Below are 113447 nucleotides of genomic sequence, written 5' to 3' on the forward strand. Positions count from 1 at the left end.
CAACGGCGCGAGCTGATCGATCCTCATGTCGCAGAACGAGAATAATTCTGCAGCCTCGGCTGCGACGGTCGTGACCACCGAGCCCGAGCCGATCAAAGCGATTCCGCTGCGACGGCCGGGCCGGTGGATCGCGGCCGCGGTCATCCTGGTGGCGCTGGGCCTGTTCCTCTACGGCGCGGCCACCAATTCGGCTTATCACTGGGACACCTACTGGAAGTACCTGCGCGACACCAATATCGCCAAGGGCGCGGTCGTCACGCTGGAACTCACGGTGCTGGCCATGTTCATCGGCGTGGTGCTGGGTGTGCTGCTCGCGGTCATGCGCCTGTCGCCGAATCCGGTGCTGCGCTCGGTCGCCTGGGCGTATCTGTGGATCTTCCGCGGCACGCCGGTCTACGTGCAGCTGGTGTTCTGGGGCCTGTTCCCGGCGCTGTACAAGACGATCACCGTCGGTGTGCCCTTCGGACCGTCGTTCCACTCCTTCGATGTGCAGCACTGGTCCGCGCCGTTCTTCTTCGCCATGGTCGGCCTGGGGCTCAACGAGGCCGCCTACATGGCCGAAATCGTCCGCGCCGGAATCGGTTCCGTGGGCGAGGGACAGCGTGAGGCATCCACCGCGCTGGGTATGTCCTGGTCGCAGACCATGACGCGCACGGTGCTGCCGCAGGCCATGCGGGTGATCATTCCGCCCACCGGCAACGAGCTGATCTCCATGCTCAAGACCACCTCGCTGGTCACCGCGATCCCGCTCACCACCGACCTGTACGGCCGGGCGCGCGATATCTACAGCGTGAACTTCCAGCCGATTCCGCTGCTGCTGGTCGCGGCCACCTGGTACCTGATCGTCACCAGCGTGCTCATGGTCGGGCAGTTCTATCTGGAGCGGTACTACTCGCGCGGCTCCTCGAAGCAGTTGACCGGAAAGCAGTTGCGGGCCATGGCCACTGTGCAGCGCCGGGACGAGGGAGCGGGCGTATGAGCGCGGCGATCGGACCAGACTCGACCGATTCCATCGCGACCGATCCGTCCGCGCCGATGGTGCGGGCGGATCGGGTGTGCAAGAACTTCGGCTCGCTGCAGGTGCTCAAGGGCATCTCGCTCGAGGTGAAGCGTGGTGAGGTGCTGTGCCTGATCGGGCCCTCGGGCTCGGGCAAGTCCACCTTCCTGCGCTGCATCAACCATCTGGAGGTGGTCAACGCCGGCCGCCTCTACGTGGACGGTGATCTCGTGGGCTACCGCGAGGCCAATGGCAAACTCTACGAACTGCATCCGCGCGAGGCCGCCAAACAGCGTCGCGATATCGGCATGGTGTTCCAGCACTTCAATCTGTTCCCGCACCGCACGGTGCTGGAGAACGTGATCGAAGCGCCGACCCAGGTCAAGAAGATCCGCAAGGCCGACGCCGTCGCCCGCGCCGAGGAACTGCTGGCGCGAGTCGGCTTGGCGGACAAGGCCGATTCCTATCCGGCGCAGCTGTCCGGCGGACAGCAGCAGCGGGTCGCGATCGCACGCGCCCTGGCCATGGATCCGAAGCTGATGCTGTTCGATGAGCCGACCTCGGCGCTGGATCCGGAACTGGTCGGCGAGGTGCTCGGTGTCATGCGCGAGCTCGCGGCCTCGGGCATGACCATGGTCGTGGTCACCCATGAAATGGGTTTCGCCCGTGAGGTTGCCGATCAGCTCGCGTTCATGGACGGCGGTGTGGTGGTCGAGGCGGGTGACCCGCGCGAGGTGCTGGCCAACCCGCAGCACGATCGCACCAAGGCGTTCCTGTCCCGAATCCTGTAGCCGCACGCAACGAATCGGCCCCGCACCGGCTCGCCGGTGCGGGGCCGATTCGTATTCAGCTGTCCTGCAGGAACTTCAGTATGACATCGGTCTGGCCGAGAATGGCATGGCCGACGTTCGGGAGTAGATGGACCGTGGCATCCGGGACGAATTGCCTTACCCGGCGGTCGGTTTCGGCGGAGTCGAACATGACGTCGTCAGCTCCCGCGATCACGAGGACGGGCATCGTGAGAGCGCGCAGCTGGGCATCGGTGACGATCGGCAGACGCTCGGTGCGGGGTTTGAAATGGTCGAAGGTGAGCGCGATTTCTTCCAGGATCGGCTCGAGTTCGGGGCCGTCCAGCCCGGTGACCAATCGGGCCGAAGCACGCGGATCATTACGCCCCAGCAGGCGCGGCAGGAGGGCCTTGAACATCCAGCCGAAGCGCTGCTTCCCGATACCGCCGGGGCACAGCAGGACCAGCTCGCGCACTCGTTCGGGGCGGCGCACGGCGTAGTCCAGCGCGGTCCAGCCGCCGAGGGACATGCCGACCAGTCGTGTGTTCGAAATTCCCAGTCCGGCAAGGACATCGTCGAGCCACAGGGCCACCGCCTCGGACTTCAGCACCGGGCGCGAGGGGGCGCTGCCGCCCGGCTCGCCGACCAGATCGACCGAGTAGGTGCGGAAATCCTGTGCCCAGGAAGCGATATCGCCCATCCAGGTGGTCGAGTTCGCGCCGGAGCCGTGCAGCAGCACCAGGGGCGGGGCGTCCCGCGGCCCGCAGGCCAGCACGAACGTCTCGCCCTCGCGGGTCGGTACCCGCAGCTGTTGCGCGGGAACGGGCCAGGAGCGCAGATTCTCGCGATAGCGTCGCTGGATCTCGTTCGCGCCCGAGTCGGATTTGTAGATCGTGCTCATGAGTCGAGCACTCCTTCCACGTATTCCAGCAGCCGGGCGGTATCGCCCACGCCGCCGACGATGATGATTTTGAGCCGGGCTCGCTCGGCGTCGTAGACGGTCTGGATTCGCATCGGCTGAGAGTGCGGATCGCGTCCCTGTGCGGCCGCGGTCACCAGCGTGATCAGGCGATCGGCCAGGGTGCGGTCGATCGCGTCCACCTCGACGATGCTCGACACGTCGGAATGACGTTGGCGGACAACGGTTTCCCGCAGCGAGTCGGGCACCGGCAGACCGGTGAACGCCTCCAGGTCCGCGTGTGCGATCCGGTACTGCTTGCCGATCCGGACGGCGGCGAGTTTTCCGTCCCGCACGTAGCTGCGGACGGTACGGACATGAAGGCCGAGGCGGTCCGCGACCTCGTCCACTGAGTACAGGCGATCGTTCATGAGAACTACCTTAAACATCCCTATAAGTAATATCAATAGGGAACAATAGGGAACAATGAGGTCTCTTGAATCGAAGGGGTTCGATGTCCAAGAATTTCAACTACGCTGTGTAGTACTACGAGTCGTCCGAATGGTTGGGAGCCGAACGATGACCGAACAGTCGACGGGGGAGCGCCGAATCTCGCCGGCGCACTGGAGTTTTCTGCAGTGGGCGGTGTTCGTCATCGGCGTCGCCCATCTGATCTGGGCGACGGTCGGATGGATCGCCGAACCCAGTTTCGCGGTCGGCCATCACGCGCCCTCCACGAACGTGCTCGGCATGGATTACAACGGCTGGCACGGGCTGGCGGGCTGGCTGCTGTTCGCACCGGCGCTGGTGGCCGCGCTGCGCAAGTGGTGGTCGGCCTGGTACTGCGTGATCGCCGGTATCGGCGGCGGGTTCGTGGTCGGCGTCTGGGCGCTGTTCTCGGACCACGTGCTGATGTTCAGTTTTCCGAACCATACGAGCGACGCGGTGGAACACATCGTCACCGGCGTGGTGCTGCTGGCGATCGTCGGCATCCAGGCGTTGCGCGACGGGGGACTGCGCGCGGTGTTCACACCCGCCGCGTGAGGTTCCCGGGAACTGGGAGGGGCAGGGCTTTCCACGACTCGAGGGCAATGCGTAGCTGTCCCAGCAGCACCTTCGCCGCCGGGCTGATGGGGCGCTCGGCGTTCCATGCCAATGCCAGGCGACCCCGCAGCTCCGGATCGATGGGCACGATGCGCACACCGAGCTCGGCGGCGCTCTCGTCGGGGATCGGGGGAACGATCGCGACGCCCAGATCATGCGCGGCCAATCGCAGCAGCAGCGGGGGAGCGCCGGCCTCGAAGGCCACATTCGGAACGAGACCGGCTCTGGCGCATGCCTTTTCGAACAGCGCACGGATTCCGGTGCCGCGCGGCAGTGAGATCAACGGGTGCTCGCACAGCTCGGCCAGGGTTGTCCGCTCGCCGAAACCGAGGGACTCGGACGCCACCGCCGCGGCGATGGCGGTGCTGAAGACCGTCTCGGTGGCCACGGCCGGATCGGATTCGTCCCCGGAGAAGCTGATCAGCGCGATATCGAGCTCACCGCGCCGCAGCGCGTCGTACATGGACTCGGAGGCGTCCTCGATGAGCGAGATGCCGATCTGCGGGTGATCCCGGTGGAAATCTGACAGCACCTCGGCGATATCGAGTTCGTCGGTGGCGGCGCCGGAAATCATTCCGATGCGGACGTGCCCCCGCAGCACGCCCGCGAACTCGTCGACGGTGTGCGCGATCCGCTCGGTGGCCGCCAGCGCCGCGCGGGCCAGAGGCAATACCGCCGCGCCGACCGGGGTGAGGCTTACCGACCGGGTCGATCTGTCCAGCAGGGGTTGGCCGAGTTCCTTCTCCAACTGCTTGATCTGCGCGCTGAGTCCGGGTTGCGCGAGATGCAGCCGGGCCGCCGCACGGGTGAAGTTGGCTTCCTCGACCACGGTGACGAAGTAGCGCAGCTGCCGCAGTTCCATAACTGATAATTCTAACTACGAGAACAACTATCTGTTGGAGTTATCAATCCGGGCGGAGCAGAGTCGGAGACATGACGAAGACGACGCATTCCAGCCCCGAACTGCCCGCCACCACCGGCCCTGTCTTCCAGCCCGGCGACACCGGCTACGACGCCGAGATCGCTGGATTTCAAACGGCGTACAGCCATCGTCCCGCCCTGGTCGTCGGGGCGATGCACGCCGAGGATGTGCGCTCGGCCGTGGAATACGCGGCGCGCCATGGGCTTCCGGTCGCTGTACAGGCGACCGGGCACGGGCTGTCGGTCCCCGCCGAGGGCGGCGTGCTCATCAATACCCGGCGTATGACCGATATCCGGATCGACGCATCGGCCCGGACCGCCCGGGTCGCCGCCGGCGTGCAGGCCGGAGCACTGATCGAGGCGGCCGTCGCGCACGGCCTCGCGCCGCTCAACGGCTCGTCCGACACGGTCGGGGTCGTGGGTTACACCCTGGGCGGCGGCATAGGCCTGCTGGCCCGCGAATTCGGTTATGCCGCAGAGCATGTGCGCTCGATCGAAATGGTCACCGCCGACGGACGAGTGCGCCGCCTGGCTCCCGGCGACGAGTTGTTCGCCGCGGTGCTCGGCACCGGAGGCAACTTCGGCGTGGTCACCGCGCTCGAACTCGAGCTGGTGCCGGTGACGACGGTCTACGGTGGTCAGCTCCGCTTCGACGGGCCGCTGGTCGAGCGTGCGCTCGAAGCGTGGCGACTGTGGACCGGTGAGGTCCCGGAGCAGCTCACCTCGGCCATCACCATGATGGACATCCCGGATATCCCGCAGATGCCCGAGGCCGTGCGCGGGCGGTACGTCGCGACCGTCGCGATCGCCTTCACCGGATCCCCCGAGGAGGGCGAGCGGCTGGTCGCGCCACTGCGGGCCGTCGGGCCCCGGCTCGTCGACGACCTACGGGTCATGCCCTACCTCGACACACACGCCATCCACAGCGATCCGCCGCAGCCGCACCCGTACACCTCGTTCAACGCGCTGCTGTCCGACCTGCCCGCCGATGCCACCGACGCGTTCCTCGAAGCCGCCCGCCCGGAGTCGGGACTGCCGGTCATCGCCGGATTCCGGCATCTGGGCGGTGCGCTGAGCCGCCGCGGATCCGCGGGCATCGCCGTGGATCACCGCCAGGCCCGATACGTCGCCCGGGCGATCGCCATGCCCGGTCCCGACAACGCCGAGATGGTCGACGAGCGACTGGCGGACGTCGTGAAGACGGTGTCGCCGTGGACGATCGGCCACAACCTGAACTTCCTCTACGGCGGCCCCGCCCAGGCCGGGGCCGAGCAGACCCGGGCCGGTTACGACGACGGCGCCTACGACCGGCTGGTCGCCCTGAAGTCGACCTACGATCCGCGAAACCTGTTCCGCTACAACAGGAATATCCAGCACGGCTGACCATCGGCAGGCATCGCGATCTCCCCGCCGCGCATTCCGCGGCGGGGCCGTGGACTTGCCGAGCGCCACGGCGAGCAGGCGGGGCGAACGTGGTGAGCGAAGCCGCCGGCTGGGACGGCGCGCCGGGGGCCGGGAACAAATCGCTTGGCGACGCCGGTTCGGCGCGCTATCGTCGTGATATCACTTCGATACTAGGAGAGTGTCATGGAGTTGCGGCGGGCCTTCCGGCTCAATGGATTTCTCATGTTGGGTGTGCTGCTGGTTCTGATCGCGTTGTCCGTGGCCGCCATCGCGGCCATCGGCGGTGCGCAGAGCGATGACAAGGCGTCACCGGTGGGCGTGGTCCTGCTGGTTGTGGCGATTCTGGCCGCCGTCGTGGTGCTGACCGGATTCATCGTGGTGAACCCGAATCAGGCCAAGGTGGTGCAGTTCTTCGGTAACTACATCGGCTCGGTGAACGAGGCGGGCTTCCACTGGATCGTCCCGTTCAGCAGCCGGCGCGGAATCTCGTTGCGGGTGCGCAACTTCGAGACCCAGAAGCTGAAGGTCAACGACTCGGACGGCAACCCGGTCGAGATCGCCGCGGTGGTCGTCTACCAGGTGGTCGACAGCTACAAGTCCGCTTTCGCCGTGGACGACTACGAGGGTTTCGTGCAGACCCAGGCCGAGACCGCGGTCCGGCACCTGGCCACCACACACCCCTACCAGTCCGATGACGCGGACGGCGTCAGCCTGCGCAACGGCAGCGAGATCGCCAGTGAGCTCACCGTCGAACTGAGTGAACGCACGGCACTGGCCGGTATCGAGATCATCGAGGCGCGCATCACGCACCTCGCCTACGCACCGGAGATCGCCCAGGCCATGCTGGTGCGCCAGCAGGCGGCACAGGTGGTCGCCGCCCGCACCCGTATCGTCGAGGGCGCGGTCGGCATGGTCGGCCTGGCCCTGGATCGGCTCGCCGAGCAGGGCATGGTCGAACTCGACGAGGAGCGCAAGGCGACGATGGTGTCGAACCTGCTGGTGGTGCTGTGCGGTGACCGCGCGGTCCAGCCCATCGTGAACACCGGCTCCCTGTACGCCTGATGTCAGCGGCCAAACGTGAACCGAAAAGGGTGCTGCTGCGCCTGGATCCGGGCGTCCACGACGCCATCGCCAAATGGGCGGCGGACGACCTGCGCAGCATCAACGCCCAGATCGAATACGCGCTGAGGCTGGCACTGAAACAGGCTGGTCGAGAACCGAAGTAGAAGGGCCCGGCTCTCGGGTGCCGTGTTCAGGCTTCAGGCTTCCGGCTTCTCCGTGACGAAAATGGCTGTGCCGGGGAAGATTTCGCCGCGCAGGGGGCTCCACTGCCCCCATTCGCGGTCCAGCCACTCCGGCCAGTCGGGTTCGATGATGTCGGTCAGGATCAGGCCCGCGCCGACGATCTCGCGGACTCGGTCGCCGATGGTGCGGTGATGCTCCACATAGGTCGGCTCGCCCTCGGCGTCCAACTCCACGTACGGGGTGCGGTCGAAATAGGGGATGGTCGCGCGCAGGCCCTCGGGACCGGGATCGTCGGGGAAGATCCACCGCATCGGATGGTTCACCGAGAACACCCACCGGCCGCCGGGCTTCAACACGCGCGCCACCTCCGACATCACCCGCGCGGAATCGGCCACGAACGGCACGCCGCCGAAGGCCGAGCAGGCGTGATCGAAACTCGCGTCGCCGAAGGGCAACTCCTCCGCACCCGCCTGCACCAGCGGCACGCGCGGTCCGCCGGCGGCCATCGCGGCCACGCCGCGCTCGAGCATCTGCCGCGAGATGTCGAGTCCGACCGGATGGGCGCCGTGCGAGGCCAACCAGCGCGAACACGGCGCGGACCCGCAGCCGATCTCCAGAATTCGCTTGTCCGTGACGTCGCCGAGCAGGTGCCAGTCGCCCTCGTGCAGCCCCTCGGGGCACCACACGAACTCCCCGGCGGGGGAGTCCACTCCCAGGAAGTCGGCGTGGGTGTCGTGATAGGCGGCGGCGTCGGCATCCCACCAGCGACGGCTGGCGCGCTGGCTCGATGCCGAATCGACCTTGGTCCGAGCAACTCCCGCGGTTCCGAGCAGGGCTTCGGCCTCGGCATGTCGAGTATCATCGGCAAGGGCGGGGTGATCTTCGGGCATCCGGTAACCCTATATACCCGCGACCGGGGGCCCGTGTTTGCTTGGTACAACGCATGTCGCGTACGCTGTTTCCGCGAGTGTCTTCTGTACTCGGTTTCGCGTAAGCCGTGTAGAGCAGACAGTCGTGCTGTGAATCCGCATGCTGTCTTTGGAAGTTACAGCAGGGCAGCGTTGTGCTCCGTCGCAGCGATGTACTGCTGCATGACCAACGTTAGTTCCATCGCTGTGTGTTCGCAGCAATACCGAAAGTCCACATGTCCACTACCGACCACAATCCGTCCGGAGCCTCCCAACACATGCCCACAACCGTGACCTCGCCGCAGGTAGCCATCAATGACATTGGCTCCGCCGAGGACTTCCTCGCCGCTATCGACAAGACGATCAAGTACTTCAACGACGGCGATATCGTCGAAGGCACCATCGTCAAGGTCGACCGTGACGAGGTTCTTCTCGACATCGGTTACAAGACCGAAGGCGTCATCCCCTCCCGCGAACTCTCCATCAAGCACGATGTCGACCCGTCCGAGGTCGTTTCCGTGGGCGATGAGGTCGAGGCCCTCGTTCTCACCAAGGAGGACAAAGAAGGCCGTCTGATCCTGTCGAAGAAGCGGGCTCAGTACGAGCGTGCGTGGGGCACCATCGAGGAGCTCAAGGAGAAGGACGAGGCCGTCAAGGGCACCGTCATCGAGGTCGTCAAGGGCGGCCTGATCCTCGACATCGGTCTGCGCGGCTTCCTCCCGGCATCGCTGGTCGAGATGCGCCGTGTCCGCGATCTGCAGCCGTACGTCGGCAAGGAGATCGAGGCCAAGATCATCGAGCTCGACAAGAACCGCAACAACGTGGTCCTGTCGCGTCGTGCGTGGCTCGAGCAGACCCAGTCCGAGGTGCGCTCCGAGTTCCTGCACCAGCTGCAGAAGGGCCAGGTCCGCAAGGGCGTCGTGTCCTCCATCGTCAACTTCGGTGCCTTCGTGGACCTGGGTGGCGTCGACGGCCTGGTGCACGTCTCCGAGCTGTCCTGGAAGCACATCGATCACCCGTCCGAGGTTGTCGAGGTCGGCAACGAGGTCACCGTCGAGGTTCTCGACGTCGACCTGGACCGCGAGCGCGTCTCCCTGTCGCTCAAGGCGACCCAGGAAGACCCGTGGCGTCAGTTCGCCCGGACCCACGCGATCGGACAGATCGTCCCGGGCAAGGTCACCAAGCTGGTTCCCTTCGGTGCCTTCGTGCGCGTCGAAGAGGGCATCGAGGGCCTGGTGCACATCTCCGAGCTGGCCGAGCGCCACGTCGAGGTCCCGGACCAGGTTGTCGCCGTCGGCGACGATGCCATGGTCAAGGTCATCGACATCGACCTCGAGCGTCGTCGTATCTCGCTGAGCCTCAAGCAGGCCAACGAGGATTACGTCGCCGAGTTCGACCCGTCGAAGTACGGCATGGCCGACAGCTACGACGACCAGGGCAACTACATCTTCCCCGAGGGCTTCGACTCCGAGACCAACGAATGGCTCGAGGGTTCGGACAAGGTCCGGGAAGAGTGGGAAGGCCGGTACGCCGAGGCCGAGCGTCGCCACAAGATGCACACCGCTCAGATGGAGAAGATGGCGGCTGACGCCGCCGCTGAGGCCGCCAACGGCGGACCGCAGAACTACTCCTCCGAGTCCGGTGCGCAGGCCGCGACCGCGTCGTCGTCCTCCTCGTCGTCTTCGGAGTCGACCGGCGGTTCGCTCGCGAGCGATGCGCAGCTCGCCGCTCTGCGCGAGAAGCTGTCGGGCAACGCCTGATTCGCATCTCGGTCGATGAGCGTCACCACGCTGTAAGCGACTGACGAAAGGCCCCCGAGTCCACCCGGACTCGGGGGCCTTTCGCATATCCGGATCAGCCGCGCGGGTGAGATCGGCTACGGATGCCGGACATGTCCGATTCCTGACCGGCGCGTCGATCATCGGTATGCGAGAGTGTCCGTGGGCCATCGCGATTCGGCCCGCAAACTCTTCGCTACATTGAAAGGCGCTGTTGGGCATGGGCGTTTTCGCCGGTATGAACAGACGTGATTTTCTGGCGAAAGCGATGGCCGCCGGCGGAGTGGGCGCCATGGCCGCGTGGGCCAACCCGATCATCGAGCGGGCGTACGCCGCGGATCCCGCGGGCATGGGCGGGCTCGGGGACATCGAGCACTTCGTCCTGCTCATGCAGGAGAACCGATCCTTCGACCACTACTTCGGAACCCTGTCCGGCGTACGGGGTTTCGACGATCCGTCACCGGCATGGCAGCAGTACGGCTACGCGCCGGGAATCGGACCGACCCCGGACGGGTTCATCAATCCGTTCCGGCTCGACACCGAACTCGGTGCGACGCTCGACGGCGAATGCATCAACGATCCGGACCACACCTGGGCCGGTATGCACCGGGCGTGGAACAACGGCGCGAACGACGGCTGGATGCCGATGTCCATCGCATCGGTCGGCGCGGCCAACGGTCCCGCGGCCATGGGGTACTACACGCGCGCCGACATTCCGGTGCACCACGATCTGGCCGACGCGTTCACCCTGTGCGACAACTACCACTGTTCGGTGCTGGGTCCCACCGATCCCAACCGGCTCTACTGGATGTCGGCGACCATCGACCCGGACGGTCTCAACGGCGGCCCGCTGCTCGAGACCCCGACATTGATTCCGCAGAACGCCTACAGCTGGCGGACCATGCCGGAGAACCTCTCCGATGCCGGGGTCAGCTGGAAGATCTACAACAATCGCGATCTGGGTCCGGTGTCCTCGGTGATCCTGGACGGGATGCTGGGCTGCTTCAAGCAGGCCGCCGATCCGAATTCCGAACTGGCGCGCCGTGGAAAGGCTCCGGTCTATCCGGCCGATTTCGCCGCCGACGTGGCCGCGGACCAGCTGCCCGCGGTGTCCTGGGTGATCCCGCCGCTGTTCAACTGCGAGCATCCGGCTCTGCCACCGGCGCTCGGCGCCGTCGGCATCATGCAGGTGCTCGACATCCTCACCTCGAATCCGAAGGTGTGGGAGAAGACCGCGCTGATCATCAGTTACGACGAGAACGGCGGTTTCTTCGACCACGTGACGCCGCCGACCCCGCCGCCCGGAACGCCCGGTGAATACCTGACCGTTCCCCTGAACCGCGCCGCGAAGTCCGAAGGCATCGCCGGACCTGTCGGTCTGGGGTACCGCGTGCCCTGCCTGGTGATCTCGCCCTACAGCCGCGGCGGTCTGGTGGCGTCGGAGACCTTCGACCACACCTCGCAGCTGCGGTTGCTCGAACGCCGTTTCGGGGTGGACGTGCCGAACCTCAGCGCCTGGCGGCGCCGGACGACCGGTGACATGACCTCGGCCTTCGACTTCGCCTCGGGTCCGGATGCGGCGAAACCCGCCTTCGCCCCGGCGAATCGGAAGGTCGACGCGGCGCTGGCGCAGTGTGGGCCGAACGTCGCGCTGGGTACCGCGAACGTCGGCACGCCGTATCCGGTGCCGCCCAACTCCATGCCCACACAGGAACCGGGTACGCGGCGACGCCCCAGCGGGATCGTCTGAGGTATCGAAAGGTGTTGCGCCGGGGCTGATCCGGAGAAATGGCCCCGGGCACGACGACGGCCCGGTTCCTGACGGAACTGGGCCGCGGTGGCACGGGTTGTCAGCCGGCTGTTGCCGGAACCCACTTGGCGGTGGCCACCGCGGTTCGTTTTCGCATGGCGGCGAAGCTGTGGCGAGCCGGATTCAGAATGGTGGAGAGCCACGAGCGACGGTGCTCGGCGAGCGCTGCCGCGACCGAGGGGATCTGGGTGCAGTGCATCGTGCCCGGCAGTCCCAAACGGTGGCGACCCGTCTGGATGTTTCTGGTGCCCAATGATATTCCTTCTCTGCGGATTTACCGGCCTTCGATCGCCTCCGGCGAACCTTAGCCGAACGAAAGTGTGCGACACCGTACATTGCGCGACATTCGCCCCGGCGTGTCGGAATGTTACCGACAAACGGTCCGGATTCAGAAAATATGTTGCGAGTTGGTCTCGCGGATATCACGAAATGAACAAACCGAGCGCCTGCTTGTGAAATTGCCCCCGCGAGTGGGTAATCCGACTTTTCGGCTGTTGAGGGCCGGTTTCGGTCGGTCCACCGCAGGATGCAAGACTGGACGAATGTTGCGTATCGGTCTCACTGGCGGCATGGGTGCGGGCAAATCGACCGTGGCCCGGATATTCATCGAACGTGGTGCGGTGCTGGTGGATAGCGACGCCATCGCCCGCGAGGTGGTCGCGCCCGGAACCGAGGGTCTGGCCGCGCTGGCCGCCGCGTTCGGCGAGGAGATTCTCGCCCCCGACGGCAGCCTGGATCGTCCGGCGCTGGCCGCCAAGGCCTTCGCCAGTGACGAGGCCCGGGCCACGCTCAACGGCATCACCCATCCGCTGGTCGGCAAGCGCAGCGCCGAACTCATCGCCGGCGCGCCCGCCGACGGCATTGTCGTGCAGGACATTCCGCTACTGGTCGAGAACGGGTTGGCCCCGTTCATGAATCTGGTGGTCATCGTGGACGCCGCCCAGGAGACCCGGGTCCGGCGCCTGGTCGAGTTCCGGGGCATCGACGAGGCCGATGCCCGCTCGCGGATCGCCGCGCAGGCCACCGACGCTCAGCGCCGCGCCGTGGCCGATGTGCTGCTGGACAACAACGGTCCCAGCGGCGCGATCGACGCCGAGGTCTACCGGCTCTGGGACGAGCGGGTGATCCCGTTCGAGCACAACCTGCGCACCCGCACTCCGGCCGGGCGTCCGAAACCGACAGTGGTGGAGGCGAATCCGGACTGGCCCGTGCAGGCACAGCGGATCATCGCCCGGCTGGCGGTGGCCTGTGCCGCCGACGCACGGCGTATCGAGCACGTCGGGCCCACCTCGGTGCCGGGCAAGCCCGCCGCCGATGTGCTCGATATCCGCATCACGGTCGCGGACACCCGGGTGGCCGACGCACTGCGGGACCGCTTGGCGGACATCGGATTTCCGGCGGCCGGTGCGGATGCCGCCGTTGGCGTCGATCTCGTCGAGGGGGAGCGGCTGCACGCGAACACCGATCCGGGCCGCCCGGCGAACGTGATCGTCACACCGGGGCAGTAGTCACTTCCACTTCCAGGTGAGGGTGATGCCGTGCGAGGCCATCCAGGCCTCGAGGCTGTGCCCGTGCGCGGCGATGCCGTCGATGGTGGCGGTGGAGGTCTCGATGGCCCGCTGTGCCTCGCCGAGATCGAGGTATCCGGCGGCGTGGGCCGCGAGCAGCTCATCCACGTCCAGCAGTTCGACCTCGCGTCCGGTGCGCACCACCAGATCCAGGTAGTGATCGACCGACTTCCACTTCTTCGGACCGACCTGCGCGTATTCGCCGATGTCGACGTAGTAGTCCTGATCGCGCAGGTGTGCCGGGGTGAATTGGAAGACCGTCACGCGAATGGACAGGCTGGGCAGTAGCCAGGATTCGATGTAGTGGAACTCCGGGTGATCGGACGTTCTGGCCATGTAGAGCCCCCAGGGCTCCACCCGGTACTGCTCGACCTGCCGGACGAAACCCTTGGGGTCGATATTGGTGAGGTCGTCGACGTTGAAGTACTCGACCTTGGGTCGGTGCAGATCCACCGCGGACGCCTGAGTCATGGGTATCAGCATCGCTTCTCGGACGGCGGCCGTCCAGGGGAACGGGGTGACGAGTCGCCCACAGATAGCGGGCCGGGGACGGTTGGTGCTGCGGTTTTCCGGCTCTGATTTCACGAAAACACAATGTGAAGTACTCATGTTTCGCTACTGTGCGGCTACCCATCGATGGGGGTGGGTAGCAGAGCAAAGGGAAGTACCTGCATGAACGTACAGAAGGCCCGCTTCCGCCGGGTCGGTATGGGCCTCACGACCTTCGGCGCGATGGCCGCGGCCATGGTGCTGGCCGCGCCCTCGGCCTCGGCCTGGGTCGGCGACCTCGCGATCTCCGGCAGTGACCAGCAGGTCGGCTGCAGCTACACGCTGACCGCCTCGGTCGAGGTCGACCGGATCTCCACCGTGAAGTTCACCGACAACGGCGCGGACATTCCGGGTAGCCCGGTCTCGCCCTCGCTGCTGAGCAACAAGGTCACGATCAAGTGGACCCCGAAGACCGCGGGGTCGCACAAGATCGAGGCCCGTCAGATCCTGATCAGTGATTCGATCACCGTGCAGGTGAAGGAGGCTGGTGGCCTCGGCAGCGCGAGCTGCGGCTTGGGCGGCCTGATTCCGAGCGGGTCCGGCTAGTCGGAGGGCGGACCAGCCCGAATCGAAAGCCGCGCGGTTCGAACATGCGTCGAACCGGGCGGCTTTCCCCTTTCCTGTCGAGGAAGGGGTCGGTTCCGCCGAAGCCGGCTGTCCGGGGCTACCTGCCGGGCGCTACAACCAGCTCAGCGCGACGCCCTTGCCGGCCAGCCAGCTGTCCACGTTATGGCCGCACCCGGCGATGCCGTCGACCACCGCGGCCGCGCGTTCGATGGCCCGGTGGGTCTGTCCGGTGTCGAAGTACCCGGCGGCGTGGGCGGCGAGCAGCTGGTCGATGCCGAGCAGCTCGGGGACCTGACCGGGGCGGGCCACCACATGCAGGTAGTGCCCCTGGGCCCGCCACTTCTTCGGCCCGACCGGTCCGTACTCGCCGATGTCGAGGTAGTACGTCTGCCCGCGATCGTGGCCGGGCCGCAGGTGATAGACCGTCACCCGCAGCGAGAGCTCCGGCAGCAGCCAGGATTCGATGTAGTGGAAGCGCGGGTTGTCCACGATCCGCTCCACGTACAGACCCCACGGCTCGGCGTGCAGATGCTCCACCTGATGTAGGTACCCGTGGTAGTCGGTCCAGGACAGTTCGGCCAGATTGAAGAATTCGAGCCTGGGTCGATGCGCGCTCACCGGAGGCGCACCGCGCAACGTTCGGTTCGGGTGTGCACCGTTGGTGGAATTCCGCTGTGGCATTTGCAGACCGGTCATCGCCCTGCCTCTTCTCGAATCGTGCGACCAGCCAGATCAGGTTACACCTGGACCCTGGGAATCGGACCCGCTGTGCGCGAGGGGATTTCGCGGACCCGTGCCCGTCGCAATTCCGAAGCCCTTTGCAGGAAGGGATAATTCGGGCATCGATTCCATTCGTCGAGTATTGCGAAGGTATTCGAAAAGTAAACACTTCCGCGCCGTGGGTAAAGGCAGTCACAGACTTGCCGTCCGGCGCGCGCGTTCGGCCCGGCGGCGAGATCGTGCCGCGCGCTCGTAAACCTCGAATCCGCTGTCCGGAGAGTGATGGATGTCACGGTCGTGACGGCGCGGCGCGGTCGGAGCGCCGGTCGGTGGCGGGCGGGCTGACTCTGTCGGTGGTACGTCCTAGGCTGGTGGGCATGGCTTTCGCAACCGAGGTCCCGGAGGATCTGCCGCTCGCGCATTCGGAGTTCCGCCCCATCGGCGAGATCGAGCGCATCGAGGGCCGGTTCGAGGTGGTCAGCGAGCACAAACCCGCCGGTGACCAGCCTGCCGCCATCGCGGAGCTGGAGCGCCGGCTCAACGCCGGCGAGCGGGACGTGGTGCTGCTCGGTGCGACCGGCACCGGTAAGTCCGCCACCACGGCCTGGCTCATCGAGAAGGTGCAGCGCCCCACCCTGGTGATGGCGCCGAACAAGACCCTCGCCGCGCAGCTGGCCAACGAGTTGCGCGAGATGCTGCCGCACAACGCGGTCGAGTACTTCGTCTCGTACTACGACTACTACCAGCCCGAGGCATACATCGCGCAGACCGATACCTATATCGAGAAGGACAGCTCGGTCAACGACGACGTCGAGCGGCTGCGGCACTCGGCCACCTCGAGCCTGCTCTCGCGGCGCGATGTGGTGGTGGTCGCGTCGGTGTCCTGCATCTACGGCCTGGGCACTCCGCAGTCGTATCTCGATCGCTCGGTCATGCTGGAGGTCGGCGGCGAGATCGACCGCGATCGGCTGCTGCGGCTCCTGGTCGATGTGCAGTACACCCGCAACGACATGTCCTTCACCCGCGGCAGTTTCCGCGTGCGCGGGGACACGGTCGAAATCATTCCGTCCTATGAGGAATTGGCGATCCGCATCGAATTCTTCGGTGACGAGGTCGAGGCCCTCTATTATCTGCACCCGCTCACCGGTGATGTGGTGCGGCAGGTGGAAATGGTGCGCATTTTCCCGGCGACGCATTATGTCGCCGGCCCCGAACGCATGGAACGCGCGGTCGGTGATATCGAAATCGAACTCGAACAGCGTTTGGCGGAATTGGAGAAGCAGGGGAAATTGCTGGAGGCGCAACGCCTTCGGATGCGCACCCAATACGACCTCGAGATGATCAAACAGGTCGGCTTCTGCTCGGGTATCGAGAATTACTCCCGCCATATCGACGGCCGGCCCGGCGGCTCCGCTCCCGCGACCCTGATCGACTACTTCCCCGAGGACTTCCTGCTCGTCATCGACGAGTCGCACGCCACCGTGCCGCAGATCGGCAGCATGTACGAGGGCGATATGTCGCGCAAGCGGAATCTGGTGGAGTTCGGCTTCCGGCTGCCCTCGGCGGTGGACAATCGTCCGCTCACCTGGGAGGAGTTCTCCGAGCGCATCGGGCAGACGGTGTACCTCTCCGCCACGCCCGGAAAGTACGAATTGGGCCAGAGCGGCGGCGAATTCGTCGAGCAGGTCATTCGCCCGACCGGTCTGGTGGACCCCAAGGTCGTGGTGAAGCCGACCAAGGGCCAGATCGACGATCTGGTGCACGAGATCCGCCAGCGCGCCGAACGCGACGAGCGCGTCCTGGTCACCACACTGACCAAGAAGATGTCCGAGGATCTCACCGACTATCTGCTCGGGCTCGGCGTGCGGGTGCGCTACCTGCATTCGGAGATCGACACGCTGCGCCGCGTGGAGCTGCTGCGGCAGCTGCGCCTGGGCGAATACGACGTCCTGATCGGCATCAACCTGCTGCGCGAGGGTCTCGATCTGCCCGAGGTCTCGCTCGTCGCGATTCTCGACGCCGACAAGGAGGGGTTCCTGCGCAGCAGCACCAGCCTCATCCAGACAATCGGCCGCGCCGCGCGAAATGTCTCGGGTGAGGTCCACATGTACGCGGACAAGATCACCGACTCCATGCGGCACGCCATCGACGAGACCGATCGTCGCCGGGCGAAACAGGTCGCCTACAACGAGGAGCGCGGTATCGACCCGATGCCGCTGCGCAAGAAGATCGCCGACATCCTCGATCAGGTCTACCGCGAGGCCGAGGATTCCGAGGTCGAGATCGGCGGCTCGGGCCGCAATTCCAGTCGCGGTCGTCGTGCGCAGGGTGAGCCGGGCCGCGCGGTGAGCGCGGGCGTCTACGAGGGCCGTGACGTCAAATCCATGCCGCGCGCGGAATTGGCGGATCTTGTCAAAGACATGACCGCGCAGATGATGAACGCCGCGCGCGAGCTGCAGTTCGAGCTCGCGGGCCGGCTCCGCGACGAGATCGCCGACCTGAAGAAGGAGCTGCGCGGCATGGATGCCGCTGGGCTGCAATGACATTCGGATTCACCGACCCCCGGCGGCATTGCCGGGGGTTTTCGGCGTGTCCGATTTCGACACGCTGTGATTTCGCGCGCTGAGCGTTCGCAGGAAATGCCGCCGTGATCCGGAGGGGTTACGATCCGCTTCGACACTCGATTGCGCTAGCCGGTGACCGGACTTCCGGGAACATCGGCGATCTCGACATGCTCTTGATCTCCTGGTTCCTGGGTTCGCCATGGTTCCGGCTCGGCCGCCTGATGATGAGAGGAGCGTTGCGATAGCGCTTCGAATTTGGCTGAGCAGTGCCGGGGTGGCCACCACCCAGGTGATGCAGTTGCTACGAAAGAACCCCGACGGTGTCGATGTCAGTATCTACGCCAGCAATGTGGACCCCGATGCGCCGGCGCTCTCGGCCTGCGATGTGGCGGCGGTCGAACCCCGGCATGTGGGCAACGACGCCTACGCCGAGTTCGCCCTGGACTTCTGTCGTCGCAATCGAATCGACGTGCTGATCCCACCGCGTCGGCTGACCGCGCTGGCCGGGCGAGCCGCCGAATTCGCCGCGATCGGCACCAGCCTGATGTGTTCGCCGCTGTCCGCGGTGACGGTGCTCACCAGCAAGACTCGTACATATGAATTGGCAAGTGCCGCAGGGCTTCCGGTGCCGCCGTGGCGTGCGGTCTCCGATGCGGCCGGGCTGCGTGCCGCGGTCGGCGAATTGTCGCTGACCGACGAGCGGCTCTGCATCAAGCCCACCGGGGAGTACTCGGCCTTCGGCTTCCGGATTCTGCAGGACCGGCCGCTGAGCGTCGATGATCTGCTGGCTCCGCCGCTGCCGGTCGCCTCCCTCGACGCGGTGGCGGGTGCGCTGGATCGGGTCGTGGAGCAGGGCGGCGTCGCTCCGGAACTGATCGTCATGCCGTTCCTGGAGGGGCCGGAGATCAGTGTCGACTGTCTGTCGGCTCCCGGTGGTGACCTGCTGGTCGGGGTTCCACGATCCAAACAGGGTCGCTATCGACTGCTGCTGGACGATCCCGTGATCATCGATCTCGCCGCACGCCTGGTCGAGCATTTCGAACTCGCCTATCTGACGAATGTGCAGTTCCGTCATCGCCACGGCGAACCGGTGCTGCTCGAGGCGAATCCGCGCCCGTCAGCGGGTTTGTTCCAGACGTCGTTCGCGGGGGTGAACCTACCGTGGGCGGCGGTAAGGCTTCTGCTGCAAGGGGATACGGGTTTGCGCGATGCGCCGCGCCTGGGCAGAACTCTGGCGGTGACGGAGGCCGTGATGGAGGTGGCCCCGCGCCCCATGGCGGAGGCCGCCGTTCGCGCGGAGTCCACTCTCGCGCCGATTATCACTGTGGGGGAAGAGGTTTCGCTTCCGGTGCCTTCGGTGACACCGGCGGCGATAGCCATCTGATGGGGATGCGCGGCCTCGACGGGCCGCGCATCGTTCCCTCAACTCTGCTGTGCCATCCACTCGTTCACGCGCCGCTCGGCCTCTTCTCTGGAGACGTCCTCGACCCGGGTCATGCAGACCCAGCGGTGCCCGAACGGATCGATGACGACGCCGTACCTGTCGCCCGTGACGAAGGTGGCCGGCTCCTCGGTCCGGCGGGCGCCGTGTTCGGCGCCCAGGGCGACGACCGCGTCCACATCGGGGCAGTAGTGCACGATGCTGACGTTCACGATCTCGCCGCTCGGGGCGCGCAGTCCGTGCTCGGGTGATTCCATGCCGGTCTGGATGGTGGAATCGCCGATCAGCAGCTCGGCGTGCGCGGGTTGTCCGTCGGGCAGGTCGTTGCGGCTGATGACCTTCGCGCCGAATACATTCGTGTAGAAGTCGATGGCCTTGTTGCCGTCGGTGACCGCCAGGAAGCAGGTGATGGAGTGGTAGTTCTCGGGGATCGGATTCACTGCGTTGCTCATGAGTACCACTCTCGCCGTCGCGACGCGGATGGTCTTGTAAGAATGCGACAGCGCCATGACCTCGTCTGATGGGTCTCGCCCGGCGCCGCCACCGGAGACCACCAAGGGGCTGCTGTATCCGCGGGAGCAGTTGCGCGCCAACAATCTCAGCCGGCTCGCGGCCGGTGCGGAGGTCAGCGGTTACGTCGAGTGGTACTGGACGGTCAAGTGGGATCGGCGCGGTATGCCGCCCTATTTCGCCGAGGTGCTGCCGTACCCCTCGGTCAATCTGACCTTCGAGTCCTGTCACGAGCGCACCGGAGGGTTCGTCACCGGCGTGTGGACCAGGAAGTACGTGCGCGAACTCGCCGGCCTGGGGGAGAGCTTCGGGGTGAAGTTCCTGGCGGGCGGCTTCGGCGCGTTCACGGGACTGGACGTGGGTTCGCTTCGTGACACCTCTGTCCCGATGAGCGCGGTCTTCCCGGAATCGGAGTTCCCCGAGGCCGCCGGACTGGTCGATGCCGTACTCGCCGAGACCGAGCCCGAACGCCGCCGCAGTCTGGTCGAGGACTTTCTCCGCGCGGCCGCGACCCATCGCGATCCGTCCGAGGACGCCGCCTACACGCAGGTGCTCGAGATCATCGCGGCCATGGAATCGGGCCGCGATTTGACCAGGGTCGACCAGGTCACAGAACTTTTCGAGATTCCGGTGCGGACCCTGCAGCGGCTGTTCCGGCGCTATGTCGGCGCGGGCCCGAAGTGGGTGTTGCGCCGCTACCGGCTGCAGGACGGCGCGCATCTGCTGGCCGAGGGGCGGACCTCGGACCTGGCGGCGCTGGCGCTCGAGCTCGGCTATTTCGATCAGGCGCACTTCTCCAGGGAGTTCGCGCAGGAGATCGGAATGGCTCCGCTGGAATACGCGCGAGGATCGCTAGGGTCCTGACCAGAGGCGGGAACAGGAATATCCTTATCGCTGATGAAGTTGGTTGCCGTGTCACCCAATGGCAATTGTTTCACTCGACGAAGGAGCTGGCCATGGATGTGCTGGTGTTGATCGGGCGGATCCTGTTCGTAGCGTTGTTCCTGAGTTCGGCCGTGGGTCACCTGACCCAGACCGAGGCGATGGCGCAGTACGCGCAGTTCAAGGGCGTTCCCGCGCCCAAGGCGGCGGTGTTCGCCTCGGGTCTGCTGCTGGCCGTGGGCGGGCTGAGCGTGCTGCTGGGCATCTGGGCGGATCTGGGCGCCCTGCTGCTGTTCGTGTTCCTGCTGCCGACCGCTTTCCTGATGCACGCGTTCTGGAAGGAGACCGATCCGCAGGCCAAGCAGACCGAGATGATCTCCTTCAACAAGGATCTGGCGCTGGCCGGTGCGGCGCTCATGCTGTTCGCGTTCTTCGCCTACGTCGGCGGCGACCTCGGATTGACCGTCACCGGGCCGCTTTTCAGCCTCTGACCCGAGTGGGGCCCGCGTTGGTATTGCGCGTCATCGAACGGCCGTCCGGAGAGGAGAACATGACCATCCTCAGCGTGATTCTCGGCTGGTTCTGGGCCGACTATCACTCGCCCTGAGGTCGAGGAGTCGCCGCGAAATCCCGCTCCGCTCGAACCGCCCGGTGCGGGTCGGGCGGGGCGGTTCGTTTTCTCGCAGAATCCCTGTTTGTGACCAAAATCCCAGGCGTACAACAGGGTTGGTGATTCTTGTGAAGCGTCACAATCGCTCGGGAATTTCGCTGGTGGTGGGGGTCCTTTCCGGCCCGTCAGGACAATGCGCCGCAGGTCCGGGGCGGCACGTAGGTGTGATGTGTTGCGATATCGAAAATTTCCGCCAGTTATGCCGCTATTGTCAGGCGATGTTGCCGCGCCGGTAACCGCATCGACGCGGTTCACGTCGCGGCCCTGACCCTTGTACTTGGAGGAGATAATGACCGCCTACCGGACGATCGTCGTCGGTACCGATGGCTCGGACTCGTCGTACGTCGCCGTCGAGCGGGCCGCAGCTCTGGCCGGCGACGAGGGCGCCACGCTGTACATCGCCTGTGCGTACTACCCGACCGACGACCGCGATGTCGCGGCCGCCGCGGATGTACTGAAGGACGAGGCCTACCAGGTCCGCGGCTCCGCCCCCACCAGCGAGATCCTGCGCGTGGCCCGAGACAAGGCCGCCGCCGCCGGCGCGGCCAACGTCGTGGAGAAGGCCGTGGTCGGCGAGCCCGTCGAATCCCTGCTCACCCTGGTCAAGGAAGTCGACGCCGACCTTCTGGTGATCGGTAACCGTGGCCTCAACACCCTCGCCGGACGCCTGCTCGGCTCGGTTCCGTCGGACGTTGCGCGCAAGTCGCGCAGCGATGTGCTGATCGTGCACACCGTACGGTAACCACACGAAACGAACGAAGTGGCCGTGCCCGAAAGGGCACGGCCACTTCTGTGTCCGGGTACTCGCGCTGTCCGGGGGTTCCGCGCTCAGCTCAGCCGGTGCAGGACCGCGGGCAGATCCCGCGTGTGCGCCACGGTCAGGCGCTGAGTGGAGCGGGTCAGGGCCACGTAGAGATCGTTGGCGCCGCGCGGGGATTCGGTGAGGATCCGGTGCGGTTCGACCAGGATGACGGCGTCGAATTCCAGGCCCTTGACCTCGTGCACGGTGAGCACGCGCGCCGAATCACCGGTCGGGTGCGACAGTTCCGCGACCAGATCGTGCGGGACGATGACCGCGGTGGTGCCCGGATGGGTGGCCTCCTCGGCGACCAGGCGGCCCACCTCCGCGGCCAGTTCCGGCTCGGGCACGCGCACGGCGCGGGGTGCGAAACCCGAATCGCGGACCGAGCGCGGAATCACCGCGCCCGGGTCGATCTCGGCCAGCACGTCGCCCGCGATCGCCATGATCTCCGCGGGGGTGCGGTAGTTGACGGTCAGCTCGGTGAGCTTCCAGCGCTTGGCCACATAGGGCTCGAGCACCTGCTGCCAGGAGGACGCACCGGCCGGGTCGCCGGTCTGCGCCACATCGCCGACGGCGGTGATCCAGCGATTCGGGATGCGCCGCATGACCATTCGCCACGCCATCTCCGAAAGTTCCTGCGCCTCATCGACGATGACGTGACCGTAGGTCCAGGTGCGGTCACCCGCGGCGCGTTCGGCGGTGGTCTGACTGGTGCGAACCTGCTGGCGTTCGGCCAGCTGGCCGGCGTCGATCAGGTCGTAGGCCATCAGCAGTTCCGGATCGAGCTCGTCCTCGAGATCCTGTGGCGCGGAACCGGTCAGGATGTCCAGCGCGTCCTGGGCCTCGGCGAGCTGGGCGCGCCAGCGGCGGCGGGCGCGCTCGCGCTCCTCGGTGTCGTCCACGCCGAGCAACTCGGCCAGCTCGTCCAGCAGCGGCGCGTCGGCGTCGCTGCACTCGCCGTTGTCGGGGCGATGCAGTTCGGCGCGATCGGCCTCGCTGAGATGGCTTGCGGCACTGGCCAATCGCTTCGGATCGGCCCACAGTCCGGCGAGTACGTCCTGCGGGGTCAGAATCGGCCAGAGCACGGCGATGGCACGCTGGATATCGGCATCCGCACGCATCTCGTCGCGGATCTCGGTGAGATCGGTCTGGCTCAACAGGTTTCGCCCGCCCAGCGGATTGCCGCCGATGATCAGTGCCAGCTGTTCGGTGAGCGCGTCCACCACCGCGGCCGCGAAGATGGGCCGGGCCAGATTGTGCGGGCGTCGCGAGGAGCGGGCTCGTCCACGCGCCCGCGACACGATCTTGCGATCCAGCAGCAGATCGTGGCCGTCGAAGTGCAGCCGGACCGGATCCGAGGGCACGTCCTGCCAGTCACGCACCGCTTTCTTGAGCACATCGAGGATCTCGAGCGAACCCTTGAGTTCGCCCGCCCGGAGCGAATCCTCCAGGGTGGCTTGCACTCCCGGGTACAGATTGCCGATCGTGGACAGCAGCACGCCGGTCTCACCCAGCGAGGGCAACACCTGGCCGATGTAGTCCAGGAAGGTGCTGTTCGGTCCGATGATCAGCACGCCGGCCTTGTCCAGCTGCTTGCGATAGGTGTACAGCAGGAACGCCGCGCGGTGCAGCGCCACCGCGGTCTTGCCGGTGCCGGGTCCGCCCTGCACCACGAGCACGCTCTTGTGCTCGGACCGGATGATCGCGTCCTGCTCGCTCTGGATGGTCTCGACGATGTCGTTCATGTGGCCGGTGCGGGCGGCATTGAGCGCGGCCAGCAGGGCGCTCTCGCTGCCCACACCGCCGTCGCTGCCGAACACACCGTCGCGGCGGGCGGCCTCGAGGCTCAGGTACTCGTCGTTGAGCGAGGTGACCTTGCGATTGCGTGAGCGAATGTGCCGCCGCCGGGTCACACCGTCGGGCGCGGCGGTGGTGGCGAGGTAGAAGGGCCGCGCCATCGGCGCGCGCCAATCCAGCAGCAGGGTCTCGTAATCGCCGGTCTCGTCGAGGATGCCGATGCGGCCGATGTAGCGGACCTCGGCCTCGCCGGAATCTGCCGCCGCATCGCCGTTGGTGGCCGCATTACCGTTGGTCGCCGCGTCGCCGTCGGCGCCGGGGGAGGAGTCGGCGTTCTCGAGATCGATCCGCCCGAAGCACAGACCATGTTCGGCGGCATCGTATTTCGACAGATCCTCGGAGTAGAGCTGCGAGAACGATTCCCGTTCGGTGCGGGCCTGCGGGGTGCCACCGGTCTCCAGCAGTACGGTGCGAAGCCGGCGTTGGGCGTATTCGCGCATTCCGTCGAGACGCTCGTACAGCACGTCCAGGTGCTGCTGTTCCCGCTCCATGTCCGCGGTGGCGGCATCGGTGGTGTTCGATGCGCCGTCGTCCGATGCGGACGCGCGACGTTCCTCGGTCAAATCTGGCAAAGCGGAACTCCTTGTCACCACATCGGCCGCCCGGGCGCAACGTGCGAAGCATCGAGAACAGAGTTGTCGAGTCTAGTTCGCGTTCGACGGGTGCGCCGTACCGGCAGGTAGGTGACCGGTCACGAGGCGTGGGTGCTGTCGCTGCGGCGGCTCAGCACGCCGTTCTGATGACCGGTCGGCTTGGCTCGGTACATGGCCAGGTCGGCGTCGTGCAGCACGGCCTCGGGGCTGCGGCCGTCGCCCCTGTGCAGGGGTGTGATGCCGATGGAGGCGTCGACCTGGATGCGATGACCGCGCGCGATGATCGGCTCGGCCATGGTCTGGCGCAGCCGGGCGACCAGAGCCTCGAGATCCTCGCCCAGGGTGCGCCCGGACAGCAGCACCAGGAATTCGTCGCCGCCGATCCGGCCCACGATGTCGTCCGCGCGCAGGCCGCGCTGCAAACGCTGCGCCACGATCTGCAGCACGGTGTCGCCGATCGCGTGCCCGAGCGTGTCGTTGATGGCCTTGAACCCGTCCAGGTCGATGAACAGCACGGTCGAGACCGGCAGGGTCTCGGTGGTGCCCAGCGCTCCCGCGAGCCGGGACAGCACGAGCGCCCGATTGGCCAGGCCGGTCAGCGGATCGTGGGTGGCCTGGTATTCCAATTGCCTTCTGCTGGCCCGGAACTCGGTGATGTCGTTGAACGAGGACACGGCCGGGGAGTTGGGGTCCTCGGGATTGAGCAGGCGACTCGAGGCCGAGAGCCAGCGACGCTGCCCGTCGGGCCGGTCGACGCCGAAGACGAAGCGGGTCACCGTTTCTCCGGTCGCGAGCGTGCGGATCACCGGGTACCAGGAGGTCGGCATCGGTTGCGCGTTGGCGTCCAACAGGGTCAGCGGCAGATCGTCGATCTTGGTGCCCTCGAGATCGTCGGCGTCGTAGCCGAAGATTCGCCGGGCGGCCGGATTGGCCGATTCGATCCGGCCTTCCCGGTCGATGACCACCACGCCCTCCTCGAGCTGGGTCACCACCGTGGTGAAGAACTGCTCCGCGCGCCGCTGTGCGGCCTCGGCGCGGCGCTGCTCGGTCAGATCGTGCACGACCACCTGGTACGCGATCTGCCCGTGCCAGGTGGTGAGCACCGAGACGGTCTCGCAGTCGACCGCGGTGCCGTCGCGGCGCAGCAGGGTCAGAGTGGCGGGCTCGGACGCGGTTCCGGCGCTGCTGAGACGGCGAATGCGGTCCAGCATCTCCGGTATGTCACGCGGTTCCACGAAATCGGCGACGGGGTGCCCGATGATGTCCTCCGCGCAGTCGCCACCGAGCAACCGGATCATCGCCGGGTTGGCGTACACGATGAGACCTCGCTCGTGTACCACCACCCCGTCAGGGCTGTACTCCACGAGCGAGCGGTACCGCTGGGCCAGTTGTTCGGCATCGGTCGGGGCAGTTGCCCGATCGTTACCAACCACCTCAAGCACCCCCTGATCGTCGTTGGAACACGTCGGTCGAGCACGGCACTATTGTGGGGCTTGGCTAGGTTGCTGGGTCACCACGCCAACCACTATTGGATCACTCACAGTCCCGCACAGCATCGGCCTGTCATTCGCGATAGTTACAGGCACCGGCTCTGAAGGGAGCGACGCAAATGCCTGGCACCACCCCCATCATGAATACCGCAGAACAGCACCAAGATCATATGACGATTGCCGGTATCGGTGCCGTCACCGGGTACGGCTGGGGTCGCGAAGCCCTCTGGGAGGGTTTGCTGAGCGGCAAGCCCGCAGCCCGGCTGTATCCAGGGTACGGGCAAAACCGTGATCGACACGGGTGGGTTGCCCGCGTGCCGGACGGCGGTGACGGGAATCTCGGCCCGAGCCGCTACGTCCGAGCGGTGCAGGAATCGGTGCGCGAGGCCGTCGCCGACGCCACCGAACGCGGCTGGCGTCCCGGTCGCACGGTCGGCGTCCTGCACGCCATCGTGCTGGGAAATGTGTACGAGATGCGGGATTTCTACGTCGAGGACCACGGACACCAGCGGGCCCGGGACTACCTGCGACTATTACCGTCCACCCCGATCTCCATGATCACCCAGGAGTTCGGGTTCCACGGCCCGGCGATGAACGTGACGGCCGCCTGCTCCTCGGCCAACGCCGCGCTGATCACCGCGCAACTGTGGCTGGCCCAGGGCATCGCCGACGATGTGGTGGTCGTGGCGACCGACCTGTCTGCCACTCCCGACATGGTCGAGCACTTCGAATCCCTGGGCGCGGCGATCACCGATGTCGATCCGCTCACCGCGTGCCGTCCGTTCCAAGCCGGCACGCGCGGATTCAGCTGGGGTGAGGCGTCCACGGCGTTCGTGGTCACCCGCGAGGCCGATCGCCCGTATCTCGCGATGCTCGGCGGGGCGATGTCCAACGACGGTTATCACGTGATCTCGCTGGAGCCCTCCTACGAGCACATCTTCGACTGCGTGCGCCGCGCTCTGGTCAATGCCGATGTGCGGCCGGAGGAAGTGGCCTATCTGAACTCGCACGGTTCGGGTACCCAGCAGTGCGATGATGCCGAAACCGCGCTGCTGCGAGAAATGTTCGACGACAAGCCGCTGGTCTGCGCAACCAAACCGCTCACCGGGCACTGTCAGGCGGCCTCGGCGGGCGTCGAGATCGCGGGCGTCGCGCTGGGATACGAGCGCAATGTGCTGATCTCGGCTCCGGTCGTCGCGGAAGCTCACGCCCGCCTGGTGGACGGGGTCGTCCCCGGCGGCAACGGCATCACCCTCAAGACCGCGCTGGGTATGGGCGGCAACAACTCCGCGGTGTTGCTCGGCCCGGTGTGATTCGGTTGATCGGCGGAATCGGTACCGCTGATTCGCGGTGCGGATGATGCGCGGATTCGGTGCCGGTCCGCCCTGCGCTCAGTGCAGGGGGACCGACCAGTTGAGTTTGGTTCCCTTGCCCTCGCCCGCCTGGTCACGGCGGGGGTAGACGGCCAGGCTGCCGCCGGACTCCTCGGCGCGGCGAGCGAGATTGGTCAGCCCGCTCGGCGTGATGTTGTCGGTGATACCGCAGCCGTTGTCCGCCACCACGATGGTCAGATCGTCCGCGACGCCGATATCGATGGTGATGGTGTCCGCCCCCGAATGCCGCACCGCGTTGCTGACCGCCTCGCGCACAACGGCTTCGGCGTGATCGGCCAGACCGGGCTCGACCACCGACAGCGGTCCGGTGACGTGCATGAGCGCGCGGATCTTGGTGTCGATGGTCTGCTGTTTGATCGCCTTCTCGATGCGCTGGCGCAGCCGGGTGCTGTGCCCGTTGCCCCCGTGCAGGTCGAAGATCGAGGTGCGGATCTCCTCCACCACATCCTGTAGATCGTTGATCGTGTCGGTGAGTCGCTGTTTCACCTCGGGCACCCGGGCGCGCGGCACCGTGCCCTGCAGGGACAGGCCGATGGCGAACAGACGCTGGATGACGTGATCGTGCAGATCGCGGGCGATGCGGTCGCGGTCGGTGAGGATGTCGAGTTCGCGCACGCGCCGCTGGGCCACCGCCAATTGCATGGCCAGCGCGGCCTGATCGGTGAAGGCGGCGATCAGTTCCACCAATTCGTCGCTGTACGGGGCGGATTCGGCGGGGCGCAGCGTGATCAGCACGCCCAGCGTGGAATCGGGGGTGTGCAGCGGGAGCACCAGCGCGGGCCCGATCCCCCCGATGGGCTTGCCCAGGTCGATGTGCCGGGCGTCGTCGAAGCGCAGCGGGGTGCGGGTGGTCAGCGCCTGCCCGACCGCGGTGCCGGTGGTGCGTACGACCGGATCACCGTCCAGCCCACCGAGTCCCGAGGACTGCACCACCACCAGTTCGGAATTGTCCTCGGGCGGGGTGTCGGGGTCGGTCACCACCGCGAGCAGCGCGAGATGCGAGGCGGTGAGCTCGCGCGCGTGCTCGACCACGGTGGCCAGCACCTGATTCGGATCGGTGTCGGCCAGGAATTCGGTCGCGATGTCGCGGGTGGCCTCGATCCACGCCTGCCGGGTGCGGGCCGACTCGTACAGCCGGGCGTTGTCCACGGCGATGCCGGCCGCGGCGGCCAGGGCCTGCAGCAGCACCTCGTCGTCCTCGGTGAACGGATGTCCGCCGGATTTCTCGGTGAGGTAGAGGTTTCCGAAGACCTCGCCGCGAATGCGCACCGGCACACCGAGGAAGGTGTGCATGGGCGGATGGTGTGGCGGGAAGCCGACCGCGTCGGGATGCCGGGTCAGGTCGTCGAGCCGGACCGGTTCGGGGCGGGCCAGCAGGAGCCCGAGCACGCCGTGGCCCTCGGGCAGATCGCCGATCAGGACGCGGGTCTGCTCGTCGATGCCGTGATAGATGAACTGGCTCAACTGTTCTTCGTGCCCGCGCACGCCCAGCGCGCCGTACCGCGCGTCGACCAAGCCGGTCGCGACCCGCACGATGGTGCGCAGAGTCTGATCGAGATCGAGGCCGGAGGTGACCGCGAGCATGGCCTCGACCAGTCCGTCGATGCGATCGCGCGCATCGATGATCTGCTCCACGCGGTCCTTGACCTCGGAGAGCAATTCGCGTAATCGCAACTGCGACAGCGTATCTCGCACCGAGGGTGGTCCGGCGCGGTGAGCGTCGTGCATATGTTCAGTCCTGCTGTCCGATGGTGCACACGGCCCTGCGGAGTCTACGCGGCGACTGGTTGCCGGAAGGTTGTCATGCCGAACGTGGCTGTCCCGTACGGAGTTTCGATGCCAGCACGGCGGCCTGCGTGCGCCGTTCCATGCCGAGTTTGGCCAGTAGTCGCGAGACGTAGTTCTTGACCGTCTTCTCGGCCAGGTACATGCGCTCGGCGATCTGCCGATTGGTCAGGCCCTCGCCCAGCAGATCCAGGAGTTTGCGTTCCTGATCGGTCAAACCCGCGAGCGGACCGTCGAATTCGGTGCTGCGCCGCAGTCTGGCCATCAGCGCCGCGGCGGCCCGGTTGTCCAGCAGCGAGCGCCCCGCCCCGACCTCCTTGATGGCCTTGGCCAGTTCCATGCCCTTGATGTCCTTGACCACATAGCCGCTGGCCCCGGCCAGGATGGCGTCCATCATGGCCTGCTCGTCGGTGTAGGAGGTGAGGATCAGGCAGCGCAGATCGTCCAGTTCGGCGAGTAGATCCCGGCACAGTTCGATGCCGTTGCCGTCGGGCAGGCGCACGTCGAGCACCGCCACATCGGGCCGCAGCGCGGGGATCAGCGACAGCGCCTCGGCGACGTCGCCGGCCTCGCCGACCACGTGCAGTTCCGGATCCTCTTCCAGCAGGTCGGTCAGTCCGCGGCGGACGATTTCATGGTCGTCCACCAGAAAGACGTTGATCACGGCGGCCTCCGAGTTCATCGGGCTACTGAGCGTGCGTCGGGTGTCCGGGCGCGGACGCGCGCCTGCCCGAGGTGACACAGCCCAACGTAACCCGCCCCGACCCGGGCCGATACGGGCAAAGGTCCTTTGTTTTGCCCGGTAGCGACCGTGTCTGTTTTGCCCGTTAGCGACCGTCTCGTGGCCTGGGCGTTATTTAGCGGAACAAATTCCCGAAAAGTGCCCCGGAGGGGACTTTCGGCACTGTCCCCACGGCAGCGCACCGTGATGCCATGTGTACGGGTTGCCGGTTCGGAGACCGGTTTGGGTCGAATTGAAGAAAGCGGGTCGACGATGGGCGCGTTCGATGTGTGGTCGAGTGGAGTGGATCCCGACTTCGTGGTGACCACGCAGGGGCCTGTCCCTCCCGCGGAGGTGACCCGTGTGGTGCGCGGATTGGGCAGAATCCTGCGCCGGCACGGCGTCGAAGGGCCGGTGCGGGCACGCCTGCACTGGCCCGACGACGAGGACGAGGCCACCCTGGTGCAGGCGAGCGTCCGGGCGCTGGGGAAGGCATTCCGGGTGCAGGTCGCGGGGCCGGGGAAATTCGCCTCCACCTTCGCGCTCGAGCGTCTGGACATGCGGTTGTCCTGCTCGCCGGACGAGCTGTCCCGGCCCTGGCCGGACCCCTCGCGCCCGAACCTGGCCGTGGTGACCGAGCCGCGACCCATCGTGCGCCGCAAGGATTGTCGGCTGCAGGTGATGACCTCGGTCGTCGCGGCGCAGGTGCTCGACGCCATGGATTACGACGCCCACCTGTTCGTCGATGCCGAGACCGGCACCGACGCGGTGGTGTGCTGGACCGGTCCGCTCGGCGTGCGCACGGTGCGCCGGCATCGGGATCCGGTGCCGACACTGCTGGACGACGAGGCCGGTGCGCGGCTGTGCCTGAGCGGATTGCCGTACCTGTTCTATACCGATCCCGATTCGCGGCGCGGGCGGTTGCTCTACCGCCGATTCGACGGAGATCTGTCGCTGGTGACCGCGCTCGGCGCGGAGGACCGGGCGCGCGAACGCGGTCTGCAACCGCGGGCGATCGCGACCTGTGTGCGTCGTCCGCTGTCGCCGGGCGGGAACGTGCAGGGGGCGGTCGAGCGGCTCGCCTGACTGGTATTTCCGCAGTACCGAGCGGTATTCCGGCCTATTCCGGAATCGCTTGTGACCAGCGTTGCAGCGCGCTCATCGAAACTTGTCGGTGGGCGCGCCTAGCATGGCGTCGGGGGTAAGTCTGGATGCCGAAACGTTGGAAGGACGGCTTGTGGCGGATCGCCTGACGGTGCGCGGAGCGCGGGAGCACAACTTGAAAGGGGTCGACCTCGACCTACCCCGCGACAGTCTCATCGTGTTCACGGGGTTGTCCGGCTCGGGGAAGTCCTCGCTGGCATTCGACACGATCTTCGCCGAGGGACAGCGGCGTTATGTGGAGTCGCTGTCGGCGTACGCGCGGCAGTTCCTCGGGCAGATGGACAAGCCCGATGTGGATTTCATCGAGGGCCTCTCGCCCGCGGTGTCGATCGATCAGAAGTCGACCAACCGCAATCCGCGGTCCACGGTCGGCACCATCACCGAGGTGTACGACTACCTGCGCCTGCTCTTCGCGCGCGCGGGCACGCCGCACTGCCCGGTCTGTGGTCATCTGATCGAGAAGCAGTCGCCGCAGCAGATCGTGGATCAGGTCCTGGCCATGGAGGAGGGCCTCAAGTTCCAGGTCCTGGCGCCCGTGGTGCGCACTCGCAAGGGCGAGTTCGTCGACCTGTTCGATCAGCTGCACGGGCAGGGCTACTCGCGGGTGCGGGTGGACGGTGTGGTGTATTCGCTCACCGACGTGCCCAAGCTCAAGAAGCAGGAGAAGCACGACGTCGAGGTCGTGATCGACCGCCTCGCCGTGAAGACGAATTCCAAGCAGCGCCTGACGGATTCGATCGAGACCGCGCTGCGTCTGGCCGACGGCATCGTGGTGCTGGACTTCGTGGACCGCGACGAACACGCGCACGATCGTGAGCGCCGCTTCTCCGAGCGCCTGGCGTGTCCGAACGGGCACGCGCTCGACATCGAGGATCTGGAACCGCGGTCCTTCTCGTTCAACTCGCCCTACGGCGCGTGCCCGGACTGCACCGGTCTCGGCATTCGCAAGGAGGTCGACCCCGATCTGGTTGTGCCGGACGGGGATCTGAGCCTGGCGGACGGTGCGATCGCGCCGTGGTCGCGCGGGCAGACGGCCGAGTACTTCACCCGGCTGCTGTCGGGTCTGGCCGAGGGCCTCGGCTTCTCGATGAAGACCCCGTGGAACAGCCTCTCGCCCAAGGCCCGCAAGGCGGTGCTCGAGGGCAGTTCCGAGCAGGTGCACGTCTCGTACACCAACCGGTACGGCCGCAAGCGTTCGTACTACGCCGATTTCGAGGGTGTGATGCCGTTCCTGCAGCGCAGGATGGAGAGCACCGAATCCGAGGCGATGAAGGAGCACTACGACGGGTACATGCGGGACATCCCGTGCCCGGTGTGCAACGGCGCGCGGCTGCGGCCCGAGATCCTCGCGGTCACCCTGCGCGCGGGCGAGGACATCAAGTCCATCGCCGACATCTCCGAACTCTCGATCGGCGAGGCCGCCGGATTCCTCAACGGCCTGACCCTCGACGAGCGTCAGGCCGCCATCGCCGCGCAGGTGATCAAGGAGATCCAGGCGCGCCTGGGCTTCCTGCTCGACGTGGGCCTGCAGTATCTGAGCCTGTCCCGTGCGGCGGCCACGCTGTCCGGTGGTGAGGCGCAGCGTATCCGGCTCGCCACGCAGATCGGTTCCGGTCTGGTCGGTGTGTTGTACGTGCTGGACGAGCCGTCCATCGGCCTGCATCAGCGCGACAACCGACGTCTCATCGAGACCCTCACGCGGCTCAAGTCGCTCGGCAACACCCTGATCGTGGTCGAGCACGACGAGGACACCATCCACGCCTCGGACTGGGTGGTGGACATCGGCCCGCTCGCGGGTGAGCACGGTGGCCGGGTGGTCTACTCCGGTCCCTACGAGGGTCTGCTGAAGGACAAGAATTCCCTCACGGGCGCTTACCTTTCCGGTCGTGAGCAGATCGAGGTGCCGCTGGTGCGGCGGCCGATCGACAAGAAGAAGCAGCTCACCGTGGTCGGCGCGACCGAGCACAATCTGCGGAACATCGACGTCAACTTCCCGCTGGGTGTGCTCACCGCGGTCACCGGCGTTTCGGGCTCGGGCAAGTCGACGCTGGTGAACGACATCCTGGCGACCGTGCTGGCCAACAAGCTCAACGGCGCGCGTCAGGTGCCGGGCCGGCACACCCGCGTCAACGGCCTCGATCATCTGGACAAGCTGGTGCAGGTGGACCAGTCGCCGATCGGCCGTACCCCGCGCTCGAATCCGGCGACCTACACGGGAGTTTTCGACAAGATCCGCACCCTGTTCGCGGCCACCACGGAGGCCAAGGTGCGCGGCTATCAGCCCGGCCGGTTCTCCTTCAACGTGAAGGGCGGTCGCTGCGAGGCATGTTCGGGCGACGGCACTCTCAAGATCGAGATGAACTTCCTGCCGGACGTGTACGTCCCGTGCGAGGTGTGCCACGGTGCGCGCTACAACCGGGAAACCCTGGAGGTGCACTACAAGGGCAAGACCATCGCCGAGGTGCTCGATATGCCGATCGAGGAGGCCGCGGAGTTCTTCGAGCCGGTCACCTCCATTCACCGGTATCTCAAGACCTTGGTCGAGGTCGGTCTGGGTTATGTGCGCCTGGGCCAGTCCGCGCCGACGCTCTCGGGTGGTGAGGCACAGCGCGTGAAGCTCTCGGCCGAACTGCAGAAGCGTTCGACCGGCCGCACCGTCTACATCCTCGACGAGCCCACCACGGGGCTGCATTTCGAGGACATCCGCAAGCTGCTCAAGGTCGTCAACGGTCTGGTCGAGAAGGGCAATACCGTCATCGTCATCGAGCACAACCTCGATGTCATCAAGACCTCCGACTGGGTGATCGACATGGGGCCCGAGGGTGGTTCGGGCGGTGGAATGGTCATCGCCCAGGGCACTCCGGACGATGTCGCCGCGGTGCCGGAAAGTTACACCGGCCAGTTCCTGAAGACGGTGCTGGACGCCCAGCCGCCGTCGCTGTCCGCGCCCGCACCGGCCAAGGCGAAGTCCGGTGCCGCGAAAGCGGCTCCGGCCAAGTCCGCTGCCGCCAAGAAGGCGCCCGCGAAAAAGGCTGCGGCACCGAAGGCTTCGGAGCAGACGGCCGCTGCGAAGAAGGCCTCGGCCGCGCGTCGCAAGGCTGCCGCGCTGCGCTGATGGTGTGACTCGACGCAAGCCCCGCACCGGTTCCGGTGCGGGGCTTCGCTTTTCCGGCGTGCAACTATGTCCGGTTATCGAGTGGTATTGCGTTGCAACAGATTCCGGATGAAGGCCGCGACGTCCGCAGGCTTCTCCTCGGCCATGAAATGCCCGGCCTCGATCGGCTGGTAGGTGGCGTGCGGCGCCCACTCCCGCCAGAGGGCGGAGGCGTCGAACCCCAGGCGCGAACCCCAGTCCTGGGAGAGCACGCCCACGGGCATGATCAATTGCGCGCCCGCTTTGCGGTCTGCTCGATCCATCTCGAGATCGATACCGGCGGTTGCCCGGTAGTCCGCGACGATGGAAGGCACCGCCCGCGAACAGCTTTCGATGTAATGCCGGCGAATGTGCGGCGGGAAGGTGGTGCCGGCGGGATCCCAGGCGTCGAGGAAGGAGGCGAAGAAATCCTCGGCCACCGCGTCGATCATTCGCTCGGGCAAGCCTTTCGGCTGCGCCATCAGATACATGTGCCAGGCGACCGCGGCGTCCACGCCGTGCAGCACGTCCCAGGTGTCCATGGTGGGCAGCACGTCCAGGATCCCCAGATGGGTGACGGTATCGGGGTGGTCGAGTGCGGCGCGCACACCGACGAGCGCACCGCGATCGTGGCCGATCAGGGCGAATTGTTCGTGCCCGAGTTCGTGTGCGACGGAGACGATGTCGTGCGCCATGGTCCGCTTGGAGTAGGTGTGCGGGGACGTCTCCTCGGGTTTGCCGCTCGCGCCGTAGCCGCGCAGGTCGGGCGCGATGACCGTGTACTGCCCGGCGAGTTCGCGGGCGATGTGCCGCCACATGAGATGGGTCTGCGGGAAACCGTGCAGCAGCACCAGAGGGTGGCCGGACCCGCCCACGGCGACATTCACCGGCAGGCCGCCTTCGCCGGGCAGCTGCCGGTAGTCGAAATCGTCGATCGTCGTGCCCGTCACTGGCGCGCACCTTTCGTTTGGTGGGAAGTGCTCAGGAGAAGATGCCCGGCAGTGGGGGAGCGGGGTCGGCGCTCGCTCGCAGTGCGGGAATCAGGATGGCGTCGATCAGGTGCGTCAAATACTCGGGTCCGGTGGGCAGTCCGTTCAGTCTGCGCAGGAGCAGGACCGATCCGGTGATCTCCTCGTAGGGGAACGGCTGCGCACCGGGCGGTAGTTCGCCGCGTTCGACCGCCGCCGCGATCACTGATGCCGGAAGTTTGGCGCCGGTCGGTCCGGTCGCGTCCTCGATGTGACGGCAGAGGTCCGGGTCTTGCAGGCCCGCCTGCAGCAACAGCAGGCTCATCGCCGGATCGGCCGCGCGCATGGTGGTGTCGAGCCGTTCGCACAGGGTGATCAGGTCTCCGCGTAGTGAGCCGGTATCGATCGCGTCGGGGCGCGCGCGAGATGCCGGACCGGCTTTGACGGCGGCGACCACCATGTCGCGCTTGGTCTCCCAGCGCCGATACAGGGTCGCTTTCGATGCTCCAGCTCGGCGTGCGACCGCCTCGAACGTCAACGCCTCGTAGCCGACCTCGCCCAGCAACTCCAGCACACTCGCGAGAATCTCGGCCTCGCGGCGGTGATCGCGAGGTCGTCCGGCGCGCACTCGATCGTCCGGATCCTCGGGGGTCTTATTACGAAACGACACGTTTCGTACCGTATCAGAGCGTGGTCGTCTGCCCAGCATCCCCACCGGGACTCCGGGTCGCTCGTGGTGAGGCCGACCGGGTAGAAAGAATGCGGCGGTGTGGACACGATCCATGACCGCCACCGCACGGCTTCGCGCGGTAACCCAAGTTCACCCTGTCGAACGAAGAAGAGAGACTGATTCATGGCGTCCTCCACAGCGCGCGCACAGATCGGGGTCACCGGCCTGGCAGTGATGGGCAGCAATATCGCCCGCAACTTCGCCAACCACGGCTACACGGTGGCGCTGCACAATCGCAGTGTCGCGAAGACCGATGCTCTGCTCGAGGCTCACGGCGGCGACGGTGATTTCGTGCGCACCGAGACCATCGAGGAATTCGTCGCCGCGCTGGAGAAGCCGCGCCGCGTGCTGATCATGGTGAAGGCCGGTGACGCGACCGATGCCGTCATCGAGGAGCTCGCCGACGCGATGGAGCCGGGCGACATCATCATCGACGGCGGCAACGCCCTGTACACCGACACCATCCGGCGCGAGGCAGCGATGAAGGCGCGCGGGCTGAACTTCGTCGGCGCGGGCATCTCCGGCGGTGAGGAGGGCGCGCTCAACGGCCCGGCCATCATGCCCGGTGGTCCGAAGGAGTCCTACGAATCGCTGGGCCCGATGCTGGAAAGCATTGCGGCACAGGTCGATGGCACGCCGTGCTGCACCCACATCGGCCCCGACGGGTCGGGCCACTTCGTGAAGATGGTGCACAACGGCATCGAGTACGCCGATATGCAGCTGATCGGCGAGGCGTACCACCTGTTCCGCGATGCCCTCGGGTTCGGCGCGAAGCAGATCGCGGATGTGTTCACCCAGTGGAACTCCGGTGACCTGGAGTCCTACCTGGTCGAGATCACCGCCGAGGTGCTGAACCAGGTCGATGCCAAGACCGGCAAGCCGCTGGTCGATGTGATCGTCGATGCCGCCGAGCAGAAGGGTACCGGCCGCTGGACCGTCAAGTCCGCGCTGGATCTGGGCATTCCGGTCACCGGTATCGCCGAGGCCGTCTTCGCGCGCGCCCTGTCCGGTTCGCGCGATCAGCGCAAGGCCGCCAAGGGTCTGGCCTCGGGCACGCTGGCCGAGAAGCCGACCGATGTCGAGCAGTTCACCGAGGACATCCGCCAGGCGCTGTACGCCTCCAAGATCGTCGCCTACGCCCAGGGCTTCGACCAGATCGCCGCCGGCAGCGTCGAGTACGACTGGGACCTGAACCCCGGTGACATGGCCACGATCTGGCGCGGCGGCTGCATCATCCGCGCCCGCTTCCTGAACCGCATCAAGGACGCCTACGAACAGGACCCGGCCCTGCCGTCCCTGATCCTGGCGCCGTACTTCCGCGAGGCGATCGAAACCGCCATCGACTCCTGGCGTCGAGTGGTCGCCACCGCGACCCTGCTCGGCATCCCGGTCCCGGCCTTCGCCTCTTCGCTGTCGTACTACGACGCCCTCCGCGCCGAGCGCCTCCCGGCCGCTCTCACCCAGGGCCAGCGCGATTTCTTCGGGGCTCACACCTACGAGCGCACCGACGGTCCCGGCAAGTTCCACACCCTGTGGAGTGGTGATCGTTCCGAGGTCTCCGCGTAGCGGATCTCTTGTACGAACGGCAGGGCCGCGGATCACCGATCCGCGGCCCTGCTGCTTCTCGGCACAAATGCCATCCTCTCGAGTCCCGAGCGCCGGGATAGCTTCAGGCGTCGCCGGTGTCGTCCGAGCGAACGGGCGGGAAGTCTCGAAGAGCATGCCGGACTGTGTCGAGGTCGCGTTTCTGGTGGATGGCACTGTGGCGGTGAGGCATTCGAAGGTTCCGGACGGTCATGTACTGGTCTTCACCCCCGGCGAATGGGATGCATTCGCCGGGGGTGTGGCGGACGGTGAGTTCCGGTGCCCTAGAGGCTGACCTGTACCGGCGCTAGTGCATTGCCGCCGGGGTGGCGGCGATCATGCCGCCGTCGATGAGGAGGTCTTGGCCGTTGATGTAGGAGGCTTCCTGGGAGGACAGGAAGGCTACGGCGGCGGCTATATCGTCGGGGGCGCCGAATCGGCCCGCGGCGACTGTGGCGACGACCGCGGGTTGTGCTTCGAGACTCACGTTGGCGTGGAACATGGGGGTCGTGATGTAGCCGGGGCTGACCGAGTTCACTCGGATTCGCCTGGGGGACAGGTCTGCTGCGAGGGTGCGGGTGAGGTTGTGCACCGCGCCCTTGGTCGCCGAGTAGAGGGTCGCGCCGGGGACGCCCTTGTGGACCACCACCGAGGCGTTGATGACGATGGCCGAACCGTCGCTCAGCAGGGGGAGGGACTGCTGGACGGTGAAATAGACGCCCTTGAAGTTGATGTTCACCAGGCGGTCGAAGGCCTCCTCGGTGACGTCTGCGACGGGCGCGAACTCCGCCACGCCCGCGTTGGCGAACAGGACGTCGAGGCGACCGTAGCGGGTGCGGATGGCATCGGTCAGGGTGTCGAGATCGGCGCGGTTCGCGACGTCACCGCGTACCGCCAGGATGCGCTGTGCCGCTTCGGCTTGCGGGAACTCGGTGCGCAGGTGTCCGGCCGCGTCGTCGAGCCGGTCCTTGTCGCGCCCGGTGACGATCACGTGCGCACCTTCGCTCAGCAGCCTGCGCGCGGTCGCCAGACCCATCCCACTGGTACCGCCGGTGATCAACGCGATCTTGTCGTCGAATCGAGAAGTGTTGTGTGTCATGAGATTCAGCATCGCGAGTAGACCGAGACTCAAACAGTGTGCGTTCAACCTGGGTGTGCCACCACCAGGCTGCGTCGACGCACAGGACGTTCCTGAACGGCCGGCTGATGAGATCAGGTGAGCGGTAGCAGGCTGCGGCGGGTCAGCTCGTTCAGGCGTTCGGCGGTGGGGGTGGCGGGGGTCGGGTTGTAGAGCTCCAGGTACCAGTCGGGGTGATCGACGACGGTGAGGGTGACCTTGTCGAAGCTCATCGTGCCGACCTCGGGGTGGTGTAGGACCTTGATCACGGGGGTGGGGGTTGCCACGTCGTGGCGGGACCACAGTTCGGCGAATTCGGGGCTGGCGCTGGAGAGTTCGGTGACCAGGCGGGCGAAGATCGGGTCGCCGGGGGAGTGGGCGGCGTCGGCGCGGAAGGCGGCGACGAGGTCGGGGGCCATTGCCGACCATTCGGGGTGCAGGGCGCGGAATCGTGGGTCGGTGAAGAAGGTGACGAGGCAGTTGTGCGGGGTGTCGTCGTAGCCGAAGACGATGCGGGCGCCGTCGTTGACGGCCAGCAGATTCCAGTACCGATCGCGCAGGACAGCGGGACGGGGAGCCCAGGAATCGAGTACCCCGCGCAACTCGGCGGGGACCGTCGCGGCCGAGGAGTCGCCGGCGCGTGGTGGTCGCAGTCCGGCCAGTAGGAACAGGTGTGCGCGTTCGGGTTCGGTGAGTCGTAGCGCGCGGCTCACGGCATCGAGCACCTCGGCCGAGACATTGATATCGCGGCCTTGTTCGAGCCAGGTGTACCAGGACACCCCCACTCCCGCGAGCTGCGCCACCTCCTCGCGCCGCAACCCGGGTGTTCGGCGAGTGCCCGCGCTGACCAGTCCCACCTCGTCGGGCCCGATCCGAGCCCGCCGGGTGCGCAGGAAGTCCCGAAGCTGTTCCCGTCGACGCTGCTTCGCTACCGATGTACCGCTGACCATATGTCGGGCAACAACGTCGAGCCCGTCATTACTCCGCCGCTCGATGCCCGGCGCGGTCCCTCGGGCACTCCGGCACCTCACGCCCACCGATGCTTCGCCCATGGAAGGCCACGGAGATCCGGCAACAGAAGACGAATGCCCCGCACCGAAACTCGGTGCGGGGCATCGTGTATCGCGGAGACTCAGGCGGTCGGCGCTGCGACCGCCTCGGCCTCGGCCACCCGTCCGAAGTCCAGCTTCACCAGTTGGTCGGCCAGGTGGAAGTAGCGGTCGTCGTGGGTGATCACGATGACCGTCTTGCCGCGGCGCTTGAGATCGGCCAGGATCTCGCGGTAGAACACCTCGCGGAACTTGGGTTCCTGATCGGCGGCCCATTCGTCGAACAGGTAGATCTGGCGGTCCTCGAGCAGCGCGGTCAGCAGCGCGAGCCGCTTGCGCTGTCCCTGGGACAGATTGATCGTGGACAGTCGCCCGTCCTGCACGGTCACCTTGTGCGCGATCTGCAGTTCCTCGAGGTAGCGCCGCACCTCGACGTCGATGCCGGGTTCGAAGCCCAGGTAGTCCTCGAACAGGTGGAAATCGGTGAAGATCGCCGACGAATTCTGCCGGAACCACTCGATGTTCTCGTGGTCGATCGGCTCGTCGTTGAGTTTGAGCGTGCCGGTGCGCGGCACGTACAGACCCGTGATCAGCTTGGCGAGAGTGGATTTGCCGCTGCCGTTGCCGCCGACGACGAAGGTGATCTGACCGGGTTCGAAGGTCAGGTCGATCGGGCCGAGCTGAAAGCCCGTCGCGTCCTCGGAGGGCGGCGGTCCCATGGGTGGGCGCATATCGGGCGCGCCGTGCTTGATTCGCTTGCGGCCGTTCACATCCGGCCGCCCGGCCGGACCGGTCGGTGCGCCGTGCGGCGCCGGACCGCCGTTCGGCGGCGGCGCGTGATGCTGCCCCGGAGCCGGTCGGCCCGCACCCGGATGACCGGGCTGCCCCGGCCGCCCCGCACCGGGATGCCCCGGCCGCCCGGCCGTGGGCGCACCCTGACCCGGCACCGGATGGCCGCCGGGATTCGGCGCCGCACCGGGTGCCGACTGCTCACCCGGCAGCGGCGGGAACGGCGACGGCGCTTCGGACTGGTAGCTGTAGCTCACGCCCACGAGCTCGAGCCGCGCCGAGGTGGCCGCGGGCCGTTCGGTGTACGGGAGCTGCTCCTCGTTGTGCGCGGTCGTCATGGACAGCTCCATGCCGCGAATCTTGGCCAGCGCCACGTCACCGCGCAGCAGATCCGGAATCCGATGCATGAAGTTCTGCATCGGCATCGACAGGAACGTTGTGACCAGGATGTAGCCGAACATGACGTCCTTGGGCACGTTCAGCGCCGAGGCGATCGAGAACAGGATCAACGCCATCGTGCCCAGCTGCAGCAGCTGTCCGAAGCCCTGAGCCACCGAGAACTTGGAGCCCGCCTCGACGTTCTGCTCACGCAGCGAGTTGGCGGTGCCGAGCAGGTGCCGGTCCATGAAGTCCCGGCGCCGGCCCCGATGCAGCTTGAGTTCCTTGATGCCCAGGGTCACCGCCTGGAAGGAGCGCAGCAGCGCGTCCTCGTTCTCACGCGCCTCGCGGTAGATCTTGCGCACCCGCTTGAGAACCAGTTCCACACAGGAGATTCCGAGCAGGGTTCCGGCCACGGTGAACGCGAAAATCGGCCCCGAGATGATCGCGAGGTACGTGAAGCAGCCGATGATGGTGGCCACGTCGACGCAGATGCTCGGAATGGCCGTCACCGCTTGCGACAGCGACCGCACGTCCTCGATGAGCGTGGTCATCAGCCGGTGCATGCCGAGCCGCTCGAGGTGTTCGAGCGGAGCCGACACGATCCCGGAGCTCAACTCCGACCGCAGCCGGTAGATGGCGTCCTGCGCCAACCGGATCAGCAGGACCTGCGAGAGGACACCGCTGACGAGGATGACCAGCCCGGTGAGGGCGAAGGCCATGAACGTGACGTTCGGGTGCGGTTCCGGTGACACTACACCCCGAATGAGTGTCACCAGATAGGTGTTGGCCACACCGCAGAGCAGGCCCGCGGCGATGATCGCGACGATCCGCATCCAGGAAATCGAGATGAGGAATCTGAGGAGTTGCATGGTTGCTGCGCTCTTTCGAATCGGGCAGTTCGCTCGACTAGCGGCGAATGATGTCGAAGACGATGCCTTCGAGGGTGACGCCCGGCGCGAAGGAGAAAGCCACACCGGTCGAAATCGGTTCCGCCGTCTCCGCCTGCTGGACCATCTTCTCCAGCACGAAGATAAGCGAGACACTCAGCATATTTCCGTACTCCGCCAGGACGTCCCAGCTCACGGCCGCGCGCTCGACGGGGATACCCAGCGAATGCGCCGATTCCTCGATGATCTTGGGTCCACCCGGGTGGATGGCCCACAGATCGATATCGGCCTTGGCCAGTCCGTTACGTTCCAGCACGCTCGTGATGACCGGATCGACACCGCGGTAGATGTACTGCGGCAGGTTCGCCGACAGTTCGCAGGTGATCCCGTTGTCGTTGACGCCCAGGACGATTCCGTCCTCCGCGTCGTCGAACAGGTAGCTGAAGCTGTCCCGGATGACGATCTTGCCCGGAGCCAGCGGCTCGTGCACCTGACCCGCGCCGATCACGACCGCGCCGCATCCGTCACCGAAGAGGCTGTGGATGATGACGTCGTTGATGTTGTCGTCGAAAACCGCGTTGGCCGAACTGATCTCGATGCAGATGACCATGGCCTTCTTGTCCGGGTGCGCCCGGACGTAGTCCACGGCGGTGCGGAAGGCGTTCATCGCCGCCGCGCAGCCCATGAAGTTGACCACGACGCGGCTCACCGTCGGGGAGAGGCCGAGCTGCTTGACGACCGCGACATCCACACCGGGAGCGATGAATCCGGTGCTGGTGGCGAACACCAGCATGCCGATCTCGGCGTGCGGATCCTCGATGCCGGCGATGGCGCGGCGGGCCACGTCCACCGCGAGCGGCGCGGCGTGCTCGAAGAACAGGTTCATCCGATCCCGGATGGTGGCGGGCTTGCTGCTGAACTCCAGGAAATCGGGGTCGACCGGGTCGACCGCCAGATGCCGATTGGTGATCTTCGTCTTCTGGTAGATCCGGGGAATCCTGGTGCGCTGCACCGGATCCGCGAACAGCTCGGTGACCTTGTCCGCGGCCTCGGCCTGATCGAAGATCTGCAACGGGGCACCCGTCGCGATGCTCTCGATCACGCCGACCGTGGTGGGCGGCGACGGCGGTAGCGAGCGCTGTGCCCGATCGTCGCGACCGATGTCGTGTCCGAGATCGTCCCCCACGGAGTAACGGAATGCCGTCGCCGGCATCGCACTTCCCTCATCGATAGTAATAGACACGAGATGACTCCCCTCTAAAAGTGATGATCGAGCAAGCACTGCCTGCGGATGTCTCGATCACCGTTTAATCAGTGGAACGGATCTAGACCGTTCCAATTCCGGTGAAACCCTGAACCGTGTACACGGCGCATGTTTTCAGAGCCAAGGGCGAGAAATGCTCCCGCCAGAATCCCCAATTGCGTTCCTGCGCATCGTCGGAGCGGGAAAGCAGATAGACCCGAATCTGCTTGGGGAATCGATCCGTGAAGAAACTCTTCGCCGGCAGCCATTCCACACCGAATTTGGCCGCCTCCTCGCGCAATACGTCCTCGGTCGCGATATTGGCGAAGCCGCTGCGCTGGAACGGCAGTACGTGATGCACGCGGTGCGAGCTCAATCCGGCCGACAGGAAGCAGTCGACGTAGCGGTTGCCGATCACCTTCAGGTCGTAGGCCTGCTCGAGCTGGTTGATGCCCCAGTCCTCGGTGTTGGATTCGATGTGCTCGGTCTCCACCTCGAAGTCGTGGCTCGCCACCACCAGGAAGGTGCTGATCCACAGGCTGAGCACGAATTGCAGTGCCCAGGCCCAGAAGTCACCGGCCAGCGTGAAGGCGATGAGCTCGCCCAGGAGCAGGAACCGCACACCGAACGAGCCGATGAAGTGCGGCAGCGCGCCGCCCCAGGTGCCGTACATGTCCTTGATGCCCACTTTGCGAGTGAGCCGGCAGACGTCCAGCAATCGGATGGTCATACCGGTGACGGCATGGCCGAACTTGTGGATGGTGTGGATCGGGATCCGGAACAGCCGGGGGATCCGCGTCATCATCGTGAAGACGTTCTTCTTGATGTCGACTTCACTCTGGGTGTGCGGGTGGTGCAGCAGGGCGTGTCCATCGGCGGTGACGAAAGCCAGTGCGACATAATTGAAGTCGAAGGCATTCGTATAGATCTTGTTCATGCCCTTCTGTGCGCGGTGGATCGCGTAGTGGCCGAAGCCGGCCAGCGAGCTGCGCAGCAGCACCATCGCGATCACGAACACGGGCAGCGGCATCCAGCTGCGCTCGAAAAGGCGCAGGCCCTGGACCGCGAAGTAGGCGACGGCCAACAGCGCGACGACGATATTGAAGACGGTGTCCATGCGCCGCAGGCGGGCCGCGAGCTCGGGTTCCTTGATCCGGGCCTTGACCTTGTGCAGCAGGTCTTCCTTGTTGTCGAAGCGGTACTTCGGGGTATCGCGCCAGCTGTCGAAACCCTCGGTGAACAGGAAGTCCGGTGCGTTGGCCTTGGGGTGGATGTCCTCGGGCAGCGCGTCGCGATCGAGCGAGTACTTCTTCAGGACTCGTTCGATGCCCTCCGGATTGCGATGGTACGAACCGATAATGGAGGTGATGTCTCTGTTTTTCGTTCGCCCGATGAAGAACTCGCCGCCGGGGTGCTTGGAGATCCAGTCGCTCAGGTCATAGGCTTTGCCGTTGTAGACCCACACGTTGGAGATCGGTGGCGGCCCGTCGGGGCCGGGAGGCCGACGAAACTCGCGCTCCTCTACGTCCGGGCGTTCGTCGGTTGTCATCTCTTTCCTCCGTGTCCGATCGGCTGTGCGGCGCCTGATGCCTGAATGCCTGCGGTCCGCCGATCAAAATCACACGCACACACTGCGTTCGAGCGTTGTATATGTATCTTCCGTGCAACGCCTTGCATTCCACTGAACAATCTCTTAAACCGATAGCTTCGTTAGCGCCCAAATTTTGGGGCGAGCGGGCACGACCGACCGGTACCATTCGGCGCCTTCGGCGTGAAATGCGAAAGCCGGCCCGGGGAGAGGTGTGCGACAGCCGTTGTGGCGGTGGCGCTTTCCCGGGGCCGGTCTTTCAGAACATGAATATCAGCGCATCGCTGATCAGTTGCCGGGCTTGACTACCTCGAACTTCTTGCCCCAGTCGGACAAGGTCACGGTCACATTGCCGGAGTCCTTGGTGATGACGGCCTGAACCAGGTTCGGGCCGGTGCCGGGGGAGGCGGCGGTGGAGGGCAGGGTGGTGGCCGAACCGCTCGGCGGGGCGACGTCCTGGATCCACAGGGTGATCGGCAGGGTGCCGGCCTTCTCGCCGATCTTCGGGACGATCGGGTCGATGACGGTGCCTTCGATGGTGCCGGTGACCTTCACGGTGTCGACGCCGTTGACCTTCTCGCGGGATTCGACCTTCGGGTTCTGCACGTTCGCGATGACGTTCGCGATGCCCTTGTCCTTGTCCAGGATCACGCCCGGATCGTAGATCTGGACCGCGTCGCCGACCTTGCTGTAGGTGCTGCCGTCACCCGCGTACAGGGTCTTGTCCACGACGAGGAACTTGGTCTGGGTGAAGTCGGCGTCCGGCTTCAGGCGGACCTTGGCGTCGCCCTTGGCCTGACCGGCGCCCTGCGGCTGGTTGGTCACGTCGGCCGAGACGGTCTCCACGGGCAGGCTCGGGATGTTCTTGACCGCGAGACCCATGTGCACGTACTGCAGGGTCTGGGTGGTGCGCGAGGACTCCTGCACGATCTGCGCGCCGTCGGGCAGCGCGCCGGTGGGAGCCGGAGAAGAAGTGGTGGTGGAGTCGTCGTTCGACGAGCAGCCCGTCACCAGCGCCGCGAAAACGGACGCCGCCATCAGTGCCGGGACGAGGCCCTTGCGCGAGGTCCGGCCGAACCGGGAACCACGCCCTCGTGTCATCGAATCAATCATATTTTCAACCCCCGTGGAGTTCGATCTACGCCGTTGTGGACGACGCCAGTTGCCGTCCGGGTCGTAGTATGCAGTACTTCGGTCAGGTCTCGCTCGGTCGGGCGAGACTCCGGCATTCAACCAGCAGCACCCTCGTGGTGTCGCCTGGATTGCCGATCGTGAGGTCGCGCAACGCATTACGCGGACTCTCAGAACAGCTATCGCGCGCGTTCGGGTCCGTATGAACAAAAGTCGCCGGATTGCTGAATATTCGCCGAACCATTGTCGCTCAACGCCATTCCCGACACGTGAGGAACGAGCTCGCGGCGCGAGACCGCTCTCGCGCCGAGCGCTCGGGAGAACCGTTCCGGCGCAGGAGCTGCCGCCGGACCGGGTGGTGAGCTGTCAAGGGGGAGTGCCCCTTATGGCGTGTCTGCGTATGGGCGTGGCTCTGTATAGAGGAGAGGGATCAGTAGACCGGGCCGGTGTACTTCTCGCCCGGGCCCGCGCCGGGGGCGTCGGGGTGCGAGGAGCTCTCGCGGAACGCGCGCTGCAGCGACTGCAGGCCGTCGCGGATGGGGCCGGCGTGCGGGCCGAGGTATTCGACCGACGCGGTGACCAGACCGGCGAGCGCGGTGATGACCCGGCGGGCCTCGTCCAGATCCAGATGGGGGCTGGCCGAGGGGTCGGTCTCACCCAGGCCCAGCTTCTCGGCGGCGGAGCTCATCAGCATGACGGCCGCGCGGCTGATAACCTCCACCGCGGGAATCTCGGCCAGTTCGCGGACGGCTTCGCCCTCGATGAGAGCAGTCTCGTCCACCGCCGCCGTCTCGTTCACACTCGCCTCGTTCATGAGGTAGAGCATCGCACCGACCAGGTCGTGGCTGGTCGAGGGGGCGGGCGATTGGGAGCTGTCGCGCATGAGTGTTAGACTTTCCGCGACGACCGTCCCGGACAGGTTCTGTAACCGACTCGGGGCAACTAAGTGGAGCCCGACTCCCACCGTCACACCGGTGCTCTGAGCATCAGGTTCGACGGTCCGGTCGCCCATCTTTTACCAGGTGGGTTCTTGCACGGGTAAGCCCTGTGTAGGTGAGATGCGAGTAGTTTGCGTCGAAGATCGGTCGACTCGGGCCCCGTGTTGGAGAAATACCAACGCGGGGCTTTCGTGTTGAAATTGGGGTTGCAGTTATTGCTTGCGGTCGTTGACGAACCGCTTGACCTAGGAGGCCCCATCAGCACTGAGACTCGCATCAACGATCGCATCCGCGTACCCGAGGTCCGCCTCATCGGACCGGGTGGTGAGCAGGTCGGGATCGTGCGTGTTGAAGATGCACTACGCGTCGCCCTCGAGGCCGACCTCGACCTGGTCGAGGTCGCACCGGACGCGCGACCGCCGGTTTGCAAGATCATGGACTACGGCAAGTTCAAGTACGAGACCGCGCAGAAGGCGCGCGAGTCCCGGAAGAACCAGGTCCAGACCGTGATCAAGGAGCAGAAGCTCCGTCCGAAGATCGACGACCACGACTACGAGACCAAGAAGCGCAACGTCGTTCGCTTCCTCGATGCCGGGTCGAAGGTCAAGGTGACGATCATGTTCCGCGGTCGCGAGCAGTCGCGCCCGGAGCTTGGCTTCCGTCTGTTGCAGCGGCTGGCCTCCGACGTCGCCGATCTCGGTTTCGTTGAAACCTCGGCCAAGCAGGACGGCCGAAACATGACCATGGTCCTCGCCCCGCACAAGGGCGCGAAGACACGGGTGAAGGCACAGAACGACGCCAGCTCGACGCCGCAGCGCAGCAGTGCGCCGGCGCCCGATGCCGGCAGTGCCCCGGCTCCCGAGGCCGCTGCTCCGGTCGAAGCCCCGGCCGCCGAGGCTGCACCAGCTCCGGCTGCCCAGGCGGCTACTCCGCCGCAGTAATCACGAACAGCACTGCTGGAGGCGCGCTTTCGCGCGCCTCCAGCACGAGACAGATATGAGGAATCCATGCCGAAGATGAAGAAGCACAGCGGTGCCTCGAAGCGATTCAAGGTGACCGGCTCGGGCAAGCTGCTGCGTCAGCAGGCGAACCGTCGCCACCTGCTGGAGCACAAGCCGTCGACCCGGACTCGTCGTCTGGACGGCACGGAGGTCGTCGCGAAGGCGGACGTTCCTCGCATCAAGAAGCTGCTCGGCCTCTGAGGCCGAACGCCTCCTTTGCGATCCGTTCGCGGACGCCGTAAATCGACCACCTCCGGGCGCTACCGCAAGCGCCCCATCACGATCAAGGACTGACAAGTGGCACGCGTCAAAAGGGCCGTAAACGCTCAGAAGAAGCGCCGTTCCGTACTCGAGGCCTCCAAGGGCTACCGCGGTCAGCGGTCGCGCCTGTACCGCAAGGCCAAAGAGCAGCAGCTGCACTCGCTCACCTACGCCTACCGTGACCGCAAGGCACGCAAGGGTGACTTCCGCAAGCTGTGGATCGCTCGTATCAACGCCGGTGCGCGTCTGAACGACATGACCTACAACCGCTTCATCCAGGGCCTCAAGGCCGCGGGTGTCGAGGTGGACCGCAAGATCCTCGCCGAGCTCGCCGTCTCCGACGCCGAGGCCTTCGCGGGTCTGGTGGCCGTGGCCAAGGCCGCGCTGCCCGAGGACGTCAACGCTCCGGCTGCCTGAGTCGGGACTGCGTGACGACATCGCATTCGGAACGACCCGTGGACGCGCTCTCCGAGCGCAATCCGCGGGTCGTTTCCGCTGTCAAACTCCATCGCGCGCAACTGCGCCGCAAGACCGGCCTGTTCCTGGCCGAGGGCGCGAACTCGGTGGAGTCGGCGCTCGAGACCGAGCGCGTGGAGGAACTGTTCTTCTCCGCGAAAGCCGCTGAGCGCGAACACGCGCTGGTGGCCGGTGCCGCCGCCCGCGGCGTGCGCACCACGCTGGTGAGCGATCGGGCCGCGGAGTTGCTGGGGGACACCGTGACTCCGCCCGGGCTGGTGGCGGTGTGCCGTCATCTCGACGTGCCGCTGACCGACATCCTGGCCGCCTCGCCGCGCATGCTCGCGGTGCCGGTGCAGATGTCCGATCCCGGCAATGCGGGCACGCTCATTCGTGTGGCCGACGCCGTGGGAGCGGATGGCGTTGTGCTGGCCGGTGATTCGGTGGATCCGCACAACGGCAAGACCGTCCGCGCCGCCGCCGGGAGCCTGTTCCACCTGCCCGTGGCTCGCTCGCGCGATATCGATGCCACCCTCGAGGCCCTGACCGAGGCGGGGATCGCCGTGCTGGCCACCACCGCCAAGGGCGAAGTGAGCCTGGACGAGGCCGACGATATTCTGCGCGGCCCCGTGGCCTGGCTCTTCGGCAACGAGGCGCACGGCCTCGACCGCGCCGTCGCCGACCGCGCCACCCACCGCATCCGCATTCCGATCCACGGCCGCGCCGAAAGCCTCAACCTCGCCGCCGCGGCGTCCATCTGTCTCTACGCCGGCGCCCGCGTCCAGCACGCGAACTGACCCGAATCCCCGGCTCGCGCAACGCCTTCGGGCTGCCGCCGTGGTAACACGGCGGACCTGGACGGTCGGTGGCGGCCGGCATTCCGGCTAGAAGTGCGCCCGGTGTCCATGGGCCGCACGCTCTTCCGGGACTAGGTGCTCGCGCCGCGCTGCCCAGGCCGACCGAGGACGTCATCGGGGCGATGCGCCCGGGGCCGGTGCCGGTGGGCGGCGATCGCATTCGCGACGCGGGTGATCAGTCCTCCGCGCACGTGTCGTCATGGACGACGCTCAGGATCTCCTGCGCCCAGTCCAGCGGCACCGCGTCGGGGCCGGCGACCTGCATGGCGGTCATGATGGTCAGCAGCATGCCGCTGGCCATGAATCTCGCGGTCTCCTCGACGGACGCGCCCGTGAGTTCCCGGATCACCCGGTAGATCCGGCCGTAGCGCTCGCGGGTCTGCGCGCCGATGGCGGGTTCGGAGCTGGCCGAGATGCTGTGCAACAGCACCAGCGGCAGGTGCCTGTCCGCGAGGAAGGCGTTGTAACTCTTGCCCATCACGTCGAGCTTGTCCTGCGGCTCGGAGTCCGGGTCGGCCTGTGCGGCCCCGGCTCGGAACATCTCTTCGATGCGGTCGCAGACGCGCTCGGACGCGGTCAGGAACAGCTGCTGCTTGGTGCCGAAGAGCCGGATCACGTAGGGCTGCGAGACGCCCGCGCGCCGGGCGATCTCATCGGTCTTGGTTGCGGCATAACCAGATTCGGCGAAGGCCGCGATGGCCGCCTCGAGCACTTCCTCGCCGCGTTCGCTGGCGGTCATGCGCGTTCTGGTCATCGGGGTCGGCCTCCTCGCCGTCGGGAATCGATCCTGCCATTGACATGTTATCAGTCGATGCATACTCTCTAGTTATCAGTCGATAACAACAAAGGCCGGGACATGACTTCGACACTCGACAACTCCTCTCTCGCAGGGAAAGCGGTGGACGCCGCACGGCAGCGGCCCCTGGCCGCCGTGCTCGCCGCGGTGGGCATCCCGATGTTCATGGTCACGCTCGACAATCTGGTCGTGACCAACGCATTGCCGGTCATCAAGACCGAGCTGGGCGCGTCGCTCTCGGACCTGCAGTGGTTCATCAACGCGTACACGCTCTCGTTCGCCTCGCTGCTGCTCACCGCCGCCGCACTCGGTGATCGCCTGGGTCGCCGCCGGTTGTTCCTGGGCGGCATCGCGCTGTTCACCGTGGCGTCGGCGGCCTGCGCGATGGCCACCGAACCGTGGATGCTGATCGCCTTCCGCGCCCTGCAGGGCTTCGGCGGCGCGGCGGTCATGCCGCTGTCGCTGACACTGCTCTCGGCGGCGGTGCCGGAGAAGATGCGCAGTGCCGCGATCGGCATCTGGGGCGGCATCACCGGCCTGGGCGTCGCGCTCGGCCCCGTCGTCGGCGGCGCGGTCGTCGACGGCCTGAGCTGGCAGTGGATCTTCTGGCTGAACGTGCCGATCGGCATTCTGGCGGTGCCGTTCGCGGCTCGGGTGCTCGACGAATCCTTCGGTAGCGCACGGCGTTTGGATGTGCTGGGCCTGCTGCTGTCGGCGGGCGGCGTGCTCGCGGTGGTGTGGGGAGTCGTGCACGGCGCCGACGACGGCTGGACCTCCGGCACCGTCCTGGGCGGACTGCTCGGCGGCGCGGCGCTGCTCGCGGCGTTCGTGGCCTGGGAGCACCGCAACGCCGATCCGATGCTGCCGCTTCGCCTCTTCTCGAACCGCAGTTTCAGCGCGATCAACACCACGCTGTTCACCTTCTCGGTGGGCGTCTTCGGCTCGATCTTCCTGCTGGCCCAGTTCTTCCAGGTCGTGCAGGGCTACTCACCGCTCGAATCCGGCATCCGTACGCTGCCGTGGACGATGGCGCCCATGGTGGTGGCTCCGCTGGCCGGACTCGTGGTCGACAAGGTCGGGCCCCGGGTGCTGGTGGTCACCGGTCAGGTGTTCCTGGCCGCGGCGCTGGCCTGGATGGCCTACATCACCAGCGTCGATGTCACCTACGGCTCCTTCGTCCTGCCGTTCATCCTGGGCGGTGTGGGCATGGGCATGACCTTCGCGCCCTCCGCCTCGGTGGTGATGATGAGCGCGAGCCCGCAGGATCAGGGCATGGCCTCGGGCACCAGCAGCACCGTGCGTGAGGTCGGCGTGGCCATGGGCGTCGCGATTCTGGCCTCGGTCTTCGCCTCGCACGGCTCGTACATGTCCGCGCAGAGTTATGTGGACGGCCTGATTCCCGCGGTCTGGGCCGGTGCGGGGATCGTGGCGGTCGGCGGTGTGGTGGCGCTGCTGCTTCCCGGTCGCCGAGCCGCGGTGAAGTCCGGCAGCGCTGTCTGACAACTCGATTCGACAGTCCCGGTGGTCTCGGACCGCCGGGGCTGTCGTCGTGCGGGCTGAGCACGTGAATCTTGTCGGCAGGTTCTCTCGGGTGCGGTGACCGGGCCGCGTGGGCTGTGGCCCGGTGAGCCGTCCTATGCGGCCGTGGTGAACTCGAATTCCGAGCGTTCGAACTCGCGCTGTTTCACCGCCTGCACGAACAACGAGTATTCGAGCTGGTCGAAGTACAGCGTGGTGGCTCCGGCCGCGGACTCACAGCCGGGCGCGGCGCTGAATTCGTAGAGCCCATCGGCTCTGCGGGTGATTCGCAGGCCCTGTCGCAACGGGCTGTCCGTGCGAATCGCCTGCTGGATGACCTCGAACTGGTCGTGGTCGAAGGTGAGGCATTGATCGACGGGGACGGAAGTCCCCGCGGCGCCGAGGGATTCGGCGAGTTTGTCGTCCCAGACCAAGGTCCGGTTCTCGTCGCGGTAGACCATGACGCAGGCCTGCTGCGGTGAGCTCGCGGCCGCTTTACGGAACTGCCCGACAGACGGTGTCGTCAGCATGGTGGATCCTTTCGAACTGCGCCGGCGACACCGACTGCCGCGCAGCGCCTCTCACTGCGCTAGGGAAGGCTTCCCACAGCGGCGAAATTGCAGGGGCGGGCGTAATCGTCGGTATCGACGGCCTGCTCCGGATGCCAGTCGGTGGCGTAGGTGATACCCGGTTCGGTCAGCGTCCATCCATCGAAGAAGGTCGCGAACCGAGCACGATCTCGCAGGGTGACCGGCGTGCTGGTATCGGTGAAGATGGCCGCTCCGGCGGCCACCTGCTGTTTGATCTCCATGCCCGCGTCCTCGAGCGAGACGTGGGTCATGGCGATATGACTTCCGGGCGCCAGCGCGGCACGTAACTGCCGCACCAGCCCCGCCGGATCGTCGCTGTCGGGCACCCATGGCAGCACCGACACCAGCAGGAGTCCCACCGGTTCGGTGAAGTCGATGAGACGCCGGGTGTCGGGGTGCGCGAGGATCCGGGCCGGATCGCGCAGGTCGGCGTCGACCATCGTGGTGGTGCTCAGCAGGTCCTGATCCCGCAGCAGATCCCGGGCGCGGTTGATCGCCTCCTCATCGTTGTCGACATAGACGACGCGGGGATCCGCGACGAGTTCACGGGCCACCTCGTGGGTGTTGCCGCCGGTGGGCAGGCCCGACCCGATATCGAGGAATTGACGAATTCCCTTGCCCGCCATGTGCCGCACGGCACGGGCGAGGAATCGGCGATTGTGCTGGGCCCACAGTGGATAGAAGGGGATCTCGGCGTAGAGCCGATGGATGAAGGGCAGATCCGATTCGAAGATCACTTCGCCCGTGACCATATGGTGGTAGATCCGGGCGGAGCTCGGCTTGAGAGTGTCGAGCGGGCGCGGCTCGAAATCGTTGCTGGACATCGTGTTCTCCTATTCAGTTGGGTGTGCGGATGTGTTAACGGGGGATGGTCGGGCGGCTGCGCAGGCCGCGCGCCAGATGCTGCATGAACTGCTGTGAGTCGGCGGGGCCGAGAGCGGTCATGGCGAGGCGGGTGAAGATCTTGTCCCGGATGCCGACCGCGGGTTTGTCGTCGATGTAGCGAATCTCACCCTGGGCCTCGACCACCGCCATCTCGAGATCACCGGCCGCGCCGGGGGAGGGGACGCGCAGCAGGATGTACCGGTCCTCCATGCCCGCGCCGGGCGCCTGATGCGTGAACGGCATGACCTGGATCTGGATGTTCGGGCGTCGCGAAAGTTCCAGCAGGTGAACGATCTGCGCGAGCATCACCGCGTCGCCGCCGTAGGTGCGGCGCAGGCACGACTCGGACAGGATGGCGTGGAACTCGGGCGCTCTGGGTTTGAACAGGATCTGCTGGCGCGCGAGCCGGGCCTGCACGTAATCCTCGACCGTGACCGCGTCGGGGTCGTCCGGATCCAGGGGCAGCGGTTCGTGCAGCGCCCGGATGTAGTCGGGATGCTGCAGCAGGCCGGGCACGATCTCGGAGCCGGTCTCCCGCAAGCGATCCGCGACATCCTCGAGGTCCACCAGCAGGCGTAGTTCCTCGATGTATGCGCGGCGGTAGCCCGAAGTCCAGAAACCGCGGCGATGATTGTCGCCGCGCAGGTCCAGCATGGTCCGCACGTAATCCTCGTCGGCCACACCGAGTTTGCGGGCCAGGTCCTCGAGATTCTCGGCGCTGAGGTTCCCGTTGCCCGCCACCGCCGCGGCGATGCGGGACTGGCTGACGCCGATCAACTTGCCCGCCTCGGCCTGAGTGGTTCTGGCCCGGCGCAGCATCGCGTCGATCTCGCGCCCCAGGAGCACCTTGCGTGCGGTTCTCGCCATGGCTCCCCACCGTTTCTGCCTGCGCTACGGACGCTACTGTTCCATCCTTCTGATTATCAAGTTAGATTATCTGGCAAGATAATTGCGCGAAGAGCCACAGGATCGCAGGCGCACCGCACCACCCTGCCGCGCTTGCCGTGAGCCGACGAAGGACGGGGCCTCCCATGTACATCACCGACCCCGAGATCTCCGCTGCCACAGAGGAAGACCGCGACGGCGACACCCGACTACCCGCGACGTCGAACTGGTTGACGGCCGAGAGTTAGCGTGGGGGAACAGATGTGGTTCGGATACGCGCGCACGGAGCTGTTGCCGACCAAGGTTCGTGACGTGGTTCCGCGGGCGATTCGCGACTACGCCGCGCGCTGTCGGTTCGGTGCGGGCGAGGTGTTCTTCGAACCCGTCGCGGCGGAAACGATGTTGCGCGACATGCTCATCGAGCTCGACCGCGACAATCCCGTCGCGACCGTGCTACCGCAGCTGCGGCACATCGCCAAGGAGTGGGGCACCGACCTGGACCGGGTCTTCGACGCGCCCCCGCGCGCGGATGTGTTGTGGCAGATCATGGATTCGCTCGAAGGCTCGACCGGAGCGCAGCTGATCGTGCCCTCGCGTGCGCACCTGGCCAACCTCGGACCGGCGGGCCGGGCGATCGTCGCGCAGCTGACCCGGATGCGGACGGTCGCGGTGCACTATCTGGACGGCACCTCGGCGCCGATCGACCCGCGGCCGGTCGAGCGGTCCAGTGCCGTAAGCGGTTCCGACGAGACCGTGCTGGTGGAATCGAGCATCGGCGCGATCACCGCCATGGCACAGCTCGACGTGGCCGCGGAACTGAGCCGCCTGGGGCTGCCGGAAATCATCGAGTACGTCGACGCGGTCTATGTGGCGCTGATCGACGACTCCGTCACCGCCACACCACGAAACACCGCCCCGGACTCCGCCGCGGACACCCCGCACGCCACGATTCGGCTGCTCCGCACGACGGCCGGGCAATTGATCGCAGAACTCGAGGAACCACGCGTGCGCACCGACTCCGTCACCACCGCCCTGACCGGGCTCTGCCAGGACACCCGCCGCTTCATCGACGGGCCCCGGACCTTCACCCGCTGCACCCTGCCCGCCGATGCGCACTCCTCGCACATCACTCCGAGGGGCCGGGCATGATCCGCTCGACGCAGGTCTCCGTGACACCCCCGGTATCCAAAGTCGGTGTCTGGGAACGTGATCGCGCCCGAGCGACCGAGGGACTGCTGGACGCCCGCGAGTTGCTGCGCGCCGTCGCGGGCAATCTCGAGGGCGACTCGCCCCTGATCGAGTGGGCGCGCGAACTGGCCGATCTGCACGCCACCCTCACCACCGCCGCGGTATCGCCCACCCGCCGCCCCGCCGATTTCGACGAAACGGCGCTGCGCAACCGCCTCGCCGCCGTCATCGCGCTGATCGACGAGTGGGCCATCGGCGCCCTGCCCCGCCCCGCCACCGCGCGCCGCCACACCCACTCGCTGGGCGAGGTGATCAGTCACCTCGCCGCCACCTACGCCCACATGCAGTGGACCCTGCGCCACAACGACGACCCCGAACGCGGCCAGCACGCCACGACCCGCTTCGCCCACGTCCAGCAGGCCTACTCCGATCTGGTCGACGAGATCCGCTCGCTCCGAGTCCAACTCCCCCTCGGCCCGCACGCCCCCACCCCGACCTGACCGCCACGACGCCGGGATGCCCCCGTGGCAAGAGCAGGCGTGGATTGCGGCTGGGCGCTGCGGTTCGGTGCCTGCCGCCGGGGTTCGGCGGTGTTGGGTGGAAACGCAGGCATAGCGCGGAGATTATTCTGTGGCAGGAGTTTTCGCGCTTCGGGCGGGGCGAATCGCGGGGTGGTGGGGTGGGGTTCGTGGGATGCTGGGCGCGGGAATCCAGTGAGGGAGTCGCCAGTGCGGAATCGACCGTCGGCCGGGGAGCTGTTGGAGGCGCTGGCCGAACTGCTGGAGGGGACGCTCCTGCCCGCGCTGCCGCCGGGGTTGCAGCATCGGGCCCGCGTCGGGGCGAATGTGGCCAGAATCGTGGGGCGTGAGGTCGAACTGGGGCCGGATGCCGAGCGGCGGGCGGACGAATTGCTCGACGCGGTGCCTGCGGGGGACGAGCGGGCGCTGTGGGAGGCGCTGACCGAGATCGTGCGGGCGGATCTGGCGATCGCCAAGCCGGGATACGACAGCTGGGACGGGGAGTGAGCCCCGATCGGGAGGGGTCCACCAGCCCGGCGGCCCCCACCGCCCCGGCTGCGCGCACGGACACCAGCCCGGCTGCACCCACCGTCCCCGCTGTGGGTACGGACCAGCCTGCGCAAGCCAACTCGGCTGCGCGCACGGACTCGGGCGCACGCGCTGTCTCTGCTGGGGGCGCGAAGTCGTCCGCTGGTGCGGATCTGGCTGTGGGTTTGTCTGAATTCTTCACGGAGCGGGGGGATTCGCCGGTGTGGGTGGGGGAGGTGGAGTTGCTAACCGCCGGTGCGAGGCGGCGCAATGTGGCCTTCAGCGCGGATCTCGATGGGGGCGGTGCGCGCAGGCTGGTCGCGACCATCGTGCCGGCGGCGGTGGAGCTCATGTCGGTGCACGCGGAGGCGCGGGTACGGGAACTGGTGCGCGCGCACGGGGTTCCGGTGCCGGCGGTGGTCGCGGTGTGCGAGGACTCAGCCTATGTCGGTGCGCCTTTCGTGGTTTCGGAGCATGTGGCCGGAGAGACCGTGCCGCGCAGAGTCTTACGCCTGATCGAAGCGTCCGGGACCGCCGAAACCGTTGCCTGCCAGTGGGGTGCGGCGATGGGTCGGCTGCACACCCTCGATCCGGCCACCGCACCGGCGACGGTGGCGGCCGCCGGTCCCGATCCCGCCGCGGAGGCGCTCGCCGTCGCGGAGCGAGGCGTGCGCGATCTGCTCGACGGCCGACCGGTCTTCGCGATGGCACTGCGGTGGCTCGAGCGCGGACTACCCGCTCCGCCGCCGCGAACCGCGCTGCTGCACACCGATATGCGCAACGGCAACCTCATCGTCGGCCCGGACGGCCTGCGCGCGGTGCTGGATTGGGAGGGCGCGCAACGCTTCGGCGATCCGATGCGTGACGTGGCCTGGCCCGCACTGCGCATGTGGCGGTTCGGACACGACGCCCGGGAGTTCGGCGGGTTCGCCGACCGCGCGAGTTTCGTGCGCGGCTACGAATCCGCCGGAGGCGACGTCGATCCCGATCGATTCCGCTGGTGGAAGGTGATGGGCACGCTCACCTGGGGCCTCGGACTGGCCGCGCAGGCCGCGGCCCATCTGGACGGCAGCGTGCGCGACATCGTCATGGCGGCCAGTGGACGCCGCGTCCCGGAGATCGAATGGGATCTGCTGATGCAGATCCGGCCGAGCGCGAAAACCTAGGAGACAGCGTGGATTTCGACCTTCCCGAGGACCTCACCGCCTATCTGGCCGAACTCGACGCGTTCATCGAGGCCGAGATCGTCCCGCTCGAACAACAGGACGACAACATCCGCTTCTTCGATCACCGCCGCGAGGACGCGCGCACCGACTGGGACCGCGGCGGCCTGCCGAGCGCGGAATGGGAAGAGCTGCTCGCGCAGTCACGCCGTCGCGCCGATGCCGCCGGCCACTACCGCTACGCCTTTCCGAAGGAATTCGGCGGGCGCGACGGCACCAATCTGGGTATGGCGGTGATTCGCGAACACCTCGCGCGGCGGGGCCTGGGCCTGCACTGCGATCTGCAGAACGAGCATGCCGTGGTCGCCAACAATGTGGGCCTGCTGCTCATGCTCGAATACGGATCACCGCGGCAGCAGGCGGAGTGGGTGCACGGGCTGGCCGAGGGCACCAGGTTCTTCGCCTTCGGCATCACCGAACCCGAGCACGGCTCCGACGCGACCCATATGGAGACCACCGCCGTGCGTGCGGGCCAGGACTGGATCATCAACGGCGCCAAGACCTGGAACACCGGCGTGCACATCGCCGACGCCGATCTGATCTTCGCCCGCACCCACGGCCGCGCCGGTGACGGGCGCGGCATCACCGCGTTCCTGGTCCCCACCGATGCCCCGGGCTTCCGAGTCGAGGAATACCTGTGGACGTTCAACATGCCCACCGACCACGCGCGAATCTCGCTGACCGATGTGCGCGTGCCCGATTCCGCGATCTTCGGCGGTGAGGGACGGGGACTGGGCGTCGTGCAGCACTTCTTCAACGAGAACCGGATCCGCCAGGCCGCCTCCAGCCTCGGCGCGGCGCAGTACTGCATCGATCAGGCCGTCGCCTACGCCAGAGAGCGCAAGCCGTTCGGCACGCCGCTGGCCGCCAATCAGGCCATCCAGTTTCCCCTGGTGGAGCTGCACACCCAGTGCGAGATGCTGCGCGCGCTCATTCACAAGACCGCGTGGTCGATGGATACGCGCGGCAACTTCGCAGTCTCCGAGCAGGTCTCGATGTGCAACTACTGGGCGAATCGACTCTGCTGTGAGGCCGCGGATCGCGCCATGCAGGTGCACGGCGGTCTGGGCTACTCCCGGCACAAGCCGTTCGAGCACATCTATCGCCATCACCGCCGCTACCGGATCACCGAGGGCGCGGAGGAGATTCAGATGCGGCGGGTGGCCGGATACCTGTTCGGATTCATGGACCGCGCGGCGGTCAAGGGTGTATGACAACTTTGTAGCTGCGTATTCGCGGTCCCGCCGCTATGCTGTAGATAGTTCAGCTGACTCAGCGAAAACTTCAGTGCCGCAAGGTCACCGGTGTGCTCCCCGCGCCAGGTGAATACTCGGCGCAGTTCAGGAATCGACGCCGCGGCGGACTCGCCGGGGTCGATTCGGGGTGGGCCGTTCCCGCGTGTTCGGTGTGGGAGGGCGCCCGCGTGAGCGCGAAAAGCGCAGTCACACAACAGCTTCTGGTGTCCTGAACAAAGACCGGTAAGGGGCGTTTGTTTGCATTCTCACCCGGAATCGTCGAACAGCGAGATCGAAGCCCACCTATCGGCGTTACGGCAGCGCGTTCCCCACCTGATCGGTTCGGTGGTGGCCTCGAGCGACGGACTGCTGATCGCCGGCGATATGCCCGAAACCATCGAACCCACCGGAATCGCCGCGCTGGCGGCCGCTCAGCTGTCGCTGTCGCTGACCTTCGTCTCGACCACCCATGCCATGGACCTGCACGAGGTGGTCCTGGAAAGCGGTGCGGGCCAGGTGGTCGTCTACGCCGCCGGTCCCACCGGCTCCCTGACGGTCCTGACCGACGCCGACGCCGTGCTGGGCCGGGTGCACCTGGAGGCCCGGCCGGTCGCCCGCGCGATCGCGCTCCTACTGGCCCCGGCGGTCCCGCTGATGGAAAACACCATGACCGGCACCGGATTCGCGGCGATGAACGGATTCCGCCCCGAGATCCCGAATTTCCACTGAGGCGCGGCACCCCGCGCGAGAGAGGCGAAATATGTCGAATCTGGATGTGGCACTGAAGGACATGATGAGCATCGACGGCGCACTGGGCGCGGCCGTCGTCGACTACACCAGCGGAATGACCCTCGGCACGGCCGGCGGTTCCCGGACCCTGGACCTCCAGGTCGGCGCGGCCGGCAATACCGAAGTGGTGCGCGCCAAGATCCGCACGATAGAACAGCTGGGCCTGAACGAGGGGATCGAGGACATCCTGATCACGCTCACCGGTCAGTACCACATCCTTCGTCCGCTCGGAGAGCACAGAACCAATGGCCTGTTCCTCTACCTCGCACTGGATCGGACCCGCGCGAATCTCGCGCTGGCCCGTCATCACCTGCGCAGAATCGACGAGGAACTCGAGGTCTGACATCGGCCGAGCGCGACAGACCATCCGGACTGTTTCGCGCGGAGACGAGGCTGCCGCGGCGCTAGGATGAAGCACTTCGCACCGACGAGGTGAGATCAGCATCAGCGCAGGTGAAACATGTCCCAGGCCGAAACGAGCCGACCGTCCGCCGAAGCCTCGACGGATGTCGTGATCACCCGCCGGGTGGCATGGGAGCGAGCCACCTCGCTGCCCATGGCCGCGATCGCGCTGATCTTCCTGGGCACCTACGCCTGGCATGTGCTCGACGCGGGCGCCCATCCGCAGGTGAAGACGGTGATGACCGCGGTGGACATCACCATCTGGGCGCTGTTCGCCATCGACTACGTGATCCGGCTGCGGCTCTCGACGAACCGTCGTCGGTTCGTGCGGCGGAACTGGCTGGATCTGATCGCGGTGTTGCTGCCGCCGTTGCGCCCGGTCCGGCTGCTGCGCGCGGTGCTGCTGGTGCTCGATGCCGCCGAACGCCGAGGGCGTTTTCACACCCGCACCCGGATGTCGGTGTTCGTGGGCGTGAGTTCGGCGCTGCTCCTGCTGCTGTGCAGTCTGGCGCTCTACGACGCGGAACGGGGAGCGCCCGAGGGCAACATCCACAACTACGGTGACTCGGTGTGGTGGGCCGTGGTCTCGGTGACCACCGTCGGCTACGGCGACCACTATCCGGTGACCGTCGAGGGCAAGCTCGTCGCGGTGGCGCTGATGACCATCGGAATCGGATTGATCAGCTTCGCCATCGGCACCACCACCAGCTGGGTCGTCGAGCGGATCAAATCCTTCGAGGAGACCTCCGAGCGCACCGACCTCGAGGTCGGCGTCCTCGTGGACGAGATCCGCTCGCTGCGCGCGGAGATCGGCGAGCTGCGGGATCTGGTGCGGCCGCCGATCGGTGAGCAGCCGCTGTCTCGGTGACGGGTGCGCGCCGCGCCCGCGCCGGTGCGCCCGGCCTGCGGGAAAAGCGGGTGAACCAGCCTGATTACAACGTCTACGATCCAACCAGCAAGAATAGGGAGGAATTTCCGCCCGACCCATACCAGCCAGGGGAGTGACGAACCATCGTGGCCGACGAAATCGACCGTGCCGAGCAGGCAGCGGCCCTGACCGAGGAATCCCTCGCCGCCGCCGCGGAAGCCGCCGAGAAGGCGTTCGCATCCGCGGCCGATCTGGACGAGCTCGCGGCCGCGAAGACCGAGTTCATGGGCGGGAAATCGCCGATCTCGCAGGCGCAGCGCTCGCTGGGCACCCTGCCGAAGGAAGAGAAGTCCGAGGCGGGCAAGCGCGTGAACGTGGCGCGCGGACGGGTGTCGGCGGCGTACGAGGCGCGCAGTGCCGAACTGCTCGCCGAGCGCGATGCCGCGGTGCTGGTGGCCGAGGCCATCGACGTGACGCTGCCCGCGCGGCGCGGCGCGGTCGGCGCTCGCCACCCCATCAGCGCGCTGTCCGATCGCGTGTCGGACGTGTTCGTCGCCATGGGCTGGGAGGTAGCCGAAGGCCCCGAGGTCGAGACCGAGCACTTCAATTTCGACGCCCTGAACTTCCTGCCGGACCATCCGGCACGCACGATGCAGGACACCTTCCACATCGCCCCGGAGGGTTCGCGTCAGGTGCTGCGCACGCACACCTCGCCGGTGCAGGTGCGGTCCATGCTCTCTCGTGAGCTGCCCATCTACGTGGTGTGCCCGGGCCGGACCTTCCGCACCGACGAGCTCGATGCCACCCACACCCCGGTGTTCTCCCAGGTGGAGGGTCTGGCCATCGACAAGGGTCTGACCATGGCGCACCTCAAGGGCACCCTGGACGGATTCGCGCGGGCGCTGTTCGGCCCGAACACCACCACCCGGATGCGCCCGAGCTTCTTCCCCTTCACCGAACCCTCCGCCGAGGTGGACGTCTGGTTCGAGGACAAGAAGGGCGGTCCGGGCTGGGTCGAGTGGGGCGGCTGCGGCATGGTCAACCCGAAGGTGCTCATCGCCTCCGGTATCGACCCCGAGGTGTACAGCGGCTTCGCGTTCGGCATGGGTCTGGAGCGGACCCTGCAATTCCGCAACGGCCTGCCGGACATGCGCGACATCGTCGAGGGCGATGTGCGCTTCACGCTGCCGTTCGGCATCCAGTCCTGACCCGATCCCTTACTTCGAGGAAGCGAAACGTCAAGTGCGAGTAGCGCAGTCCTGGCTGACGGAAATCCTGCAGCGCACCACTCCCGAGTGGTCCGTGACGCCGGAGGAACTCGACGCCGGCTTCGTCCGGGTCGGTCTCGAGGTCGAAGAGGTGGCCCCGCTGCAGCGGGTGACCGGTGATATCGACAAGCCCCTGGTCGTCGGCCGGGTAGCCGAGATCACCGAGCTGACCGAGTTCAAGAAGCCGATCCGCTTCTGCAAGGTCGATGTCGGCAACCCCGAGTTGCAGGAGATCGTCTGCGGCGCACGGAACTTCGCGGTCGGCGACCTGGTCGTGGTGGTGCTGCCGGGTGCGGTGCTGCCGGGTGGATTCGCGATCGCCTCGCGCAAGACCTACGGGCACACCTCGAACGGCATGATCTGCTCGGTCGCCGAACTCGGAATCGGCAAGGACCACAACGGGATTCTGGTGCTCGAGCCCGGCACCGCCGAGCCCGGCGCGGATGCCAACGAGCTGCTCGGCCTCGGTGACACGGTCATCGAACTGGCCATCACGCCGGATCGCGGCTACGCCTTCTCGGTGCGCGGTCTGGCCCGGGAGCTGGCCTGCGGCTTCGACCTGGAGTACCAGGATCCGGCCGTGCGCACCCTGCCCGACGACGAGGCCGAGGCCTGGCCGGTGACGCTGGAGCCGCAGTCGCTGTGCACGCGGTTCGCCGTGCGCCGGGTCGCCGGGATCGACCCGAAGGCCATGAGCCCGTGGTGGTTGCAGCGTCGCCTGCTGCTCTCGGGTGTGCGCCCGATCTCCCCGGCCGTCGACGTCACCAACTACGTGATGCTCGAACTGGGACAGCCGCTGCACGCTTTCGACACCGCCAAGGTGAACGGCGGGCTGGTGGTGCGCCGCGCGAACAAGGGCGAGACGCTGCGCACGCTCGACGAGGTCGAGCGCACCCTCGATGCCGAGGACGTGGTGATCGCCGACGAGTCCGGCGTCATCTCGCTGGCCGGCATCATGGGCGGTGCGAGCACCGAGGTCGGGGACGAGTCCACCGACATCATTCTCGAGGCCGCGACCTGGAACCCGATCGCGGTGGCGCGCACCGCGCGCAGGCACAAGCTCGGTTCCGAGGCGAGCCGCCGCTTCGAGCGCGTCGTGGATCCGGAGATCAATCTGGCGGCACTGGATCGCGCCGCCACGCTGCTGGCCGAAATCGCCGGTGGCACTGTGGAATCCGTGCTGACCGATGTGCGGGTGCCGGTTGCGGCCGCCGCGCCGATCAGCATGGACATCGATCTGGCCGATCGCATCGCGGGCGTGCACTACGCGCCCGGCGCGTCCACCCGCCGGCTGCAGCAGGTCGGCTGTGTGGTCGAGGTCGGCGTCAGCGAGGCCGGTCACGGTCAGCTGGTCGTCACCCCGCCGAGCTGGCGGCCCGACCTGACCCAGCCCGCCGATCTGGTGGAGGAGGTGCTGCGTTTGGAGGGCCTCGACAAGATCCCGTCCGTGCTGCCCTCGGCTCCCGCCGGTCGCGGACTGACCGCGCAGCAGCGTCGCCGCCGCGCGGTGAGCAAGGCGCTGGCGTTCGAGGGCTGCGTCGAGGTTCCGGCGCCGGTCTTCATGTCCGGCACCGTGTTCGACACCTGGGGCCTGCCCGCCGACGACGCCCGCCGCAAGACCCTGCGCGTGCTCAACCCGCTCGACGCCGACCGCGCGGACCTGTCCTCCACGCTGCTGCCGGGTCTGTTCGAGATCGCCGCGCGCAATATCTCGCGCGGTGAGCGCGACCTCGCCATCTACGGCATCGGCCAGGTGACCCTGCCGACCGAGGCCACCGAGCCGGTCGGCCCGCTTCCGGTGGATCGCCGTCCCACCGAGGACGAGATCGGCGTTCTGCTGCGTTCGCTGCCCGAGCAGCCCATTCGCGTCGCGGTCGTGCTGAGCGGTCGCCGTGAACCGCGCGGTCCGGGCGGCCTGGGTCGTCCCGCCGAGGCGTCGGACGCGTTCGCGCTGGTCGACGCCGTGGCCGAGGCCGCGGGTGTGACCATCGAACGCCGCTCGGCGGCCTACCTGCCGTGGCATCCGGGCCGCTGCGCCGAACTGGTCGTGGACGGCGTCGTCGTCGGCCACGCGGGCGAACTGCACCCCGCCGTGCTGGAGCGCTCGGGCCTGCCCCCGCGCACCTGCGCCGTCGAACTCGACCTGGACGCTCTCCCGCTGCGCGAAATCCGCCCCGCCCCTGTGGTTTCCGCCTTCCCGGCGGTCCTGCAGGACGTGTCGGTGAGCGTGGAGAAGTCGACGCCCGCCGCATCGGTGGAATCGGCCCTGCGCACCGGTGCGGGCGAACTCCTCGAGAGCATCTCCCTGTTCGACGTCTACGAAGGCGCGCAGGCCGGTGAGGGCCGCAAGTCCCTCACCTACGCCCTGCGCTTCCGGGCCGCGGACCGCACCCTGACCGAGGACGAAGCCAGCGCCGCCCGCGACGCCGCGGTCAGCAACGCGGCCTCCACGGTCGGCGCGATCCAGCGCTGAGCGGTTCACGGGCGGCCCGCCGCCGGTATCCCGCAGTGTCTTTGCCGACACTGCAGGTGTCGGAGGCGGGCTGTTCCCGTAGGAGGAGTAGGAAGGACGTATGCGGCATCCGGCTACGCCTGTTCTGAATGCGCTGACCTATTTTCCGGAGCGGCGGATCGCGATGACTCCGAATCAGTTCGGGGTCGAATACGAGGATCTGTCGTTGCGGACCCAGGACGGCGAGACCGTCAACGCGTGGTTCGTGCGGGCGGCGGGGGAGTCGCGGGGGCATATCCTGTTCGCGCACGGGAACGGCGGGAATCTGGGGGACCGGTCACCGGTGCTGGCGATGCTGTCGGCGGTGGGGTTCGATGTGCTGGTCTTCGACTATCGGGGGTACGGGCGCAGCAGCGGGCGACCCAGTGAGAAGGGGACCTATCTCGACGCGCGCGCCGCGCGGGCGGCGCTGCTGGCGCAGCCCGGGATCGATCCGAATCGGGTTGTGTACCTGGGGAAGTCGCTCGGCGGCGGAGTGATGCTGGAACTGGCTTCGGTGTATCCGCCCGCTGCGCTGGTCCTGATGTCCACGTTCACGGGACTGCGTGACGCGGCGGGCGCGGTGTATCCGTATCTGCCCAGGGCTTTCGTGCCCGACGCGTATCCGAGCCTGGGGCGGATCCGCTCGCTGCGCTGCCCCGTGCTGATCATGCACGGTGATGCCGACGAGCTGCTGCCGGTGCGGATGGGGTACGAGTTGTACGCCGCGGCGCCCGAACCCAAGAAGCTGATCATCTATCCGGGCGGGCACCACAACGATCTGGTGGACTTCCGTGAGTGGCCCGCCACGTTCTTCGCTTGGGTCGCAGGTGTGCTGCGCACCGACCGGCGCACACCCGAATAGCCTTCGCATCGTCGCCGCGAGGGGTGAACACCTGCGTGACCACGCCGGACAGCGTCGAACCGAAGGCTCGCCGCGCCCCCGATGACGTCATTGTTCAACCGGCTCACCAGTGCGCGGAGTCACCGGCGGAGTGCGGACGGATCCGTCGCCGAACCGTGTTCGCGAGGCTGCCGGCGCATACGGGATGTCGCGGCGCGTTCGGGAGCCGTGAGGTGCCCGCGGGGCCGTGACGTGCTCACTTCCGGGTGAGGCCGAGCAGGAATTCGGCATTGGAGCCGGTGCGGCGCAGGCCGTCCAGGAGCAGGTCCAGGGCGCGCTGGTCGTCGAGCCCGGCCAGGGTGCGGCGGAGGGTGTCGACAGCCTGGCGTTCGGCGGGGTCCAGCAGCAGTTCGTCGCGGCGAGTGCTGGAGCGGGCCAGGTCGACGGCGGGGTAGACGTGCCGCCCCGCCAGGCCGCGATCGAGTTTGAGCTCGGCATTGCCGGTGCTCTTGTACTCCTCGAAGATCACCGTGTCTGCCTGCGATCCGGTTTCGACCAGGGTGGTCGCGATGATGGTCAGCGAGCCGCCGTTCTCGAAATTGCGGGCGGTGCCCAGGAATCGCTTGGGCGGCAGCAGTGCCGCGGAATCGACTCCGCCGGAGAGGATTCGGCCCGAGGCGTGGCCGGTCATGTTGTAGGCGCGAGCCAGCCGGGTGAGCGAGTCGAGCAGCACGACCACATCATCGCCCTGTTCGGCCAGGCGCTGGGCGCGTTCGATGGCGAGTTCCGCGAGCGCCGTCTGCTCGGCGGGCGAGCGATCGAAGGTGGCGGCGATGACCTCGGCGGGAACCGCACGCGAGAGTTCGGTGACCTCCTCGGGGCGTTCGCCGACGAGCACCATCATCAGATGGCATTCGGGGTGGTTCTTCGCGATACCGTGCGCGATGTCCTGCAGCACAGTGGTTTTGCCCGCCTTGGGCGGTGCGACGATCAGGGCGCGCTGCCCCTTGCCGATCGGCATGATCAGGTCGGTGACGCGGGCGGTGAGCTTGTTCGGCTCGGTTTCCAGGCGCAGGCGCTCGTTCGGATGGATGGGTGTCAGGTCGGCGAAACGCGGCCGGGCGGCGGATTCGCCGGGCGGCCGGCCGTTGACGGTGTCGACCCGCACGAGCGGAGCGAGCTTGTCGCCCTTGGTGTTCGGCTGCGCCGCGGGCTTGGGCTGCGCGAGTCCGGCGATCGAATCACCGCGGCGCAGGCCGTGTTCGCGGATCAGCCGCGCCGGGACCTGGACATCGTCCGGGCCGGGGGCGTAGCCGCTGCTGCGCAGGACTCCGGTCTGGCCCGTCATGTCGAGAATTCCCGTTGCGGGGGAGAGGGTTTCGATCTTGTCGAGGGTGTGTTTGTCGGGGGAGGGCGCAGACCGGGGCTCGGTGGCCCGGGGCGCGCGTTCGGTGGTGGTCATTTCTGGTTCTCCTGAATGGAATCGGTACTGTTGCACCGGGTTCGAGTGATCTTGTCGGCCGGATGCGGCCGAATCGCGGCATCCGGCCGCGGGTGAATCCGAGTGTTGTCGGCTGGTCCCGCTGGGACGGCCCGTGCATCGGAGGCTCCAGCGACATCCGCTCGGGTGAGAGCGGGATCGCCGATGCGGAGCGTGCGATGTCGGAGACCGAAAGGAAGATTCGGAGACCGAAAGGAAACTGTCCGCGGGGAATCGCTGGAACCGACTCGGAAGGGAAGAAATCTCGTGGGAGGGAATGCTGTCGACCTGCATCCACGGGACTGCGACGCCACAACGGTACGCCGGACTCGGCGATCGCGCAATGACCGCCACCCGGCTGTGTGATCCAGCCCCCACGCCTCGCGGTGCTCCCGCACCCGCCCCGGGCTGCGTAGCCTGGAACGCATGACCGATGCCAAGGAACTCGCGGTGCAATTGGCGCAGCTGGCGGATGCCGAGCTGGCGACGGTGGTGGAGGCGGCCACGAACGGCCGCGCAGGGCTGGCGGAACTGCATTCGGTGGCCGCCTCGGTGGCGGCGACCATCGGTCATGCCCCCGAAGTCGGCGATGTGAGTCCTGCCACGTTGCCCGGCGTGGAGTCTCCCTTCCCGTCCTCACCGGACACGTTCGGCCAGGTCCAGGCCCCTTCCGGCGCGGCTGGAATACCGGTACCGCCGACGGGTATGCCCGTCGCGCCGGGGATCGGCGGATATACGACATCCGGCGTCCCTACTTTCGAGTCAGTTCGGGATAAGGTCGAGCAGCGCTCCGGCACCGCGCAGGGGATGGACGAGCTCGACAGGCAGACGCCGGCGGGTCGTAGCGTTGACGAACAGTGGGATGCGCGAGCGAAAGCCGCGCGAGAACGCTTGGAACAGATTCGAAAGTCGGTGCACGGCAACGACAACGGCTGATCCCGGCGATTCTTAATCGATCGATGGGTGGAACCCGAATGACCGAGCCGCGCGAAATCGCCGAACGGCTGCTCGATTTGCAAGTCGACTTCATCGTCGCGGAGGTGACCGGCGATCGCTTCGCCGAGGTGATCGCCCGCGATGTCGAGGCGGTGGTGGGCGTCGCGGACACCATCATCTTCCGCGACGTGGTGCAGCTTGACGAGGCCAAGGAAACCGTGGCCAAGGTGATCAACCTGATCGGCGGCAGCCCGGTCATCCAGGAATCGGTCGGCACCTTCGCCGATTCGATCTACGACAATATCGCCGCCAACGACGAGACCACCCTGGGTGACGTCGTCGATCGCGAGCCGGTCGAACAGCTGCTGGAGAAGATCTTCGGCATGCACCAGGCCCAGGAGCGAATCCTGGAGCGGCTGACCGAGAGTCCGCTGGTCGCGACGGTGGCGTCCAAGTTCGTGGACAAGCTGATCAACGACTTCATGGAGTCCAACCGCCAGATGGCGAACAAGATTCCCGGTGTCGGTTCGCTGGTCTCGCTGGGCACCTCCGCGGCCAAGCAGGCCCGCAAGGCGGCCGAGAAGGCCGCCGGTGACGGCACCTTCCTCGGTGAGATGGCCGGTAAGGGCGCGCAGTTCGCGCTCAAGCGCACCAATAACGCCATTCGCGAGATGCTGCGCGATTCGCCCGTGCACGACGCCGCGATGGAGTTCTGGGATCTGCACGCGGGCGAGCCGGTCAGCGGTCTGCGCGCCTACCTGACCCAGAAGGACCTCAACGAGCTCGCGGTCATCATCTATCAGATCGCGCTGACCACTCGCGAGAAGGAATACTTCGGTGTCCTGATCGACGAATGCGTCGAGGTCTTCTTCGAGAAGTACGGCGATCACACCCTGGCCGCCATGCTGCCCGAACTGGGTCTGTCCGAGGCCGATATCGCCGGTGAGATCCTGCGCTACGGCCCGGCCGTGGTCGAGGCCGCCAAGCGAAACGGTGTGCTGGCCAAGCTGGTTCGCGAGCGGCTCGAGCCGTTCTTCCTGTCCGAGCCGGTGCTGGCGGCGATCGCCGGGAACTGACTCTCCCCGCCGAACACGAACGGGCCGGACACTTCTCAGGTGTCCGGCCCCTCGTGTGTCGGCTCACCGCGGATCGATCCGCGACGAGGACGGCCCGATTCCGTAGTGGCCGAGTCAGCCCTCGACGATGGCGATGCCGTCGATCTCCACCAGCATCTCCTCGCGCGGCAGGCCGGTGAAAACTGTGGTGCGCGAGGGCAATACGCCGCCGGTGGTGTGCTTGTTCACGAACTCGCCGTAGGCGTCGTTCATGATCGGGAAGTCTTCGCGCTTGGTCAGATACACGCGCAGCATCACCACGTCGTCGAAGCTCGCCCCGCTCGCCTCGACGATCGCCTTCACGTTCTCGAGGGTCCGGGTGGTCTGGGCGGCGACGTCGCCCGGGTAGAGGTACTCGTTGCTGACCGGATCCACCGGCCCCTGTCCGGAGACCTGGACGAACGGACCCTTGCGCACGCCCTGGGAGAAGGTGTGTGCGGGCGCGGGGGCGTCGGTGGTGCGGACGGCGATCTTCTCACTCATGGTGCGGCCTTTCGTTGTGCGGGAGAATGATTCGTGCGGGGATCGTGTTCGGGGGGATCGTTCGTGCGGGTGAGATTCAGCGCCCGGCGTCCGGGCTCCAGCCGAGTTCGGCCGAGATGGCATCGGCGGTCTCGACCATGCGCGGCAGCATGCCGAGCACCTGGGCGTGGTCCAGCAGCATGTCCGGCACCGACATGGACATCGCCGCGACGATCGTGCCGGTGCCGTTGCGGATGGCCACCGCCACACAGTTGACGAAGCTCTCGTGTTCCTCGTGATCCTCGGCATAGCCCTGTGCCGCAACGAGTTCCAGTTCCCTCAGGTACTGCTCCGGGGTGCGGATGGTGCGGTCGGTGAAGGGCCGGTACTCGATGCTCTGGGCGATCGCCCGCCACTGTTCGCGCGGCTGTCCGGTCACCAGGATCTTGCCGACGGCCGTGCAGTGCAGCGGTGCGGGCCGCCCGACCCGCGAGTACATCCGCACGCTCTGGGTGGCGTCCAGCTTGTCGATGTACACGGCCTCGCCCGATTCGTAGGCGGCCAGGTGCAGCGTCTGCCCGGTCGAGGCATTGAGCGCGCTCAGATGCGTTCGCGCGACGGTGCGCACGTCGCGGCCTTCGAGTGAACGGTTGGCCAGCTCGAAAAGCCGTGAGCCGAGCCGATATCGGTGCTCACTGTCATGGGTGACGAAACGATCCGCCTCCAGGGTCTGCACCAGTCGCAGCACCGTGGACTTGTGCACGCCGAGCCGGGTGGCCAACTGCTCCAGGGACTTCGGTTCCTCACCGAGTTCGGTGAGGATGGTGAGGGCGCGCGCCAGGCTCTGACTCATGAGGCCACATTCTCGGACACGGGCCGGTGCGCGCCGTAACGCAGCCCCGCCCACTCCTCGGCGGTCGCGGCGGAGAGGGATTCCAGGACCGGCAGCGACGGCAGCTCTGCGATGTCACCGGTGCCGGTGAGCGCGGCGGCGGCGCACAGATGTCCGAAGCGCAGCAGTTGTTCGTGCGAGCGGCCCTGCAGCAGCGCGGCCAGATAGCCGCCCGCGAACGCGTCGCCCGCGCCGATCCGCTCGGTCACCTCGAGCCGCAGCGCGGCCACCTCGAGTCGCCGATCGCCGTGCCGCGGATCCCGGAGGAAACCGGTGACCGAATGCTTGTCGTTCTTGATCACCAGATGGCTCGGTTGCGGGAACATCGCACGCAGCGCCCCGGCCTCGCCGACCCCGAAGACCGCCTCGGCCTCGTCCGCGCCGAGGAACGCCACATCGCTGCCCTGAATGTGGCGGGCGAGGATGTCCCCGATCGTCGAGTCGTCGGACAATTCCGTGCGCCGAGCCCAGAGCGCCGGGCGGAAGTTGAGGTCGAAGCTGATCAGCCGGTCGCGGCGGGGCAGCGCGAGCAGCGCGTCGACGAGCGCTGTCGCGGAGGGGGACAGCGCCGTGGTGATCCCACTGGTGTGGATCAGCGCGGACTTCTCGAGTAGCCGGGTGGACGCGTCCAGATCCGCGGGTGAGAGGGCGCTGGCGGCGGAATCGGTGCGGTAGTAGAGCATCCGGCTGGCCCCGGCCGCGAGGTCGTGCGGGCCGTCCGAGCCGCTGCCGCGCTCCTTCACGTAGAGGCCGGTGGGCCGGATCGGATCGACGATCACACCGGCGGTGTCCACGCCGCGCCGCGCGAGATGCCCCACCAGGTAGCGGCCGAACCCGTCGTCGCCCACGCGCGAGATCCAGGAGGTCGGCACGCCGAGCTGGGTGAGCACCGTGGCCACGTTCGCCTCCGCGCCACCCGCGCCGCGATCGAACGCCGGGGAGTCCTCGAGCGGGCCGGGTCGCGCGATGAGCACGGCCAATCCTTCGCCGAGGGTGACGGCGCTCGGGGTCGGCTGGCTCACACCAATCTCCTTCAGATGGTTGCGGCGGTGGGTCCTGCTGTGCACAATAACCAGCAACAAACATATTACGCAACAAGCGTTGCAAAATATGCAATAGCAAACAGATATGACGATTTCGATCGAGGAGGAGTGCCGTGGCCGTCGACAATGCTGTCGTCGCAGCCCTGAGCGATCGGCGACTGGGGCCGGAGCACAAGTCGGTCCCGCCCGCCGCCTGGGGTTCGACAGTGCGCGAATTCCTCGCCGCCGCACCGGGTCTGGACGAGCTGCAGACGCCGGTGCTGACCATCGACCGGTCGGCAGTGCGCGCGAACCTCGCGGTCATGGCGGACTGGGCGCGGGCCGCGGGCGTGCGCCTGGCCCCGCACGGCAAGACGACCATGTCCCCGCAGCTGTGGAGCGAGCAGCTGGCTGCCGGAGCCTGGGCCATCACCGTCGCCACCGGCTGGCAGGCGCAGGTGGCGCGCTCGTTCGGCGTGGATCGCATCGTGCTGGCCAACGCACTGCTGGATCCGATCGGATTGCGCTGGGCCGCAGCCGAATCCGCTGCACATCCGGAATTCGAGATCTTCAGCTGGGTCGACGGCGTCGACAGCGTGCGGGAGATGGAGCGGCATCTCGCCGACGCGCCCGACGGCGTGCGACTGTCGGTGATCGTGGAACTCGGTGGGCCGCACGGGCGTACGGGCGCACGCGGCGTGGAGGCGGCGTACGCCGTCGCCGAAGCCGTGCACGCGTCCTCCCGCCTGCGCCTGGCCGGAGTCGGCGGTTACGAGGGCGCGCTCGCGCACGACCGCACCGCCGAGGGCCTGGCCGCGGTGCGGCGCTACCTCGACGACGTCGCGGTGCTGCACCGGCGGATCGCGGACGCCGGACTCTACGAGGGTGGCGCGCTCATCACCGCGGGCGGCAGCGCCTACCCGGACCTGGTCGTCGAACGCCTCGCCGGATCGGCCGACGAGCAAGGCGCGCACGGGGTTCCGACCACCGTGGTGCTGCGCTCGGGCGCCTACCTGATTCACGACGACGGCTTCTACTCCGGCATCTCACCGCTGGCCGCCGGTCACACCGACCGGCCGCTGCGGTCGGCGATGCACGGGTGGGCGCGCTGTGTGTCGCGCCCGGAAACGGAGCTCGCGCTGCTGGACGCCGGCAAGCGCGATCTGCCGTTCGATGAGGGGCTGCCGGTCCCGCAGCGGATCGCGGGACCGGCAGCGCACCGGCTTCCGGCCGGGGCGGTGGTGACCGCGCTCAACGATCAGCACGCCTTCCTGCGGCTGCCCGGCGGCGAGTCCGCCGATGTGCCGGTGGGCAGCGTGGTGCGGCTCGGGCTCTCGCATCCGTGCACGGCGTTCGACAAGTGGCGGCTCATTCCGGTGATCGACGACGCCGATGCCGAAAGCCCCCGCGTGGTCGATTTCCTGCACACCTTCTTCTGAGCGGAAACCCATGGCCGACTTATTGATTCGCGATATCGACATCATCGACGGAACGGGCGCGCCCCGGTATCGCGGTGACGTTCTGGTCGACGGCGGGCGGATCGCCGCGATCGCGGCCCCCGGCACCGCGGTCTCCGACGCACGGGTGCTCGAGGGCGAGAACCTGGCGCTGGCACCGGGATTCATCGATATGCACGCGCATTCGGACCTGCACCTGCTCATCGAGCCGGGGCACTTCCCGAAGCTCAGTCAGGGCATCACCACCGAGGTGATCGGGCAGGACGGGCTGTCCTACGCGCCGATCGACGATGCGGCACTGGCCATCGTGCGCCGCCAGATCGCCGGGTGGAACGGCAATCCCGCCGATTTCGACTTCTCCTGGCGCACCGTCGGTGAATATCTCGACCGGCTCGATGCCGGTATCACCCCGAACGCCGCGTATCTGGTGCCCCAGGGCACGCTGCGGCTGATGACGGTCGGCAGCGAACAACGCGGCGCGAGTGCGGGCGAGATCGCCCGCATGCGCGAACTGCTCGCCGAGGGCCTCGCGCAGGGCGCGGTCGGCATGTCCAGCGGACTGACCTATACGCCCGGAATGTACGCCGACACAGCGGAACTCACCGCCCTGTGCGAGGTGGTGGCCGAGGCGGGCGGGTTCTTCGCCCCGCACACCCGGTCCTACGGCGCGGGCGCGCTCGAGGCCTACGCGGAGATGATCGAGCTGGCCCGGCGCACCGGCTGCGCCCTGCATCTGACCCACGCCACCATGAACTTCGGCGTGAACCGCGGGCGCGCGGGGGAATTCCTGGCGCTGGTGGACGCGGCGCTGGCGGAGGGCTGCGACATCACCCTGGACACCTACCCGTATCTGCCCGGGGCGACCACGCTCTCGGCGCTGCTGCCGAGCTGGGCCATGTCCGGCGGCCCCGATGCCGCGCTGGCCCGCATCGCCGATCCGGACGAGCGGCTCCGGATCGCCCGGGATGTCGACGAGCACGGCTCCGACGGTTGCCACGGCGTGACCGTGGAATGGGAGACCATCCAGATCAGCGGCGTCGCCGATCCGGTCCTGGACCGGTACGTCGGCATGAGCGTCGCCGAGATCGCCGTCGAGCGCGATATGCCGCCGGTGGCGGTGTTCTTCGACCTGCTCACCCGAGATCAATTGGCCACCGGCATTCTTCAGCACGTCGGGCACGAGGAGAACGTGCGCGCGATCATGCGGCACTCGCGGCACATGGGCGGCAGCGACGGGCTGCTGGTGGGGGAGCGGCCGCATCCGCGCGCCTGGGGCACCTTCCCGCGCTACCTCGGTCACTACGTGCGCGAACTCGGCGTGCTCGGGCTCGAGGACTGCGTGCACCACCTCACCGGGCGGCCCGCGCGACGCCTGCGGCTGGCCGATCGCGGCCTGATCCGGCCCGGCTACGCCGCGGACCTGGTGCTCTTCGATCCCGAAGCAGTCTGCGACACGGCCACTTTCGAGAACCCCGCACAGCAGGCGCGCGGCATCCCGCACGTCCTGGTCAACGGCGAGTTCGCGCTCGAGGACGGCAAGCCCACCGGGGTGCGGGCCGGGCGCGCGCTCCGCATGAATTCCACACGGAGGCAGACGCTGTGAACGCCCTGGAGACCATTCGCGAGGACCGCGCGCTGACAGTGGTTCGCGCACCGGAGATCCCGGATCCGGCGGCGCTGGCGCAGGCCCTGGCCGAAGCCGGAATCCGGGCCCTGGAACTGACTTTCACCACACCCGGTGTGCTCGGCTGCCTGCGCGCGGTCGCCGAGTCCGGATACGGCGTGATCGGCGCCGGCACCGTGCTGACCGCGGAGCAGGCGGCCGCCGCCATCGACAACGGCGCACGGTTCCTGGTCACCCCGGGCCTGCGCGAGGAGGTGGCCGCGGTGGCCGCCCGGCACGACATCCCGGTCGTGATGGGCGCTTTCACCCCCTCGGAGGTGATGCGGGCGATGGATCTCGGCGCGGCCGCGGTGAAGATCTTCCCGGCCCGGGCACTGGGACCGGGCTATCTCAAAGACCTGCGCGGACCGTTCCCGGAGGTCCCGCTCATTCCCTCGGGCGGCGTGAACGTCGCCAATGCCGCCGAATTCCTCGCCAACGGCGCGGTTGCCGTCACGGCGGGCACCGATGTCGTCGCACCCGCCGATGTGGCCGCCGGACGGTGGCCCGAGATCGGCACGCGCGCGGCATCATTCGTTCGATCCCTGAAGTGAGGTATCCCATGGGCGCCACCGTCGACTGGCTGCGCACCACCACCCCCGGACTGCTGGTGCTGTGCGGGCTCGCGATCGCGCTGCTGCTGCTCGCGATCATCCGGTTCAAACTCGAACCCTTCATCGCCCTGCTGCTCACGGGTCTGGCGCTGGCACTGGCCGCCGGACAGCCGGTGTCCACGATCGTCGGCACCGTCGCGAAACCCGGTGAGTCACTGCTGGAAACGGGCTTCGGCGGCATTCTCGGCCATATCGCCGTCATCATCGGACTCGGCACCGTGCTGGGCGCGATCCTCGAACGCTCCGGTGGCGCGGACGTATTGACCGGCAAGCTGCTGAACCTGTTCGGCGAGAAGGGCGCTCCGGTGGCCATGGGCCTGCTCGGGCTCATCTTCGGCATCCCGGTGTTCTTCGATATCGGCATCTTCGTGCTCGCGCCGCTGGTATACGTGGCCGCCAAACGCGGCGGCAAATCGCTGGTGCTGTACGCGCTGCCGATGCTCGCGGGTCTGTCCATGACACACGCGTTCCTGCCGCCGCATCCGGGTCCGGTGGCTTTGGGCGGACTGCTGGGCGTCAGTCTCGGCTGGCTGATCGTGGTGGGATTCGTCTGCGGCATTCCGGGATTCATCGCCGCGGGCATCGTCTGGGGCGGCTGGATCGGCCGCCGGGTGCAGGTCGAGGTTCCCGCGGAGTTCCTGGTGCGCAAGGAATCCGACGAGCAGGGCAGCGCTCTCGCACAGGGTGCGCCCGAGTCGAGTCCCGCGGGAGCCGCGGGTGTGCTCACGTCGGCCGCGCCTACCGGCGCCGGGTTCTCCGAGACTCCCACACCGGCATCCGAGACCGCCACGCCGACCTCCGGCACCGCTGTGGCCACCACATCCAGCATCGCCGCTCCGGCTTCCGACACGGCCACGCCGACCCAGGCCCCGCCCTCGGTGGGCCTGATCGGCGGCATCATCGCCATTCCGCTGGTGCTGATCCTCGGCGCGACCTTCGGCAGCCAACTGCTCACGGCCGGTTCCCGGCCGCTCTCGGTGCTCACGTTCCTGGGCACTCCCGCTGTGGCGCTGCTGATCTCGGTCCTGGTCGCCTTCTACGTGCTGGGCATGCGCCGCGGCTCGACGGTGAAGGAACTCAGCACCTTGACCGCGGAGTCGCTGCGCCCGGTCGGCATGCTGCTGCTGGTCGTCGGTGCGGGCGCGTTCTTCGGAAAGGTGATCGCCGCCACCGGGATCGGAGCCGCGCTGGCGGACACCATGTCCGCGGCGGGCCTGCCGGTGATCGTGCTGGCCTATCTGATCAGCTGTGGCCTGCGCATCGCCCAGGGCTCGGCGACCGTCGCGATCGTCACCACCGGCGGCATCGTGCAGCCGCTGGTGACCGGCCACGACTATTCGCCGATGGCGCTGGCCCTGATCGCCATGGCCATCGCCGCCGGGTCGATCATCCTGAGTCACGTCAACGACGGCGGCTTCTGGATCATCTCGAAGTTCTTCAACCTCACGGTGAAACAGACGCTGCAGACCTGGACCGTCCTCGAGACGGTGCTGTCGGTGGTGAGCTTCGCGGTGGCGGCTCTGCTGTTCGCCATCCTGGTGTGATTCTCGGTACCCGCAGCTTCGCCCCCGGTCGCCCCGGGGGCGAACCTGTGTTCCCCTCGTGCACAGTGGAAGTACGGCTAGCGAGGGAGAACCACCATGGACCTGCCGATCGTCGGAGAGCAGCTGACGGTGTCGTCGTCCAACGGGTACGTGATCACCCTCGGCGCGGGCGCGCACGAGCTCCATATCGAAGGGGAACTGGCGGTACACAGTCCGAGCGGCCCGACTCTGCGCCGGATCGCGGGCGAGCCGCACACCGAGGATGTCGCCTCCGCGGTGGCCGGTGAGATCGTCTCGGCCACCGTCACTTCCACCGGTGAGCTGCGGATCGACCTGGACTCCGGCAATCGCCTGGTGGTGGAACCGGACCGGTATTTCGAAGCCTGGAACATCACCGCGCCGGGCAAGTATCTGGTGGTGTGCATGCCGGGCGGTGAGCTGGCGATCTGGTCGGAGGACACCTGAGCCGCCGCATCATCGGCTCGGGTGTGGGCGATGCGTCAGTTCCCGGCCGCGCGATGCAGCACCGCGATCGGAAACCGCCGATCGCTCAGCGCCTGATAGGTCTCGAAGTTGGGGTAGGCGGCGACCAGTATCCGCCAAAGTCGCTGGTACTCGGCGTCTTCGGTGACCACGCGCACGTCAACCGCCCAGCTGTCCCCGCCCACTCGCACGTCGGCCTTCCCGGCCGCGACCAGATTCTTCCACCAGTTCGGCGCTCCCGGATGACCGCCGTTGGAGCCCGACACCAGCAGATCGTCCCCGTCCCGCGCCAGCATGAGCATGACCGGCCGGGGTTCGCCGGACTTGCGGCCCACCACGGTCAACCGGAAGACCGGGCTGCCCTGCAGGGTGGTGAGCCGGGTGCCGCCGAAGCGCTCGTAGAGCCGGCCGTGCAGGCGGCCGTAGAAGCGCGACACACCGCCCAGGTGGACGCTGGAGAAATGATTGAACCTGCCGCTGAGCGTCAGCTTGCCGGTCTGCTTGCCGGTCTGCTTGCCGGTCTCGGAAGTATCGGCTGCCATTCGTAATCCCATCCGCGAGCCGTCGTGTCGCGACTCACTGTACATAGCGTCCAGTGAGTTGTCGGGATGGCCATCAATTCACGCAGGGGATCTTCGAGCCGATGGTGGTGGTGACCGGCTTGCCCGCGTCGGGCGCGTCCGAGGTGGTGGTCGCCGCTGTCGTGCCGGCCGTGGCCGTGGCCGTGGTGGTGGTCGCGGCCACCGCCGTCGGGTCGAGCCCCTCCGGAATCTCGAAATCGGTCCCGAGCACCAGCCTGATGTGACCGGACGTGACCGAGGTCGACGCGTTGATCGGCACGCCGCCGAGCATGTCCGCGAGCTGCTGCGCGTCGGCCTCGCCGCCGGCGCCGTAGTAGACGCCGGTGGTGGTGCCGTCGCCGTAGACGGCGTTGGTCACCTCGCCGGTGGGGAATCCCTTGGCCCCCAGCAGTTTCGACACCTTGGCGGCCGTGCCCGGCTTGCTCGTCGCGTTGACCACGTCCAGGGTGTTGACCGGCGTGGTCTTCGGCGCGGTGGCGACCTGCGGCGCTTCGACCCCGAACGCGGCCCGCACTTCCTTCTTGATGGCCACCGGATCGACGATGTTCACGTCCTGACCGTCGATATTGTCGAAGCGCAACACCGGAAGCGTGCGGAACTCGACGCTCGGTGAGTCCGCGTGGCCGAGTGTCGCCGCGAAATCGATGAGGCTCCAGTCGTCCGACAGCACCACATTGCGATGCGCCGCCTCCATGAGCGCCTTGAGCTTGCCCGGATTGGTCAGCGTGCCCGAGCTTTTGAGCTGATTGGCGACCGAGGTGAGGAACGCCTGCTGCCGGTGTGTGCGATCGAGGTCGCCGTTCTCCAGTCCGTGCCGCTGCCGGACGAAGGCCAGCGCGTCCGAGCCGTCCAGATGCTGCGGCCCGGCGGGGAAGACCGCACCGGAGAAGTAGCTGTCGTCGACCGCCTTGTTGAGGCAGACGTCCACGCCGCCGAGCGCGGTCGCGAGATCGTAGAACCCGGCCAGGGAGATCTCGGCGAACCGGTTGATCGGAACGCCGGTCAGGGCTTTCACGGTCTGCACGATGGAGGCACGGCCCGCCTCGCGGCCCGTCTTCTCCAGATCGACCTTGTCGGTGACGCCCTGCGCCTTGGCCTTCTCCTCCGCGACGAACTTCTTGAGTCCGTACGCCTCCTTGATCTTCGCGTGGTCGTAGCCGGGGATGCCGGACACCGAGACGTAGTCGTCGCGCGGGATGGAGAACGCGGTGATCTTCTTCATATCCTTCGGGATGTGAATCAGGATCAGTGAATTGGCGTTGTAGCCGCCCTCGCTGCCGTCGCCCGCGTGCAGCTGATCCAGGATCGCCTTGGGCAGGTCGTTGCCGTTGAGGTCCTTGCGGGTGTCCAAGCCGATCAGCAGCATATTGATATCGCCGCCGAGATCCATGTCCTCGGGAACGATGCCGCCGGCGGTGCGGGTGAACCCGGAATCCAGGCTGTTCTCGCCGTACCAGGCGATTCCGCTCACGCCCATGACGCCGACCGCGACCAGGGCCACGAGTCCGCGCCCGGCGTAGCGCAGCCGGTTGTGCACGGCGCTCTTGTGCCCGTCGCTCGTTTTCGCGGTGCTGTCGTCCGTGCTCTCGGCGCCCGCGCGTCGGCGATGCGACGTCGGCTGGGCGCGCCGGGAGCGGCGGGGCGCGGGGGTGGGCGGCTCTGCTGCTCGGCGGGCGCCGCCTGCTGGGCGGTAGACCGGGAGCTGCTCGGTGTCGTCGTCGTACATGGCCCTGTCAAGTGTGCCGGACGCCGGTGGTTTCTGTCAGATCCGCACCCGCTTGTGAATGAGCTTGCACAGTCGTGCATAATCATCACATGGCGGATACCTCTGGTGGACCCTCGGTACGGGTCGCGGTAGCTGGTGCGAGCGGGTACGCGGGCGGCGAAGTCCTGCGTCTGCTGCTGGGTCACCCAGCCTACCGAAACGGACGCCTCGAGATCGGGTCGCTGACCGCCGGATCCAATGCGGGAACCCCGCTGGGCGCACTGCAGCCGCATCTGCTGCCGCTCGCGGACCGCATCCTCGCGCCCACCACTCTCGACGAGCTGGCCGGTCACGACGTGGTGTTCCTCGGACTGCCGCACGGGCAGTCCGCGGCCATCGCGCAGCAGCTGCCCGAGTCCACCGTCATCATCGACTGCGGCGCCGACTTCCGGCTCACCGATGCCGCCGCGTGGGAGAAGTACTACGGCAGTCCGCACGCGGGCAGCTGGCCCTACGGTCTGCCCGAACTGCCGGGCGGTCGCGAGAGGCTGCGCGGGGCGACCCGGATCGCGGTGCCCGGGTGCTATCCGACCGTGTCCAGCCTGGCGCTGGCTCCGGCCGTCGCGGCGGGCATCATCGAACCGAACGTGAATGTGGTTGCGGTGAGCGGCACCTCGGGCGCGGGCCGCAAACTCGATGTGGGACTGCTCGGCTCCGAGGTGATGGGGTCGATGCGGGCCTACAGCATCGCCGGCGCACACCGGCACACGCCGGAGATCTCGCAGAACCTGAAGGCCGCGAGCCAGGACGCGCCCGGCGGCGCGGTCGATGTCGCCGTCTCCTTCACCCCCGTGCTGGCCCCGCTGCCGCGCGGCATTCTCGCCACCTGCACCGCGCCCACCCGGGTGGACGCCGCCGCGGCCCGCGCGGTCTACGAGAAGGCCTATGCCGATGAGCCTTTCGTGCACCTGCTGCCCGAAGGCGTCCTGCCGCAGACCGGTTCGGTGCTCGGCTCCAATGCCGTCACGCTGCAGGTCGCGGTCGACGAGGCCGCCGGGCTCCTGGTGGTCATCGGCGCGATCGACAATCTGACCAAGGGCACCGCCGGCGCGGCGGTGCAATCGATGAACCTGGCCCTCGGAATCGAGGAGACCGCAGGACTTTCCACCGTAGGAGTGGCACCGTGACTTCCATCAACGACGGCAAGCTGGTCCGGACCCAGGGCGTGACCGCGCCGCTGGGTTTCCGCGCCGCCGGTATCGCGGCCGGGATCAAAGTCAGCGGCAAGCCGGATCTGGCGCTGGTGTTCAGCGAGGGGCCGGAGTACTCCGCCGCGGGCGTGTTCACCCGCAACAAGGTCAAGGCCGCGCCGGTGCTGTGGTCGCAGCAGGTGCTCAGCGGCGGGCATCTGCGCGCGGTCATCCTCAATTCCGGTGGCGCGAACGCGTGTACGGGTCCGGGGGGATTCCAGGACACCCACGCCACCGCCGAGGAACTCGCGAAAGCGTTGAGCAACTGGGGAACCGAGACCGGCGCGGGCGAGATCGCGGTCTGCTCCACGGGTCTCATCGGCGATCGGCTCCCGATGGACAAGCTGATCCCGGGCATCACCGAGATCGTGCACGAGATGGGCGGCGGGCTCTCCGGCGGCGCGGAGGCCGCGCGCGCCATCATGACCACCGACACCGTGCCGAAAGAGGTCGCGTTCCACCACGAGAACAAGTGGAACGTCGGCGGCATGGCCAAGGGTGCGGGCATGCTCGCGCCGTCGCTGGCCACCATGCTCGTCGTGCTGACCACCGATGCGGTGGCCACGCCCGCGCAGCTGGACACCGCGCTGCGCAACGCCACCCGCATGACCTTCGACCGCCTGGACGTGGACGGCTCCTGCTCCACCAACGACACCGTGCTGCTGCTGGCCAACGGCGCGAGCGAGGTCGCCCCGACCCAGGACGAGCTGAACGCGGCCGTGCTGGCGGTCTGCGACGATCTGGCCGAGCAGCTCATGAACGACGCCGAGGGCGTCACCAAGAAGGTGCACATCACCGTCACCGGCGCGGTCAGTGAGGACGAGGCGCTCATCGGCGCGCGGGCACTGGCTCGCGACAGCCTGGTCAAGACCGCGTTCTTCGGCTCCGACCCGAACTGGGGCCGGGTGCTGGCCTCGATCGGCATCGCGCCGATCGAGCTGGACCCGAACCGGATCTCGGTGTCGTTCAACGGATTCCCGGTGTGCATCGACGGCGCGAGCGCGCCCGGCGCGCGGGAGGTGGACCTGTCCGGTCCCGATATCGCGGTGCTCGTCTCGCTCGGGCTCGGCGACGGGGAGGCCACCGTGCGCACGACCGATCTCTCGCACGCGTACGTCGAGGAGAACTCGGCGTACAGCTCATGAGCACCGATATCTCGCAGTTGTCCGCGCTGGACAAGGCGCATGTGCTGGCCGACGCGCTGCCGTGGCTGCAGAAGTTCCGCGACAAGGTCGTGGTGGTCAAGTACGGCGGCAACGCCATGATCGACGACGACCTCAAGAGCGCGTTCGCCGCGGATATGGCGTTCCTGCGCACGGTCGGCGTGCACCCGGTGGTGGTGCACGGCGGCGGGCCGCAGATCAGCGCCATGCTGAAAAGGCTGGGCCTGCAAGGAGAATTCCGGGGCGGCTTCCGCGTCACCACGCCCGAGGTGATGGATGTGGTGCGGATGGTGCTGTTCGGTCAGGTCGGTCGCGAACTGGTCGGGTTGATCAACGCGCACGGGCCGTACGCGGTCGGCATCTCCGGTGAGGACGCGCACCTGTTCACCGCCACCCGGCGCACCGTGGACGTGGACGGCGCGGCCACCGATATCGGCCTGGTCGGCGACGTCACCTCGGTGAATCCGGACGCGGTGCTGGATCTCATCGCGGCGGGCCGGATTCCGGTCGTCTCCACCATCGCGCCCGACGCGCTCGGGGTGGTGCACAACATCAACGCCGACACCGCCGCGGCGGCGCTGGCCGAGGCCATCGGAGCCGAGAAGCTGGTCGTGCTCACCGATGTCGAAGGCCTGTACACGAATTGGCCGGACCGATCCTCGCTGACCACGCGCATCGACACCGACCAACTCGCCGAGTTGCTGCCGAGCCTGGATGCGGGCATGGTGCCCAAGATGGAAGCCTGCCTGCGCGCCGTGGCGGGCGGTGTTCCGACCGCGCACGTGATCGACGGCCGGGTCCCGCATTCGGTGCTGCTGGAACTGTTCACGGGGGAGGGCATCGGCACGATGGTCACCCCGGTCGCAGAGTCTTCGAACGACGGAGTGAAGTTATGAGCACAGCCGAGATTCAGCAGCGGTGGTCCGCCGCGCTGATGAACAACTACGGCACCCCGAAGATCGCGCTGGTGCGCGGTGCCGGTGCGGTGGTCTACGACGCCGACGGCAAGCGCTACCTGGACTTCCTCGGCGGTATCGCGGTCAACAGCCTCGGGCACGCGCATCCGGCGATTCTGGAGGCGGTCACCCATCAGCTGGGCACGCTCGGGCATGTGTCGAATCTGTATGCGAGCGAACCGGTTATCGAGCTCGCGGAGCGCCTGCTGGCGCACTTCGGTGATGGACTCAGCGGTGACGGCCACGGCAAGGCGTTCTTCTGCAACTCCGGTACCGAGGCCAACGAGGCCGCGTTCAAGATGGCGCGCCTGACCGGAAAGACCAAGATCGTCGCCTGTGAGGAGGCCTTCCACGGCCGGACCATGGGTGCGCTCGCGCTGACCGGTCAGCCCGCCAAGCGGGAACCGTTCGCGCCCATGCCCGCCGGAGTGGTGCACGTGCCCTACGGTGACGCGCTGGCCCTCGCGGCCGCCGTCGACAAGGACACCGCCGCGGTGTTCCTCGAGCCGATCATGGGCGAGAGCGGTGTCGTGGTGCCGCCGGCCGACTACCTGGCCAAGGCGCGCGCCATCACCAAACAGCAAGGCGCGCTGCTGATCCTGGACGAGGTGCAGACCGGTATCGGCCGCACGGGTGCGATGTACGCGCATCAGGCGGCGGGCATCGTGCCCGATGTGATCACCCTGGCCAAGGGTCTGGGCGGCGGCCTGCCGATCGGCGCGGTGCTCGCGCAGGGCGAGGCGGCGGCACTGCTGCAGCCCGGCATGCACGGCACCACATTCGGCGGCAATCCGGTCTGTGCCGCGGCGGCGCTGGCCGTGCTGCGGACCATCGACGAGGAGGGACTGCTCGCGCACGTGGAGCAGGTCGGCAAGATCCTCGTCGACGGCATCGACAGCCTCGATCATCCGCTGATCGATCATGTGCGCGGCGCGGGTCTGCTGATCGGCATCCAGCTCACCGCCGGTATCTCCGCGCAGGTCGACGAGGCCGCGCGGGCGGCCGGATATCTGCTGAATCCCGCCAAGCCCGATGTGATCCGGTTGGCGCCGCCGCTCGTGCTCACCGAAACCCAGGCCGAGAATTTCGTATCCGACCTACCCGGCATCCTCGATGCCGCGCAGGCCACAGCGGAGAAGGGCACCAAGTGAGCATCCGGCATTTCCTGCGTGACGACGACGTCAGCCCGGCCGAGCAGGCCGAAATCCTGGCGCTGGCAGCGGAATTGAAGGCCGCCCCGCAGTCCCGGCGGCCGCTCGCCGGACCGCGCGGTGTGGCGGTCATGTTCGAGAAGAACTCCACCCGCACCCGCTTCTCCTTCGAGATGGGCATCGCGCAGCTCGGCGGACACGCCGTGGTCGTGGACGGCCGCGACACCCAGCTGGGTCGCGAGGAGACGCTCGCCGACACCGGCCGGGTGCTCTCGCGCTACGTGGACGCCATCGTCTGGCGCACCTTCGAGCAGACCCGGCTGGACGAAATGGCGGGCGCGGCAACGGTTCCCGTCGTGAACGCGCTGTCCAACGAGTTCCATCCCTGCCAGGTGCTCGCGGATCTGCAGACCCTGAGGGAACGCAAGGGTGAGCTGGCCGGTCGCAACCTCACCTTCCTCGGTGACGGCGCGAACAATATGTCGCATTCGCTGCTGCTGGGCGGCGTGACCGCGGGCCTGAACGTGACCATCGCCGCCCCGGCGGGTTTCGAGCCGCTGCCGTGGATCGTGGACCTGGCCCAGAAGCGGGCCGCGGAGACCGGCGCGAGCATCACCTTCACCGACGATCCGCGCGCGGCCGCCGAGGGTGCGGACGCGCTGGTCACCGATACCTGGACCTCCATGGGTCAGGAGAACGACGGTCGCGACCGCGTGGCTCCCTTCCGGCCCTTCCAGGTCAACGCGGAACTGATGGCCCTGGCCGCGCCCGATGTGACAGTGCTGCACTGCCTTCCGGCTCATCGCGGTGAAGAGGTCACCGACGAGGTGCTCGACGGCCCGCACAGCGCGGTCTGGGACGAGGCGGAGAACCGGCTGCACGCGCAGAAGGCGCTATTGGTCTGGCTGCTGGAGAAATTCGGGCGAGGTGAGGCGTGAGCAGCGGCGAACGCCGTTCTCCCGCAGTGACTTCCGGTCGATCGGGTGCGGCGATCGCCCGCACCCGGGCCGGCCGCCAGGCGCGCATCGTCGCGATCCTGTCCCAGCACGAGGTGCGCAGCCAGTCCGAACTGGCCACCCTGCTGTCCGGGGAGGGGATCGACACCACCCAGGCCACGCTCTCGCGTGATCTGGACGAACTCGGTGCGGTGAAACTGCGCGCGGCCGACGGCGGCGCGGGCGTGTACGTGGTTCCCGAGGACGGCAGCCCCGTTCGCGGTGTCACCGGCGGTACCGAACGTCTGTCGAAAATGCTTGGCGACCTGCTGGTTTCGACCGATTCCAGCGGCAATATCGCGGTCCTGCGCACCCCGCCGGGTGCCGCGCACTTCCTGGCCAGCGCGCTCGATCGATCGGCGCTGCCGGAGATCGTGGGCACCATCGCGGGGGACGACACCATCGCCGTGATCGCCCGCGAGCCCATGACCGGTGCGGAACTCGCGGCCAAGATCGAGTTGCTGGCTTAGCGCGAGCGCCCGACACCCGCCGCGTCAGCGCTCGTTCGCCGTCCGGTGCGGTGGCGCGCCCTCGACGAGGGCGATCAGCGTCGTCGTGGCGCATACCTCCGAGCGATTGTCGCGGCGGAGGTATTTCGCGTGGCCGAGTCGTTCGCGGCGAGTGGGCCGCGTGGGCGGTTGTTCGTGGCTGCGGGGTCGGAGGCATGGGGCCCTGTGTGATCGGTGGTCGTGCGGCGATGGCGGCTGGACGAGCGGTCCCGTGGCGGGTCGGCCGCTCGGGGCCGGGGCTCGTCGTGCGCGTTCCCACCAGTATTCGGATCAGGTAGATCCAGTTAGTTGTCGTACCGCAACTACTTGGCGCACTGTTCATGACGGTCCGCGAAGTAGGAGGCACGATGAACGACAAGGCGTCCGATACCGGCTGGTGTCCCGGCTCATGAGTCTGATGCGAGGTGGCGCGCAGCTGAGCTCTGCGGTGGAACCCGACGGCAGGACCCTGCGGGACGGTCTGATGATCATGCTGCGGGGTTGCCGCGAGCATCCGGGCGCGGCGGCGCTGGCGCTGGGGGCGAGCCTGATCAACGGCGGGTGCATGGTGCTGGGCGCGAAAGCGGTGGGCTGGAGCATCGATCACGTGGTGGTGGCGGCGTTCCGGGAGGGCCGGTTCCTGCCGGGCGCGGCGGTGCTCGGGGCGCTCGCGGTGCTGGGGGTGTCGTTCCTGCGGGTGGTGACCATCATCGTGCGCGGGGTGGCCTCGGGCATCATCCAGTTCCGGAGCGAGGCGCGTACTCGCAGAGCCGTGGTGTCGCACTACCTGCGGCTCGGAATCTCCTGGCATCGGCGGAGTTCGGCGGGCGAACTGGTCTCACGGGCGGTGTCGGATGTGCAGTCCGCCTGGGATCCGATGAAGCATTTCCCCTTCGCGTTCGGCATGGCCGGAATGCTGTTGCTGGTCCTGCTCGACGTCGCGCTCGCGGATCCCTGGCTGGCGGTGGTGGCGATGATCCTGATTCCGCTGCTGCTCGGTGCGAACCTGGCCTATCAGCGGGTGCTGGCGCCGCGAGCCCGCGAAGCGCAGACGCGGCGGGCCGAGGTCACCACGCTGGCGCACGAGGCCATCGCCGGGCAGCAGGTGATCCGCACGCTCGGGATCGCCGACCGGGAGATCGAGCGGTTCGCCGCGGCGGCGGCCGGCGCTCGAGCCGCGAATCGCCGGATGGGCAGTGCCGGAGCCGTTTTCGATCCGGCCATCGAACTGATGCCGCCGGTGGCGGCGCTGGTCATCCTCGCGATCGGCGTGACGCGGGTGGAGGCCGGGCACCTTGGCGTCGGCACCCTGGTCGGGGTGATCTATCTGCTGATCACCACCGCCATGCCGCTCAACGCGCTCGGTCGTTTCCTCGGTGTGCTGCCCACGGGTGTCGCCGGGCACGCGCGGGTCGATCAGGTACTCTCGGCCACCGAACGGCCGCGCCACGGCGACCGCGAACTCTCCGGATCGGGACCGGTCCCGCTCGAAATGCACGGCGTCGCTTTCGGTTACACCGCCGCCACGGCGGTCCGGGACCTGAGCCTGCGGGTGCCCGCGGGCAGCATCGTGGCGGTGGTCGGCCCGACCGGAGCGGGCAAGAGCACGGTGTTGGGGCTGCTGTCGTATCTGCTCGAACCCGGTGCCGGCGCGGTGCGGCTGGGCGACGTGGACGCGACCGCGCTCGCTCCGGAAGCCGTGCGGCGGCGGACCGCACTCGTCACCCAGAATGCCTTCCTCTTCACCGACACGATCCGCGCCAACATCGCACTGGGGGAGCGGGAGTGCGACGAGCTCGTGTGGCGGGCGCTCGGGATCGCCGACGCGGCGGCCTTCGTGGCGGCGCTGCCCGAGGGACTCGATACGCTCATCACCGATACGGTCCAGCTGTCCGGCGGCCAGCGTCAGCGAATAGCGCTGGCGCGCGCGGTATTCCGGCGACCCGGACTGTTGCTGCTCGACGACGCCACCTCCGCGCTGGATCCGCTCGTCGAGCGCTCCGTCATCGACGCGCTACGCGGCGAATACGGCGGCGGCGAGCGCCGCACCACCGTGGTCCTGGTCGGGCATCGAGCCGCGACCATCGGGCTCGCGGATACCGTCGTGTTCCTCGGGAGCGGCCGGATCCTCGCGCAGGGAACGCATTGCGAACTGCTCGCCACCGAACCCGGCTACCGAGCGTTGCTGGGCGCGTACGACACCACCGAGGCCGTCGCATGACCATCGACTCGAAAACCGTGGTGCAACAGCGGAATTACGGAACTCTCGCGCTGCTGCGGCGGATCCGCCGCGATATCGCGTTGCCCGGGCGCGCGCTGGCCGCGATCGTGCTGCTGGCCGTCGTCGCCTCCTCCGGGCGCATCGTCATTCCGGTGACCATCCAGTACGCGCTCGACCACGCCCTGCTGGTGGAGGTGGATTCGGCCGCACGCTCGCGGGTGGTGACGGCCGCGGTCCTCATCGGCCTGAGCGCCGTGTTGGCCGCGATGGTCGGCTCGTCGCTGATGAACCGCCGATTGATCGGCACCGTGGAGGAGGTGCTGCTCGCCCTGCGGGTGCGCGCCTTCGCCCGCATCCTGCGCCTCCCGGCCGCCGATCCGCGCGCCGAGTCGCGTGGGTCGCTGGTCGCGCGCATCACCAATGATGTGGACGCGGTCACCTTCTACGCCCAGTCCGGCGGAGTCACGCTGGTGCAGAACGTCTCTCAGATGGCGCTGGCGTCGGTGGTGATGGCGGTGTATTCGTGGCCGCTGGCACTGCTCGTGCTCCTGGTTGGCGCGACGGTGCCGCTGGGCGGGCACGCGCTGCAGAAGGTCGTGTCCAGCCGGTTCGACCGGGTGCGGCGCGGCGTCGGTGATCTGTACGCCGGGATCTTCGAAATCCTGGCCGGTATCGACACGATTCGCGGCTACGGCATCGAGGACCGGATGCGGGCGCGCACCGATCGCCAGATCGACGCGGTCGCGGCCGCACAGCGGAAGACCCTGTGGCCGCTGAACTTCAATATCGCCATCGGTGAGACCAACAGCGGGCTGATCACCGCGTCGGTCCTGGTGGCGGGCACGGCCGCCGGTGTCGGCGCACTCGGCTGGGTCGGTGGATCCAGCGCCGGTGACGTGGTCGCCTTCCTGTTCCTGGTGACCTTCTTCGTTCGCCCCATGCAATTCGCGGTCGCCAATATCGCCGACGCGCGCAATGCCGAGGCCGGTCTGCGCCGGGTCGTGGAGATCCTGGATCTGCCCGTACCCGCGCAACACGGCGGTGCGACCCTGCCGCCGGGACCCGCCACGATCGAGTTCACCGGCCTGAACTTCCGCTACGGCACCGCCGACCGCCTCGCCCTGCGAGGGATCACCCTGCGCATCGACGCGGGTGAACATGTCGCCGTGGTCGGTGAAACAGGTTCCGGTAAGAGCACTTTCGCCAAACTCGTGACCCGGCAACTGGTTCCGACCTCGGGTCGTCTCACCCTCTGGGGCATCGACGTCACCGACATCTCCGACGCCGATCTCGCCAGGCGGGTGGCGATCGTCCCACAGGACGCCTTCCTCTTCGACCGCACCGTGGGTGAGAACATCGCCCTCGGCCGCACCGATGCCACCGAAGCGGATGTTCTCGAAGTCCTCGACCGCCTCGGCCTCACCGACTGGATCGCAGGCCTGTCCGAGGGGCTCGACACCCCCGTCGGCCAACGCGGAGAAGCGCTCTCGGCAGGCGAACGTCAACTGGTGGCCCTCGCCCGCACCGCCCTGGTCGACCCCGATCTGCTGGTCCTGGACGAGGCCACCAGCGGCGTCGACTCCGGCACCGACGTGCGCGTCCAACGCGCGCTGTCCCACCTCACCGCCGGCCGCACCACCCTCACCATCGCCCACCGCATGTTCGCCGCCGAATCCGCCGACCGAGTCCTGGTCTTCCACGACGGTGAAATCGCCGAAGACGGGCCTCACCGGGAATTGGCCGTCGCCGATGGTTTCTACGCTCGGCTGCACGCGGTCTGGGCGCAGGACTCCTCCGGGCACGCGGAGGCCCGGGTGGGGTGAGGGAGGGCGTGGACGGCCGCACCGCGATTCGGTGAGGACAAATAGTTGTAGTCGGTGGTAGTCTCGATTGTGGCGATTACATGGTATTGGGGTTTGGCACATCTGCTCACCCAAGCCGGTATCGACGTAGATGACGTGTATGACCTGCTCAGTGCGTGGCTCGCGGGCGAGCGGCCGCTCTGGTTCATGCCCGCTGTCGATGACGCGACTGGTTTGAAGGCGACGGTTTTGATGGGTCGCACGGATAATGGACATCCTCTGGTGATCCTGGCCCGCCTCGATGGCAAAGACCTTTACGTCATCAACGCGTTCCGGCCGACTTCCGAGTTGATCGCCGATTTCGAGGAATGGGAGGCCCGACATGGCTGAATTCGAGAACCTGACGCCTGCGGAGATTGCCGCGTTCACGCAACGATTGGTCGTGGATACCGCTGCCGCCGAGCAGTTGCCGGTTACACATGGGGTCGACACAGGTGAGACGTTGATTCCGCGGTCGGTGAAGCTGCCGGTGAGGGTGGATCGTGCGTGCAAAGCTCGCGCGACCGAGCTGGGAATCAGCCAGTCGGCGTACATTCGTTCGCTGATCGAGAAGGATCTTGCCAGCGGTCACAGTCGTCCGTTGACCACCGCAGATCTGCCGCTGATCTTGGAGTTTCTGCGCCAAGCCGCCTGAACGGACCTGGTGCGGTTCGAGCATGAGGCGCCACCGTCCCGAGTTCATCGGTGCGCCCCGAGCCGGAGCGGATCGGGCAGGCGTGACAGCCGTTCTGGTGGTACGTCGCGCGAGAGCGTCAGCAGCCGAGTTGGGTGGCCAGATCGAGGAAATCCTCTGCGTTGATGTCGAATTCGGGGGAGAAGTCGGCGTCGGCGAGGGTGGGGTCGCCGAATTCCATGGGGCGGGAGACGAATGCGGTGCGGAAGCCGAGTTCGGCGGCGGCTCGGATGTCGTATTTGTGGCTGGCGACCATCATGATGTCGGCGGGGGCGAGGCCGAGGTATCCGGCGGCCATGCGGTAGGTGAGTGGGTCGGGTTTGAAGACGCCCGCCATTTCGGCGGTGAAGACCGCGTGCCAGGGGAAGCCACCGTGGCGGGTGATGCTGACGACCGCGTTCACGTCGGCGTTGGACAGTGTCGCGAGGGTGTAATCCGCGCGCAGGCGGGTGAGGCCCTCGACGGCGTCGGGCCAGGGGTCCAGCAGTTTCCACGCCGAATTGAGTTCGTGGCGTTCGGATTCGGTGAGGTTCAGGTTCTGGGTCTCGAGTAGTTCGTCCAGCGCTGTGCGATAGACGGATTCGACGCTGACCCACGGGTCCTCGGGTCCGCGCGGCGTCGAGGTGCCCCGGAAATACGCCGCGCGCCAGTCGTTCACGAACTGGGACCAGTCCCGGCCGGGATGGCGATCACCCGCGATCCGCCGCGCCGCGGCGGTGATCGTCGAGTGGAAATCCGTCGCGGTGCCCTGGACATCGAACAGCAGCGCTGTCGGCCGGTCGGTAGTCATGATCGAAAGGCTAGTGCGGCGCCGGGCACGCGCCGGAGTGATGTGATGTCGGTCGCGTAGCTCTGGTCTCAGCGGGAACCGGGATCGTGAAGGTCGACGGCCAGCGGAGTCCCGCCCGCGAACCAGGCGCGATGCAGTTCCAGGACCCGCGCGCGGGTGGGGCGGCCCGGGCGGTGAAATGCGCTCTCGGCGTAGTCGAACGGGCGGACCCGGCTGCACAGCGCCTCGTACGCGACACGGCGTTCGGACTCGTCTCGGAGGTCGCGTGCGGTGCCCTCGAACGATGTGCCTTCCAGCTTCAGCCGGACGGTCGGGTTCGCGCGAATGTTCTGCAGCCACAAGGCGTGTTCACCGCGAATCGATACCAGGTAGGCGGTATCGCCGTCGCGCTCGGCCTTGACGAAGGTCGGCAGCGCCCTGCCTGATCTGCGCCCGGTCACGGTGAGCACGCCGACGCCGCGTGGCAGCCGGAGGGCGAACCACACCGCATGGAAGGCGTGCAGTGATCGGGTGAGCCGCCGGATCTGACGGGGGGTCGGGGCGCCGGTGCGCCCGGCCAGACGAGCGGGCACGTACTCGCCATCGGTGTAGCGAAGCTCGTCCGGAATCGCGCCGGCTGTCGAATCGTCCATCGTGCCCCCTGGGACGTGGCCATGTACGCCTCATGACAGCACGACGCTCGAACGCCGGGCAATCCCGGAGGAGTTGCTCGGTGTCGGTTCAATGCTCGACGGCGAGGAGTTGCCCGGGTGGCAGGACGTGGACGGTCGTGTCCGGGGCGAGGTCACCGGTGGCGTCGCGGTACAGGTCCGGGCGGTTGCGGACGGTCTTGACCATCAGGCGATCGCCGACCGGGCCGCCGGTGAAGGCGTAGTGGATGGGGACCGCGAGCCGGGGCCGCAGAACACTCGTGAACTCGGCGGCCTCGGTCGCGTCCATCACCTCCTGGCGGTTGCCCAGCGGGCGAATTCGCAGTCCGTTGATCGGCAGCAGAGCCAGGTCGACCTCCGAATAGCGCTGGGCGATCTCGTCGAGTTCGTCGACGCGGCGCGTGTCCGCGCCGAAATAGACGGTGTGGCCGTCCGCGCGCAGTACGAAGGTGATCTCGGTGACGCCGTGACTGGCTGGTGTGGCGATCACCTCGACCGGTCCCAAACGGGTGCTCTCCCAGGGATCCAGCTCGACCACGTTCGGGAAGCCCGCCGCCCGCACTCGCGGTGCGATGCCCTTGGCGACGGCGAACGGCACGGACTTGTCCGGATAGGCGGCCAATGCGTCCAGATCGCAGTGGTCGTAGTGCTCGTGGCTGATCACGATGCCCGCCAGTTCGGGTAGATCCGCCGCGGTGGCACAGCTGCGCTGCTCGCCCTGGTAGTAGAACCGGCGCTCGGAAAGCCAAGGGTCGGTGAGGATTCGGGCTCCGCCGAAATCGAGGAGCACGCTGGCATGGACGACACGGGACACGGTGAGCATCGCGAAACCTTCTGAGAAGACGGGTGTCTGCTTACATTCGTCAGTAGACGCCTGTCTTGTTATGCTGTCAAGGTGTCCGAGAAGAAGGTGTCCGAGAAGAAGGCGTCCGAGAAATCCGCCGCGCGCAGCCGCAACCCCCGGGGTGAGGGATCTCGCCTCCGCGGCGAGTTGATCTCCGCCGCAAGTCGTCTGCTCGAAACGCTCGACGGTCAGGACGCGCTGTCGCTGCGCGCCGTCGCGCGCGAGGCCGGAATCGCCCCGCAGAGCGTGTACCTGCACTTCGCCGACCGCCGCGAGTTGCTCACGGCCGTGTATGCCGAGCGCTTCGCCGAACTCCGGACGGCGCTCGAGGCCGCCCAGCGCTCGAGCGCCGCCCCGGGTGACCGGCTCTCGGCCGTCTGTCATGCCTATGTCGACTACGGCGTTCGCAATCCCGGTCACTACCGAGTCCTTTTCGGTACGGCGGGCACTCCCGGCTGGGAGCCAGCCGCCGGTGAACTCCCCGGCCTCCCCACTTTCCAACTTTTGGTCGATGTCGTAACCGACTGTGGCGCAACCGATCCCAGGTCCACCGCGCTGTGTCTCTGGGCCGCCATGCACGGCCTGATCACGCTCCATCAGGACCGGCCCAGTTTCCCCTGGCCGCCGCTCGCCACCCTGGTGGACACCATGGTTCGCGCGCACCTCACGCGCTGAGCGGGGCGGCGGCATCCTGTACCCGCTCGGTGGGCGCTGTGTGTGACCATGGGTGTCGTGCCGGCGGCCGGGCCGGATCGCTCCGGTGGACCCGGTTATGAATGGGATTGCATCATCATGCATAATCATTTGTAGGACGAAGGCGCGGGCCGCGAAGAGCGCACCGGCCCGGCCACTCACCCGCTCAGCGGGAACAGACCTGACACGCACTAATCGAGGAGCACACGGACTATGACCAAGCGCGTCGTACTCGCCTACTCCGGCGGGCTGGACACCTCCGTCGCGATCAGCTGGATCGGCAAGGAGACCGGCGCCGAGGTGATCGCGGTCGCGATCGACCTCGGGCAGGGCGGCGAGGACATGAACGAGGTCCGCCAGCGCGCGCTGGACTGCGGCGCGGTCGAGTCCATCGTGGTGGACGCCCGCGACGAGTTCGCCAACGACTACTGCCTGCCGACCATCCAGTCGAACGCGCTGTACATGGGTCGCTACCCGCTGGTGTCGGCGATCAGCCGTCCGCTCATCGTCAAGCACCTGGTCGAGGCCGCCGAGTACCACGGCGCGGACACCGTCTCGCACGGCTGCACCGGCAAGGGCAACGATCAGGTCCGCTTCGAGGTCGGCATCGGCGCGCTCGCGCCCGACCTGAAGGTCATCGCGCCGGTCCGCGACTACGCCTGGACCCGCGAGAAGGCCATCGAGTTCGCCGCCGAGAACAAGCTGCCGATCAACGTCAGCAAGAAGTCGCCGTTCTCCATCGACCAGAACCTGTGGGGCCGCGCGGTCGAGACCGGGTTCCTCGAGGACCTGTGGAACGCGCCGACCAAGGACGTCTACGACTACACCGTCGACCCGACCGTCAACTTCGAGGCTCCCGACGAGCTCATCGTCACCTTCCTCAAGGGCGTTCCGGTCGCCATCGACGGCCGTCCGGTCTCCATGCTCGAGGCCATCACCGAGCTGAACCAGCGCGCCGGACGCCAGGGCGTCGGCCGCCTCGACATGGTCGAGGACCGGCTCGTCGGCATCAAGAGCCGCGAGATCTACGAGGCACCGGGCGCGATCGCGCTGATCACCGCGCACCAGGAGATGGAAGCGGTCACGGTCGAGCGCGAGCTGGGCCGGTACAAGCGTCAGGTCGAGCAGCGCTGGGGCGAGCTGGTGTACGACGGCCTGTGGTTCTCCCCGCTCAAGCGGGCGCTGGACGCCTTCGTGCAGGACACCCAGCAGCACGTCACCGGTGATGTCCGGATGGTGCTGCACGGCGGCAGCGTGGTCGTGAACGGCCGTCGCTCGGACGAGTCGCTGTACGACTTCAACCTGGCCACCTACGACGCGGGCGACACCTTCGACCAGTCGCTGGCCAAGGGCTTCGTGCAGATCCACGGCCTGTCGTCCAAGGTTGCCGCCCGTCGGGACCTCAGCAAGAAGTAGAGCCCGCGGGGATCTCGGCACGAAGTGGAGAGCGTCGGGATCTCAGCAAGAAGTAGTAGCCTGCGACCGGGTACCAACCGGCCGAAGGAGGCGTCCATGCGCACCGATGACGATAGTTGGGACATCACGGAGAGCGTGGGCGCCACCGCCATCGGCGTCGCCGCCATGCGGGCCCACGAAACCCGCCGTGACGACGCGGTTTTCCGGGATCCCTACGCGGAGAAACTGGTGGCGGCGGTCGGTTCCGAATCCTGGGGCCGGATGCTCGCCGCGAAACCGCGGAGCGATCGGGAACGACTCGGCAGCGCCTACGTCAACGGCGTGATGGGTCACTTCCTGGTCGCGCGGACGGTGTACTTCGACGAGTACTTCGCCGACGCGGTGGCCGACGGCATCCGGCAGATCGTGATCCTCGCCTCCGGGCTGGACGCTCGCGCCTATCGGATGCGCTGGCCGTCGGGCACTGTGATCTTCGAGCTCGATCAGCCGAAGGTGCTGGAGTTCAAGGCGACTGCGCTCGCGGACTCCGCACCGGCGGCGGATCGGCGCGAGGTGCCGATCGATCTGCGGCAGGACTGGCCGAAGGCGCTGCTGGACAAGGGTTTCGACCCGAGTCGCCCGACGGCCTGGCTGGCGGAGGGTCTGCTGCGATATCTGCCCGGCGCCGCACAGGACCAGCTGCTGGCGAATCTCGTCGAGCTCAGTGCGCCCGGCAGCCGGATGGCGCTGAACATCGGCACCGGAGAGCGGGCGCTCTCGCCCGAACTGCGTGAGCGCCGGGCGAAAGCCCTGGCGGAGGCGGGAATCCGGATCGACCTGGAACAGCTGTGGTACCCGTGGGAGGACCGCCGGGACCCCCGCGAATGGTTCGCCGAACAGGGCTGGCGGGTCTCACCGGGTGATCCGGAGATCGTGCTGGCCACCCATGGCCGCACCGTGCCCGAGGAGGCGCGGCCGGATATGGGCACACACATTCTTATGACCGCGATACGACCGCGAGGAGACGACACGCTATGACGCAGGGCGGCAGCACCAATGAGGGCGCGCTGTGGGGCGGGCGATTCGCGTCCGGCCCCGCCGCGGCGATGGCGGCGCTGAGCAAGTCGACCCATTTCGACTGGGTCCTCGCGCCGTACGACATCCGCGCCTCCAAAGCCCATGCGCGCGTGCTGAACAAGGCCGGTCTGCTGTCCGAGAGCGACCTGGCGACCATGCTCACCGGGCTGGATCGGCTCGCGGCGGATGTGGAGTCGGGCGCGTACGCGCCCGCCGAGTCCGATGAGGATGTGCACGGCGCGCTCGAGCGCGGCCTGATCGACCGGGTCGGCGCCGAGGTCGGCGGCCGCCTGCGCGCGGGCCGCTCCCGCAACGATCAGGTCGCCACCCTGTTCCGCATGTGGCTGCGAGATGCCGTGCGCCGCGTGGCCTTCGGGGTGCTCGAGGTGGTGGACGCGCTGCTCGCGCAGGCCGCCGCGCACCCGGACGCGGTCATGCCCGGCAAGACGCACCTGCAGGCCGCCCAGCCCGTGCTGCTCTCGCATCATCTGCTCGCGCACGCGCATCCGCTGCTTCGCGATATCCAGCGGCTGCGGGACTTCGACAAGCGGGCCGCGGTGTCCCCGTACGGTTCCGGTGCGCTGGCGGGGTCCTCGCTCGGCCTGGACCCGGAAGCCATTGCCGCCGAACTGGATTTCGACGCCTCCGCCGCGAACTCCATCGACGCCACCTCCTCCCGCGATTTCGCCGCGGAGGCCGCGTTCGTCTTCGCCATGATCGCGGTGGATCTGAGCCGCATGGCCGAAGAGGTGATCATCTGGAGCACACCGGAATTCGGCTACATCACCCTCGCGGACGCCTGGTCGACCGGTTCCTCGATCATGCCGCAGAAGAAGAACCCCGACGTGTCGGAGCTGACCCGCGGCAAGGCCGGACGCCTGATCGGCAATGTCACCGGCCTGCTCGCCACCCTCAAGGCCCAGCCCCTGGCCTACAACCGTGACCTGCAGGAGGACAAGGAACCGGTCTTCGACTCGGTAGCCCAGCTCGAGCTCCTGCTCCCCGCCATCGCGGGCCTGGTCTCCACCCTCACCTTCCACACCGACCGCATGGCCGAACTGGCCCCGGCGGGCTTCACCCTCGCCACCGACATCGCCGAATGGCTTGTCCGCCAGGGTGTCCCGTTCCGCGTGGCCCACGAAGCCGCGGGCGGCTGCGTCCGCGCCGCCGAGGCCCGCGGCGTCGGCCTGGACGAACTCACCGACGAGGAATTCGCCGCCGTCGATCCGGCCCTGACCCCCACCGTCCGCGAGGTCCTCACGGTGCAGGGCTCCATAGCCTCCCGCAACGCCCGCGGCGGCACCGCCGGAACCCAGGTGGCCGAGCAGCTCGAAGAGGTCCGAGCCACCGCCGCCGACCAGCGCGCCTGGCTCGGCTGATCCCTGATTCGCGGGTGGCGGCGCTTGCCGTCGATATAACATCCGTGTTATAAATTGGGGAGAGGTGGAACTGGAACCAGAGGTTGATGAGTGGTTCGACTCGCTCGATGATAATGACCAGGAGACGGCAGCCTTCTATGTCGATCTCCTGGCCGAGCGGGGAGTGCTGCTCAGCGAGCCCTACACGCGGCAGCTTCACGGCAAGCTACGTGAGCTCCGGTTCTATCTCGCGCGAGACGCGGTGCGAATCACTTACTGGGTCGCGCCCGGCAGGCGCATCATTCTGCTGACGGTCTTCCGTAAGCAGAGAATGCGAGAAACGGCTGAAATCGAGCGTGCGGTGCGAGCATTCACTCGCTGCGTCGCTGCTGCTCATACCGTGGACGAGGAGTGAATTCCATGGGCGAACGGAAGAGCTGGGCCGAGAAGCGTGCGGAGGTCATGAGTCGCCCGGGCGCCGGTGCTGCCTATGATGCTGCGCGAATTCGATTCGAGCTCGGCACTGCGGTACGGCAGCGCCGAGAGGAGCTTGGCCTCACTCAGTCTGACCTCGCCGTCAGAGCCGGCCTGAAACAACCTGCCGTAGCAAGGTTCGAGGCGGGTGGCACGATGCCGAGCATTCCGATGCTCGAACGACTCGCCGAGGCGCTGGAATTGGGTCTCACCGTGGAATTTCATCGCCTTCCCGAAGCCGGCTGATGGACGCGGCGGTGAGGCGGTCCGTCGGAGTCCGGTTATCCTGCGGCAATGACCTTGGTGCTGCTGGCGTTGGCGATCGCGTGTGAGGTGACGGCGACGGTGTCGCTGAAGATCTCGGAGGGGTTCAGCAAGCTGGTGCCCTCGATCATCGTGGTGATCGGGTACGCCGCGGCGTTCTTCTTCCTGTCGCAGGCGTTGAAGCGGGGGATGGCGATCGGGGTCGCGTACGGGATCTGGTCGGCGGTGGGGGTGGTCGCGGTGGCGACCATCGGGGCGCTGTTCCTGAACGAGAGTCTCACGCTCGTTCAGGTCGGCGGGATCGGGTTGGTGATCGTGGGCGTGCTGGCGCTGGAGCTCGGCGGAGCGCACTGAGTCCGGGCTGGCTCAATCCTGCACGTGCACAACGTATCCCGCGTCCGACAGGGCGGTGAGCACATCGTCGCGATGGGCGGGACCGCGGGTTTCGAGGGTGAGCAGGACCTCGACCTCGTCGATGGCGAGCCAGGCGCCGGTGCGGGAGTGGGCGACGTCCAGCACGCTGGCCCCGGTGCGGCCGAGTTCGGCCAGTAGGCCGCCGAGACTGCCGGGTCGGTCGGAGATGGTGACGCGGGCGGCCAGGTAGCGGCCCGCGGCGCTGAGGCCGTGGCCGATCACCCGGGTCAGCAGCAGCGGGTCGATATTGCCGCCGGACAGGATGGCGCAGACGGGACCCTGCAGGGCGAGTTCCTCGGCGGTGCGGGCCATCAGCGCCGCCACCGCCGCCGCGCCTGCGGGTTCGACGATGAGTTTGGCGCGCTCCATGCACAGCAGCAATGCCTTGGACAGCGCGTCCTCGTCGACGGTGAGGATGGTGGGCGCGCACTTCACGATGTGCTCGAACGGCACCTCACCGGGACGGCCGACGGCGATACCGTCGGCCATGGTCGTCATCTGCGCCAGCGGCACCGGTTTTCCCGCCGCCAGCGACGCGGGCCAGGCCGCGGCCGCCTCGGCCTGCACGCCGATCACCCGCACTCGCGGCGCGAGCCGCTGGCAGGCGGCCGCGACGCCGGCGAGCAGCCCGCCGCCACCGGTCGGCACGATGAGGGTGCCGACGTCCGGCAGCTGCTGCAGGATCTCCAGGGCGATGGTGCCCTGTCCGGCGACGATGTCCATGTGATCGAACGGATGCACCAGCGTCGCTCCGGTCTGCTCCGCGAAATCCCTTGCGGCCGAGAGCGCTTCGTCGATGGTCTCGCCGACCTGGTACACGGTCGCCCCGTATGCCCTGGTGGCCACCAGCTTCGGCAGCGCCGCGCCGACCGGCATGAACACGGTGGATTCGATCCCGAGCGAGGTCGCCGCCCACGCCACGCCCTGGGCGTGGTTGCCCGCGCTCGCGGCCACCACGCCCCGAACCCGGTCCGCCCGAGGCAGGTTCGCGATCCGGTTGTACGCGCCGCGCGGTTTGAAGGATCCGGTGCGCTGCAGATTCTCGCATTTGAGCCACACCTCGTGTCCGGTGCGGTCGGCCAGCACCCGTGAGGCGACCACGGGGGTTCGCCGGATGACGGGCGCGAGCAGGGTCGCCGCCGCCTCGATCTGCGCGATCACGTCCATGCGCGCCATGCTGCCAGGAGTTAGCCCACCTGTCTCGGTGCTGTGTGTACCGGCTGCCGCCCGCTGTTCGAATCGCACATTCGAGACGGTCCCATCCCAGTTCAGGGGCGTTTCGGCGCCCGTGCGCCGCGCCGACGGACGCCGCGTGTTCGGCCGATCCGCGGCATAACCAACCGCCCGGTTTATCGTTCGATCGTGTTCGCGGGATCACCCGCACCGACTCGTGCTCCACCTCCATCCCTGGGAAGCGAGGAACGCTGTGCCGAAGGCCGTGGTACCGAAGTGCTCGACCGCACCGACCTCCCCGATCGGATCACGGTCGGTGAAAATCGCCGCGTCGCTGGCGATTTCCGTCTCGTTCGGGCTGCTGCCGGGCGGCACGCCGGTCGCCGCCGCCACCTCGCCGATGGCCAGTTGCGGCGCCGGTGACTTCCGCTGGACCGCCGTCGACGGCGGCATCGGCATGTCGCCTCGACTGCTGACGTTCACCTCGGTCGGCCGCCTGTGGGACTGCGTGGGCGTTCCCGGAATCACCGGCGGCACCTTCACCGGCGTGCACGAGGCGACCTCGGACTGCATGCATCCGGCCGACGGCCCGATCACCGTCGACATCCTCTGGTCCAACGGCGACACCAGCACCCTGGCGGGCCCGTGGCCGGTCGGGATGGCGCAGCCCACCGTGGGACCGCTCGACATCGTGCGGGGGATCGGGCAGGGCGGTCGGGTCCGAGTCGTGGCCGAGTACGAGATGATGACGCCGGACATGGTCATGGGCTGCATGGGACCTGGCGTCACCACAGGTCCGGGACGCGTGAGTGCCAGCATGGCCTGAGCCTCGGGACCCCGATCCCCGGAAGATATATCGATCCCGCAATAACCGGGCAATGGATGTGCAATGGCCGGGCAACGGCGCGTATCTACCTTGATCCGATCATCGTTCGATTCGGATCGGATGCACCATGACCGATATCGTCACACCCGCAGTGGCGTCCCCCGCGACAATCCCCGACCAGGCTGTCGCTCCAGCATACGACCCCCGCCTCACCAACGCGGATCTGGCACCGCTGCGCGAACAGCGCTGGGGCAGTTACCACATCTTCGCCTTCTGGATGTCGGACGTGCACAGCGTCGGCGGATACGTCACGGCCGGAAGTCTTTTCGCGCTCGGGCTGGCCGGCTGGCAGGTGCTCGCGGCGCTGCTGATCGGCATCACCATCGTGTACTTCCTGTGCAATCTGGTGGCCGCGCCCAGTCAGAAGACCGGGGTGCCCTATCCGGTCATGTGCCGCAGTTCCTTCGGAGTGATCGGCGCGAACATCCCGGCCGTCATTCGCGGTCTGATCGCGGTGGCCTGGTACGGAATTCAGACCTACCTGGCCTCGGCGGCGCTGATCGTGGTGGCGATCAAACTCTTCCCCGATCTCGCCCCGTACGCGGTCGCCGACGATTACGGCTTCCTCGGGCTCTCACTGCTGGGCTGGTGCGCCTACCTGGTGCTGTGGGTGATCCAGGCCGCGGTGTTCTGGCAGGGCATGGAATCGATCCGCAAGTTCATCGACTTCTGCGGGCCCGCGGTCTACGTCGTGATGTTCCTGCTGTGCGGATACCTGATCCACAAGGCCGGTTGGGGTTCGATCAATCTGCAACTGGGTGAGGTGAAGTACCACGGCTGGAGCGCGGTGCCCGTCATCCTGGGCGCGATCGCACTGGTGGTGTCGTACTTCTGCGGCCCGATGCTGAACTTCGGCGACTTCTCCCGCTACGCCAAGTCCATGCCCGCGGTGAAGCGCGGCAACCTGCTCGGTCTGCCGGTGAACTTCCTGGCCTTCTCGCTGCTCGTGGTGATCACCGCCTCGCTGACCATTCCGGTCTACGGCGAGCTGATCACCGATCCGGTCGAGACGGTGTCGCGCATCGACTCCACCTTCGCCATCGTGCTGGGCGCGCTGACCTTCACCATCGCCACGGTCGGCATCAATATCGTCGCCAATTTCATCTCCCCGGCCTTCGACTTCTCGCATGTGAGTCCGCAGCGGATCAGCTGGCGAATGGGCGGCATGATCGCCGCGGTCGGCTCGGTGCTGATCACCCCGTGGAACCTGTACAACAACCCCGAGGTCATCCACTACACGCTCGAGGTGCTCGGTGCGTTCATCGGCCCGCTGTTCGGCGTGCTGATCGTGGACTACTACCTCGTGCGCAAGCGCACGATCGTGGTGGACGAGCTGTTCACCATGGCCGAGACCGGAAAGTACTGGTACAGCAGGGGATTCAACCCGGTCGCCGTCATCGCGACCGTGGTGGGTGCGGTGGCCGCGGTGTTCCCGGTGCTGGCGAAGGACGTGTACGGCATGCACACCGCCGCCCAGTACAGCTGGTTCATCGGCTGCGGTCTGGCGCTGCCCGTCTACTACCTGCTCGCGACCCGCACGGCGCTGATGCGACCGGTGAGCGAAACCGTCTGACCTCTCGCGCTGATTCCCCGGCGACAGCACACCGTCGCCGGGGAATTCTCATCTTCGGTACGGGTCGTGTGCGATGACCGGACGCGGCGATCGCACACGTCCGGGCCGCTGCGCTCAGGCCGGAGTCGAGCCGTTCTCCCGATGCCGCACGATCGCGGCCAGCACGCCACCCAGCCACGGTGTGTAGGTGGCCGGATCGGCCGCGACCCGCGCGGCGAGAATATCGGGTTCGACCCAGCCGATGTCGTCGACCTCGTCCGGATTCGGCGTCAACTCCGCATCGTCGAGCCGGCCGATCAGTACGTGATCGAATTCGTACTCGACGCGGCCGGTGGCCGGATCCGACGCCTGATAGGTGAACGTGCCGATCTCGGTGAGTTCGGCGGACACCCCGAGCTCCTCCCGCAGCCGGACGCCGGCGGCCTCGGTGACGTCCTGGTCCGGTGCGGGATGCCCGCAGCAGGTATTGGTCCACAGCAGCGGGAATCGGGTCTTCACCGCGGCCCGCTGCTGCAGGAGCACTCGCCCGTCCGCGTCGAACAGCAGGACCGAGAAGGCCCGGTGCAGCTGTCCCGGCGCGGTGTGAGCCGCCGCCACCGGCAGCGATCCGGCCGCTCGGCCCTGCTCGTCCACGAGCTCGACGAGCAGGGATTCACGGTCGATCGCCGGGGTGGCGTCGGGTGTGTCGAGGGTGCCGGTCACCTACTCACCTTATCGGCGGTGATCATCAGGTACTGGAAGCTGCCCTCCCGGTACGACTTCAGGAACGGCTTCTCCACACCGGTCGCGAGCTCGGAGTGCTCCCGAAGTTCCCAGTAGGGGATGGTCGCCGGGGTGAGGTCCACGACATTGACCGGCACCAGGTTGTTGGCGGCCAGTGCCTTGAAGTAGTCGCTGCGCGGATGGATGTTGCAGCCGTAGTGCGCGTCGATCCAGCTGACCGCGGCCGAACGCTCGCCGAACACGTCGTTGGAGCACCCGGTGATGCACACGTACCGTCCACCCGGTTCCAGCAGCCGGGAGAACTCCGCGAACAGCTCGAACAGGTCCACGTACATGGTGGTCTCGTTGGTCCAGATGCCGCGTCTGGAGCCGGTCTCGAAACCGGTGTCGAGCATGTTCTTGAAGTGGAACTTCACCTTGTCGGTGACTCCGCGCTCGGCGGCCTGCTCATTGGCGAAGCCGACCTGATATTCGGAGATGGTGACGCCGTCCACCTGGCAGCCGAAGCGCTGATTGGCCATGAAGCTGGTGCCGCCGCGTCCCGAGCCGCCGTCCATCAGCCGATCACCCGGCCGGACGTCACCGAGCTGATCGAGCAACCCGTCCGCCTGCGCCGTCTCGAGTCGGTGCAGCTCGGTGACGATGCGCTGCTGGCGGGTCTCCTGCGGACCCTCCAGAACCGACAGATCCGGCTCGCCGACCCCGTAGTGGTGGTGGAAGAGTCCGTCCACCTCACCGAGCTTCGTGTTCACCCGGTCGTCGTTGGGGTTGTCGTTCCAGTACGCCGCCACCGACTTCTGATAGGCGGTCTTGAGCGGGTTGCCGGTCTCGGGCTCGACCATGGTCATCGCAGATCTTCCTCTCGATAGCTGATATCGGTCGTTACAGCGACGGCTGCCGGGTCACCGAACGGACGGCAGCCGGGGTGGCGGTGGGGTGGCACCGCATCGGGGGAACTGGGTGGTCAGTCGCCGAGGGCTGGTGGCCGTCGGCGCTGCCGGGACCCGCGCACCGTGCGAGTTCTGCTGTGGTGCGGGATCTTTCGAGCCGGGTGGCGGCGGTGGCCGCCCCACGCCGATGGACCGCGGCGTGGGGCGGGACGGTGGCGTGGTGGGCGCGATCGTCTCGGGGAGGTTCACCAGCAGGCTGGCCGAACCCAGCCCGACCGGTCCGAGCAGGCGTTTTGGCGCGGTGGGCACCGACATGGCCTGCTCCGATCAGTCGGACTGCCGGGCGACCAGCACGTTGTCGAGAATGCCGAGCGCGTCGGGAACCAGGACGGCGGCCGAGTAGTAGCAGCTGACCAGGTAGGAGATGATCGACTGATCGTCGATGCCCTTGAACCGCACGTTCAGGCTCGGCTCGTACTCGTCGGGAATGCCGGTCTGGTGCAGGCCGATCACGCCCTGGTCCTTCTCACCCGTGCGCATCGCCATGATCGAGGTGGTCTGGGTACCGCTGACCGGGATCTTGCCGCACGGATACAGCGGAACGCCGCGCCAGGCCGGCACGCGATGGCCGTCGATCTCCACCGGATCCGGGTAGATGCCGCGCTTGTTGCACTCGCGGTAGAACGCGGCGATCGCCTTGGGGTGGGCCAGGAACAGCTTGGTGCCGCGCCGCATGCTCAGCAGCTCGTCCAGGTCGTCCGGGGTCGGCGGGCCGGACTCGGTGTAGATGCGCTGCTTGAGATCACAGTTGTTGAGCAGACCGAAGTCCGGGTTGTTGACCAGGTCGTATTCACGCCGCTCGTAGAGGGCCTCGATGGTGAGGCGCAGCTGCTGTTCGATCTGATCCATCGGATCGTTGAACAGGTCCGCGACGCGGGTGTGCACCCGCAGCACGCTCTGGCCCAGGCTCAGTTCGTATTGGCGGGGCTGCTCGTCGTAGTCGACGTAGGTGCCGTCGAGCAGCGGCTCACCGGAATGGCCCGAGGAGATGAGGATCTCGGCCTCGCCGAACTTGTTCTGCGCCCGGGACGGAGCCGCGGCCACCGCGTCCAGATGCTGCTGCAGGGCCGGGATGTTCTCCGACAACTGCTGGAAGGTCTGTCTGTCGAGCACCAGCATGGTGGTCGGGGTGACGGTCTTGAGCGTCACCGGCCAGATGGCCCCGGTGTCGGTGAGCATCTCGTCGCCGAAATAGTCACCGCCGGCGAGCATCCCGAGTTTGGTGGTTTCGCCGTATTCGCCGGTGCCGATCTTGGAGAGCTTGCCGTGCACGATCAGCAATACCTGATCCATCGGATTGCCGAATTCGGCGACGACCGTGCCGGGTTCGAGATCGCGCTGCTCGAAGCGCTGTGCGATCGCGCCGAGCGCCTCTTCGTCGTCGAAGCCGCGCAGCTGCGGGAGTTCCTGCAGTTCGAGCGGGATGACCCGGGCGTTCGGGCCGTTGATGATGTACTCCACCTCGCCGTTGCCGACGGTGTGCGTGAGCCGCCGGTTGACGCGGTACACACCGCCTTTCACCTGGGTCCACGGCAGGGAGCGGGTCAGCCAGCGAGAGCTGATGCCCTGCATCTGCGGTTCGGACTTGGTGGTGTGCGCCAACTGAGAAGCGGCAGCGGTACTGAGAGATTTGCGAACGTGATTTTCGGACGATACGGGCATTTCAATGGTCATGCTGCGGTTCCTCACCTAGAAGGGCCACCACGTATTTGCGAGCGGTGGAGTCCATGGCGATACAGCAGACCCGGTCAGGGGCCTGCGGAAAGATTCCTGTGAGTGAAAAGACAAGCGCGACAGTGCGTTCCAAGCGAGAGAAATCGTAGAACGAGATTTGACGGGGCCGCAGCGAAACGCATAAACATGATGACTGGCGCATTGCTGCGCATCGGCGCGTCGCGATTCGCGGTATCGCAGACCATTGGGTATTCCGCAGATTCACGGCTGGTTAACACCGTTTCGACCGGGCGAACGCAATGAGATACCCCAGATTCGCAGATTCACACCCGCGACTCGCCCGCGCGGTTCGAATCAGGCCGGTCGGTTGGGAATCATGGCTCACATGGTGCTGGTCACAGCGTCCGCGAAGTAGGCTGGGCCTATGGCAAGCTCGTCTGACCGCGCAGGGGCGGGTAGTGCTGGTCACGAGCATGATATGTCTGGGAGCAAAGCCGTGAAATTCAATACGAAGTCCGTTGTGGGGCCGATGCAGCGCCTGATGGCGACCGCCCAGAACGGACTCGAGGTGATGAGGTTCGGGGGCCTGGTCACCGAGATCGTCTCTTCGCCGTACGAGGTCGTCGAACGTAAACGGATGTACCGGCTGCGCCATTACTTCCCGGACGACACCACCCCCGACCGTCCGGTCGTGGTGCTGGTGCCGCCGATCATGGTGACCGCGGAGATCTGGGACGTGAATGCCGCGGACGGGGCGGTCGGAATTCTCAATCAGGGTGGAATCGACTGCTGGGTGGTCGATTTCGGCTCGCCGGCCACCGAGGAGGGTGGCTGGGATCGTGACCTGGCCGACCACGTGTTCGCGGTCAGCAGCGCCATCGACACGGTCAACGAGCTCACCGGGCGCTCGGTGCACCTCATGGGCTACTCCCAGGGCGGCATGTTCGCCTATCAGACCGCCGCCTACCGCTACGGCAAGGGCGTGGAGAGCATCGCGACCTTCGGTAGCCCGGTGGATGCCGTGGCCGGCATGCCGTTCGGGCTCCCGCACGGTCTGGTCTCCGATGCCGCGGACTTCCTGACCGATCACGTGCTGAATCGGCTGCCGATCACCGATTCCATGGTGCGACTGGGCTTTCAGGCCCTGGACCCGGTCAAGACCGCCAAGGCGCGGCTGGACTTCCTGCGTCAATTGCACGATCGCGAGGCACTGCTGCCCAAGGAGCGTCAGCGTCGCTTCCTCGAGGCCGACGGCTGGCTCGGCTACCCCGGCCCGGCGCTGACCGAGCTGCTGCAGCAGTTCGTCAAGCACAATCGAATGATGCTGGGCGGCTTCGTCATCCGTGACCAGCCGATCTCGCTCGCCGATCTCAAGTGCCCGATCCTGGCGTTCGTGGGCGAGGTCGACGACATCGGCCAGCCCGCCGCGGTGCGGGGCATCGTGCGTGCGGCGCCGAACGCCGAGGTGTACGAAGCCAGTTTGGTGGCAGGACATTTCGGGCTCGTGTCCGGGTCCACGGCCACCAGGCAGACCTGGCCGCTGGTGCGCGACTGGGTGAACTGGCTCAGCGGCCGCAACGAACTGCCCGCGCAGATCGAGAGGATGAGTCACGAGGTGACGCGCAAGCGGCCCAACACCGGGCTCACCCGCGTGGTGCACGCCGTCGGCAGCTTCGCCGAGGCGGGCACCAGCATCGGCAAGGTCGTGGAGAGCATCGCCGGGCAGACCCTGCGCGGCACCGTCGAACTGACCGGTGAGGCCGCGCGCGCCCTGCCGCGCCTGACCCGCCTGGGCATGATCCAGCCGCACACCCGAATCTCGCTGGGCCGCTTGCTCGCCGAGCAGGCGCGCCGAGGACCGCTGCGCGAGGCGTTCCTGTTCGACGACCGGGTGCACACGCACCAGGCGGTCAACGAGCGCATCGACAATGTGGTGCGCGGGCTGATCTCCGTCGGCGTGCGGCCCGCCTCCCGGGTCGGCGTGGTCATGGAGACCCGGCCCAGCGCCATGGTGGCCATCGCCGCGCTCTCGCGCCTCGGCGCGGTCGCGGTGCTGCTCGCGCCCGGCAGCGAACTGTCCCGCGTCGCGGAGCTGACCGGGGCCAAGATCCTGCTCACCGATCCGGAGAACCTGAGCGCCGCGGCCGAGACCGGTGCGCGCGTGCTGGTGCTCGGCGGCGGCGATGCCCGGCAGCTGGACATACCGGCCGGTGCGGACGTCACCGATCTCGAGAAGATCGATCCGGCGCAGGTGGCGATGCCCGCCTGGTACAAGCCCGATCCGGGGCTGGCGCGCGAACTGGCGTTCATCCTCGTCACCGGGACCGGCGACCGCTTCGACGTCAAGCACGTGACCAACCACCGCTGGGCGCTGTCCGCATTCGGCACCGCGTCCGCGGCCGATCTCGGTCATCGCGACACCATCTATTGCCTTGCGCCGCTGTACCACTCGTCAGGTCTGCTGGTCAGTCTCGGCGGGGCGGTGGCGGGTGGCAGCCGGATCGCGCTGGCTCGCTCGCTGGATCCGGAGCGGTTCGCCGAGGAGGTGCATCGCTACGGCGTCACCGTGGTCACCTACACCTGGACCATGTTGCGCGACATCCTCGATGCCGACACCTTCCCGAACGGCCATCCGCATCCCATCCGGCTGTTCATCGGCTCCGGAATGCCCGCGGGACTGTGGCGGCGCACCCAGGAGCGCTTCGCACCGGCTCGGGTGCTGGAGTTCTACGCCTCCATCGAGGGAGATGTGGTGCTGGCCAACGTGTCCGGCGCGAAGGTCGGTAGCAAGGGCCGTCCGGTGCCGGGCACCGCCAAGGTCGAGCTCATCGCCTACGATCCGGCCACCGATGAAATCCTCACCGAGAGTACGGGTTACGCGCGTCGCTGCGCCGACAACGAGGTGGGGCTGCTGATCGGCACCGCCTCGGACGCGGTGGATCTGTCCGCGGGCGGGCTGCGCGGCGTGTTCGCTCCCGGTGACGCCTGGATGCCGACGGAGAACCTCTTCCGTCGCGACAGCGACGGCGACTACTGGTTGATGGACCGGCGCGACACCGTCATCCACACCACGCGCGGGCCCGTGTTCACCCAGCCCATCGTGGACGTCCTGAACGACATCACCGCGGTGGATCTCGAAGTGGCGTACGGCCTTCCGGTCGGCGACCGCGTGCTCGCGGTCGCCGCCGTCAGCATTCGTGACGGTCAGCGCCTGGGGCCCAAGGACGTCACCGAGGCGCTGCGGGATCTGGCTCCGGTCCAGCGCCCGGATCTGGTCTACGTCGTGGACGAGATCCCGCGCAGCTCCACCTTCCGGCCCTCGACACGCGCCGTGCAGGCCGTGGGCCGCCCGGAGGCCGGCGAGCGGACCTGGTGGTACAACCGTGAATCGGAGAGTTACGAGATCCTGACCGAGGAGATCGCGGTGCGACTCTTCCTGTGAGCGGACGTTTCTCGGGGATTCGCGCCCAGCGCGGGACGATCTTCCGCTGATCCGCGTTCACGAGGCGAGGCCCCCGGTGCACCGCGCCGGGGGCCTCGCCGGTCTCAGAGCGACATCTTGCCGTTGTCGACGGTGTAGATCGCGCCGTGCACGGCCGAGGCGTCGTCCGAGCACAGGAACGTGACGACGTTGGCGACCTGGGCGGGGTCCATCAGCCCGCGGGCGCTCGCGGTCTTCATGATCAAGGTGTAGTCGGGATCCTCGGGGAAGGTGAAGTTCTCGACCATCCGGGTGGTCATTCCGCCCGGGCAGACGGCGTTCACGCGGATCCCGCGGGCGTCGAATTCCAGCGCCATGGCCCGGGTCAGGCCGATGAGGCCGTGCTTGGCGGCGCAGTATCCGGCCGAGTACGCCTGCCCTTCCACCCCGGCGGTCGAGGCGACATTGACGATGCAGCCCCGCCGTTGCAGCAGGTGGGGGAGCGCCGCGCGGGAGAGGAAGAACGGCGCGCTCAGGTTCACGGCCAGATCGTGCTGCCACTCGTCGTCGGTGACCCCCGCGGTGTGGCGCATGGTGTGTGCGCCCGCGGCATTGACGAGAATGTCGAGGCCGCCGAATTGCTCGGTGCAGGCGCGCACCGCCTCGGCGCAGGTGTCGGGGTTCGCGAGATCCGCTGCCAGCCAAGCGGTTTCGGGACCGGTCAGGACCGCTTCGAGTCGTTCCTTGTCGCGTCCGACGCCGAACACTCGCGCTCCGCCCGCGGCGAGGGATCGCGCCACGGCCTCTCCCAGTCCGGAGGACGCTCCGGTCACCAGGGCGACCTTTCCGCCGAACCGCCCGGCCTCGTTGTCCGCCATACCCGTCTCCAATCCATTACCGGACGGCTACCGAACCGCCGCCACTAGAACGTGTTCTAACGTAGCGCGGTCCGGCGTTCCGGTGCGGTGATCGACGCCGACTTCTCGGAAGGTGCGGCTAGCGGGTCGATCCGATCGAGAAGACGGAGTCGATGAGCCTGGTGAATCGGCGGGTGAGATCCTCGGCCGATTCCTCGGGGTGCTCGCGCGCCCACGCCATGATGGCGTCGACCGTCGCGGTCCAGATCCGCGAGAGCGCGTCGATATCGTGCTCGTCGGTATCGCCGAGGGCATGCAGGAAGCGGCCGACGCCGGCGGTCGCGTGGGTGGCGATGCGGTCGCGGTAGGCGCTGGTGAGTTCGCCGGAGGGGCCGGTGTCGGGGGCGCTCGGGTCGTGGATGACGCGCCAGGCGCAGCGGTCCGGGCCCAGGGTCTCGAAGATGCCGTGCAGGGCCTTGCCCGGCATGGTGAACGGCTCCGCGTCGCTGCCCATCTCCTGATCCATGCGGGTCAGCAGCGGTTCTCCGATGTCGGCCAGGCAGTCTGCGTGCAGCTGTTCCTTGGAGGTGAAGTGCTGGTAGACAAGCGCTTTCGAGATGCCCGCGCGGGCGGCGATGGAGGCCATGGAGGTCGCGCCGAAGCCGCGGTCGGCGAACTCGCGCAGTGCCGCGGCCAGGATCTCCTGGCGACGATCGTCCGATGGCATGCCCTTGGTTCCCAGACCCACGGCCGTTGACATGACCCAGAACTTACCCTACGGTCACTTCAACTGATGTGACCGGGTGGTCATATCAAGGATTCGAGAGGTACGCGGGTCATGTCCCTGTGGGAGCAGATCAACCAGCCGGTGACCTACGCGATCCCGTTCTTCGTGCTGGCGATGGTGCTCGAGCTCATCGCCCTGCGCGGGCACGAGGACGATCGTGCCGGGTACGAGAAATCCGATGCCCGCGCCAGTCTCATCATGGGCGCGGTATCGGTGTTCATCAGCGGTGCGGCCAAGCTCGTGGCATTGATCGTCTACGCGGCGCTCTACGTGCACGCCCCCTGGCAGCTGGATCCGCGCAATCCGTGGTCCTGGGTCGCGGTCATGGTCGGCGTCGATCTGCTCTGGTACCTCTATCACCGCACCTCGCACCGAGTCCGGCTGGTCTGGGCGGCACATCAGGTCCACCACAACAGTCGGTACTTCAACTACGCGACGGCGCTTCGGCAGAAGTGGAACCCCTGGTTCGAACTGCTGGCCTGGCTGCCCCTCCCGCTGCTCGGCGTCCCCCCGTGGATGATCTTCACCGCCTGGTCCTTCAATCTGGTCTACCAGTTCTGGGTGCACACCGAGACCATCGGGCAATGCCCGCGCTGGTTCGAATTCGTCTTCAACACCCCCTCTCATCACCGGGTCCACCACGCCAGCAATCCGGAATATCTGGACCGCAACTACGGCGGCATCCTCATCCTCTGGGACCGCCTCTTCGGCACCTTCAGAGCCGAAACCTTCCGTCCCACTTACGGACTCACCAAGAACATCGAATCCACCAACCTGCTGACCCTGCAATACCACCAGTTCGCCGCCATCTGGCGCGACGTCCGCTCCACCTCGCGTCTGCGCGACCGCCTCGGATACACCTTCGGCCCACCCGGCTGGGCCCCCGCGCCCGGAGCGACCGACCCGGATTAGATCCGATCCGGATGCCGCGACGGTGCGCGGTTCCGACGGGGGTGCGCGAGTGTGTGGCCGGGTCGTCGGGCGGTCAGCTCGGTGGGCGGAGGCCTGAGATCAGGAGGTCGACCATGCGGCGCGCGTCGTAGCGGGGATCGCTGTCGGCGCCGATGCAGAGGTTGCCGACGCCCCGCATGAGCTCGTAAGCGTCCGTGTCCGTGCGTATTTCGTGCTCGGCGGCGGCCGCGTCCAGGAGTTGGGCGCACACGGGCACCAGGCGGTCGAGGAAGTAGGCGTGCAATGTCCGGAAGTCGGCGTTGTCGGGCCGCAGCACGGCGGCCAGGCCGTGCTTGGTGACCAGGAAATCCACGAAGATGTTGATCCAGCGGCCCAACGCGGAGAACGGGGACGGGCTGCCCGCCAGCAGGGCCGGGCCGGCGTCGGCGCAGGCGTCGACCTGATGCCGATAGACGGCGATGATCAGATCCGCGCGGGTGGGGAAGTGGCGGTAGATCGTGCCGGTTCCCACGCCCGCCCGAGTGGCGATATCGCGCACGGGCGCTTCGACTCCCGAGGTGAGGAAGACCGTCGCGGCCGCGTCGAGCAGGGTGTGCATGTTCCGCCGGGCATCTGCTCGTTTGTGCTGCGGAGTGTCCTCGTTCATCGCGCCCCTTTCCGTGGCCGGGCTGTCAAACCTAGCAATCGCCGTATGCGGGCGTGCTGCCCGGAGCCTTGCTAAACGGAACTTTGTTCCATATTGTAAACGGAACAAGGTTCCGTTCAGTGTCGGGCGGGTCCCTTGTCGCAGCCCGCATCGTGACCGATTCGGGCGAAATCACTCGCTGAAAAAGGACGATCGCTATGCATGACGAAGCTATGAGGACGGCTGTTCCGATTGTCTCGGTGAAGCCGGTGGTGCTGGCTGCTCCGGAACGGGGTACGGACCTGCTGGTACGGGTGTCGGCGCCGGTGTCCGGGCACGATCTGCCGGTCATCGTGTTCTCGCACGGGTACGGATGGTCGCTGGACGGCTACGGCCCACTCGCGGATTACTGGGCCGCGCACGGCTTCGTGGTCATCCAGCCGACGCATCTGGACTCGCGCACGCTGGGCATTCCGGCGGAAGATCCACGTACGCCGCTGATCTGGCGGATCCGTGTGGCGGATCTGACTCACGTGCTCGATCGACTCGATCGTCTCCTCGACGCTGTTCCCGGTCTCGCCGAACGCGTCGATCCGAGTCGGATCGCGGTGGCCGGACATTCCTGGGGAGCGCAGTCGGCGAGCATGCTGCTGGGCGCGCGAGTTCTCGATTCCGCCGGTGAACCCGGCGAGGATCTGTCCGATCCACGGGTCGGTGCCGGAGTGCTGCTGGCGTTGACCGGCCATGGCGGAACCGACCTGTCCCCGTTCGCGGCCGAACACTTTCCCTTCATGAGCCCGAGCTTCGCTGATATGCGCACTCCCGCCCTGGTGGTCGCGGGTGATCATGATCAGTCTCACCTGTCGCTGCGCGGTCCGGACTGGTTCACCGACGCCTACTTCGCGAGCCCCGGTGACAAGAGCCTGCTGACCCTGTTCGGCGCGGAACATTCACTGGGCGGGATCGTCGGGCATCAGGTCGCCGAGACGACTGACGAGAGTCCCGAACGGGTTTCGATCATTCAGCGGCTCAGTTCGGGGTACCTGCACAGGACGCTCGGCAAGGACGAGTCGGGTTGGCGGGAGGCGGGAAAAGCCCTGGCGCACAGCATGAATCCGCTCGGAAGCCTCGTGTCCAAGTGACACGGGGCCGCCGAGCGCATCGAACGATGCAACCTGCTCCGGCCTAGACCGTGAAGGAAGTGACGCCCTCGAGCACGCGAGCGATCTGCGCCTCGGTGAGTCCCGGCCACAGTGGCAGCCGGACAATGGTTTTGGAGAACTCGGCGCTGCGGACGCACGGTGTGGGTGTGCGGCCGAGCTTCAGGCCCGCGGGGGAGGAATCCAGCGGGATGTAGTGGAAGGGCGCGACGATTCCCAGCTGGGACAGGTGGCTGATCAGGTCGTCGCGACGCTGCTCGCTCGGCACCCGCAGGTAGTACAGGTGCGCGGTGTGCTCACGGTCGCCGGGCACCGTCATGAGGCGAACCTCGTTGCGGGCGGCCCAGTCCGGGAGCGCGGCGGCGTACGAGTCCCAGACCCGGTGGCGGTTGGCCTGGATGGTGCCGAACTCCGAGAGCTGCGCGTCCAGCACGGCGGCGTTCAGTTCGCTGGGCAGGTAGCTCGAGCCGATGTCCTGCCACGAGTACTTGTCGACGGACCCGCGCAGGAAGCGGGCGCGATCGGTGCCCTTCTCCCGGATGATTTCCGCTCGGGCCATGAGGATTTCGTCGGTGAGCAGGATGGCCCCGCCCTCACCGCAGTGCACGTTCTTGGTGTCGTGGAAGCTCAGCGCCCCGACGGTGCCGATGGTGCCCAGCGGGCGGCCGCGCCAGCGACCGCCGAGGCCGTGCGCGTTGTCCTCGATGAGGGCGAGGCCGTGCGTGTCGGCGAGCTCGCGCAGTCGCTGCATATCCGCGCCGAC

Annotated in this window: 108 protein-coding genes and 1 pseudogene (2 of these 109 only partly in view); 66 read left to right on the forward strand and 43 right to left on the reverse strand. The window is 67.3% G+C overall.

The window, feature by feature from the left end:
• The 3 genes in view from NJ1_RS22090 to NJ1_RS22100 are tightly spaced (at most 9 nt apart) and all read left to right on the forward strand, a layout consistent with a single transcriptional unit that may run on beyond the window.
• Positions 1-16: the end of an ABC transporter substrate-binding protein gene (locus tag NJ1_RS22090; protein ID WP_174557106.1), read on the forward strand. 884 nt of this gene lie to the left of the window's left edge; the window shows 16 of its 900 coding nt (coding positions 885-900); the start codon falls outside the window, past its left edge; it ends in the stop codon at positions 14-16.
• Between the two features lie 9 nt (positions 17-25).
• Positions 26-979: an amino acid ABC transporter permease gene (locus NJ1_RS22095; RefSeq protein WP_067697453.1), complete on the forward strand. Its 954-nt coding sequence runs from the start codon at positions 26-28 to the stop codon at positions 977-979.
• Entirely contained in the window at positions 976-1788 is an 813-nt protein-coding gene (locus tag NJ1_RS22100) for an amino acid ABC transporter ATP-binding protein (RefSeq protein ID WP_067697454.1), read from the forward strand. The genes NJ1_RS22095 and NJ1_RS22100 overlap by 4 nt, the downstream gene beginning before the upstream one ends.
• 55 nt (positions 1789-1843) lie before the next feature.
• On the opposite strand, the gene NJ1_RS22105 is transcribed toward NJ1_RS22100, so the two are convergent.
• Together NJ1_RS22105 and NJ1_RS22110 are read right to left on the reverse strand one after the other, a co-directional pair.
• Positions 1844-2686 (reverse strand): alpha/beta fold hydrolase, encoded by an 843-nt coding sequence (locus NJ1_RS22105; RefSeq protein WP_067697455.1) that lies wholly within the window; start codon positions 2684-2686, stop codon positions 1844-1846.
• Positions 2683-3114: a helix-turn-helix domain-containing protein gene (locus NJ1_RS22110; RefSeq protein WP_067697456.1), complete on the reverse strand. Its 432-nt coding sequence runs from the start codon at positions 3112-3114 to the stop codon at positions 2683-2685. Before NJ1_RS22110 ends, NJ1_RS22105 begins: the two co-directional genes overlap by 4 nt.
• A gap of 148 nt (positions 3115-3262) precedes the next feature.
• On the opposite strand from NJ1_RS22110, the gene NJ1_RS22115 reads away from it, so the two are divergent.
• Positions 3263-3727, forward strand: a complete 465-nt coding sequence (locus tag NJ1_RS22115; RefSeq protein ID WP_067697458.1) for a DUF4383 domain-containing protein — start codon at positions 3263-3265, stop codon at positions 3725-3727.
• Here NJ1_RS22115 and NJ1_RS22120 read toward each other — a convergent pair.
• Complete coding sequence (locus NJ1_RS22120) at positions 3711-4649, reverse strand: LysR family transcriptional regulator (RefSeq protein ID WP_067697460.1); 939 nt, start codon at positions 4647-4649, stop codon at positions 3711-3713. The two genes, NJ1_RS22115 and NJ1_RS22120, sit on opposite strands and share 17 nt — an antisense overlap.
• Positions 4650-4720: 71 nt before the next feature.
• On the opposite strand from NJ1_RS22120, the gene NJ1_RS22125 reads away from it, so the two are divergent.
• The 3 genes from NJ1_RS22125 to NJ1_RS39770 all read left to right on the forward strand — a co-directional run bounded on the left by NJ1_RS22125 (position 4721) and on the right by NJ1_RS39770 (position 7338).
• Complete coding sequence (locus tag NJ1_RS22125) at positions 4721-6091, forward strand: FAD-binding oxidoreductase (RefSeq protein WP_067697463.1); 1371 nt, start codon at positions 4721-4723, stop codon at positions 6089-6091.
• A 204-nt stretch (positions 6092-6295) separates the two neighbouring features.
• Positions 6296-7174, forward strand: coding sequence for an SPFH domain-containing protein (locus NJ1_RS22130; protein ID WP_067697465.1), 879 nt, complete (start codon positions 6296-6298; stop codon positions 7172-7174).
• The gene (locus NJ1_RS39770; RefSeq protein WP_169813180.1) at positions 7174-7338 is read left to right on the forward strand and encodes a type II toxin-antitoxin system antitoxin; all 165 of its coding nucleotides are present in this window, start codon (positions 7174-7176) and stop codon (positions 7336-7338) included. The genes NJ1_RS22130 and NJ1_RS39770 overlap by 1 nt, the downstream gene beginning before the upstream one ends.
• Before the next feature lie 33 nt (positions 7339-7371).
• Here NJ1_RS39770 and NJ1_RS22135 read toward each other — a convergent pair whose 3' ends face one another.
• The gene (locus NJ1_RS22135; RefSeq protein WP_067697467.1) at positions 7372-8247 is read right to left on the reverse strand and encodes a class I SAM-dependent methyltransferase; all 876 of its coding nucleotides are present in this window, start codon (positions 8245-8247) and stop codon (positions 7372-7374) included.
• A gap of 296 nt (positions 8248-8543) precedes the next feature.
• On the opposite strand from NJ1_RS22135, the gene rpsA reads away from it, so the two are divergent.
• Positions 8544-10025, forward strand: a complete 1482-nt coding sequence (gene rpsA, locus NJ1_RS22140) for a 30S ribosomal protein S1 (RefSeq protein ID WP_067697687.1) — start codon at positions 8544-8546, stop codon at positions 10023-10025.
• A 238-nt stretch (positions 10026-10263) separates the two neighbouring features.
• Positions 10264-11793, forward strand: coding sequence for a phospholipase C (locus NJ1_RS22145; protein ID WP_067697469.1), 1530 nt, complete (start codon positions 10264-10266; stop codon positions 11791-11793).
• Between the two features lie 100 nt (positions 11794-11893).
• Here NJ1_RS22145 and NJ1_RS22150 read toward each other — a convergent pair whose 3' ends face one another.
• Entirely contained in the window at positions 11894-12106 is a 213-nt protein-coding gene (locus NJ1_RS22150; RefSeq protein WP_067697471.1) for a hypothetical protein, read from the reverse strand.
• A gap of 289 nt (positions 12107-12395) precedes the next feature.
• On the opposite strand from NJ1_RS22150, the pseudogene coaE reads away from it, so the two are divergent.
• Positions 12396-13358 (forward strand): annotated as a pseudogene (gene coaE / locus NJ1_RS22155) (dephospho-CoA kinase); the annotation flags it as partial.
• Positions 13359-13361: 3 nt separating this feature from the next.
• Here coaE and NJ1_RS22160 read toward each other — a convergent pair.
• Entirely contained in the window at positions 13362-13892 is a 531-nt protein-coding gene (locus tag NJ1_RS22160) for a ribonuclease FAU-1 family protein (RefSeq protein ID WP_067697475.1), read from the reverse strand.
• Positions 13893-14093: 201 nt separating this feature from the next.
• Here NJ1_RS22160 and NJ1_RS22165 point away from each other — a divergent pair, with 201 nt between their 5' ends.
• Complete coding sequence (locus NJ1_RS22165) at positions 14094-14516, forward strand: hypothetical protein (protein ID WP_067697477.1); 423 nt, start codon at positions 14094-14096, stop codon at positions 14514-14516.
• A 132-nt stretch (positions 14517-14648) separates the two neighbouring features.
• On the opposite strand, the gene NJ1_RS22170 is transcribed toward NJ1_RS22165, so the two are convergent.
• Positions 14649-15155, reverse strand: a complete 507-nt coding sequence (locus NJ1_RS22170) for a ribonuclease FAU-1 family protein (protein ID WP_067697689.1) — start codon at positions 15153-15155, stop codon at positions 14649-14651.
• 479 nt (positions 15156-15634) lie between these two features.
• Here NJ1_RS22170 and uvrB point away from each other — a divergent pair, with 479 nt between their 5' ends.
• Entirely contained in the window at positions 15635-17800 is a 2166-nt protein-coding gene (uvrB, locus tag NJ1_RS22175) for an excinuclease ABC subunit UvrB (protein ID WP_067697479.1), read from the forward strand.
• Between the two features lie 220 nt (positions 17801-18020).
• Entirely contained in the window at positions 18021-19205 is a 1185-nt protein-coding gene (locus NJ1_RS40865) for an ATP-grasp domain-containing protein (protein ID WP_084478610.1), read from the forward strand.
• Positions 19206-19243: 38 nt separating this feature from the next.
• Here the strand turns inward: NJ1_RS40865 and NJ1_RS22185 are convergent, their stop codons facing one another.
• Complete coding sequence (locus NJ1_RS22185; protein WP_067697691.1) at positions 19244-19714, reverse strand: VOC family protein; 471 nt, start codon at positions 19712-19714, stop codon at positions 19244-19246.
• Positions 19715-19769: 55 nt separating this feature from the next.
• On the opposite strand from NJ1_RS22185, the gene NJ1_RS22190 reads away from it, so the two are divergent.
• The 3 genes from NJ1_RS22190 to NJ1_RS22200 all read left to right on the forward strand — a co-directional run bounded on the left by NJ1_RS22190 (position 19770) and on the right by NJ1_RS22200 (position 22066).
• Positions 19770-20636: an AraC family transcriptional regulator gene (locus tag NJ1_RS22190; RefSeq protein WP_067697481.1), complete on the forward strand. Its 867-nt coding sequence runs from the start codon at positions 19770-19772 to the stop codon at positions 20634-20636.
• Between the two features lie 92 nt (positions 20637-20728).
• Positions 20729-21145: a DoxX family protein gene (locus NJ1_RS22195; RefSeq protein ID WP_067697693.1), complete on the forward strand. Its 417-nt coding sequence runs from the start codon at positions 20729-20731 to the stop codon at positions 21143-21145.
• Positions 21146-21613: 468 nt separating this feature from the next.
• Complete coding sequence (locus NJ1_RS22200; protein ID WP_067697695.1) at positions 21614-22066, forward strand: universal stress protein; 453 nt, start codon at positions 21614-21616, stop codon at positions 22064-22066.
• 86 nt (positions 22067-22152) lie between these two features.
• Here the strand turns inward: NJ1_RS22200 and NJ1_RS22205 are convergent, their stop codons facing one another.
• Together NJ1_RS22205 and NJ1_RS22210 are read right to left on the reverse strand one after the other, a co-directional pair.
• On the reverse strand, positions 22153-24474 hold the full coding sequence (locus tag NJ1_RS22205) for a HelD family protein (protein WP_067697697.1): 2322 nt from the start codon (positions 24472-24474) through the stop codon (positions 22153-22155).
• A gap of 200 nt (positions 24475-24674) precedes the next feature.
• Complete coding sequence (locus NJ1_RS22210) at positions 24675-26009, reverse strand: diguanylate cyclase domain-containing protein (RefSeq protein WP_157574154.1); 1335 nt, start codon at positions 26007-26009, stop codon at positions 24675-24677.
• 227 nt (positions 26010-26236) lie between these two features.
• On the opposite strand from NJ1_RS22210, the gene NJ1_RS22215 reads away from it, so the two are divergent.
• Positions 26237-27379, forward strand: a complete 1143-nt coding sequence (locus NJ1_RS22215) for a beta-ketoacyl synthase N-terminal-like domain-containing protein (protein WP_067697485.1) — start codon at positions 26237-26239, stop codon at positions 27377-27379.
• Positions 27380-27457: 78 nt separating this feature from the next.
• Here NJ1_RS22215 and NJ1_RS22220 read toward each other — a convergent pair whose 3' ends face one another.
• Both NJ1_RS22220 and NJ1_RS22225 read right to left on the reverse strand, forming a co-directional pair.
• Entirely contained in the window at positions 27458-29188 is a 1731-nt protein-coding gene (locus tag NJ1_RS22220) for a sensor histidine kinase (protein ID WP_067697487.1), read from the reverse strand.
• Between the two features lie 73 nt (positions 29189-29261).
• Entirely contained in the window at positions 29262-29909 is a 648-nt protein-coding gene (locus tag NJ1_RS22225) for a response regulator (protein ID WP_067697699.1), read from the reverse strand.
• A gap of 330 nt (positions 29910-30239) precedes the next feature.
• Here NJ1_RS22225 and NJ1_RS22230 point away from each other — a divergent pair, with 330 nt between their 5' ends.
• Positions 30240-31052 carry a sigma 54 modulation/S30EA ribosomal C-terminal domain-containing protein gene (locus NJ1_RS22230; RefSeq protein WP_067697489.1) on the forward strand — a complete coding sequence of 271 codons (813 nt, stop codon included), beginning with the start codon at positions 30240-30242 and terminating at the stop codon, positions 31050-31052.
• A gap of 151 nt (positions 31053-31203) precedes the next feature.
• A complete protein-coding gene (gene uvrA / locus NJ1_RS22235; RefSeq protein WP_174557107.1) occupies positions 31204-34245 on the forward strand; it encodes an excinuclease ABC subunit UvrA in 3042 nt (1013 codons plus the stop codon).
• A gap of 74 nt (positions 34246-34319) precedes the next feature.
• Here uvrA and NJ1_RS22240 read toward each other — a convergent pair whose 3' ends face one another.
• Both NJ1_RS22240 and NJ1_RS22245 read right to left on the reverse strand, forming a co-directional pair.
• Positions 34320-35213 carry an alpha/beta fold hydrolase gene (locus tag NJ1_RS22240; RefSeq protein WP_067697491.1) on the reverse strand — a complete coding sequence of 298 codons (894 nt, stop codon included), beginning with the start codon at positions 35211-35213 and terminating at the stop codon, positions 34320-34322.
• Between the two features lie 31 nt (positions 35214-35244).
• The gene (locus tag NJ1_RS22245) at positions 35245-35901 is read right to left on the reverse strand and encodes a TetR/AcrR family transcriptional regulator (RefSeq protein WP_067697493.1); all 657 of its coding nucleotides are present in this window, start codon (positions 35899-35901) and stop codon (positions 35245-35247) included.
• Between the two features lie 183 nt (positions 35902-36084).
• Here NJ1_RS22245 and gnd point away from each other — a divergent pair, with 183 nt between their 5' ends.
• Positions 36085-37527, forward strand: coding sequence for an NADP-dependent phosphogluconate dehydrogenase (gene gnd / locus NJ1_RS22250; protein ID WP_067697495.1), 1443 nt, complete (start codon positions 36085-36087; stop codon positions 37525-37527).
• A 154-nt stretch (positions 37528-37681) separates the two neighbouring features.
• Positions 37682-37840 carry a DUF397 domain-containing protein gene (locus NJ1_RS40235; protein WP_218025244.1) on the forward strand — a complete coding sequence of 53 codons (159 nt, stop codon included), beginning with the start codon at positions 37682-37684 and terminating at the stop codon, positions 37838-37840.
• A gap of 12 nt (positions 37841-37852) precedes the next feature.
• Here the strand turns inward: NJ1_RS40235 and NJ1_RS22255 are convergent, their stop codons facing one another.
• From NJ1_RS22255 to NJ1_RS22285, 7 genes are all read right to left on the reverse strand, one after another.
• Positions 37853-38644 carry a glucose 1-dehydrogenase gene (locus tag NJ1_RS22255; protein WP_067697704.1) on the reverse strand — a complete coding sequence of 264 codons (792 nt, stop codon included), beginning with the start codon at positions 38642-38644 and terminating at the stop codon, positions 37853-37855.
• A 113-nt stretch (positions 38645-38757) separates the two neighbouring features.
• Positions 38758-39612, reverse strand: coding sequence for a helix-turn-helix transcriptional regulator (locus NJ1_RS22260; RefSeq protein ID WP_067697497.1), 855 nt, complete (start codon positions 39610-39612; stop codon positions 38758-38760).
• Positions 39613-39794: 182 nt separating this feature from the next.
• On the reverse strand, positions 39795-41750 hold the full coding sequence (locus NJ1_RS22265) for an ATP-binding cassette domain-containing protein (RefSeq protein WP_067697499.1): 1956 nt from the start codon (positions 41748-41750) through the stop codon (positions 39795-39797).
• Between the two features lie 37 nt (positions 41751-41787).
• Positions 41788-42981, reverse strand: coding sequence for a type III polyketide synthase (locus NJ1_RS22270; protein ID WP_067697501.1), 1194 nt, complete (start codon positions 42979-42981; stop codon positions 41788-41790).
• A 112-nt stretch (positions 42982-43093) separates the two neighbouring features.
• A complete protein-coding gene (locus tag NJ1_RS22275; protein WP_067697502.1) occupies positions 43094-44560 on the reverse strand; it encodes a cytochrome b5 domain-containing protein in 1467 nt (488 codons plus the stop codon).
• Positions 44561-44887: 327 nt separating this feature from the next.
• A complete protein-coding gene (locus NJ1_RS22280; protein WP_281202152.1) occupies positions 44888-45700 on the reverse strand; it encodes an LppX_LprAFG lipoprotein in 813 nt (270 codons plus the stop codon).
• 460 nt (positions 45701-46160) lie between these two features.
• A complete protein-coding gene (locus tag NJ1_RS22285; RefSeq protein ID WP_067697706.1) occupies positions 46161-46544 on the reverse strand; it encodes a DUF1844 domain-containing protein in 384 nt (127 codons plus the stop codon).
• Positions 46545-46874: 330 nt separating this feature from the next.
• Here NJ1_RS22285 and infC point away from each other — a divergent pair, with 330 nt between their 5' ends.
• The 4 genes from infC to NJ1_RS22305 all read left to right on the forward strand — a co-directional run bounded on the left by infC (position 46875) and on the right by NJ1_RS22305 (position 49183).
• Positions 46875-47609 (forward strand): translation initiation factor IF-3, encoded by a 735-nt coding sequence (gene infC, locus NJ1_RS22290; protein ID WP_067697708.1) that lies wholly within the window; start codon positions 46875-46877, stop codon positions 47607-47609.
• Positions 47610-47675: 66 nt separating this feature from the next.
• Positions 47676-47870, forward strand: coding sequence for a 50S ribosomal protein L35 (gene rpmI / locus NJ1_RS22295; RefSeq protein ID WP_067697506.1), 195 nt, complete (start codon positions 47676-47678; stop codon positions 47868-47870).
• A 96-nt stretch (positions 47871-47966) separates the two neighbouring features.
• Positions 47967-48347, forward strand: a complete 381-nt coding sequence (gene rplT, locus NJ1_RS22300) for a 50S ribosomal protein L20 (RefSeq protein WP_067697508.1) — start codon at positions 47967-47969, stop codon at positions 48345-48347.
• A gap of 38 nt (positions 48348-48385) precedes the next feature.
• A complete protein-coding gene (locus NJ1_RS22305) occupies positions 48386-49183 on the forward strand; it encodes a TrmH family RNA methyltransferase (protein ID WP_067697510.1) in 798 nt (265 codons plus the stop codon).
• 235 nt (positions 49184-49418) lie between these two features.
• Here the strand turns inward: NJ1_RS22305 and NJ1_RS22310 are convergent, their stop codons facing one another.
• Positions 49419-49997, reverse strand: coding sequence for a TetR/AcrR family transcriptional regulator (locus NJ1_RS22310; protein ID WP_067697512.1), 579 nt, complete (start codon positions 49995-49997; stop codon positions 49419-49421).
• Between the two features lie 102 nt (positions 49998-50099).
• On the opposite strand from NJ1_RS22310, the gene NJ1_RS22315 reads away from it, so the two are divergent.
• Positions 50100-51539 carry an MFS transporter gene (locus tag NJ1_RS22315; RefSeq protein WP_067697514.1) on the forward strand — a complete coding sequence of 480 codons (1440 nt, stop codon included), beginning with the start codon at positions 50100-50102 and terminating at the stop codon, positions 51537-51539.
• A 134-nt stretch (positions 51540-51673) separates the two neighbouring features.
• Here the strand turns inward: NJ1_RS22315 and NJ1_RS22320 are convergent, their stop codons facing one another.
• The 3 genes from NJ1_RS22320 to NJ1_RS22330 are packed head-to-tail and all read right to left on the reverse strand — an operon-like array spanning position 51674 to position 53899.
• Positions 51674-52087 (reverse strand): hypothetical protein, encoded by a 414-nt coding sequence (locus NJ1_RS22320; protein WP_067697516.1) that lies wholly within the window; start codon positions 52085-52087, stop codon positions 51674-51676.
• Positions 52088-52146: 59 nt separating this feature from the next.
• Positions 52147-52971 (reverse strand): SAM-dependent methyltransferase, encoded by an 825-nt coding sequence (locus NJ1_RS22325; protein ID WP_067697519.1) that lies wholly within the window; start codon positions 52969-52971, stop codon positions 52147-52149.
• Positions 52972-53005: 34 nt separating this feature from the next.
• Positions 53006-53899, reverse strand: a complete 894-nt coding sequence (locus NJ1_RS22330) for a helix-turn-helix domain-containing protein (RefSeq protein WP_067697521.1) — start codon at positions 53897-53899, stop codon at positions 53006-53008.
• 267 nt (positions 53900-54166) lie between these two features.
• Between NJ1_RS22330 and NJ1_RS22335 the strand changes: the two genes are divergently transcribed.
• The 11 genes from NJ1_RS22335 to NJ1_RS22385 all read left to right on the forward strand — a co-directional run bounded on the left by NJ1_RS22335 (position 54167) and on the right by NJ1_RS22385 (position 65292).
• Positions 54167-55066: a hypothetical protein gene (locus NJ1_RS22335; RefSeq protein ID WP_067697523.1), complete on the forward strand. Its 900-nt coding sequence runs from the start codon at positions 54167-54169 to the stop codon at positions 55064-55066.
• Positions 55063-55605, forward strand: a complete 543-nt coding sequence (locus tag NJ1_RS22340) for a hypothetical protein (protein WP_067697525.1) — start codon at positions 55063-55065, stop codon at positions 55603-55605. Before NJ1_RS22335 ends, NJ1_RS22340 begins: the two co-directional genes overlap by 4 nt.
• 228 nt (positions 55606-55833) lie before the next feature.
• Entirely contained in the window at positions 55834-56130 is a 297-nt protein-coding gene (locus NJ1_RS22345; protein ID WP_067697527.1) for a DUF6285 domain-containing protein, read from the forward strand.
• A gap of 194 nt (positions 56131-56324) precedes the next feature.
• A complete protein-coding gene (locus NJ1_RS22350) occupies positions 56325-57317 on the forward strand; it encodes a phosphotransferase family protein (RefSeq protein WP_067697710.1) in 993 nt (330 codons plus the stop codon).
• Between the two features lie 8 nt (positions 57318-57325).
• Positions 57326-58588 carry an acyl-CoA dehydrogenase family protein gene (locus tag NJ1_RS22355; protein WP_067697529.1) on the forward strand — a complete coding sequence of 421 codons (1263 nt, stop codon included), beginning with the start codon at positions 57326-57328 and terminating at the stop codon, positions 58586-58588.
• 279 nt (positions 58589-58867) lie between these two features.
• Entirely contained in the window at positions 58868-59338 is a 471-nt protein-coding gene (locus tag NJ1_RS22360) for a roadblock/LC7 domain-containing protein (RefSeq protein ID WP_084478612.1), read from the forward strand.
• A 31-nt stretch (positions 59339-59369) separates the two neighbouring features.
• Positions 59370-59741: a hypothetical protein gene (locus NJ1_RS22365; protein ID WP_067697533.1), complete on the forward strand. Its 372-nt coding sequence runs from the start codon at positions 59370-59372 to the stop codon at positions 59739-59741.
• 117 nt (positions 59742-59858) lie between these two features.
• The gene (locus NJ1_RS22370) at positions 59859-60668 is read left to right on the forward strand and encodes a potassium channel family protein (RefSeq protein WP_067697537.1); all 810 of its coding nucleotides are present in this window, start codon (positions 59859-59861) and stop codon (positions 60666-60668) included.
• A 146-nt stretch (positions 60669-60814) separates the two neighbouring features.
• On the forward strand, positions 60815-61876 hold the full coding sequence (pheS, locus tag NJ1_RS22375) for a phenylalanine--tRNA ligase subunit alpha (protein ID WP_067697539.1): 1062 nt from the start codon (positions 60815-60817) through the stop codon (positions 61874-61876).
• Positions 61877-61910: 34 nt separating this feature from the next.
• Positions 61911-64409: a phenylalanine--tRNA ligase subunit beta gene (gene pheT, locus NJ1_RS22380; protein WP_067697541.1), complete on the forward strand. Its 2499-nt coding sequence runs from the start codon at positions 61911-61913 to the stop codon at positions 64407-64409.
• A gap of 163 nt (positions 64410-64572) precedes the next feature.
• Positions 64573-65292 carry an alpha/beta hydrolase gene (locus tag NJ1_RS22385; RefSeq protein WP_067697543.1) on the forward strand — a complete coding sequence of 240 codons (720 nt, stop codon included), beginning with the start codon at positions 64573-64575 and terminating at the stop codon, positions 65290-65292.
• A gap of 235 nt (positions 65293-65527) precedes the next feature.
• On the opposite strand, the gene rho is transcribed toward NJ1_RS22385, so the two are convergent.
• A complete protein-coding gene (rho, locus tag NJ1_RS40630; protein WP_422615767.1) occupies positions 65528-66733 on the reverse strand; it encodes a transcription termination factor Rho in 1206 nt (401 codons plus the stop codon).
• 444 nt (positions 66734-67177) lie between these two features.
• On the opposite strand from rho, the gene NJ1_RS22395 reads away from it, so the two are divergent.
• A complete protein-coding gene (locus NJ1_RS22395; RefSeq protein WP_067697546.1) occupies positions 67178-67687 on the forward strand; it encodes a PspA/IM30 family protein in 510 nt (169 codons plus the stop codon).
• A 38-nt stretch (positions 67688-67725) separates the two neighbouring features.
• Positions 67726-68763: a hypothetical protein gene (locus NJ1_RS22400; RefSeq protein ID WP_067697548.1), complete on the forward strand. Its 1038-nt coding sequence runs from the start codon at positions 67726-67728 to the stop codon at positions 68761-68763.
• A 114-nt stretch (positions 68764-68877) separates the two neighbouring features.
• Here NJ1_RS22400 and NJ1_RS22405 read toward each other — a convergent pair whose 3' ends face one another.
• From NJ1_RS22405 to NJ1_RS22415, 3 genes are all read right to left on the reverse strand, one after another.
• Positions 68878-69285: a RidA family protein gene (locus NJ1_RS22405; RefSeq protein WP_067697550.1), complete on the reverse strand. Its 408-nt coding sequence runs from the start codon at positions 69283-69285 to the stop codon at positions 68878-68880.
• Between the two features lie 76 nt (positions 69286-69361).
• A complete protein-coding gene (locus NJ1_RS22410) occupies positions 69362-70117 on the reverse strand; it encodes an IclR family transcriptional regulator (RefSeq protein ID WP_067697553.1) in 756 nt (251 codons plus the stop codon).
• Positions 70114-71178: a sugar kinase gene (locus NJ1_RS22415; protein WP_067697555.1), complete on the reverse strand. Its 1065-nt coding sequence runs from the start codon at positions 71176-71178 to the stop codon at positions 70114-70116. Before NJ1_RS22415 ends, NJ1_RS22410 begins: the two co-directional genes overlap by 4 nt.
• A 134-nt stretch (positions 71179-71312) precedes the next feature.
• On the opposite strand from NJ1_RS22415, the gene NJ1_RS22420 reads away from it, so the two are divergent.
• From NJ1_RS22420 to NJ1_RS22440, 5 genes are all read left to right on the forward strand, one after another.
• Positions 71313-72617 (forward strand): type III PLP-dependent enzyme domain-containing protein, encoded by a 1305-nt coding sequence (locus NJ1_RS22420; protein ID WP_067697557.1) that lies wholly within the window; start codon positions 71313-71315, stop codon positions 72615-72617.
• A 10-nt stretch (positions 72618-72627) separates the two neighbouring features.
• Complete coding sequence (locus NJ1_RS22425; RefSeq protein ID WP_067697559.1) at positions 72628-74238, forward strand: N-acyl-D-amino-acid deacylase family protein; 1611 nt, start codon at positions 72628-72630, stop codon at positions 74236-74238.
• Entirely contained in the window at positions 74235-74852 is a 618-nt protein-coding gene (locus NJ1_RS22430; protein WP_067697561.1) for a bifunctional 4-hydroxy-2-oxoglutarate aldolase/2-dehydro-3-deoxy-phosphogluconate aldolase, read from the forward strand. Before NJ1_RS22425 ends, NJ1_RS22430 begins: the two co-directional genes overlap by 4 nt.
• Positions 74853-74860: 8 nt before the next feature.
• Entirely contained in the window at positions 74861-76456 is a 1596-nt protein-coding gene (locus NJ1_RS22435) for a GntP family permease (RefSeq protein ID WP_067697564.1), read from the forward strand.
• Between the two features lie 96 nt (positions 76457-76552).
• Positions 76553-76921: a DUF6188 family protein gene (locus NJ1_RS22440; protein ID WP_067697565.1), complete on the forward strand. Its 369-nt coding sequence runs from the start codon at positions 76553-76555 to the stop codon at positions 76919-76921.
• A 35-nt stretch (positions 76922-76956) separates the two neighbouring features.
• On the opposite strand, the gene NJ1_RS22445 is transcribed toward NJ1_RS22440, so the two are convergent.
• Entirely contained in the window at positions 76957-77481 is a 525-nt protein-coding gene (locus NJ1_RS22445) for a nitroreductase/quinone reductase family protein (protein WP_169813181.1), read from the reverse strand.
• Between the two features lie 73 nt (positions 77482-77554).
• Positions 77555-79246, reverse strand: a complete 1692-nt coding sequence (locus NJ1_RS22450) for an LCP family protein (protein WP_084478616.1) — start codon at positions 79244-79246, stop codon at positions 77555-77557.
• An 89-nt stretch (positions 79247-79335) separates the two neighbouring features.
• Between NJ1_RS22450 and argC the strand changes: the two genes are divergently transcribed.
• The 10 genes from argC to NJ1_RS22500 all read left to right on the forward strand — a co-directional run bounded on the left by argC (position 79336) and on the right by NJ1_RS22500 (position 89945).
• On the forward strand, positions 79336-80412 hold the full coding sequence (argC, locus tag NJ1_RS22455) for an N-acetyl-gamma-glutamyl-phosphate reductase (RefSeq protein ID WP_067697568.1): 1077 nt from the start codon (positions 79336-79338) through the stop codon (positions 80410-80412).
• A complete protein-coding gene (gene argJ, locus NJ1_RS22460; RefSeq protein ID WP_067697570.1) occupies positions 80409-81620 on the forward strand; it encodes a bifunctional glutamate N-acetyltransferase/amino-acid acetyltransferase ArgJ in 1212 nt (403 codons plus the stop codon). Before argC ends, argJ begins: the two co-directional genes overlap by 4 nt.
• Positions 81617-82534, forward strand: a complete 918-nt coding sequence (argB, locus tag NJ1_RS22465; protein ID WP_067697573.1) for an acetylglutamate kinase — start codon at positions 81617-81619, stop codon at positions 82532-82534. The genes argJ and argB overlap by 4 nt, the downstream gene beginning before the upstream one ends.
• Complete coding sequence (locus NJ1_RS22470) at positions 82531-83745, forward strand: acetylornithine transaminase (RefSeq protein WP_067697575.1); 1215 nt, start codon at positions 82531-82533, stop codon at positions 83743-83745. The genes argB and NJ1_RS22470 overlap by 4 nt, the downstream gene beginning before the upstream one ends.
• A complete protein-coding gene (gene argF, locus NJ1_RS22475; protein WP_067697578.1) occupies positions 83742-84683 on the forward strand; it encodes an ornithine carbamoyltransferase in 942 nt (313 codons plus the stop codon). Before NJ1_RS22470 ends, argF begins: the two co-directional genes overlap by 4 nt.
• A 26-nt stretch (positions 84684-84709) precedes the next feature.
• On the forward strand, positions 84710-85210 hold the full coding sequence (locus NJ1_RS22480; protein WP_067697717.1) for an arginine repressor: 501 nt from the start codon (positions 84710-84712) through the stop codon (positions 85208-85210).
• A 427-nt stretch (positions 85211-85637) separates the two neighbouring features.
• Positions 85638-87449, forward strand: coding sequence for an ABC transporter ATP-binding protein (locus tag NJ1_RS22485; RefSeq protein WP_084478618.1), 1812 nt, complete (start codon positions 85638-85640; stop codon positions 87447-87449).
• Entirely contained in the window at positions 87446-89272 is a 1827-nt protein-coding gene (locus tag NJ1_RS22490) for an ABC transporter ATP-binding protein (protein ID WP_067697580.1), read from the forward strand. Before NJ1_RS22485 ends, NJ1_RS22490 begins: the two co-directional genes overlap by 4 nt.
• A 93-nt stretch (positions 89273-89365) precedes the next feature.
• Positions 89366-89641 carry a hypothetical protein gene (locus NJ1_RS22495; protein WP_157574155.1) on the forward strand — a complete coding sequence of 92 codons (276 nt, stop codon included), beginning with the start codon at positions 89366-89368 and terminating at the stop codon, positions 89639-89641.
• The gene (locus tag NJ1_RS22500) at positions 89634-89945 is read left to right on the forward strand and encodes a hypothetical protein (RefSeq protein WP_067697584.1); all 312 of its coding nucleotides are present in this window, start codon (positions 89634-89636) and stop codon (positions 89943-89945) included. Before NJ1_RS22495 ends, NJ1_RS22500 begins: the two co-directional genes overlap by 8 nt.
• Before the next feature lie 118 nt (positions 89946-90063).
• Here the strand turns inward: NJ1_RS22500 and NJ1_RS22505 are convergent, their stop codons facing one another.
• The 3 genes from NJ1_RS22505 to NJ1_RS22515 form a co-directional block, all read right to left on the reverse strand.
• Positions 90064-90774: a haloacid dehalogenase type II gene (locus NJ1_RS22505; RefSeq protein WP_067697586.1), complete on the reverse strand. Its 711-nt coding sequence runs from the start codon at positions 90772-90774 to the stop codon at positions 90064-90066.
• A 68-nt stretch (positions 90775-90842) separates the two neighbouring features.
• The gene (locus NJ1_RS38310) at positions 90843-91406 is read right to left on the reverse strand and encodes a nitroreductase/quinone reductase family protein (protein ID WP_084478619.1); all 564 of its coding nucleotides are present in this window, start codon (positions 91404-91406) and stop codon (positions 90843-90845) included.
• Between the two features lie 88 nt (positions 91407-91494).
• On the reverse strand, positions 91495-92247 hold the full coding sequence (locus tag NJ1_RS22515) for an MBL fold metallo-hydrolase (protein ID WP_067697588.1): 753 nt from the start codon (positions 92245-92247) through the stop codon (positions 91495-91497).
• A 72-nt stretch (positions 92248-92319) separates the two neighbouring features.
• Between NJ1_RS22515 and NJ1_RS22520 the strand changes: the two genes are divergently transcribed.
• The 7 genes from NJ1_RS22520 to NJ1_RS22550 all read left to right on the forward strand — a co-directional run bounded on the left by NJ1_RS22520 (position 92320) and on the right by NJ1_RS22550 (position 97883).
• The gene (locus NJ1_RS22520; RefSeq protein WP_084478620.1) at positions 92320-92943 is read left to right on the forward strand and encodes a TetR/AcrR family transcriptional regulator; all 624 of its coding nucleotides are present in this window, start codon (positions 92320-92322) and stop codon (positions 92941-92943) included.
• Between the two features lie 231 nt (positions 92944-93174).
• A complete protein-coding gene (locus NJ1_RS22525) occupies positions 93175-94377 on the forward strand; it encodes an argininosuccinate synthase (protein ID WP_067697590.1) in 1203 nt (400 codons plus the stop codon).
• A gap of 96 nt (positions 94378-94473) precedes the next feature.
• Positions 94474-95394, forward strand: coding sequence for a class I SAM-dependent methyltransferase (locus NJ1_RS22530; RefSeq protein WP_067697592.1), 921 nt, complete (start codon positions 94474-94476; stop codon positions 95392-95394).
• A complete protein-coding gene (argH, locus tag NJ1_RS22535; RefSeq protein ID WP_067697594.1) occupies positions 95391-96812 on the forward strand; it encodes an argininosuccinate lyase in 1422 nt (473 codons plus the stop codon). Before NJ1_RS22530 ends, argH begins: the two co-directional genes overlap by 4 nt.
• 64 nt (positions 96813-96876) lie before the next feature.
• A complete protein-coding gene (locus NJ1_RS22540; protein ID WP_245717524.1) occupies positions 96877-97206 on the forward strand; it encodes a type II toxin-antitoxin system RelE/ParE family toxin in 330 nt (109 codons plus the stop codon).
• 5 nt (positions 97207-97211) lie between these two features.
• Positions 97212-97511 carry a helix-turn-helix domain-containing protein gene (locus NJ1_RS22545; protein WP_067697725.1) on the forward strand — a complete coding sequence of 100 codons (300 nt, stop codon included), beginning with the start codon at positions 97212-97214 and terminating at the stop codon, positions 97509-97511.
• A gap of 48 nt (positions 97512-97559) precedes the next feature.
• A complete protein-coding gene (locus NJ1_RS22550) occupies positions 97560-97883 on the forward strand; it encodes a DMT family transporter (RefSeq protein WP_067697598.1) in 324 nt (107 codons plus the stop codon).
• A gap of 12 nt (positions 97884-97895) precedes the next feature.
• Here the strand turns inward: NJ1_RS22550 and ilvA are convergent, their stop codons facing one another.
• Positions 97896-99110, reverse strand: a complete 1215-nt coding sequence (gene ilvA / locus NJ1_RS22555; RefSeq protein ID WP_067697727.1) for a threonine ammonia-lyase — start codon at positions 99108-99110, stop codon at positions 97896-97898.
• 322 nt (positions 99111-99432) lie between these two features.
• Between ilvA and NJ1_RS22560 the strand changes: the two genes are divergently transcribed.
• On the forward strand, positions 99433-99942 hold the full coding sequence (locus NJ1_RS22560; RefSeq protein WP_157574156.1) for a hypothetical protein: 510 nt from the start codon (positions 99433-99435) through the stop codon (positions 99940-99942).
• Positions 99943-100069: 127 nt separating this feature from the next.
• Positions 100070-101575, forward strand: a complete 1506-nt coding sequence (locus NJ1_RS22565; protein WP_067697602.1) for an NCS1 family nucleobase:cation symporter-1 — start codon at positions 100070-100072, stop codon at positions 101573-101575.
• Between the two features lie 114 nt (positions 101576-101689).
• On the opposite strand, the gene idi is transcribed toward NJ1_RS22565, so the two are convergent.
• The 4 genes from idi to NJ1_RS22580 are packed head-to-tail and all read right to left on the reverse strand — an operon-like array spanning position 101690 to position 104922.
• Positions 101690-102277 carry an isopentenyl-diphosphate Delta-isomerase gene (gene idi, locus NJ1_RS22570; protein WP_245717525.1) on the reverse strand — a complete coding sequence of 196 codons (588 nt, stop codon included), beginning with the start codon at positions 102275-102277 and terminating at the stop codon, positions 101690-101692.
• A complete protein-coding gene (locus NJ1_RS22575) occupies positions 102274-103146 on the reverse strand; it encodes a geranyl diphosphate 2-C-methyltransferase (protein ID WP_067697604.1) in 873 nt (290 codons plus the stop codon). The genes idi and NJ1_RS22575 overlap by 4 nt, the downstream gene beginning before the upstream one ends.
• 54 nt (positions 103147-103200) lie before the next feature.
• A complete protein-coding gene (locus NJ1_RS39325) occupies positions 103201-103503 on the reverse strand; it encodes a hypothetical protein (RefSeq protein ID WP_157574157.1) in 303 nt (100 codons plus the stop codon).
• 12 nt (positions 103504-103515) lie between these two features.
• The gene (locus tag NJ1_RS22580; protein WP_067697606.1) at positions 103516-104922 is read right to left on the reverse strand and encodes a family 2B encapsulin nanocompartment shell protein; all 1407 of its coding nucleotides are present in this window, start codon (positions 104920-104922) and stop codon (positions 103516-103518) included.
• A 478-nt stretch (positions 104923-105400) separates the two neighbouring features.
• Between NJ1_RS22580 and NJ1_RS22585 the strand changes: the two genes are divergently transcribed.
• Positions 105401-108364, forward strand: a complete 2964-nt coding sequence (locus NJ1_RS22585) for an AMP-binding protein (protein ID WP_067697608.1) — start codon at positions 105401-105403, stop codon at positions 108362-108364.
• Between the two features lie 104 nt (positions 108365-108468).
• On the opposite strand, the gene NJ1_RS22590 is transcribed toward NJ1_RS22585, so the two are convergent.
• Together NJ1_RS22590 and NJ1_RS22595 are read right to left on the reverse strand one after the other, a co-directional pair.
• Entirely contained in the window at positions 108469-109221 is a 753-nt protein-coding gene (locus NJ1_RS22590) for an SDR family NAD(P)-dependent oxidoreductase (RefSeq protein WP_067697610.1), read from the reverse strand.
• Positions 109222-109339: 118 nt separating this feature from the next.
• A complete protein-coding gene (locus NJ1_RS22595; protein WP_067697612.1) occupies positions 109340-109960 on the reverse strand; it encodes a TetR/AcrR family transcriptional regulator in 621 nt (206 codons plus the stop codon).
• 78 nt (positions 109961-110038) lie between these two features.
• Between NJ1_RS22595 and NJ1_RS22600 the strand changes: the two genes are divergently transcribed.
• Positions 110039-110899, forward strand: a complete 861-nt coding sequence (locus NJ1_RS22600; protein WP_067697614.1) for a sterol desaturase family protein — start codon at positions 110039-110041, stop codon at positions 110897-110899.
• 73 nt (positions 110900-110972) lie between these two features.
• On the opposite strand, the gene NJ1_RS22605 is transcribed toward NJ1_RS22600, so the two are convergent.
• On the reverse strand, positions 110973-111545 hold the full coding sequence (locus NJ1_RS22605; protein WP_067697616.1) for a TetR/AcrR family transcriptional regulator: 573 nt from the start codon (positions 111543-111545) through the stop codon (positions 110973-110975).
• A 212-nt stretch (positions 111546-111757) separates the two neighbouring features.
• On the opposite strand from NJ1_RS22605, the gene NJ1_RS22610 reads away from it, so the two are divergent.
• Positions 111758-112666 (forward strand): alpha/beta hydrolase family protein, encoded by a 909-nt coding sequence (locus NJ1_RS22610; protein ID WP_084478621.1) that lies wholly within the window; start codon positions 111758-111760, stop codon positions 112664-112666.
• Positions 112667-112709: 43 nt separating this feature from the next.
• Here the strand turns inward: NJ1_RS22610 and rffA are convergent, their stop codons facing one another.
• Positions 112710-113447 carry the 3' portion of a dTDP-4-amino-4,6-dideoxygalactose transaminase gene (rffA, locus tag NJ1_RS22615; protein WP_067697621.1) on the reverse strand. The gene runs 402 nt beyond the window's last position, so only the last 738 of its 1140 coding nucleotides appear in the window; its start codon lies off the right edge, out of view; it ends in the stop codon at positions 112710-112712.

Source organism: Nocardia jejuensis NBRC 103114 (assembly GCF_001613145.1).
Taxonomy (GTDB): Bacteria; Actinomycetota; Actinomycetes; order Mycobacteriales; family Mycobacteriaceae; genus Nocardia; species Nocardia jejuensis.

Excerpts from the sequence above, each read along its gene's own strand:
- NJ1_RS22585 (WP_067697608.1), top strand. The coding sequence starts at position 105,401 with ATGTCTGGGAGCAAAGCCGTGAAATTCAATACGAAGTCCGTTGTGGGG.
- NJ1_RS22435 (WP_067697564.1), top strand. The coding sequence starts at position 74,861 with ATGGGCGCCACCGTCGACTGGCTGCGCACCACCACCCCCGGACTGCTG.
- argC (WP_067697568.1), top strand. The coding sequence starts at position 79,336 with ATGGCGGATACCTCTGGTGGACCCTCGGTACGGGTCGCGGTAGCTGGT.
- NJ1_RS22440 (WP_067697565.1), top strand. The coding sequence starts at position 76,553 with ATGGACCTGCCGATCGTCGGAGAGCAGCTGACGGTGTCGTCGTCCAAC.
- rpmI (WP_067697506.1), top strand. The coding sequence starts at position 47,676 with ATGCCGAAGATGAAGAAGCACAGCGGTGCCTCGAAGCGATTCAAGGTG.
- NJ1_RS22370 (WP_067697537.1), top strand. The coding sequence starts at position 59,859 with ATGTCCCAGGCCGAAACGAGCCGACCGTCCGCCGAAGCCTCGACGGAT.
- NJ1_RS22190 (WP_067697481.1), top strand. The coding sequence starts at position 19,770 with ATGACCTCGTCTGATGGGTCTCGCCCGGCGCCGCCACCGGAGACCACC.
- NJ1_RS22425 (WP_067697559.1), top strand. The coding sequence starts at position 72,628 with ATGGCCGACTTATTGATTCGCGATATCGACATCATCGACGGAACGGGC.
- NJ1_RS22100 (WP_067697454.1), top strand. The coding sequence starts at position 976 with ATGAGCGCGGCGATCGGACCAGACTCGACCGATTCCATCGCGACCGAT.
- NJ1_RS22610 (WP_084478621.1), top strand. The coding sequence starts at position 111,758 with ATGAGGACGGCTGTTCCGATTGTCTCGGTGAAGCCGGTGGTGCTGGCT.
- NJ1_RS40235 (WP_218025244.1), top strand. The coding sequence starts at position 37,682 with ATGCCGGACTGTGTCGAGGTCGCGTTTCTGGTGGATGGCACTGTGGCG.
- NJ1_RS22500 (WP_067697584.1), top strand. The coding sequence starts at position 89,634 with ATGGCTGAATTCGAGAACCTGACGCCTGCGGAGATTGCCGCGTTCACG.
- NJ1_RS22255 (WP_067697704.1), bottom strand. The coding sequence starts at position 38,644 with ATGACACACAACACTTCTCGATTCGACGACAAGATCGCGTTGATCACC.
- NJ1_RS22385 (WP_067697543.1), top strand. The coding sequence starts at position 64,573 with ATGACTCCGAATCAGTTCGGGGTCGAATACGAGGATCTGTCGTTGCGG.
- NJ1_RS22110 (WP_067697456.1), bottom strand. The coding sequence starts at position 3,114 with ATGAACGATCGCCTGTACTCAGTGGACGAGGTCGCGGACCGCCTCGGC.
- NJ1_RS22575 (WP_067697604.1), bottom strand. The coding sequence starts at position 103,146 with ATGACCATGGTCGAGCCCGAGACCGGCAACCCGCTCAAGACCGCCTAT.
- NJ1_RS22200 (WP_067697695.1), top strand. The coding sequence starts at position 21,614 with ATGACCGCCTACCGGACGATCGTCGTCGGTACCGATGGCTCGGACTCG.
- NJ1_RS39770 (WP_169813180.1), top strand. The coding sequence starts at position 7,174 with ATGTCAGCGGCCAAACGTGAACCGAAAAGGGTGCTGCTGCGCCTGGAT.
- NJ1_RS22125 (WP_067697463.1), top strand. The coding sequence starts at position 4,721 with ATGACGAAGACGACGCATTCCAGCCCCGAACTGCCCGCCACCACCGGC.
- NJ1_RS22595 (WP_067697612.1), bottom strand. The coding sequence starts at position 109,960 with ATGTCAACGGCCGTGGGTCTGGGAACCAAGGGCATGCCATCGGACGAT.
- NJ1_RS22115 (WP_067697458.1), top strand. The coding sequence starts at position 3,263 with ATGACCGAACAGTCGACGGGGGAGCGCCGAATCTCGCCGGCGCACTGG.
- NJ1_RS22260 (WP_067697497.1), bottom strand. The coding sequence starts at position 39,612 with ATGGTCAGCGGTACATCGGTAGCGAAGCAGCGTCGACGGGAACAGCTT.
- NJ1_RS22160 (WP_067697475.1), bottom strand. The coding sequence starts at position 13,892 with ATGACTCAGGCGTCCGCGGTGGATCTGCACCGACCCAAGGTCGAGTAC.
- NJ1_RS22490 (WP_067697580.1), top strand. The coding sequence starts at position 87,446 with ATGACCATCGACTCGAAAACCGTGGTGCAACAGCGGAATTACGGAACT.
- NJ1_RS22120 (WP_067697460.1), bottom strand. The coding sequence starts at position 4,649 with ATGGAACTGCGGCAGCTGCGCTACTTCGTCACCGTGGTCGAGGAAGCC.
- NJ1_RS22270 (WP_067697501.1), bottom strand. The coding sequence starts at position 42,981 with ATGCCGGCGACGGCATTCCGTTACTCCGTGGGGGACGATCTCGGACAC.
- NJ1_RS22450 (WP_084478616.1), bottom strand. The coding sequence starts at position 79,246 with ATGTACGACGACGACACCGAGCAGCTCCCGGTCTACCGCCCAGCAGGC.
- NJ1_RS22285 (WP_067697706.1), bottom strand. The coding sequence starts at position 46,544 with ATGAACGAGGCGAGTGTGAACGAGACGGCGGCGGTGGACGAGACTGCT.
- NJ1_RS22605 (WP_067697616.1), bottom strand. The coding sequence starts at position 111,545 with ATGAACGAGGACACTCCGCAGCACAAACGAGCAGATGCCCGGCGGAAC.
- NJ1_RS22205 (WP_067697697.1), bottom strand. The coding sequence starts at position 24,474 with ATGGAGCGGGAACAGCAGCACCTGGACGTGCTGTACGAGCGTCTCGAC.
- NJ1_RS22340 (WP_067697525.1), top strand. The coding sequence starts at position 55,063 with ATGATCCGCTCGACGCAGGTCTCCGTGACACCCCCGGTATCCAAAGTC.
- NJ1_RS22530 (WP_067697592.1), top strand. The coding sequence starts at position 94,474 with ATGCGCACCGATGACGATAGTTGGGACATCACGGAGAGCGTGGGCGCC.
- NJ1_RS22365 (WP_067697533.1), top strand. The coding sequence starts at position 59,370 with ATGTCGAATCTGGATGTGGCACTGAAGGACATGATGAGCATCGACGGC.
- NJ1_RS22215 (WP_067697485.1), top strand. The coding sequence starts at position 26,237 with ATGACGATTGCCGGTATCGGTGCCGTCACCGGGTACGGCTGGGGTCGC.
- NJ1_RS22515 (WP_067697588.1), bottom strand. The coding sequence starts at position 92,247 with ATGCTCACCGTGTCCCGTGTCGTCCATGCCAGCGTGCTCCTCGATTTC.
- NJ1_RS22445 (WP_169813181.1), bottom strand. The coding sequence starts at position 77,481 with ATGGCAGCCGATACTTCCGAGACCGGCAAGCAGACCGGCAAGCAGACC.
- NJ1_RS22550 (WP_067697598.1), top strand. The coding sequence starts at position 97,560 with ATGACCTTGGTGCTGCTGGCGTTGGCGATCGCGTGTGAGGTGACGGCG.
- NJ1_RS22485 (WP_084478618.1), top strand. The coding sequence starts at position 85,638 with ATGAGTCTGATGCGAGGTGGCGCGCAGCTGAGCTCTGCGGTGGAACCC.
- NJ1_RS22280 (WP_281202152.1), bottom strand. The coding sequence starts at position 45,700 with ATGACACGAGGGCGTGGTTCCCGGTTCGGCCGGACCTCGCGCAAGGGC.
- NJ1_RS22330 (WP_067697521.1), bottom strand. The coding sequence starts at position 53,899 with ATGGCGAGAACCGCACGCAAGGTGCTCCTGGGGCGCGAGATCGACGCG.
- NJ1_RS22405 (WP_067697550.1), bottom strand. The coding sequence starts at position 69,285 with ATGAGTGAGAAGATCGCCGTCCGCACCACCGACGCCCCCGCGCCCGCA.
- NJ1_RS22565 (WP_067697602.1), top strand. The coding sequence starts at position 100,070 with ATGACCGATATCGTCACACCCGCAGTGGCGTCCCCCGCGACAATCCCC.
- NJ1_RS22265 (WP_067697499.1), bottom strand. The coding sequence starts at position 41,750 with ATGCAACTCCTCAGATTCCTCATCTCGATTTCCTGGATGCGGATCGTC.
- argH (WP_067697594.1), top strand. The coding sequence starts at position 95,391 with ATGACGCAGGGCGGCAGCACCAATGAGGGCGCGCTGTGGGGCGGGCGA.
- NJ1_RS38310 (WP_084478619.1), bottom strand. The coding sequence starts at position 91,406 with ATGGACGATTCGACAGCCGGCGCGATTCCGGACGAGCTTCGCTACACC.
- NJ1_RS22505 (WP_067697586.1), bottom strand. The coding sequence starts at position 90,774 with ATGACTACCGACCGGCCGACAGCGCTGCTGTTCGATGTCCAGGGCACC.
- NJ1_RS22220 (WP_067697487.1), bottom strand. The coding sequence starts at position 29,188 with ATGCACGACGCTCACCGCGCCGGACCACCCTCGGTGCGAGATACGCTG.
- NJ1_RS22315 (WP_067697514.1), top strand. The coding sequence starts at position 50,100 with ATGACTTCGACACTCGACAACTCCTCTCTCGCAGGGAAAGCGGTGGAC.
- NJ1_RS22580 (WP_067697606.1), bottom strand. The coding sequence starts at position 104,922 with ATGACCATTGAAATGCCCGTATCGTCCGAAAATCACGTTCGCAAATCT.
- rho (WP_422615767.1), bottom strand. The coding sequence starts at position 66,733 with ATGACCACCACCGAACGCGCGCCCCGGGCCACCGAGCCCCGGTCTGCG.
- NJ1_RS22275 (WP_067697502.1), bottom strand. The coding sequence starts at position 44,560 with ATGACAACCGACGAACGCCCGGACGTAGAGGAGCGCGAGTTTCGTCGG.
- NJ1_RS22590 (WP_067697610.1), bottom strand. The coding sequence starts at position 109,221 with ATGGCGGACAACGAGGCCGGGCGGTTCGGCGGAAAGGTCGCCCTGGTG.
- NJ1_RS22165 (WP_067697477.1), top strand. The coding sequence starts at position 14,094 with ATGAACGTACAGAAGGCCCGCTTCCGCCGGGTCGGTATGGGCCTCACG.
- NJ1_RS22600 (WP_067697614.1), top strand. The coding sequence starts at position 110,039 with ATGTCCCTGTGGGAGCAGATCAACCAGCCGGTGACCTACGCGATCCCG.
- NJ1_RS22470 (WP_067697575.1), top strand. The coding sequence starts at position 82,531 with ATGAGCACAGCCGAGATTCAGCAGCGGTGGTCCGCCGCGCTGATGAAC.
- NJ1_RS22410 (WP_067697553.1), bottom strand. The coding sequence starts at position 70,117 with ATGAGTCAGAGCCTGGCGCGCGCCCTCACCATCCTCACCGAACTCGGT.
- NJ1_RS22105 (WP_067697455.1), bottom strand. The coding sequence starts at position 2,686 with ATGAGCACGATCTACAAATCCGACTCGGGCGCGAACGAGATCCAGCGA.
- NJ1_RS39325 (WP_157574157.1), bottom strand. The coding sequence starts at position 103,503 with ATGTCGGTGCCCACCGCGCCAAAACGCCTGCTCGGACCGGTCGGGCTG.
- gnd (WP_067697495.1), top strand. The coding sequence starts at position 36,085 with ATGGCGTCCTCCACAGCGCGCGCACAGATCGGGGTCACCGGCCTGGCA.
- argB (WP_067697573.1), top strand. The coding sequence starts at position 81,617 with ATGAGCACCGATATCTCGCAGTTGTCCGCGCTGGACAAGGCGCATGTG.
- NJ1_RS22230 (WP_067697489.1), top strand. The coding sequence starts at position 30,240 with ATGGGCGCGTTCGATGTGTGGTCGAGTGGAGTGGATCCCGACTTCGTG.
- uvrB (WP_067697479.1), top strand. The coding sequence starts at position 15,635 with ATGGCTTTCGCAACCGAGGTCCCGGAGGATCTGCCGCTCGCGCATTCG.
- NJ1_RS22325 (WP_067697519.1), bottom strand. The coding sequence starts at position 52,971 with ATGTCCAGCAACGATTTCGAGCCGCGCCCGCTCGACACTCTCAAGCCG.
- NJ1_RS22195 (WP_067697693.1), top strand. The coding sequence starts at position 20,729 with ATGGATGTGCTGGTGTTGATCGGGCGGATCCTGTTCGTAGCGTTGTTC.
- NJ1_RS22310 (WP_067697512.1), bottom strand. The coding sequence starts at position 49,997 with ATGACCAGAACGCGCATGACCGCCAGCGAACGCGGCGAGGAAGTGCTC.
- NJ1_RS22135 (WP_067697467.1), bottom strand. The coding sequence starts at position 8,247 with ATGCCCGAAGATCACCCCGCCCTTGCCGATGATACTCGACATGCCGAG.
- NJ1_RS22545 (WP_067697725.1), top strand. The coding sequence starts at position 97,212 with ATGGGCGAACGGAAGAGCTGGGCCGAGAAGCGTGCGGAGGTCATGAGT.
- NJ1_RS22185 (WP_067697691.1), bottom strand. The coding sequence starts at position 19,714 with ATGAGCAACGCAGTGAATCCGATCCCCGAGAACTACCACTCCATCACC.
- NJ1_RS22525 (WP_067697590.1), top strand. The coding sequence starts at position 93,175 with ATGACCAAGCGCGTCGTACTCGCCTACTCCGGCGGGCTGGACACCTCC.
- rpsA (WP_067697687.1), top strand. The coding sequence starts at position 8,544 with ATGCCCACAACCGTGACCTCGCCGCAGGTAGCCATCAATGACATTGGC.
- NJ1_RS22095 (WP_067697453.1), top strand. The coding sequence starts at position 26 with ATGTCGCAGAACGAGAATAATTCTGCAGCCTCGGCTGCGACGGTCGTG.
- NJ1_RS22320 (WP_067697516.1), bottom strand. The coding sequence starts at position 52,087 with ATGCTGACGACACCGTCTGTCGGGCAGTTCCGTAAAGCGGCCGCGAGC.
- NJ1_RS22145 (WP_067697469.1), top strand. The coding sequence starts at position 10,264 with ATGGGCGTTTTCGCCGGTATGAACAGACGTGATTTTCTGGCGAAAGCG.
- ilvA (WP_067697727.1), bottom strand. The coding sequence starts at position 99,110 with ATGGACGTGATCGCGCAGATCGAGGCGGCGGCGACCCTGCTCGCGCCC.
- NJ1_RS40865 (WP_084478610.1), top strand. The coding sequence starts at position 18,021 with ATGGTTCCGGCTCGGCCGCCTGATGATGAGAGGAGCGTTGCGATAGCG.
- NJ1_RS22395 (WP_067697546.1), top strand. The coding sequence starts at position 67,178 with ATGACCGATGCCAAGGAACTCGCGGTGCAATTGGCGCAGCTGGCGGAT.
- NJ1_RS22130 (WP_067697465.1), top strand. The coding sequence starts at position 6,296 with ATGGAGTTGCGGCGGGCCTTCCGGCTCAATGGATTTCTCATGTTGGGT.
- NJ1_RS22400 (WP_067697548.1), top strand. The coding sequence starts at position 67,726 with ATGACCGAGCCGCGCGAAATCGCCGAACGGCTGCTCGATTTGCAAGTC.